This is a genomic window from Aquibacillus kalidii (assembly GCF_014280935.1).
Taxonomy (GTDB): Bacteria; Bacillota; Bacilli; order Bacillales; family Amphibacillaceae; genus Aquibacillus_D; species Aquibacillus_D kalidii.
The window spans coordinates 173,015-258,312 of the sequence record NZ_JACLZI010000056.1; the positions used below are offsets into that span (position 1 = coordinate 173,015).

An 85,298-nucleotide genomic window follows, 5' to 3' on the forward strand; every position below is an offset into this window, starting at 1 on the left:
TAGATTCGTTCTTCATCACTCACCTTTAGATTATATGGGACAGGCATAACAATCATCCTAGAGTGAAGGGCTTCGTTCTTCTTATTGGATATAAATGAACGATATTCCGCTTCATTCGTGTGGGCAACAATCAATTCATCAGCAGAAATCAAAGCAAACCTTCCTGCTTTGAAATTCCCTTCTTGCGTTAAGGACAATAAGTGCCATAAAAACTTTTCATCACACTTTAACATTTCTTGAAATTCCATCATTCCCCGATTGGCTTTATTAAGCTCGCCATCGAATCGGTATGCACGCGGATCGGACTCAGACCCATATTCTGCAATTGTGGAGAAATCGATCGATCCAGTTAAGTCCGCAATATCCTGTGATTTCGGATCGGACGGACTGAAGGTACCTATTCCTGTACGCTTATCTTCTGAGAAAAATACTCGTTCTACCATGACATCTTCAATACGTCCTTCATATTCGGTTTCAAGTCTCATTACGTTTAAGGGGGATAAGTTGCCTTCTATTTTAATGCCATATTCTTCTTCAAAGTCCTGGCGTAAGTGATGTGGGATCAAGTGGAGAGGGTCTTCGTGCATGGGACAACCTTTAATACCAAATACTGCACCTTCATCGGTTAACGTATATTCTTCCAAACCTCTTTTTAACATGGATACTAGTGTGGACTTCCCGCCACTGACAGGTCCCATAAGCAATAAAATTCTTTTTCTAACATCCAATCGTCTTGCTGCAGGATGGAAGTATTCCTCCACTAATTTTTCCAAAGGTTCTTCTAACCCATATAGTTGATCTTCAAAAAATTTATAATGCTTTCTACCTTCTACTTCTTCAACACCCTTATGTTTAATCATGTTATAAACTCTTGAATGAGCAGATTGCGCCAAATATGGCCGTTCTTTTAATAGTTCTAAATAGTCAGCAAGTGTTCCTTCCCACTTTAGCTTTTCTTGATCCTCTCGATAATTCTGGACCTTTTTTAAAATATCCATTAGGATGACCTCCCAAAATGTGGTGTAACAGAAGCTAGATAATACAATCTATGATAAACAGAGGAAGAAAATGAATGGTTAAACGTATTTTTACTTGTTCCCCTAAACTTTCAAACGCTTGTAATCCTTGAAAACACAGGGTTTTGTACGCGCTCAATAAAAATTTGAATTATCTGAAATTTAAAGGTGTATTGGTCAACCTAACTTACTTCTTCACATCAAGAAGTTTTTTCGTTATAATGGACGTACTATTATACATACTAAATATTAAAGTATCGATACATCAACTGATCTTGAAGGAGGATATTCAAACATGGGGGTAGCGTTAGTTATTGGGGTATCACTAACATTTATCGTAGCAATCTTTGCTTCTGGTTATGAAACGAAATAAATCGAATGAAAAACGAGTATGGGGTATCCATACTCGTTTTTTTTATGGTTAATGCAAACCTGGAAATCCTTGTTGTTTTAAAACATCATAAATTAGAATTGCTGCCGTATTCGATAAATTTAAGGAACGTACTTTATCCGTCATATGAATTCTCAGACACTTATCTTCTTTCCCAACTAGTAACTCTTTAGGAATTCCATTTGTCTCTCTTCCGAATACGAAGAACAAATCTTGTTCACTGTCACTGAAGTCATAATCCGTATAATATTTCGTTCCAAAATTCTCGATGTAATAAAAATCACCTTCAGGATTTCTATCATACAACTCATCAATGGAGTCATAATAACGAATATCAACATTATGCCAATAATCTAGACCAGCTCTTCTCAACATTTTATCATCAGTAGAAAAACCAAGTGGTCTGATCAAATGAAGAACAGTATTCGTAGCTAAACAAGTTCTCGCAATATTTCCTGTGTTAGCTGGGATTTCTGGTTCGAACAAAACAACATGTATGGCCACTATTTTCACCTCTAGCTACTTTAATTAACCTGATTATTATAGCATAACTTGGTTGTAATTATGAAATACGAAAGTAGGTAGGATTCGTTCTGAGGCGTGACACATTATATAAAAGTGAGGCAAGATGCACGAATAGTGCCCTTGCCCTCCTATCAAGCATTACTCCCCTATTCTAAAGAACTTGTATTGAATATTATCCGTATAAGCGGTTGAGTCTTCATAGGACCAATAACGATGCCTGCTGTTCGTCGTATGCGCATTAACTAATGGCATTCCGTTTGTATCCTTAGCCACTACAATCGTTGTGTGGTCAAAGCGGCCGTCCCCCTCAAAGTCATAACAAATAACATCGCCCGGAAGTAATTCAGATGGATCTTCCAATTCTTGCCCCTTTAACCCTTGATTTGACCCGCTTAAATACCACCGGAATGAATGAGCTACAGCCCAACTATAGCTCCAATTATTATTTTGGAACCACCAACCATTGCTTCGGTCAGGTGCTCCTCTCATTGGCGCTCCTCCAGCATGTAAGCACTGTGAAATATAATTTGTACAGTCCACATCAAACTTTCTGTAGTCAGGGTTGTAATCATTCCACCAACGTTCGGCATATTGAACTGCTGCACGTCGATCGTATTCAAATCGTGCGGAGCGGACATCTTCTTTCTCTACCGTATTAATTTTGGGTGGATCTTCATTATCGCCTTGTACTTCTAATTCCTTATCTTCCACTAATGTCCCCTTATAAAATAATGCTTCATGGGTCCTTTCCTCTTCCTCATGATAAAAAAGATCCCCTTCTTTTATAAAAAAGGTTACCTTTAATTGATAACTCACTTTTGTTTCCTTATCAACTGTTTCATAGCTTCGATACACCTTACCAGTACCTGTAATACGCGGAACTTTATTTCCCCGTTTTTCATGTAGATTTTTTTTATTGCTTATCCAGTTCGGTAGATTTTCTTCTCTAAGAGAATCCAATTGATCAAACCAATATTTTTGAAGTTGTTCAGTATGATTCATAACAGTTCACCTCTCTTCCAAACATATGACAATGTTTGGAAGGGCATGATAATAAATGAAAAATGTTCAGAACTTCTTGACAAAAAAAGCATCAGTCAATCTATAGACTGACTGGTGCTTTCTCATGTATTAACAGCTGTTTCTTTTTTTCAAGACCACCATAGTAGCCAACCAAAGATCCGCCAGCACCAATAACACGGTGACAGGGAACAATAATGGCTAAAGGATTTTTATTGATAGCTCCACCAACAGCTCGCACAGCCTTTGGTTTGCCAATATATTCTGCTATTTGCTTATAGGTTTTTGTCGTACCAAAAGGTATCCCCTTCTCCATTGCATCCCATACTTTTTTCTGAAATTCAGTCCCATAAAACAGACACGGCACAGTAAACGTATCTCTTATGCCCTCAAAATATTCGATAAGCTGTTGTTTGACACCATGCAAAGAACTTTGATCTTCCGTAATCAGCTGACCATTGTAATAGCGCTGCGACCAAACCTGATGTTTTTCAGTTAATTCAATTACGGATCCAAAGTCCACTCTTATTACCCCACAACTGTTTTTCAAAATCGTCAATGGTCCAATAGGTGTGCCTACTTCTTCATAAAAAAGCCTAACGTCCCTCTCCATCATCATCCTACTCTCTTCAAAAAGGATTTATTCCATTATACTATAGGCTTGTATTAGTAGCTGATTGGAATTTCAATCCTTTATCCATTTCTAAAACAACCTCTTCGTCTGTTTCTTTCCCTTTGGCTGCTTCAATGGCTTGGTATGCTTCGGGAGTGCCAATTTTACCAAGTGCCCATGCTGCTGTCCCTCTAATTACAGGGCGTGGATCCTTGTTCATCAGATCGATAAGTGGTCCTACTGCCGACTCTTCTTTGTAATGTGCTAGCGCCAGAATAGCGTTTCTTTGAATTGGTTTCTTCCCTCTCCATGACCCCGACATTACTCCAAACGATTCCTTAAATTCTCGATTGGACATCGTAAGAAGCGGTAATAATCTTGGCTTCACTAATTCAGGATCAGGCTCCAGTTCCTCATGCAAATGGAAGTCAACACCTTTATTCTTAGGACAAACTACTTGGCAAGTATCGAACCCATATAATTGATTACCAAGCTTGTCTCGATATTCATCTGGCAAAAATCCTTTTGTTTGCGTAACAAAAGCAATACATTTCTGAGCATTTAAACGACCACCTTCAACCAAAGCACCAGTTGGACAATTATCAATACATTTCGTACATTCTCCACATCCATCATCGACCGGTTGATCTGGAGAAAATGGAATGTTCGTAATCATTTCACCTAAATATACATAGGAGCCAAACTCTGGTGTAATAATCGCGCAGTTTTTACCACTAAAACCGATACCAGCCCTTTCTGCTACAGCACGGTCGGATAACTCACCTGTATCCACCATCGGCTTACACTCAAAGCCTTCTAGCTTTTCGTTTAAAAAAGACGCTAGCTTGTCTAATTTTTCGCGAAGGACATGGTGGTAGTCTATTCCCCATGAAGCACGGCAAAACATACCGCGACGATCCCCTTTCACACTCTTTGGAGCATTTTTTAAGCGTGATGGATAAGCAATGGCAATGGCTATAATGGATTCTGCTCCAGGCATTAAACGGGTAGGCTCTGTTCGTTCCTCAATCGAGCCTTTTTCAAAGCCTGATTGGAAACCAGACTGCTCTTGCAGTTTTAACCGAGATTTGAGTTCTGCAAATTCATCAACTGACGCAAATCCAATTTTATCAATACCTATCTGCTTGCTATATTCAATTACTTCTTGTTTTAACTCCTTGTATCCCATTCCATTCCCTCCTTTCCTATTTTCACTATCATGGCTTGTGAGTTAAATCTTTCTGTTATTATAGACTTTTCTTATAACTATTGTTGCTTGACTCACAATGTCCATAGACTCTGCAGTAAGTGTAATATCACAATGAATGATATCGATTAGTGCACATATTCTAAAGCAGCACCATTTTTCGCAACGATTCCTTTCGATTAGCGCACATATTACAAAGCTGCACTTGTTTTTCGCAACGATTCCTCTCGATTAGTGCACATATTCTGAAGAAGCTCTTTTTATCGCAACGATCCCTTGCGATGAGTGCACATATTCTGAAACAGGCACCATTTATCGCAACGATTCCTCTCGATTAGTTAATTCAACACCTTTACCTTTGCTGTACGGATCCTGTTAAGTGCTGCAGCAATTTCAAATCTACGTGGACGAGCCAAATCACCGGGATGCTGATCAGCAAATGGTGCAAAGGAGCCAAGCCCCTGTTTATTTATCTGTGTTTCAATTTTGTCTAACAAATCGGACAGAGATATGTTTTCTTTCAACCAGTTTTTCTTGTCCATATGCCTAATTACCTCTGCAATTAGCCTTGTTTGAGATGGATCTACTAGTTGTTCAACATAAGCTAAATAAATCTCTGTTCTCCCCATCAGTATAGTAGTCAAACTCTTCGCTTGAACCTTTTCTTTCTTGCCACGATTTGTCTGTAGACTACCGTCTAAAAATTGACGAGCAGATACGTGACCAAATGTCTCGTCTTGGTCAGATTCTCTATTTGTTGGATACTTACTGAGAATTTCCTTTGCCTTCTCCGTAGCGTTATATGGTAAATATTGATCCATCATAATAACTTGATCGGCAACATCGAAATAGTCTCCAGACCCACCCATAACAAGAATCGTCGATACACCTAATTGGTGATTCATTTGGGCTACTTTATCAATAAACGGTGTAATCGGTTCTTTTTCGACTAGCTGTTGCATACGCCTATCTCTAATCATAAAGTTCGTGGCGCTTGTATCTTCATCGATTAGTAGCGTTGTTGCCCCTGCTTCTAATGATTCTACTACGTTTGCAGCTTGTGAGGTACTTCCACTCGCGTTAGTAGTTGAAAAACATTCCGTGTCTTGTTTATGTGGTAAGTCATTAATAAAGGAAGTAATATTGACAGCGCTAACCTGTCTTCCATCTTCTGCCCTAACCTTGACTGCATTTGGATCTGTTAGAACATACTCCCGTCCATCTCCATGTATATGATGATACACCCCACGCTCAATCGCATTCAACAGGGTACTTTTTCCATGGTAACCTCCACCTACAATTAGCGTAATTCCTTGTTTAATCCCCATTCCTGTCAACGGCTCATCCCGATGAGGTATGTTTACTGTAACTCTGTTCTCTTCGGGACTTTGAAAAGGAATGGCATCGTGCATTGGTCGATTGCTAATTCCACTTTGTCTAGGCAAAATAGAACCATCAGCAATAAATGCAACCAAATTATTTTCTTTCATATGAGCACGAATCGCTTGGTGTTGTTCTGCCAATTGAACAGCTTCTATAATTGTTTCATCTGTTATTGTAAATATCGAATTTTCTAAGATTGCTGGAATCGCCTCTATAAACAGCTTCTCCGCTTCTTTGCCATTAATTCTTCTTCCATTAGCAGGCAGACCGATCGATAAACAAATCGTCACGTGATTTGGATCAACCGAAACAGCAGTACGCTCCAGTATTTCTTGACCAGGAGCGTCTATTGCAATTAATCCACTTTTCCCAGAACCTTTACTAGTAACAACATTAGTTGCAATTGCCTTGGCAACAGACCTTGCTATTACGTCTTCTGTATATAATTTTCTATGAAATTTATCTTTCCACTCCCTGTTCATTTTCCGGTAAGCATTAGGAATTACAATTCTTATTTTGGAAGGGGCTGCAAACGGATCCCCCTGTACATAATCAATAATTACTTCAAATCGATGAAAAGAATAGCTACCTTGGATAGACTTGTAGGCTTTATAACTTTTACCATCAATTTGTCGTAAGATGTTTTGTAGTTTATTCATCCTATCACCCCTCTATAAAACTGCTTCTTATAGAATACCTTCTTATTAAATCTAGTTTCAAGTGATGGACACATTATAATGTATTCTCAAAATTTTCCGAATATAAAAAACGCAATGCTTCGTTGTCAATTCAACGAAACACTGCGTTGCTCACATATGTATGGAGCGGGTGAAGGGAATCGAACCCTCGACATCAGCTTGGAAGGCTGAGGTTTTACCACTAAACTACACCCGCATGATTTAATTTTTTTCTTATGTATATTGTCGAATTTTTGTTAGAATGTCTCTCAATCAACCGATGTTTTATATTATAGCAAGCCTATTTAACCATTGCAAGGGGCAAATGAGATTTTTTGTCGTTTTTTATTTCACATCTCTTATTTTACTTTCTAAAATTAGCAGAATAGTAGTTGGCTAGATGGTACTTTCTTATTTTTATATATTATAACTAAACATTTCCAACAAAATAACTCCAGAATAAATCCATGAACTATATTCTTATCAGCAATTAATACCGAATCTTATTGGTCTATTACTGTCATAATGGGAATAAAAAGTCATAATAATTAAACAAAAAATAGAATATGCAAATGACACATGATATGGGCTGTTCCCATTAAATTTCATAAATCAGAATAAAGCGGATAAATTTTCAATTTTCCCTTCGAATCTTTTTCTATATTCTAACCTGTCAAAATAAATCATAATGTAAAAAAAGACAACCCACCTGTTAGGTGAATCGTCCTAGTGCAATTCGAGGAACTTCTGCATATCCTCACTTAAATAAACCCAGCCTTTCCATCCAATATGAATCGTGTCGCGCATAAAATACGGATCATGTTCATGTTCGGAATAATCGGCGTAAGTAAAGCCACTATCATGAATTTGCTTCTTTATACGGGTGTAGTAGTCTTGCCGTCCTTTTTTTGGGAATCCTGTGTAGTCATAATATGCTCCATTCACAGGGATAATGACAAACAGCGCTTCAGCATCAGCTTGCTTGAGAATATCAAGCATCAGCTGAAAATCATCATACTCAAGCGATTCCGCATAGGAATGTCCTTTGTTCTTCCCTTCCATTCCCTTAATATAGTCCTTCTTATGCTTATACACTTTGTCATCAATATAGAATTTAGAATGTTGTGTCCGTTTTTCGCCATACGTATTAGCTTGTGCCCGCAGTTCTTTCCATGTCTTGTCCTTCACTGCATCCGACTGGTGCCGATTAGTTGAGTTATCCTTCAAAAGTGTGAAATACAGATCTTTTTTCTTGAGTATAGATATATAAGCCTTTGCAGGAACTGATAAATTATTAAACATAACCTTTTTGTCATTCAGATAAGCATCGTAAAGCCGATAAAGTATCGTGTCATTCTTGACCGCATCATAAGTCATTAGGCGTTGCATCAATTTTCGTTTCACCTGTTCGTCCACTTCCTTATTGAAAGGAAGCTGGTACGCTTGTAAGGAGGAATAGTTGGGTGCAAAATGCTGCTCGTCTGTTCCATTCTTTACAAACCATTGTGGCGATACGATGATGACCATCTGCTTGTTCTTCAATTGATCTACATGCGTTGCAAAGTTCAAATCATGAATAATAGAGGTCATTCCGCCTTTTCCTATTAAATAAGGTGTATAGGCAGCAGCATTCGTTTCGAAATAATTCGATGGGTGGAATGGATCCCAGCGCGATAATTCCGAAGAACCATAAATTGGAATATACTTCGAATGTTTGAGCATTTCGTTTTGTAAATATGTTCCTTGAAACATATTTGACTCCAGGCTGATAGCCGATTCCTCCAAACGATCCGCTGGAACTAACTTAGCCAGCCATGATGAGGGAACGAATACGACCCCGGCAAACAGGACCAATGCAAGAATGATTGGTCCAAACAGATATTTCTTCTTCATTATTTCAACTCATTCAGACGATCAACGATAGCATTTGGTGTATTCCATGTATCTCGATCGAACTCCGTAATCGGTACATTAATATCAAGTTGCTCCTCAAACTGAACAAGTAATTCTACTGTCGCAAACGAATCAATCAGTCCAGCGTCGAATATATCCAATTCATGCTCTTCTTTTACAACATCATCTTCACAAACTTCTGCAATAATTTGTAGTACTTTCTCTTTGAAATCCATATTTATATTCCCCTTCTATTGAAATAGTCTGCCGGAAAATAGATAAAAACCGAAACAGACGACATGAAAAGTGATCACGATAGACACAATTGTCATCGTTCTTCCTGTTGGCCAACGTTTATGTTTTTTATTCCAGCTCTCGAAAAAATTAAATCCGGCCATCATCAAGGCATGATATGCTCCATAAATAATGTACTGAATCGCTAATCCATGCCATACTCCCATTAGTAGGAACAGCAGGATATAACCTAGATTTGAAACCATCATTTTGTTCTGTACCCATTTTTTCTTCTTCATCAGAAAAACGAAGCGCATGAACACATAATCACGGAACCAGAACGACAGTGACATGTGCCATCGGTTCCAGAAATCCTTGATGTTACGGCTGATGAATGGCTTATTAAAGTTTTCCGGTGATCGGATTCCCATCATATAACTGACTCCGACTGCAAACGCCGTATAGCCGGCAAAGTCGAAGAATAGATATAAGCTATAGCTGTACATGTAAAACAGATGATAGGTGAACTTGCCATCCGCTATATGATCAAGATTCATAATGAAGTACGAATTGATGGTATAGCCAATAATAAATTTATACAAAAAACCAAGAAATATTTTGTTGATCCCTTTATAAAGCAGTTCCTTATACTCCTCCGGTGTCCAATGCTTTTCTTCATCCCTCTGGAATCGGCGGAAGCGATCAATCGGACCCGATGAAATTGTCGGGTAAAACAGCATAAAATTTACAAGCTGATAAATCGAGATCTGCTCCTTAATCAAACCATCTCTTGTTTCAATAATGATTTGAACAGCTCGGAATGTCAGATAGGAAATTCCCAGAAAGCTTGCCCAGTTATCCACTGCCAAAGTCGGTAAAACCTTCGATAAAATCAAAGGTAGAATCGACAGAAAACTTATTACATAGAATACGAGACTGCTATTCTTCGTCTGCCGATAAGTAATATAGCCTTTGACCAGTAGAACCTGGAGGATGGTAAAGGCTACTAACGAGAAGAAGCCTGCGTTCCCTTCTGAAAATATAATAGCCAGTATAGCAATGGAGACGAACACATTGTAATACCGCAGGCGCTTGCCCAATATCCCAAGAATCATCGTCGGCAGCAACAAGATACCAAGAATTATAAAGAAAAGGAAAGAGCTATACGGGGTCATGCGAATACCTCTTCCTTCATTTTCTTACGGTCTGCTTTCCCATTCATCGTCATTGGAATAGCAGTGTAATACGTGAACTTACGGGGGATCATATATGCTGGCAAGCGCAAAGCAAGATCCTTTCGAATAGCAGCCGTCAGCTTATATTCCTTATCAAAGTCATGATCCGCTGGTACAACTGCCGCAATCAAATATTCAATCTCCTCGTTTCGTGTATGAGGGATAATAATGGCAGACTTAATATATTCAGACTGATTAAGATGGAACTCAATCTCTTCCAGCTCCATCCGGTAACCATGTAGCTTGATTTGATAATCCAATCTGCCTTGGCAGTACACCAACCCGTCTTGAATATAGCCAGCATCTCCGGTACGATAGGCGTTCATTCCGTTTATAATGCCGAATGCACTTTCTGTCAGCAGTGGCTCACACAGATAGCCTTTTGACACACTTGGCCCTACAAGGATAAGCTCCCCTTTTTCACCTTCAGGCAACGGATTATCCAATTCGTCCACTACGAGAATACGCATATCGGATTTTGGATAGCCAACAGGCAGTACCTTCTCGTGAGCAAGCAATTCGTCCGTAACTTCTATTGACGTCACCGCAACTGTTGCTTCTGTAGGCCCATAGGTATTAAAAATCCTTGCTCTTGGGAAACGTTCTTTCAGCTCTCTGGCCACTGCTAGCGGTAGTACTTCACCACAAAAAAGGAATAATTCAAGCTCAGGAAGCATCTTTTGATTAAAGTCCGGATTTGGAAAACACATTTGCACGAAGGATGGCGTCGATGTCCATATTTGCAGTGCAGACCGGCTCAAATTATCAAACAAAAGCTTCGGCTTATTGCTCACTTCCTTTTCCAATGCATGAATGGAACCCCCACTCTGCAGCGCTGGATAAAAGTCCATCACAGACAAATCGAATGAAAAAGGCGCCTGATTCAAGAACACCTTTCCTTGATCTAACGGAAAATCCCTTGTCATCCAATCGGTAAAGGATTCGAGATTTGCTGCGGTTATTTGAACGCCTTTGGGATTTCCAGTACTGCCGGATGTATAAATAATATAAAAGACTTCATCAGGCTTGACCCAGTATTCATCACCAATCAGCTCTTCTTGTTCCAACTGCAGTGCCGGTATGTGTAAAACAGTGACATTATCAACATCCAGTATGCTATCTGTTGTATTAATTACCAATCCTGCACCGGATTTTTCAATGATAAGACGAACCCGTTCCAGTGGTATAGATGTATCTACCGGTATATAAGGGTGGCCAGCCTGTACACAGGCAAGGAACGATACCGGCATATCGATTCCCATATGACCATACACAACAACTGGCGTCTGCCGCCCGAGCTGCGTGGCATGTATGAAGCTTGCCAGCCTGCTCGACCTGTCCCAAAGCAATCCATAGTTCAGCACCTGGTCCTCTGTACGAAATGCTGTCTGTTCCGGGTTTCTTGCTGCATGCTGTGCAATATGTGTTAAAAGTTTCATTTTTTCATCTTCTCCATTTAGAAATCATTATAAATATAATTGCCTGTATTGGCTGTGTGAAATCCGTACATCAAGAACAAAGTGACAAGAATTGCCAGATAAAAACAAGTATGCAAAGCAAAACGGACACCTGTTTGCGTATACAGCTGCTTAAGCTTATTCATTTTCCATCTTCCTTTTATTCAAATTTATAACCCGTTCCAATAACAGTCCGGATATGATGTGATTCGTAGTTTAATTTAGCTCTTAGCTTCTTAATATGGGTATCAACAACCCGACTATCACCATCAAAGTCCAACCCCCATACATGATTCAAAATTGTTTCGCGTGAAAGTACATTATTTTTATGCTGAAGTAGGAACACCAATAATTCAAATTCTTTTGGTGACAATTCGACTTGCTGGCCCTCAAGCTGAAGCTGATGGGACTTCGTATTAACAATTGCTTCACCAAAACTGATCATATGACCAGTCGGAAGGTAATGTTCTGTTGCCCGTTTCATTAAGGAATTTGCATGGGCCACTAGTACTTTTGGACTGAACGGCTTGGTAACATAATCATCGGCTCCGAGTTCAAATCCATGAATTTTATCATTGTCACTAGATTTCGCTGTCAGTAGGATAATTGGTACACCAGATCTCATTCGAACCTCCTTGGTGACAGCAAATCCATCCATTTGCGGCATCATGATATCGAGAATGACTAAATCCGGATAAATAGCATTAAACCAGTCAACTGCACTGCTCCCATTATCCGTTTCGTACACCTCCCAGCCGTCCTTTTTGAAATAGTCGGCTACAATTTCTCGGATTCTCACTTCATCCTCGACAAGCAATACTTTCTTCCCCATCGTGAATCTTCCTTCCAATCAATAAATATATATTAACAAGGTTATATGTCTTTCATGTGTCCTTATAAGCAATTTATCCATTACCTAAAACGAACATAGAAACGCACACCGTCAGGGATGTTCTCCGCTCCGTAACGGAATGCATGCAAATCTAGAATTTGCTGGACAATTGCCAACCCTAATCCTGTACCTCCCGTCATCCGGCTTCGAGAAGATTCGGTCCGATAGAAACGTTTCCAGATCTTATCTAGCTGATCTTCTGGTATTTGCTTGCCTTTGTTTTCAATTATGAACACACTGTCGCCATTTTCTTGATCCAATTCGATTCGAATCGCAATGACAGAATCGGGCTCACTATGCCGGACCGCATTAATAAGGAGATTTTGCATTACTCGTTCCATCCACTCATAATCTGCTAAAATAGGCTGTTCATTTTTCGGCATGATTTCAATTATGACATTTTTCTCTTTTGCTATACAGAATAGCTTGTCTGCTAAATCCTCAATCATTTCACCGAGCAGAAAAGATGTTTTTCTTAATTTGATAACACCGTTCTCCAACTTAGCCAAATCTAGCATATCTTTGATCAGCACTTCCATCTTGTCTGACTCCTCGATGATCACTTCTACATAGTGATCTTGCTTATCTGGACTGACACCATCTCGCAGCCCCTCAGCAAAGCTTTTAACAATGCTGAGCGGTGTCTTCAATTCATGTGATGCATGCTCAAAAAACTCGCGCTGTTCCTTTTCCATTAGCTCGCGCTTTTCCATATCCCGCTTAAGCTTTCCATTAGCTTGCTTCAAGTCATTTAATGCAGCATCCAGATTTCGGGCCATAACAAGCATATTATTTGAGAGGCTCCCCAGCTCATCCTTTTGCTTAATTGGCTTCGCCGATGAGAAGTCAAGATGCACCATTTTTTTTGCCATTTCATTTAGCTTAATCAGAGGTCTGCTAACAAAACGGGAGTAGAATAACGACAGTAAAAGGATTAGAATAAAGCCCGCGACACCAATATATACATAAAATATTCGGAGTGCTTCATTGGTGTCTTTGATTTCCTGAAGAGATGTGACAGAGAACATTAATTGCATTTCTCCGTCTTTCTTAAATGGCTCAATTAGTACTAAATTTTGTTTTCCACTCCATGACTCCACCCAGTCCAGCTGCAGACTTTCCCCTTTGGAAAGCTGCTTTATCTGCTCCTCCTCAAGGGGGAACCATTCTAGCAGCCCATCATAGAGAAGTCCTAGTCCTCTATTCATCATTCCAGCCTTAGGCAGCGAAATACTTTTAACTCTCCCTTTAATTTTCACTTCATTCTCAACTAACTCTTCACCAACACTAGACGCATCCTTTGTAACAACAGATGGATAAATGACCGAAGGAACCCTAGCATCTAATTCTCCTTGCACAATCAATGTATCTCCCTTTATGATGTTCAATGCTCGCACCTGTTTTCCATAATCTGTTATGAATATGGAAAGTGATACTTCCACAACTTTTCCATCTCCTGTATCCAGCATGATGTTAAAGGGATCCTGTACCAATTGAAAACCATCTGCGTCTACAATCGTCAACGGACTTTTAGTCTCCCTCATATAAGAGAGTGTCTGTTTTATCAATTCCGCTTCGCTCCAGGAATGTTTCTCATAATCTTCTGCTAATTGACGTATGTGCTCTGCTGCTTCTTTAGTTTTATGGTACTGATAAAAACGATCAAAGAATAATAGCTGAAATATCATAATCATGGCATAAAACACTAAAAAGAATAAAGCTGTAACAGCAAACAATTTAACGGTGATACCACGTTTTCTCATTTCATACTCCTTCATTTAATACTGCAGTGTATTAATCTTAATCTATGAGTATGTTCTTTGTGTGTCCACATACAACCTCCCTATAGTACACCTTTTTTTCAAGTTACGGAACCTATTTTTGTACCTTGGCATATCACAGCAAAAGAGGGTTTCACTACAAGGTAATCAGTATATGAATTACACAAAAGACAATGTGCCCATATTTTAGTAATAAATCCCCATAATTTTGCAAAGCAAAAGAGGGTTTCACTACAAGGTAATCAGTATATGAATTACACAAAAGACAATGTGCCCATATTTTAGTAATAAATCCCCATAATTTTGCAAAGCAAAAAAGGCTACCGACTGGCAGCCTTTTTTCGTTACGATACGACTTACTCTAACGACAATGACAATGAGGTAGGAAACATATATCAAATAGAATGGTGTTGGGGACGCATGAAGAACGGCACTTGCAGATAATATTTACAGATGGGCTATATACTCATGGAACAGGGTAAAGATGATACACGGAACAATACTGAAAGTAACAACGTCCGCAAGAGAATCTAGTATCATACCGAAAAATATTAGGAGTAATGAACTCCTGTAAAATCCCCAAATAGTTAGACCTATAGAAACAAATAAACAAAACTTGTTCAAAGTGTTATTCCATTTGGAATATGTTTTGTGATACTCATGTTTCCCCACACATTTTACAAATTGACAGTTTTGTATTACAGTTCCAGATATCGAAGTTCCACAAGTACTCTGAGAAACAGTCTTAGAGTGTGCTCGAGCCGATAGGAGGAAAAAGTATTGTCTCAGAAGATTTCAAGATAATTATCTTGAGATATATCAGGGGGTTCAAGACTTTTGACATAGATGGCAGGAAATTTGTAAGGATTGAAGCCTCTTAATAGAGAGCCTAAACATTATATACAAGGAGGAAAATATGTGAAACTATATGAGAACTTACTTACCCAATCTGGTTTTATCCATAAAGATGACCTACACTACCCGTTTGATGAAAGAGGGCTACAATTTGGGGATGGCGTTTATGAAGTTATTCGTATTTATCAGGGGAACTATTATCTTTTGACAGAGCATGTAGAACGTCTGATTCGTTCTGCCAAAGCTATTAAACTAACACTGCCCTATAGCGAAGATCAACTTTACAAACAGTTAAACGAGCTTCTAATTAAAAACAAGGTGACTAGCGATGCCAAAGTTTATTTACAAGTCACACGTGGTTCAGCACCACGTGATCACGTCTTCCCAGGGGTATCAGCAAATTTCTACGCTTATGTACAGGATTTACCTAGACCTACTACTAGATTACAAGAAGGTGTAGGTGTCATCACACAGGAAGATGTGCGTTGGCACAATTGTTATATTAAAAGCCTGAATTTACTACCTAATGTATTGGCAAAACAAGAAGCGAAGGAAAATGGTTGTTTTGAAGCGATTTTACATAGAGATCAAACCGTTACCGAATGCAGTTCGTCCAATGCATATATAGTAAAAGACGGCAAAATATTTACACACCCTGAGACAAACAACATTTTACATGGGTGTGTACGATCTAGGGTAAAAAAATTAGCCAAACAAAATGGAATCCTACTTGAGGAAACCCCTTTTACGCTTGAACAACTAAACGATGCTGATGAAGTATTTTTATCTAGCAGTACCGCCGAGGTAATGCCGATTGTAGCAATTAACCAATCTCTTGTTAACAATGGTAAGCCGGGAAAGATCACAAGACTGCTTCAAACTGCTTATGAGCAAGATGCACGTATAAAGAAGACTATTTTTTAGATTAACAAACAACGGAAGCTATCCCATGCTACACGAAACATTAAGCTAGATTTCCCCCTTAATCTTACTAAATTTAAAATAAAGTGGTGTTAGTTATGAGGAAAATTATGATTATCGGAAGTGGTGGTGCAGGTAAATCAACCTTAGCCAAAGAATTAGGTGCACTATTACATATCCCCGTTCATCACCTAGATGCCTACTACTGGCAGCCAGGATGGAATCCAATTTCCAGAGAAGATAATATAAGAATTCAGCAGACAATTTTCAAAAGCGAAAGTTGGATTATAGATGGAAACTACGGGTCGACCATGGATGACCGCATGAAGGCATGTGATACTATCATTTTTTTGAATTATTCTACTATTCGATGCTTGTATGGAATAACGAGAAGACGAATACAGTATCGAGGAAAAACACGTCCCGACATGGGAGAAGGCTGTCCAGAGAAACTAGATTTACAATTTATACATTGGGTGGCTAATTATAAAAGAAAAAATACCCCAGCAATTAAAACAAAGCTAGGCCTACTGAAGGATAAAAATATTATTGAGTTAAAGTCTCCAAAACAGACTAGGCGTTTTGTTAAAAATATAAGATTAAAGTAGAAAATTATGCGCAAAGCCTAAATCAATCCGATTTAGGCTTTTGTACATATTTCTATTATGCTCTTTTCATAACTATGTAGATTTTGCACAATTTCCATAGAATGCGAAGTAACTTATTAGGTGCCGCTACGGAAAGCAACTGCCCGGAGCGGATATCAACGTTGCACTCATTCTTTACAACCGATTTACACTATGACGCATTTTCTCTTAACTACGCAATAGAAAAAACCAAGTTAACGTAAAGAGCCTTCTATTAAGACTGCATAAAACCAATCTTCTCCAAGGCTTGTTTTAGGTTAGCCAATGTGTGTACTTCTTTAAATTCGATACCAAGCGTTACCATTGTCTGCGCAATTTCTGGTCTTATTCCAGTAATGATAGAATCGACCCCTAATAGCTTTAACGCATGAACAATTTGAAATAAGTTATGCGCTACAATAGTATCAACTATAGGTACACCAGAAACATCTATCACAAGGTTTTCAAGCTTTAATTTCGTACTCTGTTGCAAGGCTGTTTCCATAATAAGTTGAGAACGATAGGTATCTATCTCTCCGATTAATGGAAGGATGGCTGCCTTTTCTCCAAGCGGAACCACTGGCACAGAAAGCTCCTTTAAGGTAACATTGGTCGCTTCCATCATTTTTTGATTGTAATCAGCGTAAATATGGCTCAATACAAAGCTGATTTCATCTATCACAGGATTGATGATTTTGCTTACATCTAACATCGTTACTGCAGAGAAATTATTTTTCGCTAGTTCATCCGTAAAACAATCCCAAATAACCGTTCTATAAATCGCTAAAACTCTTATTGTTTGATCAAGCTGAGCGCCATTTTCGATAGCTAAGCTTCCTACCTTATTTGCCCAAACTCTAACCTTCCCGATTATCTCGTCATGACTGGTTAATAAGGACATACCCAAAAACTCAATTAGCTCTGTCCGCCACTCTTTATATACTTTTCCAGGTAACCTGGAGTTTTTTAGGGTTTGTCCATATTCTTTATCTTCCATGGAATATGTTTGCTCAACTAAAGCCTCTTTCTCGCTCATTATTCTTTCCCCAATAAACTTTAGTTCCTCTTTCATCTGATGTGCTCCTTCTGTGGAAATAAATCATTAATTGTACTTATATTCTATAGGTTAATACTATTCGTTACAAAATAGAAAATTCCTCTTATATTTTGTCTAATGACCATTTATTGTTGTTTACACATAGTACATCCCCTACCTAAATATGATTAAAGAGGAGCTTGAAAAAGATTGTAAGGAGTGGAATGTATGGGTATGATTTCTGGTAAGGAATATAAGCAGCGTTTGGATAAACAACAAGCTGAGATATGGATTGACGGGGAAAAAGTCTGCGGAGATATATCAAAACATCCAGCATTTAAAGGCACTGTTGCTAGTCAGGCACTTCTTTACGACCAGCAACATCAAGAGGAATTATTAAATACTATGTCCTTTATATCTTCAGATGGAAGTAGGATTGGAACCTCCTTTTTACAGCCTAAAACGAAAGAGGATCTAACGAAACGCCGCCAGATGATTCAGACTTGGGCTAAGACAACAGCTGGCTTACTTGGAAGAAGTCCTGATTATATGAATACAGTACTAATGACCTTTGCAGCCTCCGCATCATTACTAGAGGGAAAAGAAAATTGTTTTCCGAAACACCTGACAAACTTTTATGAAACGGCTAGAGAAAAAGATCTGTCATTTACGCATACGTTTATCAATCCACAAGTAAACCGCTCTATTCTATATTTTGAGGACTCCGATAAACCAATTGCCGCAAAAGTTATAGAAGAAAATGAAAATGGAATAGTTGTCCATGGTGCACGTTTACTAGCAACACAAGGTGGCATGACGGATGAAATACTGGTCTTTTCTCCAGGTGGGATTACAGACGAGGCAAATGCGTTTGCTTTTTCTATTCCTAGTAATACAGATGGGTTAAAGTTTATTTGTAGGGAATCGTTTGTTCAGGGGGAATCTACTTATAACTACCCATTGAGTACTCGTTTTGAAGAAATGGACTCTATTGTTGTATTTGATCATGTATTAGTGCCTTGGGATCGGGTGTTCTTTTATAACAATCTTGAAGTGGCCAATAGCTTCAAAAATGAAAGTGCATTTCTACCGTTTACACTACACCAAGTTGTTTCTAGACAGGTGGTAAAGGCAAAATTTATTCTAGGAGTAGCTGAATCCATTGTAAACACTATTAACATTTCCGAATATGAACATGTTCGAACGAAGGTTACGGAAATAATTACTGCGGTTGAAACAATGGAAGCTTTGTTACTAAAGTCCGAGTATAATGCAGAGTTAGATGAGTTTGGACTGATGCGTCCAGAACTTTCACCCTTACAAGTGGCTAATAGTCAATTTCCATCTATTTACCCTAGAATAACAGAAATCATCCAATTGCTTGGTTCAAGTGGCATGGTTTCCATCCCTACTGAATCTAGCTTCCATTCAGACATTAGGAAAGACTTAGACCAGTATTTACAAAGTGCTACAAAGAACGCCTATGACAGAGTAAAGTTATTTAGATTAGGTTGGGATCTAACAATGAGCCCATTTGGAACAAGGCAGACACAATATGAACGATTCTTCTTCGGAAGTCCGGAAAGACTTTTGACTGAGGTATATGGCGGATATAATACGAAGCCCTTTGTGGATTGGGTAGAGGAATTTTTAAGTTGATTTTTGTAATGGCGAGCATCAAAACAGATATGTTTGATGCTACTTTTTTCACTTAGAGTTTAACATTCCCATTGTACATGTCCCTACGGTTGGTAGTAATGGTTTAGGTAGTCAAGCTACCTAAACCGCATTCTTTATTTCATTGTTTGCCCTCGTGCCCAATCGGATATCCGTATTCAGTCAAAATTTGAATTAACTTTTTCTTCTTGACCTTTAAATGTCGAATACTTATTGTAAAGCCAGTTCCTACAAATTTTTCATTTAAGTTTTGCATAGATTGTACTGCTTTAGATTTTGCTAAGTATTGTTCTTTATTTGCTAGTTCAAAATAAACAAACCAATCATCTGCATTCATCGATAAGATATCTTCTTTTGGGATAAATCCTAATTTAGGGATAGTGCCAGTCTTATCCGTGAGCCCTTCCTTAGAGATAATTAATTTTTGATCGGAAAACAATTGTTTTAGAAAAATAAAACAACCAAGACCAAAGAAAACCACTGGTAACAATCCTAGCCACTTACCTTCAATCAACATCAAGATGCCGAATAAAACAAAAATCAAAGAGATTAATAGATAAAAGAAAACTGAAATTCTTTTAACACCAATTACCACTTCATTATTCATTTAGTACACCCCTTAAGACTTTGAAAATACACTCCATTTTACCATTATTTACATTTTATATGAATAAAAGTAAAAAGATTACACCATACCAGGTAAGGAATACAAAAAAGCCTAAATCATAGAACGATTTAGGCTACTCCATTATTCTGTTCCAAAAGAATCTATCCTCTAGCTGCTTTTCTTTCTAATAGGCTTTTATGTTCTAACCTCTCTTGGTAGATCAAATTAGCCATTTCGTAAAAGGCATGAATGTGACCCGTATAGTACATCTTTAATGCTGCCGTTTTTGCTTCTTTTTCCTTCTGTTTATACTTTTCTAAAAGTTTTCTTTCTTGATCTGTCATCATCTTCACTTTTTCTACTGGAAAAGCAATTTGTTCTCTCATTTTATCACCTAATCTATTAATCTTTCCTCAAGTATTTCCTTTCTATTCTTATTTTATACCCAAGCATTTAAGCTTTCTCCTATGTATTGGACAATATTTCCCTTCGCAGTCATTCAAAGGATTTATTAACAATAAGCCCTTTTATTCCACTTCATGGATTCCTATACTATACAATTTGGTTCTCTTCTCCATACGATACAACAATAAAACTATTGTAAAGGAGAAGGTTACATGCCTTGTTTCCCTGGTTATCGATATTGTGGTCCTCGTTGTAGTGGACCAGGTGCTCCAGTCAACGCCCTCGATGCTGTTTGTGCCCAACATGATGCTTGTTATCGCAAATATGGCAAGCGAATGTGTGATGATATTTTTTTAAGACAAGTGACACCTTTCTTATCAAATCCCCGAAAAATGGGTAGAGATGCAGCTATTATGTACCGACTTATTAAAATGAAAAGAATGATGTAAAAAGACTAATCCCTTAGCCGATTCAGTTAAGGGATTAGTCTTTTATAGTCAAAAAATCATTTTTTGAAATAGGTATTCCACCTCATTTCTCGAAATTCTTACTTTTATGATTGACATCTTTTACTCCGTCTATATAATTTGCATTAGGTAAACTTTTGTTGTTTAAACAAAAATATTTTTAATTACACACAAATTTCTGGAACTCTACATAGCTATAATTAGCCAATATATTTTTTTATCTAAATTTTGCCTTAAGGAAACTTTTATAGCTTAGACAAAAAAAGGAGTGGATAGTATGCAATCCGCAATATCAATTAGCGATTTACATGTTTCTTATCATGGAAATGAGGCAGTAAAAGGAATTAACCTAGCTATCGAGCCTGGTAAGCTAGTCGGAATTATCGGCCCAAACGGAGCGGGTAAATCGACTTTTCTTAAAGCTATGTTGGATTTAATACCTCGGGATAAAGGGGATGTGAAAATTTTAGGGCAATCGATCAAGGTTGTGCGTAAGAAAATTGCTTATGTTCCACAACGAAGTGTTATTGATTGGGATTTTCCAATTACCGTATTAGATACTGTACTACTAGGGACGTATCCACACATTAAGCTATTTCATCGCCCTGCTAAACAAGAAAAAGATTGGGCTTATCAATGTTTAGAAAGGGTTGGGATGCAACATTTCAGCAAAAGACAAATTGGGGAGTTATCAGGCGGCCAGCAACAGCGAGTATTCCTTGCTAGAGCACTTGCTCAAGAAGCTGAGTTATTTTTTCTTGACGAGCCTTTTGTTGGTGTTGATGTTTCAAGTGAAGAAACAATCATTAAGCTTTTAAAAGAACAATGTAGAACAGGAAAAACAGTTGTAGTCGTCCACCATGATTTAAGTAAAGCAAATGATTATTTTAATGAATTGGTTTTATTAAACAAAGAATTAATCAGCTTTGGAACAGTGGATGAAGTCTTTCAGCCAGATGTGATTGCAAGAGCCTATCATGGACAATTTGCTTTTATGAAAGAGATTGGAGTGTCTATCTAATGGAATTTATTGAGGCGGTTATGCACTATGGTTTTTTACAGAAAGCTTTATTAACCTCTATTATGGTTGGGATCATTTGTGGTGTTATTGGTTGTTTTATCATTTTAAGAGGAATGGCGCTAATGGGGGACGCTATTTCTCATGCTGTCCTTCCTGGTGTGGCGATTTCCTATATGCTGGGCATTAACTTTTTCTTTGGTGCAGTTTTCACTGGTCTAGTAGTTGCCGTTGCGATTGGTTTCGTTACGCAAAACAGCCGGATTAAGCATGATACGTCGATCGGGATTATGTTCACAGCTGCATTTGCTGCAGGAATCATTATTATTACCATGCTGAAAAGTAGCACGGATTTATATCATATTCTATTTGGAAATGTATTAGCAGTCAGGCCCTCGGATATGTGGATTACCCTTGGCATTGGGCTTGTCGTACTGTTAGCCGTTTACTTGTTTTATAAGGAGCTATTAGTTACTTCCTTTGACCCAACCATGGCAGCTGCATACGGTTTACCCATTCGTTTCATTCATTACTTTCTTATGGCTTTGTTGACAATGGTAACGGTCGCCTCCTTACAAACGGTAGGGATTGTACTTGTTGTAGCGATGTTAATCACACCAGCAGCCGCTGCTTACCTATTAACAGAGCGCTTATCAATCATGATTTTTCTCGCTTCTGGAATTGGTGTTCTCTCAAGCATTATTGGTCTTTATTGTAGTTTTACCTACAACTTAGCATCAGGAGCAACGATCGTTCTTGCAGCTACTGCTATTTTTATCCTAGTATTTTTGTTTGCACCTAAGCATGGTCTAATATGGAAGCGAATAAAAGCAAACAAAAAGAAAGCCTCATTGGCTTAATATAGATCGACTACTTTTCAATTAGGGAGGATTTGGAAATGGTGAAAAAAAATGTGATTTTAACGTTAATTTTGTTATTCGGTATATTTTTGCTTGCAGCTTGTAGCCAAGAAAAAGAAAGTGGTAGTTCTATATCAAATGGAGACAAAGTACAAGTAGTGACCACCTACTCGATTGTTTATGATATTGTCCAAAATGTTGGTGGGGATTTAGTTGAGATTCATAGTCTAGCACCGATCGGTTCAAACCCACATGAGTATGACCCACTACCTGAGGATGTTCAAAAAACAACCGATGCAGATGTCGTATTCTACAATGGGTTAAATTTAGAAGCAGGTAATGCTTGGTTTGATAAGTTGATGGAAACAGCCGGAAAAGATGGAGATGATGCGCCTGTCTTTCGAATGAGTGAAGGTGTCGAACCAATGTATTTAACGACGGAGGGAAAGGAAGGCGAAGAGGATCCCCATGCTTGGTTGAGCATTAAAAATGGTATTAAATATGCTGAGAATGCTAGAGATGGTTTAATAAAGATTGATCCTGAGAATGAAGAAATCTACAGAAAAAACGCGGAAGAGTACATTTCAAAGTTGGAGACGCTACACGCTAGTGCTATCGAACAATTTAATGAATTACCAGCAGAGGAAAGGATTCTAGTAACAAGCGAAGGCGCCTTTAAGTACTTTAGTGAAGCCTACGGATTTAGGGCAGAATACATTTGGGAAATTAACCAGGAGAATCAAGGGACACCTGATCAAATTACTAGAATTGTCGACATTATTAAGGAAGAAGGCATTAAAGGTCTATTCTTAGAAACAAGTATCGACCCTCGAAGTATGGAAGCGGTAGCCGATGAAACAGGTGTCACCATTATGGGGAAAGTCTTTACCGACTCCTTAGGTGCACCAGGCGAAGATGGCGATACCTATATCAACATGATGAAATGGAACATTAACACAATCAAAGACGGCTTAACTAAATAAACTAAATTCGACAAATTCCGGGTGGTGACAGGCACCTCCCGGAATTTTTTTGTTGACAGTTACCATTATCTTCTTTATGATATTGAATAATTTTGCAAAATTATATTTTTGATTCGTTAATTGGCGAATCAAAAGAATCAGGTGATGAAATTGAATAATGAATGGTTATTTACCCATGTGCACATGGTCTATTCCCCATTCCGTGAAATGATTACAAGCTTACATGTTCTAGCGGCACCATGTCACCACCTAGCCCGAAAGCAGTGGGCAGAAGAAACATTAGATGCATTTAGTAACGAAATGAAGGAAGCTTTATTCTATTTTTCAGATGTGACGAGTCAGTGGTTTAACTTCTTAGATTTAATTGATTATCTTAACATCCAAGAGAAGCATGTCGAGGAAGCGATCGAACAATTGACTCAAGTGGATGATCGATTATTCACTCGGTTCATGCTTGGTGCTTATGATGAACGAGATCCTCACACAAGGACCGAGCACGAACAACTAGTGATCGAGAAACCTTCCTATATTAAAAGACAATTGATCGATTTCTTGTACGATTACCACATGAAGTTCTTTGCAAGAGAGTTATTCCGAATTGAACCTTGGCTTATTAAAGCCGTACATGAGCTAAAGGAAAAATTTAATGAAGAACCGATTAATGCGCTTGACACCGTTCATCCTCGATTCGAGGTGAACAGATCTGGTCTTGCCTTTTATAAAGCCGAAACGTATCGCTTTCCATGGGATCAGATTACATCCCTTGCCGTCTACCCATCCACATTTATAGCTCCACACTTACTTGTTGGTTTGGAGACGTCAGATATAACGGTATATTTACACGTTAGCTCTCCTCATCAGTCCGAGGAGATCGATCAAGTTCCAACTGATCTACTTGAATTGATGAAAGCTTTAGCTGAGCCGACTCGCCTTCGTATGGTGCGTAAGCTTTTATATCACAGCTACTGTACACAGCAATTGGTCGATGAATTTCAATTAGCAAAGGCAACAATCTCTAAACACTTGAAAATACTAGAGCAATCCAAGATTATTTCAAGCAACAGACAAGGTCACTATGTTTTCTATCAAACAGATCTAGATCGATTAACAATGCTACGTGTTGATCTGGATCAGTTCTTCGATCAACCATTGTTAAAAAAGGAGGAATAAACAAGATGTGGTTAACATTCCGTGCCACCTTTATCCGTAACCTAATTACAATGAAACGGGCCTATCCTTGGTCCTTTTTCATCGGACATATTTTAAACGGGGTCTATTTAACGCTTTTTGCTTACTTAACTTATCACTACGTATTTGACGGTTCTCTAGATAGTAGATTTCAGCAATATGCTGATACCGGAAATTATTTATCCTATGTCATTTCAGGTGCATTACTTTACACGTTCTCCGTCTCGCTTTTGATGATTGTCAGTCGTGCCATTATCTCTGAGTTACGGGAAGGAACACTTGAAGCGCTTTTACTAACGCCATCTTCAAGAAAGGGATACTTTCTCGGGTATTTAAGCCAAGGATTTATGCGTCTTAGTCTAGAGTTTGTGATTGTCTTAATCATCGGTGGTTTCTTTGGTTTAACTTTTTCCAATGTCAATATCATAGGGACTCTCGTTGTGTTACTAGTCTTCATTGTTAGTCTTTTTGCACAAGCCCTTGTACTAGGTGGATTTATGCTTTATTTCCGAGATACATACTTAACCCAAAACACACTATTTATGGTAATGGGTCTAGTCTGTAGTGTTACCTTCCCAATTGAATATTTGCCAAACCAGATCCACTGGATTGGTCAAATTATGCCGCTCACGCACGGAACAGATGCATTTCGTCAAGTATTTATTGAAGGTGCCTCTTTATCCACTGTCGGCACAAGCCTAATCTGGTTACTTGGTTTAATCGCAATCTATTTTCCAATCGGAACGATCATGATGCAAAAAATGGAACGTCACGTATTAGAAAAACACTTTGGTTAGGAGATGAATAGATCTTGTTAGAAGCAAAAGCAATTACGAAGACTTATACAGTGAAACAAAAGCAAGGTTGGTTTAAAAGGGAAAAACAGCAGGTTCATGCGGTAAAAGGCATCGATCTAACGATTGAACCAGGTGAAATCGTTGGACTTCTAGGCTTAAACGGGGCAGGAAAAACAACAACAATTAAAATGTTGTCCACCCTACTATCTCCCTCTTCTGGTACGATCACGATTGATGGGCATGATGCTGTGCAAGATGCAAGATACTTGAAGCAAATGGTCAATATGATTGCTGGTGGCGAAAGGATGCTTTACTTTCGTTTAACTGGGAAAGAGAATCTAGCATTTTTCGGAAGACTTTATGGGTTAAATGGAAAAGAGTTAACAGCTCGGGTCAACGCACTTATTAAGCTGGTAGAGTTAGAGGATGCACAGGATTTGCCGGTTGAACGTTATTCAAAAGGGATGAAACAGCGTCTTCAAATTGCCCGAGGGCTACTAAATCAGCCTCACTACCTGTTTTTGGATGAACCAACGCTTGGATTAGATGCTCCTATCGCTAAGCAGCTCCGCTCGATTGTGAAGGATCTTGCAATGGAACAGAATAAAGGTGTGCTTTTAACAAGCCACTACTTGGAAGAAGTAGAAGAACTATGTGATCGGGTTTATATCATTGATAAAGGTACTGTCATGATGCATGATACGCCGGCTAATATAATTAACACCGTCGTTCTTGATTACCGAGTCATTGTGACGACCGCACATCTTAATGAAACTTTTAAACACGATATTATAAAAACGGCATCAACGAAGCAACTTAGTATCGAATTTTATGATACGGGGGATGGTACAGTTTGGGAGGTCACCGCAAGCTTCGATCCAACCCAGGTTTTCCTCGACATCATCATGACGCACCATCAACCCATTTTTAAATTGGAGATGAAAATGCCGAAACTAGAGGATGCGATTTTACAATTGGCAAAGGAGCGGTCTGCATGAACTGGATTAATGGAATGTGGGCTGAAATGGTGAAAAGTCACCAACATAATTTCCATAGTAAAATGATTTATTTATCGTTATTTTTTTGGCCCGTGTTACTATTCATTACTTCTTACTTTGCTTTAAAACCATTTGACCTTGGAAGCACATCACCGATTGCGGAATTTTTCGATCCAGATGACTTGATGTTGTTTCTATTAACTGGTTACCTTGGCTATATATTTTTTTGGAGTTTAGTACAGTCGGCCTGGCAAACTTCTTACGAAAGGCAGACTGGAACGTTGGAGTTAATATTCTTAACTCCAGTTTCCCGTCTAGCATTCGTCTACGGGCGTGCGGCAGGTAATCTATTTGAAGCGGTTTGGCTATTTTCTGTATTTACGGTCCTGATGCTCGTTATTGTTGGAGGAATGCAAAGCATCGTCTGGTCAGCTCTGCCACTAGCCTTTGTCATTTTGATTGTTTCTGCGGTCATTTGGGGCGGTTTCCTAAATGTTGTATTTCTTTTTTCTCGTGACGCGTCATTTCTATTTACCATTCTAGAGGAGCCGATGGAATTTTTTGCAGGAATCCGGTTACCAGTAGCCGCCTTTCCTGTATGGGGGAAAGTAATTGCCTATATCTTCCCTCTCACGTTTGTTCTAGAAATGATTCGTGGATTAGTAGTAGAAGGCAAAAGCTTTACTGAATTACTCTCACCGTTCGCCTGGTTAGTTGGCATTCTTAGCCTTTTATTTTTGTTAACGATTATCTTATTAAATAAAGCTGAGAAAAATGCAAAAGAAACCGGGAATATGGTTTTGTTTTAAAATATAGTATGATAGTTCTCTTGGAATAGATTTTAAACATGAAATCTTCTATTCTCAAGGGGGCTATTCATTTTGGGATACATTGTCCGTGTTGAGTCAGGGTAAATATTTTTAACCATACCGTTGAAGACACAATTTTATTTGTTCACGACTGACCAGCCACCCATTATTTGAATATCAGTTCAACGTTTTGCCAAGCATGTTTCCATGATATTATAGGATTCGGTAAGTCTAATAAACCTTGGCATGGCTATAATTACAATTGACTGGCAGACGATATAGCTGCTTACACACACTTCCTCCAGAAAACCATCCACTTTCTTAAAAAAGTGTATTGGTTCAATTGCCTTCACTATCTTTAAATAACGTGCTAAACCTTTTGATCTTTTACTTTTTTTCAAAATAGATAAATATATTTGTTATCCATTTTGATAATAGCATGACAGTTAAATAGCCTATAAATAAATGAAAATAATTAGCTCCATTATTCAGTTGAAATAGCCCCATCGCAACTAAAATTGGTTTAAAGATAAATGCTAAAAACAAGCTTAAACCCGTCCCATAAAGATAGTAATGCTTATTACTATTTATTATCCATTGATAAAGAAACATGTAGAGAACTGGGATTAAGGATACATCCAGAGCAAAATTTACAGCCCTTATTGGGATAATGTGATACGGATATGTCCAATAATTTAAATTCACACCAAAAGAATCAATATAGGAAAACCAGACATGGACATTATATCCATAAAATCCTAATAACATGGCTCTAGATCTATCGATTTTTAAAAATAGAATAACTAATGGAAAAATTAATAGAGTTAAGTTAAACCAGAATTGCCACGTATCAAATGAGGAGTATTGCTTCCAATACTCTATATAACCTTTTGTTACTTCCTCTTGAAGCTTATCGAGAGTTTTCAACAAATTTTGTTGGGATGACTGCATATGGATTCTTTCTCCTATCCTATGATGAGTTCCCTTTATTTTTAATTATTTTTAGAATTTTATACCAAAATTTCTTATTGAAATTTGTTAAGGTAAGATCTACAGAAAATCCTAACGAGATCCTTTCACCTTTTAAAAGGCAAAGTTAGTCACTCCTCCATCAATAAATAGGTTTTGACCAGTAATATAACTGGCATCATCTGAGCAAAACATGATAACTGGGGCAACAAGTTCCTCCAACTGCCCTAGTCTTTTCATTGGCGTTCGATTTTCTAGGACAGAGCGAAATTCATCATTATCCAAAGCCTGCGCATTAAGAGATGTTTTAAAAAACCAAGGACTTATTGCATTCACAGTTACACCTTTGGTTGCCCATTCGTTTGCAAGTTGTTTCGTTAATTGAACAACACCTGCCTTGCTTGGACCATATGGTGTTCCAGATGACAATGACAGCGCAGAGGCAACAGAGGCTATATTAACAATCCGACCGAAATTTCTTTCCACCATATACTTGCCAACAGCCTGCGACATGAGAAATACGGACTTAAAGTTCACGTTCATCACCTTGTCCCAATTTTCTTCAGAAAGATTTAGGGCTGTTTCTCTTACACTTGCACCTGCATTATTTATAAGGATATCAATATGTCCGAAATGTTCCATGGCTTTTTTTACCGTGTCGTTAACAGAACGACTTTCGGTAACATCCCCTACAATGGCTAATGCCTTCCGACCCGTTTCATTTGAAATGCCATTTGCTGCATTCTCTATTTCTTCTTTTGTTCGCGACACTAACACTACATCTGCACCAGCATTTGCCAATCCCTGGGCAATGGTTTTACCAATCCCTCTACCCGCTCCTGTAATAAAAGCTACTTTTCCTGTTAGATCAAACATAATATATCCTCCTGCTTTCTGTTTATCGACTTCGTTTATACTTTGATTCCCAAACCGTATACTCGTCACACTTACCTGTATTAGGATGTACCTTCCCTGATTTTTAAACCGATAAACTAGAAAAAAGAGTCCTCTATCAAGGAGTGATTCTAACTATTATTTGTTTAATTGGAATCTGGATGTTCTTCCGATCTGTTTCAAAATACGAGCTACGGCTGTAGGGAATTCATTTATTATAACGTTTAAAAAAGAATCGTTTGACCTAACATAGATAAGAAATGCATAATAGAAATACTATTAAATTTTGGAACATGTTTTATAATGTACAAAAACAGGAGGATATATGAGGCACGATTTTGATTTAAACGCTAAGTTAAAAACGTTTAGCAGCTTTGAAGAAGCATCTGAAAGCATCTTACATACAGTAGGAAATTTTATAGATATTAATACACTCTTTATAGCCAAAAATGATAAAACAACTAATAAAATTGTCAAAGTATTAAATAAGGATAAAGTGCTAGTAGAGAAAGGCAGTTCCTTACCGTTTGAAGAATCCATTTGTAAGTTAAGTGTTGATTTTGGCCCAGAAGTTCTCTACATTCCCAACTTGAGTGAACACGAATTAACCCTTTCACTAGAAGGTGCCAAGGGATTTGAAAATGGGTGTTTCATTGGTATCCCCATTTATTATGAAGACGGGGAAAATTACGGTACGATATGTGGACTTGATTCAAAATCTGTTCCTTTTACAGAAAATCATTTTGAACTTTTTAAAACAATGGCGTCTTTTCTTGCTTATGCCCTCGAATTGGAACAAGCAAAACTTGAGATTGATAATTTATCGGCACCTCTTGTCTCCATATCACCAGGAGTTGCCGCGCTACCTATTATTGGATCGATAAATGAACATCGTGTCGACAAAATCACTTCTTATGCATTATTTAAGTGTCAGGAACTGGCCCTTGACTATTTAATTATCGATCTATCTGGAATAATTAAAATAGATACATTCGTTAGCGCCACTTTGTTGAGAATAGTCAAATTGTTAAAGTTAGTTGGGGTAACACCTATATTGACAGGTGTACGACCAGATATGGCTTTAAAAGCACGTGAAGTTCACGTAGATCTTAAGAACGTAATTTTCGAAGCTAATCTGGGAAGAGCACTTACAAGAATTGGCTTTAATTTTAATCAATCATAATTCTTTTTATAGTAGAGTATTCATCGTCTAGTCGGTTATCTGACCCGTAAAATTTATTTATTTGCTGTAATGATGAGAATCTCTTGTTAAGTAAAAAAATAGCTAAAAAACTGCAAGGGAATAATACTCCCTTGCAGTTTTTTTATTGTTGTGTTCCTGTTTGATTTTGTGGTCTTTGCCCCATTTGTGGGAATTCCACACCTAAGTCTTCCAGCTGTTGTTGAGCTTCTTCTTGTGTGATTGTGCCTTCTCTTTGCTGTTGCATGATTGCTTCTACTTTTTCCCTAGTTTCATCATCGAGGTTGTCAAACATACCTCCTCGCATGCCACCACCATCTTCAGGTCGAGTTAGCGTACCATCACCTTGTGGTTGGTTACCACCGAATCCTCCACGACCACCTCCAGCTTGCGCTTCTGTTATGCCACTTTCATTTAACCACGTAACAGATTCAGTAATCGTAAATTCTACCACTTTTGTTCCGTCTTGATATTCCCCATCTGTATATAACCCATCTACTGCATCACCAGTAGATTTACCTCCTGAATATAGGACATAGGTTTCATCCATTATTAAATCAGGAGAACCAACTAAGACTGATTGGAATGTCTTTTCAGGAGCAAATGTTGCGATAGTATTTCCTTCACTATCCTCCACATGAACAATCGTTCCAGCAGCTTGTGTTTCAGGGAAAGTCATCAAAATAGAATTCTGTGTTGAAGCTTCTGACGCAGCCTGCACCATGCCCGAACTACCTGCTGCTAGTAACAAGCCACCGCTCATTTCAAACGTTCCACCATAATCTAGCGTTCCATTCATGCTTTCTGTAGGTCCACTGACAAGCACCGTCCCCCCTGTCATTACAAACGAACCATTAGAATCTAAGCCATCTCCACTAGCATTGACAACAACATATCCTCCATTAATCGTCAACACGTTATCTTCTGAAGCCTGCATGTCCATTCCAGATCCATCATTACCTCCACCTACATTAATACCATCGTCGCTAGAAGTAATATCTATTTTTCCTTCTGCAATGGTAATTACTTTACCTTCGATCCCTTCATAGCTTTTTGTAATGACAATGTTTCCGCCTGACGTTGTAACGGAATTATCAGCATGGACTCCATCATCTCCTGTAGTCACCTTGAATTCTCCGCCTGAAATGCTAATGGAATCGTTACTGTGAACGCCATCATCAGAAGCATTGATATCAAAAGTTCCTCCTGTCACATTCAGTGCAGAAACAGCTTTTATTCCTTTCATACTTATTTCATCTGTAGCTGTGTCAGCTGATGTAGTTTCATTCATACCCCAACCCATTCTTCCTACATTCGTTTCGATTGTTTCTGGACTACCACCACCTGATACAATCGTGTACGTTCCGTTTGTTACCCAAAGTGTTGCTTCAGATTGAACACCATCACTTCCCGAGGTAATGTTAAATGTTCCGTCTTCGAGTACGATGTTTCCTTTTGAAGCCTTCTCATCGTTTGTTGACTTAATTCCGTCTCCTTCCGCTTCAATGGTAAAAATACCATCTTTAACGGCTACTAGATCACGACCCATTAATCCATCATCTGCAGCATTAATTATCAGGTTTCCGCCTGTTACTTTTAATTCATCTTTACTAGCTATACCATTATTATAATTACCATTGACTGTTAGTTTACCTGTTCCGTTTATCGTTAAGTCAGCCTTACTGAAAATAGCTGCGTTTGGTTCATCTGTTTCAGAGTCCGGAAAAACGTATTCCTTTCCATCCGTCACAACATTTTCTGTTCCTTCTACAAGGGAAATCGTCGTTTTTTCAGCATTGATAACATTTATCGCTGCTGAATCAGATGAAGTTATTTCTACCCCATTCAGTACTAGACGGACTGTATTTTTATCTTCTGCATCGACAGCAATTTGTCCATTAAAATTTCCACTAAGTACAAATGTTCCACCAGTTTTAATCGTCAATAAATTATCATCTTGAATAACCGGGGCATCTGATTCAAAAGCTGCATTACTTCCATCCAGTTCAATGTAGACAGGAGATTCCGTTTCATAGTCCGTATAATAATCATCCTCTACATACGTGACAATCTCACTAATGGACGTACTTGCCTCTTCACTAGAAACCGAGACTGCTTCGACCTTAGATTGTTCTGTTGAATCGCTTGTACCAGTATCATTATTACTACAAGCAAACAGAAGGCTTGTACAAATTACTGTTGCTGCAACTTTAAATGTGTTTTTATTTTTTCTTTTCATCATCTATATCTCCTTCTATTGTTAATTGTTTTTACTATGTAATCATTATTAAACATCAACCTTAACAAAACCTTAAATCTAAAGAGTCAATACTCTTGTTTGAGCATTGACTCGGTTAGCTATCGTTTCATGTTATGTGGTATCTGGCTATTATTAGAAAAGGCGGCAACCGGATTCGAACCGGTGAATAAAGGTTTTGCAGACCTCTGCCTTACCACTTGGCTATGCCGCCATATCATTTATCTTATTAATGGTGGAGGGAGAAGGATTTGAACCTTCGAACCCAAACGGGAACGGATTTACAGTCCGCTGCGTTTGACCACTTCGCTATCCCTCCAAATTTTTTCTGTTACATTACTACCTTATGTAGGAAGGGACTAAAATGTGAATGGTTTTTATAAAAAAGAGCCTATTCATTTGAATAGACTCCTTTTTGTAGTTAATTATGGCTGAACACTGTCCTGCTGAATATTCAAATTAGTGAGTGCTCTTTCCATTTCGTGCTGTGTTTGTTCTACGCGCAATTGTGCTTCTGTTAGTGGCTCTGTAGACGTGCCGCTGCCATTTATCGCACGACCACGTGCATGTTGGATTTTATCTTGTACCTCACGCAATTGCTGTTGAACCTGTTTAATCTCCTCAATATCCGCGTTATTTTTCGCATGACGAGCGGTTTCTTCTAATTTATGTGAAATCTCATATAGCTCCTTGATCTCGTGGTCATTCTGAATAGGCATTTAGATTCCTCCCTAAAATTTCTCTATAATAGAATTTGCATTATTACTTGTATCTACTCTTTACTTGTTGATTAAATTGTTGGTAATTATTTTGAATATGGTTAGGAGGATATGTTTGGAATTAAAAAGGATATCTCGTAGTAGCGCAGTAGAGGTGTGATATATTTTCGGGAGGATAAATGCAATACGGAAATTGGTGGGATATATCAAAAAAGTGGGCAGATACATGTTGGGATGCCCACTTTTTAGCAGTAATCGGGACAAGGGACCTGTCCCTCCGTCCCACTCGTTCCAACAAAATGTGGGAACTTTTCTCCTATCATAATCGTAGTTTAACTTAGGTAAAGGAAAGCGTCTTATTAATAAGTAACTTTTTTGTAAGAGGGTGGGATTAATAAATGGGGAAATGGCGCGAAAAGAGGAAAGCAAGAAAGCAAAGAAGAAAGAATCACCATGAAGGGTATTCTCTTTTAGACGGAATTTTAGACATACTATTTTGGATACCAGAAATCCTATTGGTACCTTTTCGAATCTTGTATTGGCTGTTTAGAGGGATAGGGAAATGGATTGAAAACATCTTTGATATTGTTTGAGCAGCATGGAACATTTTGTAATTATTATGGGGAGGATAATTAATATGAATACAAAAGAAAAAGGGTTGTTTATTGGGATAGGTGTGCTTGTTGGAATCGGAATTGGGGTTATGGCATTTAAAAATTTTAAAATTGTTAATGTTGGTAATATCAACGAGTTAACCATCGTCCATAAAAATGATGGCGATGTACATAGGGCTAACACCAAAGCTGAAGAGGCAAGTCTTTAGTACTGTCCTGGTTATATTGCATGGTGGCACATATTTGGTCAATTGTGGCACATACTTTGTTGTTTGTGGCACATAACCTGTAGATTTTGGCACATATAAGATGATTTTCGGCACATAAAACCTGTGTTCTGGCACATAACCTGCAGAAAATGCACCTACTCTATTAGCAGAACACGATAATGGGACGAGGGACCTGACCCTCTGTCCCGTTATTCGAATCTGATTCTTGTCATGCCTACAACTAGGAAGACTGCCGTAAAGGCTAATAGTATCCCGACTGGCACGATCACGTCTATTAATGTGCCACCTCTTACCGCTAATTCAGCAAACCCTTCTAATCCCCAGTATTGCGGGACAAACTTCGCAATCTGTTTCATAATATCTGGAACAACTTCTAGCGGCCAATATACACCGCCTAACATACATGTGGAGACAATAATTAGATTTCCAAATACAGCTTGTTGATCTGTCGTTTTAACTAACCCTGCAACAAATAATCCCAGTCCAATCGTACATAGAAGGATACTGGAGACGAGAATGATGTTTGCTAGTAAATCCCCCCAATACACACCGAATGCAAATCGAGAAATAAGCATTAAAATACCAAATTGGATCCAGCCAATTAGAAAAAAGGAAAGCAGGTAGCCTAGCAATAATTCCATCCTCGAGGTTGGTGTAGACATTAAACGGTACCATACACCAGTTTGTCTAGCTTCTAAAATGACACCCGTAGACAGTAGCATTGTAATCATGACGAACATAATTGTAAAACCAGCAGAGCGAGCGGTTATGTTGTCCATCGATTCTAGCTCCTTGCTTTTCGTTACATCCACCGTTTCAATAGCTGATTCGGACGATGCTAGCTTACTTATGATATCCTCCTGAACAACTTGCCGATCGTTTCCCGTCCTTTCACTATAAGTACTTGAAGCTGTAGTTCCAACCATTAGCTTAAGCATACTTTCATTAATCAATTCTTCAATCATGGATGCTCCAGTAAAGGATGGGGAATGAACAAAAGTAATTCCAGGTGTTTCATTTGCCATTAATTTCTCCTCTAATCCAGCTTCAATCCGAATATAGCCTGTAACCTTTTGATCTTTAAACAGTTCCATTGCTTGTGCTGAATTTTCCATACTGACTTTCATGATATTTTGATTTTTTAACTCTCCAATTAGTGCATCTGACAAGTTGGTATGATCATTGTCTACGACTATTATGTTTGGTCTAGCCTCCGATCCACCCGTAAACAATCCACCAAATAGGAAGGTGAACAATACAGGCATACCAAACATCAGTAAATAAGACTGTGGTTTCTGAAAAATTCTTTTTAATTCAAATAAAGCCACTGCTATAGCTCTTCTCATTGCTTCCCCTCCTTTATTTAATCCTTAGTCTTAACGAACCAATAAACAGAGCACCCAAACCAATTAAACTAAGAACCAATAGTGGTAATGATAAAGCGCTCCATGTAGTTCCACTCATTATTTCTGTTAGACTTTCCAATGCCCACTTATTTGGTGCAATGTTAGCAATTCGTTGAAGACTTTCCGGGAATACAGCAAGTGGCACCATCGAACCTCCAAGTGCAGCAAGGATTTGCACGCCAATCCCTCCAACAGAATCTGTTGTTTTCTCATCATCGATGAACCCAGCTATAATCATTGCTAATCCAGAGACGGCTATGGAGTACGCAAAACCAACAGCGACTGTTTGTAGTAGATTACTCCCCCAACTAACATCAAATAGATAGTGGGTCGCTATCATGAAGACTAAAAATTGAAGAAAGGAGAAATAAAATGTTCCTAAAAATTTACCGATTATGATGGTAGAACGTCTGATAGGACTGCTCATTAGGCGAGCTAACGTTTCTGTTTTACGTTCCTGGATAATGGATGTAGCACCAACTGTTGTATTAAATAGTAAAAACATGACTCCCATTGCTGCTGCATAATATTGCATACCGGATATCGGTTCCTCTCCATCCTGTTCAGTTTCAACAAAATTAACATCAGAGGCAACCACTTCTGACAGCTGATTCGCTAAATCCGTCGTTATAGAAGGAAGGTCACTAACTAGAGCTGAGACAGGCACTTCTGTTGCTAATTCTTGTGCCACTACTGTTGTCGCAAAATACACAGAACTAACCCGATCCACAAAGGATGTAACGACTGATTCAATAATCGAAGACTGTAACTCTTTTTCAGGATCAGTAAAGATTGTAACATTCTTTACCTCCCCTTTCGTCAATCCTTCTCCCCATTCAGATGGAATTAACATGCCTACGTCTATCTGTTGTCGTTCAACTGCATCCCGTAAGCTAGCTTCATCTGCATACTTTTTCAAGGTTATATACGCTTTCATATCTTTTCCCTGTAAGACTTGATCTAGGAATTCCTCTGTTAAGTTATCATCGGAGCTGTTCCAAACACCTAAGGTTGTACTCGGAAGCGATCCACTTTCCCCAAACATCCCACTAAGTGCTGAACCCAGGATTGCCGTTAAAATAATTGGCATTAGTAGCATCATGATAAAACCTTTTCGATCGCGTAAACGAATGTTTAGATCCTTGAAGGCTATCGTAAGAAATCTCATGTCACTCGTCCCCCTAATCCCTTAGTGAGCGTCCAGTTAATTGTAAAAACAATGTTTCTAAGTTAGGCTCCTTGATATCGACGGAGACAATTTTCATCCCCTGATGAACTGCAGTAGATACTATTTCGCCCAACCTATCATGAGGATTTTTTACAAAGACCTCTAGTTGGTTCGTTTCATCCGTATGTAAAATTTGACTAACATTTTCAAGCTGCTTAATTGCATCTATTGCTTCGTCCGATTTATTTTCCACTATTAATTGGATAACGGAGCCACCAGCAAGTCGATTACATAACTCGGCTTGTGAACCTAGAGCAATCACTTCTCCATCGTCAATAATCCCAACCCGATTACATAAATATTCTACTTCCTCCATGTAATGGCTCGTGTATATAATCGTCATGCCCTTTTCATTCAACCTTTTTACGGTTTCCAGTATATGATTTCTCGATTGTGGATCAATCCCAACTGTTGGTTCATCCATAATCAATAGTTCAGGTTCGTGCATTAATGCTGCACCAATATTGATTCTTCTTTTCATGCCACCGGAGAACGTTTCAATTCGATCTTTTGCTCGATCCTTCAATCCGACAAACTCAAGTACCTCTTCTGCACGCTTCTTTGCCACCGAACCAGTTAGTCCATACATCTTCCCCCAAAAAAGGAGATTATCCTTCGCTGACATCGTTGGATAAAGGGCTATTTCTTGTGGGACAACCCCTATCTTTTGCTTAATTAGCATCGGGGATTTTTTTACAGAATGATTACTAACTAACACTTCCCCATGATCATAAGGAATCAAGCCACAAATCATCGAGATCGTAGTGGACTTGCCCGCACCATTTGGACCAAGCAAACCAAAGGACTCGCCTTTTTCAATTGTAAAAGAGACGTTCTTCACAACAGCCTTTTTGCCATAGCTTTTCTTTAAATCCTTCACCTCTAGCATTTTTTCACTCCTTTAAAACTCATTGGTAAGTTTATTATACCGCTTAAATTAGTCATTCCTATCTATCTACAGGTAGAAATTAAAAAATAATATACATTGAAAACAGCTATATTCCATAAGCGTCATATGCCAAAAGTAATGGTTAAAAAAAGGAGAAGGAAGCAATCTGAGTGAGAGGTTATCGAGTTAATCATGGGTAAGGTTCTTTAAGCGTTTAAATACTAAAAAAGAGCCACTGCACATATGCAGTAACTCTTTCAACACATGCTATTATTTTATTAGGCTAAGTTCCATTTATTGTGTTACAGAACTTTTATTTAATCCTATTAACTTTCAACTTGCATATCCTCTCTACAAAGCATATAGCTTTAAGTGTTGAACCAATCTTATTCTTACTTTTTATTTATTATACGATCAGCAATATATGCTGCATCTTCTCCTACTCCTAAAAGTAAGGCAGAACCACGTTTATGCTGCCACGGTAACCCTACAAAATAGAGTCCTTCGACAGTCGTCGTTCCTCTTTCATGAATCAGGTTGTTTTCTGTGTCAAAAATTTCACCAATGAGAATCCATGGAAAATATAAGTGGAACCCTGTTGCCCAAATTACATTCTTAACTTCTAGTTTATCCTGATTATAGAAGGTAAAAGAATGCCTCTCGCAATTAATCGTTCTTGGATGGACAACAATCTTTTTCCTTCGTATTAGTTTCTTTAATTTGAAGCCAAAAATAGGGTCGCCACCTGAACGAAGCCTTTTCCCAAGCCATGAATCGCTAGTAGCTTTTAATATTCCTAGCTTCTGAAACCACCAAAAAATACTTTTTCCTCCTATCACCAATGGAAGGTACCTTAATTTATAACTTACAGACAGATGAACCTCCCTTGTCGCTGCTAGTTCTACTGCGATTTGAGCACCTGAATTACCACCGCCTACAACGAGTACATTTCCAGGTTGGAGTTGATCCACATTTCGATATTGAGAGGAGTGCATTTGACGAATTTCCGCGGATAGATTCTTTGCATTAGAAGGTATAGTTGGTTCTTGAAAAGGACCAGTGGCTACGATAACTTGTTTCGCTGTTAAAAGTCCCTTACTAGTTTGTATCGTAAAATACTCACCATGTTTCGCTAATTCTTCTACATTGGTTTCCAGTTGAATTGGCAATTGAAATGATAGGGCATAGTCTGCTAGATAGTTCGCTATTTCATCCTTAGTTGGAAAACCGTGTTTTTCCCCTTGCAACGCTAATCCTGGTAAACTACTAAATTCTCTAGAAGTAAATAATGATAGAGAATCGTATCGTTCTCGCCACGTATTTCCGATTTCCTTTTCACGTCCAATTATTAAAAAATTTACTCCACGTTTATGGAGCTGATATCCCACCGCTAATCCAGCTTGTCCTACTCCAATTACTAGTACATCCAACATTTTCTACACGCCCTTGCTATACCATTTTATACGAATAATACTTAATAGATTATATGCTTTATCTTTTTATATTCCATCGAGCTTGGGACGGATTTTACTACTAGATTATGCCCCAACAATGGTTTATAAATAAAAAATAAGGTTAGAGCTTGAAGTGACATTTGCACTGTATGCTCTAACCTTACACTAATTCCTTTTCCCGGTTGGGACACTGGACCTGTCCCTATGTCCCTTTGTTTCTGATAGAACTTTATCTAACTTTTCTTCCACTATTTTTAATCTATTATTTCTTTTACGGAAACTGATAACTAGAACAATTATTGTGGCCGGTATTGCTAATAAAAGAGCAAGCGATATGATAAGAAAAATGAAATCTCCAGTTCTTACTCCTACTATTGATGCCAATACAAACAAAGTAATTCCTCCTTTGATAAGCTATTAGAATTTCATTTTACATTTACTATAGTATTTCCTTTTATTAACCATCGATCACTTTTAAATACGTATTAAATTCAAACCAGTAGACGATTTGAATCGTAAAACAGTTCCCTATTACAATTAGACATCGCAGCATTTTTCATATCACTAACCAAATATTAACATAAATATCCAGAAAAATATTAGTTAAATTTTGTGAATTAAACAAATTAAGCAGCCCAACTATTAGCTGGGCTGCTTTATATAAAAAAATAGATTTTGTATAACTAGTTTCCTAAATACAGCATTATTTCGGTATATAGGCTAAATCTTTATTTTCTGGTACATTTATGACATGGGTATCTACATAAGCAAGGATTCCTTCTTTGCCGTATTCACGTCCAATACCAGACTGTTTTACCCCACCAAATGGATATCTAACATCAAGTCCTTGTACAGCAGCAGTATTGATCATCGTTGTACCTGCCTGTATACGCTTAGCAATCTTTAAGGCATGCCCTTCCTCTCCCCATACAGAGCTTGTTAGACCGTAAATACTGTCGTTAGCAAGTTCGAGTGCATGTTGATCATCATCAAAAGGAATAATTGGAACAGTCGGACCAAACTGTTCTTCAGAAACAATTGGATCATCTTGACTGGCACCTAATACTACTGTAGGCTGCATGAAGTATCCTTTTTCGAACAAGTCTTGGTCAAGTATCTTACCTAGCTCAACTACTTCTGCCCCTTTACTTTTAGCCTCATCTAGTAAACCCTGCACATATCGCACTTGATTTTCGTTATTAACAGGGCCAACTGTCACGTTCTTGTCAAAAGGATCTCCAACCCTTAACCATTTGTTTGCTGCTTCTATATATTTTTCAACAAACTGATCATAGATAGATCTATCTACATAAATTCTTTTTGCAATCATACAGATTTGTCCTGCTGTAAGAAAATTAGAGATGACTAGTCGCCTCATCGCTTGCTCATCATTTACGTCAAAGTCACTTAAGACTACAGCAGCATCATTGCCACCTAGCTCTAATGTCATATTTTTAATCGTATCTGCCGCAGATCTCATAATGTGCTTGGCCGTTTGTGTACCACCCGTAAATGCAATTTTAGCTACTTTCGGATTGGATGTTAACTCTACACCAACCTCCGATTCCCCATGAACAAGATTTAACACTCCCGGTGGGAATTCGTCAGCAATAATTTCCGCAACTTTACTAACAGCTAAAGGTGCTAGTGGACTTGGTTTTAACACCATTGTATTGCCTGCTAACAGAGCAGGTGCTATTTTAATAGTCGAAAGCGATATAGGATAATTCCAAGGTGAGATGGCGGAAACTACACCGATCGGATCTTTTGCAACAATCGTCTTCCCGTTATCATGCTCCTCGATATTGTCTTTTAATACTTCCTTTACATTATCGCAAGCATACTCCATCCACATTAAAGAAACAGCTATTTCACCTTTTGAATCATACAACGGCTTTCCGTGCTCTCGGGATAATAGCTCAGCAACTTCAGGTGTAGCATATTTGATTTTTTCAATTGCTTTCCTCATCCGATCTACTCGATCATCAATTGATGATTCTCTCCATGTCAGGAATGTATCCTGTGCCTCGTCAATTGCCCTTTTTGTATCTTCCACCGTATTTACTGGAGCATACCCAACACTCTCATCTGGGTTGGCAGGGTTTTCTCGTGGTTCTTGTTTCTCTGTTTTATACTTTTCTCCATTTATAATCGCATCTATTATAATTGGATCGTTAGACATAGAGTATAATCTTTCCCTTCTGTTTATTTTTCTATATGCGCAAATAGATAGTTTAATAGATATAATTTTCACTGTATATAAAAACTATACCCTTTGATCAATATCTAAAACAAAAAAGGGTCAGACCCGCTAGAGTATATTACCTCATCAAAGGTTCTGACCCAATTTAATAAACTTCTTTTTCAAATGTTTCCCCCTAGGCTATCGTAGGAATCCGGAGCTAGACATCTTTAATTTTATACTTTTTATCTCCTATAAAAATGGCAGGCCCTCCATAAAACGGTGGGCCTGCCTCATTATTAGATTAATTTCACAAGCTGTTTACCTATATTCTTTCCTTTAAATAAGTCTAAAAAAGCATCTGGTATTGCTTCAAATCCTTCTTTAATCGTTTCTCGGTAGGAGAGTTTTCCTTCTTGCAACCATTGACCAAGCTGCCGCGCTCCTTCTGGGAATCTTTCTGCATAATTTCCCACTGTAAAACCTTGCATAAGGGCACTTTTTTTAATAAGTAAAGATTGCACTCTTGGTCCGAGATCGATTTCTTCCAGGTTATAAGAGGAGATCGCACCACAAACCGGAACACGTGCAAAAGTATTCAATTGGCTCATTACCGCATCCGATATTTCGCCACCAACATTATCAAAATAAACATCAACACCGTTAGGACAAGCTTGTTTTAAATCAACTGCGATGTCATCGGTAGTTTTATAATTGATAACCTCATCAAAATGTAGTTCATCTTTTAAATAGCTGATCTTTTCTTCAGATCCCGCTATTCCGACTACTCTTGCTCCTTGAATTTTCGCAATCTGACCAACAACAGAACCAACCGCACCTGCTGCTCCAGAGATAACAACCGTTTCCCCAGCTTTTGGTTTTCCGATATCGAGTAAGCCGAAGTACGCTGTTAAACCAGTCATTCCTAAAATACCTAAATAGGTAGTAACTGGTGCAAGGCTCGTATCAATAGTCCGGACCTCATTTTCAGTTGCCAAATAATATTCTTGCCAACCGAACATTCCCATCACCATGTCACCTATTTTAAATTTATCTGATTTAGACTCGATTACCTCTCCAATCGAACCTCCCTGAATTACTTCTCCTACCTTAAATGGCTCCACATAGGATTCCGCATCAATCATTCGTCCACGCATGTAGGGATCAACGGAAACATAATGTGTACGAATTAACACTTGCCCATCTTTAGGCTCTTCCACTTTAGACTCCAAAAATTTAAACGTATCCTCGTCAGGAACACCCGCAGGTCTCTCCGCCAAGATAATTTGTCTATTTTTCACAAAAACCACACTCCTTTTTGGGACATAGGGACAGGTCCCTTGTCCCATAATTATATAGCTACTACTAGACTAATCCAAATTAAACAGCTTATAAACTTAAGTTGCTTTTAGAAGATATATTTCTGTTTTGGGAGGATATATCGTTATATTTGGAAGATATCAAACAAGTGGGTGGATAAGCAGAAGAGTTGGGACGATGAATATCTTCTAAGTTAGATTCATAACACTTCTCCGCTGAACAATTTCTCTAAAATTAGAAAAGCGCTTGCAAAATAGATTAATTCATATCAATATACTTGTATACAAGTACACTTGAATGAAAAGGAAATGGCTAACTGACAGAATCGCTAAATTATCAATACCCCGAAAATGGCTTTGCGAAGGCCTCTACTGGTGAACGTATAGTTTGTAAGTTGCGAATGAGATTAAGTCTAAAGATAGAGCATTGATGAGCAAATCGCTACATGAAACCTTTGATGATGTTCAAGGTACAGTGGATGATTTGTGGAACTCTCAACAGTTGCTAAACAAGGAGGAAGAACAAAGTGACTAAATACATGTTAGGTGTAGACATAGGAACGACAAGTACGAAAGCAGTTTTATTTAGTGAGATAGGCGAAGTAATTCAACAGGAAAACATTGGCTATCCCCTTTACACACCGGATATTGCTACCGCTGAACAGGATCCAGAAGAAATTTTTCAAGCTGTATTGCAAGCGATTACTAATATTATGAAGCACCAGCCCAACAAAAAAATTGAGTTCGTTTCCTTTAGTAGCGCGATGCATAGTTTGATCGCAATGGATGAAAAGGACGAAGCCATTACCCCCTGCATCACCTGGGCAGATAACCGAAGTGAAGCATGGACTCGTAAAATAAAAGAACAATGGAACGGACATCAAATTTATCGGAGAACTGGTACCCCGATTCACCCGATGTCTCCATTAAGCAAAATAACATGGTTAACGAACAAGCGTCCTGATATTGCTAGTAAAACGAAAAAATACATCGGTATAAAAGAATACATTTTCAAAAAATTCTTCGACGTGTATGCGGTTGATTATTCCTTAGCTTCAGCAATGGGGATGATGAATCTTGAAAATTTAGATTGGGACACAGAAGCATTACAAGTAGCTGGAATATCTAGTAATCAATTATCTGAGCTTGTCCCTACAACAAAAATATTTAACAATCTTCAAATTGAGATCGCTAAACAGACAGGACTTGATCCACAGACACCTTTTGTAATTGGCGCTAGTGATGGCGTCCTCTCCAATTTAGGCGTAAACGCAATTAGAAAAGGTGAAATCGCTGTTACGATTGGAACAAGTGGTGCGATACGAACGATTATTGATAAACCACATACAGACGAAAAAGGAAGAACATTTTGCTACGCGCTTACTGAAAATCAATGGGTTATCGGTGGTCCTGTAAACAACGGTGGAATGGTCTTGCGTTGGATAAGGGATGAATTTGCCTCATCAGAAGTGGAAACAGCGAAAAGATTAGGGATCGATCCGTACGAAGTTTTAACCAAAATAGCAGAACAAGTCAGACCAGGATCAGATGGGGTATTGTTCCACCCCTATTTAGCCGGGGAACGTGCGCCATTATGGAATCCAGATGTACGCGGTTCCTTCTTCGGTCTAACGATGTCACACAAAAAAGAACATATGATTCGAGCAGCCCTAGAAGGCGTCATTTATAACCTATATACGGTGTTTATCGCTTTAACAGAGTCGATGGATCAACCTGTTACAAGGATACTTGCTACAGGAGGTTTTGCCAGATCTGATGTTTGGCGTCAAATGATGTCCGATATTTTTGAATCAGAAGTAGTGGTTCCTGAAAGCTACGAAAGCTCCTGTCTTGGCGCTTGCATATTAGGCTTATATGCCACTGGAAAAATTGATTCTTTTGACGTTGTTTCGGAAATGGTTGGAAACACATTTAAACATGTTCCAGAAGAAACAGCTGCGAAAGAATATCGAAAATTATTACCGATCTTTATACATCTATCACATGCATTGGAAGATGATTATAAACGAATTGCAGACTATCAAAGAAGTATTGCAAATAAAAACATCTAGGAGGAATTATTATGCCATTAGTTATTGTCGGTACTGGAATATTCTAGTGCTAACTTCCTACATGCGCAACGAGATTATTTCGGTGCACATACGTATGAACGTAACGATCAAGAAGGCGTTTTTCATACAAACTGGTAATTGCTTCTCCAGGATTGTACAGTTTCCTTCCTAATTTAAGAGTTAAGAAAAACAGGCTTGAGATCTGTTCTCAAGCCTGTTTTTCCTATAGATATGGTGGCAAAACACTAATAGATTCGAGAAAAAATTCTGTTAGAAAGTATCGTCTGTCCCAAGTAGAACCTCTGTCCTTTTACAAAGAAATTTCTCCATTCCTTGACTATTTATAGGAGGGCTAAACAAGTAGCCTTGAAGTTCAACTGTGCCTAGCTCCTCTAATTTAGCTTTTTCGTCTTCCGTTTCGACCCCTTCCGCAACGACATTAAGATCTAGTCCTTGTGCGATATCTAAGATCGAGTTGACTAACAATGCTTTCTTCTCATCGAAGTTTATTCCCTCAATAAATAGTCTATCAATCTTCACTTCATCAATTGGTAGCTCCAATAAATGGTTTAACGAAGAATAGCCTTTCCCAAAGTCATCGATGGAAATAAGGACCCCTAGACTTTTTAATTTTTGAATAACAACCGAGACATGCTCTGGATCTTTTATAAACACACTCTCTGTTATCTCAAGCTTAAGATAATTAGGATCCATCCCAGTTTCCTTTAATACCCTTTCTACCAAGGTTACGAGCAAATCTTGCTGAAAATGCTTAGCGGAAATATTAACAGCGATTGGGACTTTTAATAGGCCTTGATCATGCCACGCTTTATTTTGTTTACAAGCTTGTTTAAGTGACCACTCATCAATTTGTAAAATTAACCCGATGTCCTCTGCAACCGGGATAAACGTTCCTGGTGAGACGAAGCCTAACTTAGGATGATGCCATCGAATTAATGCTTCCATACTTGTTACTTTACATGATTTCATCTTCGGTTGATAATATAGCTCAAAACCGCATCCCTTATCGACCACTTGTCGAAGTGCATTTTCGACAATCAATTGCTCCTGAAATTTATTTCTCATTGATTCATTGAAGAACTGAGCGACATTGCCGCCCTTCTCTTTTGATATGTACATGGCAATATCTGCACATTTTACGAGTGTGTCTAAATCTTTGCCATCCCGCGGATACATGCTGACACCGACGCTTGACGTAATAAAAAGCGTTTGTTCCTCTACTACAAATGGATTCGCAAATTCTTGGATAATTTTATCCAAAGATGCCGATACATCCGTCTCATTCGTGACTGTCTCGACAATAACAAATTCATCCCCACCTAATCTAAATATCTCTCTCTTTTGTGCCACCTTTAAATTACTAAGTTTGTCAGCTGTTACCTGCAGTAAAGCATCGCCTGCATCATGACCTAATGTATCATTTATTTGCTTAAATTGGTTTAAATCAATAAATATAACTGCAAAACACTTAGTTGTCTTCATTTTAATCATATTTCTAACATAATTTTGGAAATGAAGTCTGTTTGGAAGCTGTGTCAACGCATCATAAAATGCAAGATGATGTAGCTTGTCTTCTGATTTTTTCAGCTTATTTGTCTGTTCAGTCAATATTTTATTCATTTTATTACTATCACGGAATAGTTCTTTAATCTTATCTGCCATAACCATGAGGTTCTGTGTCAAAATCCTCAGTTCTGATACATAGCTCTGCGGCCAGTGTACGTTTTCCAAATTATGAAGTTTTTGTGGCAGACCCGTAGTTGCGATTGTTAATTGACGTAAATTATTCATAAAGATGCGACTTACCGTTGCTACAAGTACAATCATAAATAATGCAAAAATAAGTGAATTTTTTAATTGACCTAAAAAGCTACCATAGATTAACTCCTGATAGTGCATAATAGGAAATTGAAAAACGATATTCATAGATACAGTGTCTAGCTTCGTCTCATAAAGATATAGACCTTCACTCCATCTATTTATTGATGTACCTTGTTCATTAGGGATTGCCTCCAATATGTCGCTTGAAAACCTATTAATTTGATAATTATCCTGCCAACTATACCGCTCATCTAATGGAATTTCAGCTGTGCTCGATGCTATCACATATTCCACCTTGTTAGTAAGATAAAAATCAAACTCTTCCGGCACACTTTGTTTTACAAGTTCTTGGATTTCCTGTCTTTGTTTTCCGTTGATACTAAGTGCTTTTTTTATATCTGCAGAATCCCATAAAGATAGTTTCTCTTCGATTTGATTGATATTTATCTCTGCCAGCTTTACAAGGTGGGAAGAAATAAAATTATTAGCTTGATTAGTGTTTACACTTAAGAAAAACGGAACAAGGATAGAAATAACCGTTATGTGCGATAGAAATTGATGAATAGAAACATTATTTCTATTTAACTTTTTTCTTTTAAACAGTTTATAGAAAGGGAAATAGGCTAATAACATATCAGCAATTAACACGTTACATAAACCGTTTATCATATCTTTACATATTTGAAAATATAAGACATTGCCTGATAAGTAGGTAGAATGAAGTAAGAAGGTAGCGATCAAACCAGCTGTTACCCAATATAAGGCATCCACAAAAAACATCTTTGCACTTCTACCCCGGAAAAAAAACGCTCCTACGAACAATAATTCCATTAGTAAAATGGTCTGAGAGGAAATATTAATAAAATCATGAGGGATAAATAGGAAGGTTACTATACCAATTACCATTGCTAAAGAAAGGCCAAACAACCGTAGAATAAGGAATAGAAAAATGCTTGCAAAACTAAATGAAACACCATACATTAGCTGAATAGGAAATATAATGGATAGTACCGTACATGCCGTTAAAGCAACAAAAAGATACAGTTCTTTATGAATACGTGGAACCAGCTTGGTGAACCTTGTCATATTTTACCATCCTATTCTAAACCATCTAACCATCTATCATATAGTAGGAAAAGTTTATTATTAAACTGTATTATTCCTATCTTGTCAATATATGTATAATAGTAGCATATATGTAAGAATTTGAGTATCCTTTTATTATACGAAAAAGTTTAAAATATACAGTTTGATTGGTAAAAAAACACCCCCATACCAACTACATGATGGTATGGGGGTTCTCGCATTTATGATTTTTAAATTAATTTCAACGATTCAGCAATTGGAGTATCACCTGCAACTACTTGAAACTCCTTGCCAATTGTTGACTCATTTTCTAAGCTACCAAGAATCACGCTCGCAATATCTTCACGTGGAACCTCTCCTCGCTCCACCTTTACAGCTGCATTTATTTTACCAGTTCCTTCTTCATTTACTAATGCACCAGGATGGATAATCGTATAATCCAAATCAGTTCCTTTTAACCATTCGTCTGCATAATGTTTCGCTGCAACATACGGTGCAAATCCGGCTGGAGCGGCTTGGATTGCTTCGCGTGTAGTGTCAAAGGAACTAATCATAATAAACCGTTTAACACCAGCAACCTTAGCTGCTTCTATTGTTTTAACTGCACCATCTAAATCAACCATAATCGTTTTATCTTTACCTGTGTGCCCACCTGAACCAGCAGTAAATACAATCGCATCTACACCCTCAGCTGCTTTGGCAATATCCTCAAATTCCCCTTCTAGATCGGCGACTACCGTTTCTGCACCTAAGTCTTTAAAAAAGGGAGCTTGTTCTTCGTTACGAATCATTGCCTTCGCTTCATGGTTATAATCTTGGATGAAAGTAATCAAATGTTTCCCAATTTGTCCATTTGCTCCTACAACTAGAATTTTAATGGTTATCATCCTTTCTCATTTTTAACATCTTATTGAAAATAAGATTATACATTTATCGTAAATGTATTATGACCCTGATGTCCATTAAAGCGATTGAGCAAGTTACGAATTGTACTAGCCAAACAACGAACTCATTTCACCCTATGGTTTAGACTGGACCTTTTCCAAGAGGTATAAATAAAGCCAAATGATAAATGGGAATTCGATTATCATTTGGCCAAAAGTAATCCCTGTTTTTTTATAATAAAACTAATAGTTTGTTAATTACTTGTATAAACAATCTTCTTTATCGTTTCTACAGAAAGATAGTATTCATCTGAAATCTCTTCTATTTTCCTTCCATTTTGAAACTGTTTGACAATCTGTCTGTTTCTGGAGTCGATTTGTTGACGTGCACCTGAACATGATCCCCATTTCCGGCGGGAAGTTCCTTTTTTAGGAATATAGAGCACTTCACCATCTATATATTTCTGAATTTCAGCTATCAATTTTTCTGGTAACACTGTAGATGCTTTTGTATAACTCATATTAGCCAGCTCCTTATTTAGGTTGTTCTTTAACAAGGGCAAAGCCAATGGTTAGAAAAGCTCTAAAAGGGCGATTTCTATCATCACCCCATGCAAAGTATCGCCTTTCTAATCTAAGGCTTTGCATAGGGAAATTTGAATATTTGACAAGTTTACATTGCTTGTCATATTCATTCACCTCTCTTCTCTCTATCATTTATTAACTACTATTATTAATTATACTTTGATAAAGGATAAATTTTCAAAGCTTTATCTATCAAGTCATTTTTTTATAGTCTCGTATTCTTACTCTTAAAGGTGTCTTATTAACGAAAAACATTAGATGGAACATTAAAAACATTCCACAATATAACTATATAAAACCCAGCAAATATCCATGCTAATACCGGTTTTCTAAAATGAACATATAAAATAGAAAACATAACTAAATTGAATAAAATAGACCACCATAAGTTCCAACCGTTATGATATTGAATCAAGTCAAATTTTAAATCTATTATTTCATTAACAGCATAAAGAACTACCCATGAAAGCATATATAGTAATTGTTTCTGTTTATTCTTAACAGGGAAGTTAGATAAATAAATAAGAATAGTGGACGGATACTTAACTAACATAACAGAGAAGGCAACATGCGTATGCGTTATTCCTATACTCTCATCTACTTCTGGGGGTGAATATCTCCACATCGGGTAAATGTCTGACAGCAAATATAAATATAAGAGATCTCCAATTACGAAAAACAGAAATGTGGAATAATACTTTCTCCAATTTTTCCAGTCTCCCCATTTCCACAATGCAGCTATCCATATAAAAGCATAGATTGAATTAACCATTCATTTATAACTCCTTCTCCATTACAACTATTCAAAGTGTCTCCTAATTAATTGGAAATTAACCAACTATATACAAGAAAACCTCAAAAGTTGTGTAGTGTCTCTGCCTTAGCCCACTGCGAGTTATGTTTTACTACTTCCTGTTAGATAAAACAAGCCTTACACATTAAAAGATACTCCATTAATGTGTAAGGCTTTCGATTTTGTAAAACTCATCCCTGCATGTTTACTAAATATTGCTATCTTTGAATTCCAGCAATTTAGTCCAACCAGTGTTGAGGAAACCTCAAATGTCCTGGTAGCTTTGTATTCCGATCACCCTTAGCTGCATTCACTTGAGCTTGCGTAAGGTAAATACTTCCGGTTAACCTAGCACCACCTAAATTCGTGTCTCTCATATCTACACCAATAAAGTCGCAATTTCTAAGGTCAGCGTTTCTAAGATCAGCTGCAATAAGAATTGCACCTCTTAAGTTACTTCCTCTAAGATTAGCATCTCTTAAGTTTGCACCGATCAAGTTGCTCATTCTATCTATTTTCATCGCTTTTGTCTGACTATGTTTTTTTCCATTTGCACGCACTATTTCACTAACTTTGGAAAGTAGTTCAGATACATATGCTCGATGACTAGAAACATCTAGTCTTACTATCGAATTTGGACTCATTTCTGTGAGTTGTTCAGTCTCCACTAGTACTTGCTTTAGTTCCTTATGTAAAAGGCGCACTTCTTCTATACTAAGTGCTTCTTTTATATAATATAGCATTTCATGAAGCTGTTGCATGATAGGAAAAACGCGAAACATTTCCTCAGCTAATTCTGAATTATCTCGCCAACTATTTCCACTATACGTCATTTGGGAGACTTTTTGACCCGCTCCAAAGCATTCATATACCGTACAACCTTTGAACCCTTTATTTCTAAGATTAGTATGAATACTGCAACGATAATCCGTTTGTAAGTTTCTGCATGCCGTGCCCCCGTCCTTATTAAAAGCAAAATCAGAAGACCTAGCATAAGGCAAAGCAACACAACATAATCCAAAACAGTTTTCACAATCAGCCTGAAAATCCTGCTTGTTCTGACTGTGATTCTCTAATTCTACCGACACTGTTACACTTCCTCTTTTATATTCCTAGTTAACTGAAACTATTAGTACATCTATTATAATATCAATTTAATAAATACTATAGTTAGAAACGCGGGAAAAAAGATCAGCTATATTCATTCGACGAGAATGAATATAGCGAAACCGACAAAGCGTAACGCAGGATCGGTATCTTGTCCATTCCTGTTAGTGTTAGCAAGTGGGACAAAGGACCTGTCCCAACTTGCTAAAATTAAGCTTTGTTAGAAACCTTTAGTAACTTGATTAAAATCCATCTCACCAATATTCCAACTAGAATATAATAAATAAAAGAGTAAATATATTTCCATTTTATATATAGTACTAATTCTGCCCAATGTGCAAATGGTTCTCCAATGAAAGCAAAAATTAATGCCATACCAATTAAAGCGATGATAAATGATTTCCACCTATCAAAATATTGATAGATCAGCATAAAGGCGACGGCAACCATTCCAGCATCAAATGCAATCGCCCTATGGCCAAAAGGCGAAAGTTCAATAGGATAGACCCAAAAACCAAGCTCCTTCCCTATAGAATCCATGTATATCGTAATAAAGGTAATGATCATTCCAAATAATAAAATCTCTATCATTCTTTTTCGGTCTACTAACAATATCCAAATAATGATGGAAATGAAAAGAAAGAAGCATAAAAGCCACCAGTTCCAAGTAAATAAAGAATAGTCTAACCAACGTTCTTCGTTTAAATGCTTTGTTTGTTCACGCAGTTGCTCGATTCTTTTAAGCATCTCATAATTTTTCTTCATACTGTATAAACATCCCTTTTTCAATTGGAATACAAGGTCTCAGTTACAGTAGTCCTTCTAACACCTCTCTTGAATCTTCGAGGATTACATAGTTCCCTTCACTTTAGCAACTCCTAAAGCGTAGTGACTCCAGAGAATGTTCTCAACTAACTCAGCTTGAGTATCCTTACAATCAACAATTAAAATAACCTCCGAATGTTTACCTTTCAGAAGTCTTTTATTTTTCTTGATTATCTTCTCAGTAAAAAGGCGAATAATAAATCCGATGGAAAACCCTACGAATGCACCAATCAATCCCCAATATATTGGTCCCCACTCTAATTCAAAGCCAACGCTCGCCCCAATCACTGAAAAGGCTGTTGCTAGTGCTAAACCTACATCTATAAAAGTGGTCCCATCCGACCTATGAATCGTATCAAAAACCTTACGTTCCTCCGTGCGGTTATCTAGTGGTACCGCGTAAATACTATCTTTTTTTATCCCCTTTTTCTCTAGCATTGTGATTGCAATTTCCAAAAACGCATTGTTCTCAAATGTGGAGAATAGTTGCATAATAGTCACTTCACTTTTCGTCCTTTTAAGACTTTGAATTTAGAGTCTTGATATTGCTCTGTTAAATATTTTCGTTGTTCTTTTTCAAATAGTTTATTATTTTCAACTGTTGCCGTAAAGGAATCATAGACTGCAAATCCATACAAAGACGGGAAAAATAACAGCCATTCAGGATTTAAGACTTCCGTGGATTTTTCTATATTTCCCCAAAACAAAAACGTTACCGCTTCAAGGGCATGAGATTGATAAAAGAAGACAACAGCCCAGATCAAAACAAAAGCTGCCGTTAAAATTCGATGGATATATAATTGACCCAGACCTGGCATAAACAACGACCACACAAAGGATAAAACAGGATTCCTTTTATCTAAATAATTTATTTCTAACGGGGAAATAACAAATGAATTAAACTGATGATTCTCTCTTTCTGCTAAAATATACACTTTGTTCAAATCTACTGTGGTCCGGTAACTATCCCAGATAGCAAAAATATAAACAGGAATATAAATTAAAAGCCACCTAGTGTCGAGTGATGCCCTTGCAAGGTCTATTTTGCCTTGAAATGAATAGATCATAGCAAGATTAAGACTCGATTGCACATTAACAATTACTTCCCATATAAATAACAAATATCCTCTTATGTATTTGGATAATAATAAGTGACCAAATCCAGGGAATGCTGCACTCCACCAAGCGACAATACATGGATTTCTTAAATGAATTTGGGTTGTACCTAATGTGCTCACGTGCGCATTATAACGTCTTGCTGTATTGTTATTTTCATAGTTGTTCATTGAAGGTCACCTATAGACTTTTTTTCTTAGGATCCCACATTTTGCTTATTTTATTCAATAATGCTCCAATGAAGGTTATTTGTTTCTTATCATCGCTAACACCTGATAGCCGTCTGATGGTGTACCTCCGTACGCTCCCATCCAATTTGGATATTTCATTGGGATAAATGTGACCGCAAACTGCACGAGGAAAAACGTCATGATACTTTGTAAAAGACTATGGCCAAAGGAAGACTGATTCAGCACCAAAAGCATGGCTAATCCTGAAAGAAAGGAAGCGAATGGTCCACCAAGCAAAAAGATCATTCGCTTCCATAACTTTATCTCTTCTTCCTCCTTAGAATAGGAACAAAAACCAACAAACCCCCACCTGAAGTGGAGGCGCAATCTACCAATTCTGATATTCTCCTTATTAGAATCATCCCAGTAACCACTTCCGATATGTATTTTGACTATTTCCTTTTTCGTACAAAGTAGTAACGCTAATGCATGTCCCATCTCATGGATTAATGTACAGCTAGGTATAATGACCAAATAAAATATAATACCGTATAATAGAGAAATGATGACACCCCCTTCACCTAAAAACATATCTATTTATATTCTACTTAAATTTTCCAATTCCTCCCTTTAATTTCCATAAAGATCTCGGATACTGTAAATTTGATCGCAAAAAACCTACTTAAGATTATTGCCTTAAGTAGGTTCCGGGTAATAATACTATTCGTCTTCATCCCAATTCCACAATTCGACTTCACCTAACTGCTCTCCTTGAACAAAATCAGCATCTTGTAGTTTTAATAACTCTTTAACTGGACCAGTGACAACGGCTCCATATACGGTAAATCCATTCTCATTTATAAAGTTATATTTTTCCTGTAAATTCTCAAAGCTTTGGAATTTCTCATAATAGCTGTCTGATTTATTTAAGAGCTCCTTCATATTTTTTAACATTAATCCCTGGCTTTCCATTACAGAATCCTCATCCAACCAATAAATCTGAAGAGACCGATTAAATCTTTCGTCGTGGTCAACTCCACCTGTTAATCCAATGACTCCTGAGACCATGATCATATTGGAATCACCACTATATCCACTTGGCTCATACTTTTTAAATTCCCCTGTGTACAATGGCATCCAAAGAATATTAATATCATACTCTGATAAATACTCGATTAACTCGGTTGATTTCATAAAACTAGTAGTAGAAAAAGCTAGTTCTCCTACCGTTCCTTGTGGAAGCATGTCCAGTGTATCCCACACATTGTCTGAAGTATTAGCATCTAATTTTTTCCCGAACGTGGGTCTTCAGGAAGTGAGAAGGATAATTCACTTAATTGTTGTTGTCCTGGATGGGAATAGTTAATACTAGAAAAACTCGAGAATAATCGTTTATTAATTTGCGCTTCGCCAATTACAACATCCTCATGTCCTACCTTTTTAATAAGATTATAAGATAATTTCTTCGTACCAAACATCGTCAATTCTTCTTCCTTGATTGTAAAATCACTACGTAAATGGGACAGAGGGTCAGGTCCCTTGTCCCATTTCTCAAAAGTATTGTGGGACGAGGGACCCGATCCTCTGTCCCACCTAGATATCATCTTGGCGTTTTTTTCGTAGAAAGTAAATATAAATTACGGGGACAAGGCCACATGCCAATAGGATTCCACCCATCAATACCCCATCTAAGACGTTATACCCGTCGGTAATGGAAACAAGAAGTCCAATGACAATAGATATAGCACCAACAACACTTAGAGAAATAACAAGTCCTCTTTTAGGAGACTTACTCTCCTCCTCATGATCCACACTAATGTTCATGGATAAATAAGCCGTAACGATACCTGTTATCATGAAAACCATCCATAACGGATTATCTCTCATGCCATCGAAACCTTTGGTTATCAAGTCATAAGCTAATATCCCGATAATACCGATTGTTTGAATAATGAAGGCAATACGGATGTTTTTCAAATTCTGTAAAACTAAGCGTTCATCTTTAATCTTTTTCACTCTCATCACTCCCTTTTTCAATCCAAAAAATTTCATCTAAGGTTTTATTAACGGTATAACATATATCGAGACACAGCTTTAGTGTAGGATTGTATTTTCCTTTTTCAATTAAACTAATCGTTTGGCGTGTGACACCTATTTTTTCTGCTAATTGTTGCTGGGTTAAGTTAACTTGGACCCGTGCGATCTTTACGTTATTTTTCACCGAATGTGTCCCCCTCAATAACATTGTAACATATACATTACATTTTTCAATATATATTTTACTTTTAACGAAACCACTTTTTATTGAAACACAAATAAGGCATCCCTACCTACCGTAGAAATGCCTTCTTAATATTGTAAGCTATTCATTTTATGATCGTTTGGAAAATATGACAAAGGAAAGAAAGACTGTCATCATAGTCAAAGCTGCTAAAATACTAACGACCTGATATCCAGTTAACGTTACGACATTAAACTGAAATAACCCCATGAATACAAGCATATAGCCCAGAATGAAAAAGTAGCTAATAAACATACCTTTTTCTCTTATTCGCTTTGAACGTTCATCGTTTTCCTTGAATTGTGGATAAAGATAAGCGTTACAAAACGCCATCACACTAACCCCTAATAATATAACGTCATTTCCATTTGGAAAAACACCCTCCGAGATAGAAGCAATACTGTAAATAATACTGAATGCTAGAAAGAGAACACCAAATATAATAAATGGTAGTTGCCCTGATTTTTTGCGCATGGTTTTAACCTCCCATAGTTTATCCATTTAAAATTCCTACTGTAATAACTGCTGAAACAGCTATAACCAACAATATTATTCCGAATTTAAGCTGTCCTTTTTTCGTTAGTTGATTGTTTTCATCCTTATCATTTCGAATAAATAAATGTGTTATCAGTGTCATAAGTATCAATCCACCAACAATATATAAATCTCGCATATTATAATCACCTCAAAGTTTAAATTCGTTTGGCTACAATTATCCAAATCATCCATATAGTAATGGCGGTTAAACCGATTAAAATTCCTAAGACTTCTTCTGCAGTTACTATAAAAAGATTGGTTTGTAACCCAATCATAAGCAGTAATATATACCCAATGATAGCGAACAGCGAGAAGTTCATCGTCTTTTGTTTTATATATTGCATTCGCTCATCCTTCTGAACCAATTGAGGCTGAAGATAGCCAATAGCAAAACTCATAAATGCTAAACCACCCCAAGATAATATTTCGGAAATCGAAAACGTGTCTGTCATAACAAATAAGATCAATCGTACAACGAAAATGAAAAATAAAAGAATACCAATAAAATAGAAACTCTTTCGTGATGCCATTTATATCCTCCCAACTCTTGAAAAAAATTATTTATAGTCATCCTCTTCCAAAATAAAAATGTCTTCCACACTTGTTTGAAAAATTTCTGCAATAATCATCGCTAAAGGTAGAGATGGATTATATCTGCCCTTTTCAATAGAAATGATAGTTTGCCTGGATACTCCTAATTTTTCTGCCAACTTATCTTGAGATAGGCCATTTTTTTTCCTATGTTCACTTAACTTATTTTTCAAAGTAATCACCACCTCTATTCATACACAGGATAATGTAAAGCAAACTTTACGTCAAGTTTACTTTACATTAAGGCAACTTTACATTTTTTAATAAACTTGGACCTTTAATTAATCTAAGCGTTTCTTAAAATATCCAATTATTAACTAGAGCACCTATTAGCAAAGATGTAGTGTTCCTCTTATATTAGTGACGAGAACCTTTCCTCTTGTCCCGGTGCAAAAATTAGAAATAAATCATCATGTTTTAACAATATTTAGGCATACTAGGAAAAGTTTATTTTTTCACTTAGAAGGAGGAAGGACAATGATACATTTAAAGTCCATGAGCATCACCCTTATTTTATCTTTCTCTTTATTATTAACCGGATGTGGTAGTAACGGAGATGAAGCGAGGGATAGCGGTAATGTAGACGAAGGTACAACTAATATAGGCAAAGAATTAGATTATACGATTACAGGGATTGAACCTGGTGCAGGTACGACTGAGCTTGCAAGAAACACGTTAGAGGAATATGAAAACTTAGAAGGCTGGGAGCTACAAGAAGGTTCAACTGCAGGTATGCTGACTGCCTTAGGTGAAGCGATTGATAACGAAGAACCTATTATTATAACGGGTTGGACCCCACACTGGATATTCGCTTCTTATAATTTGAAGTACTTAGATGATCCTAGAGGTACCTTTGGTGGAGAAGAAAATATAAACACAATAGCAAGAACGGGCTTAGAAGATGACATGCCTAATGCTTATAAAATTCTTGATCGTTTTCAATGGGAAGTAGAAGATATGGAAGCTGTAATGTTAGAGGCTCAAGACACTACTTTTGAGGAAGCAGCCAACAAATGGATAGAAGAAAATCAGGACAAAGTAGAGAAATGGACGGAAGGAATAGAGAAAGTAGACGGACAAGAAATTGAACTTGTATCAACCCCATGGGATACAGAACGTTCTTCCGGTGCAGTGATAGAAGCAGTACTAAAAAAACAAGGGTTTGATGTAAAAATAACACCAGTTGACCCTGCCGTTATGTTTCAAGCTGTAGCAGACGGAGAAGCTGATGCATCTCTAGCTCCTTGGTTACCTTTAACTCACGGTTCTTTCTACGAAAAGCATAAAGAAAATATTGTTGATTTAGGTGAAAACCTAACAGGAGCAAAAATTGGTATGGTTGTTCCTCAATACATGAACATCGATTCCATTGAAGATTTACAGCCTAAAGAATAGCCTATGGAAGTGTCAGATTACTCTATAAAGTAATCTGACTTTTTTTATTACTTTCTAATGAAAGGCATCCAGATCCTTAGTAGGAATACCTCTCTAACTACCATTAGTTAAATATAATGATACACTTTTCTATTAAGGGTTAAGAAAACAGAACAGATAATCAAAGCAAGAATTTCAGATAGAGGAACAGCCATCCAAATTCCATTCTCTCCTATAACTGGTGGTAAAATTAGCAAGAATACTATTACAAAAACAAATGTCCTTAATAAAGAAATAAAACCTGAAACCTTCCCATTAGAGAAAGCCGTAAACATGACAGAAGTGAATATATTAAACCCAATCAAAAGAAAAGTAATACTAAATATTCGAAATCCATCCATCGCAATCATCTCTACCTGACTACCTTTAGAGGACATAAAGTGGATAAAATATGGTCCAATAATTATAGAAATACCATATACAATTACGGAACCAAAAAAGATGATCCATAGACTATGTTTAAAAACACTTTTCAACTGATTGATATTTTTACTACCGTAATTATAACTAAAAATAGGGGCAACACCTGTTGCATAACCTGTAAAAATTGATTCAATTAAGTACATGACATATAAGATTACAGTAACAGCAGCTACTCCTGCTACTCCGAAATATTGAATCATGAGAATATTATAGGCAAAAGTTACAACAGAAAAGGAAAGATTATTGACCATTTCAGACGAGCCATTTACAAAACTAGTAATTAAAACAGCTATATCTATTTTCGGCTTCACAAGACAAAGTTCATTTTCATTTCTTTTCAAAAAATAGATCGTACCAAATATAGCAGGCAACCCAATACCTATCGCGGTAGCAACAGCCGCACCGGTAATCCCCATCTGTAAGATGATAATAAAGACGTAATCCAAGACAATGTTCGCTACCCCACCTACAATTGTTATCATCAACCCTACATTTGCTTTTCCCACTGTTACAAAGAAACTTTGAAAAAACATTTGCAAGACCATTAACGGACTAACTAGTAAAATAATACGAGCATAATCGAAAGTAAGTTGGAATAGCTCGCCATTTGCATTCGCACCTAATACTTCAAGTAGTGGATTTAAAAAAATACTACCAACAAGCATAATCAATACTCCGATGACCGATCCGGATAGCGCTATAAAGGAAAAGTTCTCTTTTGCCTCTCGCTCTTTATTTTCGCCCATTTTCTTTGCAACAATTGCACTCCCTCCGGTACCAAGCATCAAAGCAATAGCTGTAATTAAGCCATAGACTGGCAAGAAAATGTTAACTGCTGATAAAGCTGTTGCACTTACAAAGTTAGCGAGAAATATCCCATCAATCATTGTGTAGAATGCCATAAATACCATCATGACGATTGTTGGTGTTGCATAGGCAATTAATGAGACAAGCGAATACTTCTTCTCCATTACTTTTGACATTTCCATACTAAATTCATCTCCTAATTCGAACAATACTGATATACTAAAGTATGGAGTAACACTATAGTCAAGAGGAGCTTAAATTTTTATGAACATAAATCCACATATCCATTTAACTACTGGACAATTTGCCAAACTAATGGGAATCAGCAAAGATACTTTATTTTATTACGATAAAATCGGTATTTTTTCCCCAGATATAATCGCTTCTAATGGATATAGATATTACTCGATTTACCAAGCAGACGTCTTTTATGTGATTACAACACTTAAAGAGTTAGATATGCCTTTAAAGGAAATTCGAGACTACCTTGCCAAAAGATCACCTGAACAACTAATCCTTTTGCTCGAAAAAGAAGCAGAAGCTCTTTCAACAAAAATAAATAACCTTAAGAAAATGGAAAAAGTGATTAGGGAGAAAATTGTAGTAACAAAGGATGCTATTGAATCTAATACAACGAAGATTATTGTGGAAAATAGAGAAAAGGAACTATTCGTAGTTACAAATTCGAAGCCTTTAACAGATGACAAAAATGTTTATGACTCGATCTATCATCATTATGATTACTTAAAAGCAAAACATATTGTCGCATCTGGCTCAGGAGGATGGATGATTAGTGTAAAGAATATCCTAGACGAGGAAATCACCAAGTATGACTATCTTTACTCAAGAGTGACAGAGTCTTATCACGCCAATTACCGATCAAATAAAGGAAAGTACTTGGTTGCTTATCATAATGAAGACTACTCAAAAATTGAACAAACCTATACTAGATTGGTAAACTATGCAAAAAATAATGAAATGAAATTAAAAGGATATTTTTATGAGGATATATTGTTAGACGAGTTGTCTGTTAAAGGATTTGAGAAATATTTAATCAAACTTTCTGTGGAAATAGAAGGAACCTTTCTTAAATAGAAAGGGGCATTTATACAAAAGTATCAGGAATGGTAGCAAAGCAGCTCACTCCTGATGCTTCTATTTGTTCGCAACGTAGAATCGAAACAAGTAAAGGCGGATAAACCCTTACGCTTGAGCCATAATAGGATGCTTGATCTTGTCCGGAAAATGATAGCTACCTAATTCTTTCACAAATAGTATGTCATCTCCGTTATGAATCTCACTTTGGGTAGGTAGTCCTTCATAATCAGGGGTATAGTGGAAAACAACTTTTTCCGTATTGCCATTTGATATTTTCGAGAGGACTATATCTACACGAACATATTTTTTACTAACTACATCAAATATATTTAGCGTCGTACCTTTTTGTGTAAAAATAACAATGGCCTCTTCTTCCTCTATATAGTATATATGATCGTTAAATACATAGAGACAATAAAACATCAACAACCCCTGTGTATTTTCCGTACTAAATGAACTAGAAACTGGTAGTCTGTCAGCTGCCATTTGAAAGATAAAGTTAAGGTCATTCTTGTTTGTTACATCTAGCTGTCGAATGCTAGTTGTTTCCGACTTGTTCATTGAATATTCCATGAAGAATTGATACTCATTCACCGGTTGAAAGCCGAATTTAGGATAAAAATCTAGTACATTTTGATTAGCAAACAAGTAGACAAAGTCGCAAGTTTTCTCGTACTTTTCCAGGACCCTGTTCATTAACTTGGAGGAAAGGCCCTGATTCCTATAAGTAGGATGAGTCATAACTGTTCCGATCTGGATAGCCGTCTTTGTCTCACCATCAATGATAAAGTCTATTAAATTAACGGAGACGTTAGCCACTACCATTCCACCTTTCACATAGGAAAAGGGGATATACCGGTTATTCCAATAGCCTTTTTGGTACCAGTTTTCAAAATTAATTCCAAACGTTAATGTTGCTAGTTCATTAAAGCTTTCTCTTAATTGTGCATTTTCTTTGTAATCTTTTATAAAGTAAAGTTCACTCATATTTCACCTCCAAAATAAGATTTTTTTCATAGAAATATATAGCTCTTTAAGCGTTAATAAAAAATCCCTAAAAAAAAGAACCCACAAAGGATTCGCCATATAGCTTTCATTTATTGCTAGTCAATTACAAGCATATTATTTTCATCAAACTCCCAATCTTCTCCGTATGCCACTTCCCAATAGTAGCCATCAAGATCTGTGAAGTAACCCCCATAGCCTCCCCAATCGGTCTTCTTTGCCTCTTTTTGTATAGTTGCTCCAGCTGTTCTGGCCTTCTTTAACACATCATCAACCTCTTCCATTGACTTGGCATTATAGGATAACGTAATGCCCGCAAATCCACTAGCAAGGACAGGAGGATTATCTTGATTCACATCTTTCGCTAGTTCCTCTATGGGATACAGCGCTATTCTTGTACCTTGATTTCGGAAGAAGATAATAAAAGGATTTGTCTCCGTCCCTCTAACGGAGGTGTCGAATCCAAGTTCCTTAAAAAATTGATGTGACTTCACTATATCCTTTGTACCTAATGTTATTAGATTTAACCGATTCATTTTATCATTTCCTTTCATGTATAAGATCTAGTCTTCATTTCTTTTCTGTATCAATCCAAAGCCTAGTCCAACAGGATCAACTAAATAAGCTAGATAAAAAGAATCGAACTCCATTTTGTCTCGTACAATCAAGGCACCATTGTTTACAGCTTTCTCCATCGCATCATCAATGGAATCTACTTCGATTTGAATTCGGGTACCATGGGGATGATCATTTGGTCCCTTTCCTATTCCTCCATTAATTCCGGTGTCGTCACTCGTTGTTGCAACAGCCCAATAGTCCCATTGAGGCTCGGCTATCTCCCAACCAAATACACTAGAATAGAATTCAATAGCTTTTTGCGGATCTTGACTACTTAACTCAAATCCAACTACCTTGCCCATATCGACTCCTACTTTCTTATCTTTTATAAAGTGAATGGAAGTAGGAGTCAAAGCTATTAATAACATCACAAACGCATAAACCACTGACCCCATACTCATTAATCCTTACCTTACCCAAATCATGTCCTAAACCATCAAACTATCAAAGATTCCCCCAAATAGAATGATACCCATACCAGTGACAAAGTGAACTTGTCTATCATTGACTTTCACTTGCTCTAAAACAGTAAAGATAATGCAGATTAACCCAATAAAAACGGCACTACTAATCAAAGATGTTGTATTCATAAGAAACAAATTAGGAAACTTTTGAGCGAACCCTGATAAAACTCCTATTACACCCAACAGTAGCGGAATTCTTAATTTCCAGTACATTTCATCGCCAGCTTTCTGTGTTTAATTTTTTGTTTGACTTCCTACCATTTAGATCTGCTACTTACTTGATTACCAAAGTAAAAAAACAGTTACACATTATCTATATTTTAGCATATTTATCCAATTTTTTATTAAAAATAAAACCGAACTTGATTAAAAGTTCGCTACATTTCACTCAACATATATCTATTTCTTCATTTTATCCTGTTTTGCTTTACTATTCCTACTATAATTGGCAAAAATACACTCAAAATGGCAATTGGTAAAAACCAACCGAAGCCATTAATCCAGCCCAAAGCAATAGAGACAGATTCTATTAAAATTATCGCAAAGATGATTAGACAGATATTTTTAATTTGGTTTATAAGTTTTCTACTTAATAAGTAAAATTCTTTTGCATTCGATTGATTTAGCCGCTTTGGATAATTGTGAGTTTCGGGGAACTTTTCAAAGAATGTCATTAAAAGCATAATCAATATCCCGATTACAGGTAAAATCACAAGTTCATATTTTCCTCCCCAACGGTCAACCTCTCCAAAAGCATTATAGTGTGTAGGGACTTTTTCTGGAAGTCTACTCCAAATGGTCACTAAGAATACGATTGAGCCGAGGAAGCATGAATAGCCAACGACATCCAAGAATGTTTCACTTTTTGTTTTTGGAATTTTTATTTTTGGTCTCATCCATGTATTTGACATCCTTTTAGACTCCTTCGTTTCAAAAAGGTATTAGAACTAATACCTTTTACTACGAGTGTATAGCTAATAGGTTTCATTTTCATTCATTATACTTTTATCCATCCACTCTATAGTTAATCATTCATTTCCTTTGTAGGGGTAAACTCTCACTTGAAACTAAATTGTGTATAAAATCATATTCTCCTCCTGTGAAGCTTCACAATAAAAATTACTATCCATATGAATAGTAATCGCAAAGAAATTGTATGTAAAAACAAGTTTCAGGAGTGCACAGCTTCCCTTTTAATGACTTTTTCAACTACGTATTGATAATAATAAATAACGATTGCTATTATTACAGTCATAAACCAATACATGATCGGACTCATCTTTTTAAATTTAAAAAAGCCCATCTTCTTCCACATTCCAGCAAACGGGAAAGCATTGATCAAATCTAATACAATATTAGTAATCAAGTATAGGGGAAATGAGCCAAATGTGAGCTTGAAGACCCAAAGTGTTGTGACAAAATGAGCCCCAAGAATATAAGAAAAATCTATTGGTACTTTAGGAAAAATAGTATTCTTATTTTTCCACCATCCCTTGCTGTTGGCAATAATACTAAGTATGATCATGATTAAGATAGCAATATTTGCAACAGGGAAAAATCGGACGAATGACTTCTTACCTAACAATGGAACAGATAACCAAGGAAGAATCAACATACCTAAACCAGCCATCTTTTTTTTACTCATAAACTTCTCCAATCGATAGTTTGTGTGAGTTTATTATTTTCCTATTCCATTCTTTTTATGTATTTCCCTAAGTGGAAAGCCAATATCGGCCGTTACTTTTTCTTATATTTCCTTGAAACAAAATATTCTGTAACAGGGAGTGTAGTAAATGTTAAGCCCACCACTATAAGTAAAGGGTAGTTTCTTATATCAGTCAGGTTCGACACACCTTCTGAAATAAATAAAATAAGACCTGACACGACCATCAAAACAAAGTATCCTATTTTCGCACTCTGAGCTTGTATATGCCTATCTAGTTCATCCTTCTTCCCTCCACCTTCATGATCACCCCAAGTTATCCAATTAAAAAAATAGGATAGAGAAAGACAACCAAAAAAGATAGCACTTCCGTCTATCGTTTCAAACCTTATCCATTTATACAAGCCATATCCAATTACAACCATAAAGACCACAAAAGCAATAATTGCTACGATTTTGTCTAGTTTTTTCATTGGTAATCCTCCTGTTTTAATGAACTACATCTAACTTTAAAAGGTAACCATATAGAGATCATAACACTTAGAAAAGTCATTAATATTAGGCCAACTGCAATGGCCACAGGAAATGATAGAAATTTGTGTTGGACTAATTTTTTTGTTATCAAACCCAATAACAGTAAAGGTATCATAACGTATAACGATATCTATGCGAAATTATGTTGTGTTCTGTTCCACATCTAGAGCACTTCAAATTATAAAAACCAAACCATAGCGCTCTAAAAATCTTCTTCCACTCAAACGGTTCAAAACAAGTATGACACTTAGGTAAACGCATAATGCCTCCCTCGTAGTATCGCAAATTATCAATCAAGTATAAAAATACCTGCCACAATAGCCATCCACAGCGATTCTTGAAATGTACTTTCATAAATATCTACTTTATATTTTTGTAAATGAAATAGGTTTCTAATAAATGGAGTAACCAATGTTCCTTCTACCACTTTTCTATTAACAGAGTCTTGAATACGAAAAGATTTATTTGCCATTTTGAACTGAACAGTAAAAATTTCGTTATCTATTTTAATGGTATATTCTTGAAACACTATTTCTTTCTTATATATAGGTTTCTCACATACATTTGCTATATGGTCACCTTCAGGGGTTACTATTTCAAAAATAAATCTCACTAGGCTCTTTGACTTCTTAAGAATTGCAATGTAAATTAATTCTTGTCCCTGGTAAAAGTAATATCTTGGTTTCAGTCTAATTTTTGGTACAACCTTTAAATTTTTAGACTCATCTTCGTTTTTAATTTGCTGCTTCAGGAAACCTAATGTTGGGTATTTATAATAAAAGCTACTTTTAATAATCATCACTTCTAGTAGCCCTCCTATTAACCTTTAGTCTCTAAAAAGTCTATTTTTTATACAAATTCAACCCTAATCGAAACAGCAAAAATAAGATAGCTATCGTTATTATTGTACCGATTGATCCCCAGTAAATTTTTTCACCACGTAACAAATTTACTACGATTATCCCGAAAATTACGCCTGCGATTCCAGAAAGAGACCTTTTCAACGATTGATTCAAGTAATCCCAACTCCTATCTTCCCGATAATTTCTACCCCTTACCTAATTGGGAAAGGGTTCCTTCTGACATAACATATGTGCCATTCCCATGATATCTATAGTTGTTGAACAAATACTAATTAGCTTTTTCTATTTGTTCCACTTTTGCTGAGCGCAAATGAGACCATTTATAATCAACGTTGTAGTGCTCACCTACTTCAATTAACTTCCAAACGTTGCTACTTACAGGTAAGTTGATTTCTTCGATGTTGACAAAGTATTGACCATTTTCACTTTGATATTTTTCTAACACTTCAGCATTTGTAAGTTTCTCTTTGTGTACAAACGTCCAAAACCCAAAAAGAATAGTTACAAACAATACAACGATTGTGATCGATAAGTACCTGACAATCTTTTTCAGTTTTAAATTAGTATTGGGAACTATCACCGAAGATTCTTGTTTAAGTACACTCATTGTTTACTCCTTTATTCAGTATTTAATTTCTATGACGACATATTCTCTTTGCAGTCAAAGTCAGTTATCCTGTCTTGTAAGCCCGTATGAAAAATACAAGTACATCTGTATGTAATAGCACTTTCATCCTCTTTCCGTATATAATTTCTACTTTTATTTTAACATTATTTTCCTTATAATTGTTTACCTTACTACAACCCCTATTTGAAAAATGAATAGACTACACAATTTCAAAACAATAGAGCTCACTAACCTATTTATTACTGTATCTTTTATATTTTTCGAAATCGGGTAAAATTGACACTTTCTTTACCCTGATCAAATAGTATATACTGAGAACATATTAAATAAGGAGGAGTAACTTCCAATATATGAGTACGAAAAATAGGAGCATCTCCAAACTCTATAGAAAAATAGTTACATCCAACGAGGTTAAGGCATATCTTATTTTTGAAAATTGCGATGAGCCTACGAAGGAAATACTTAAGAAAAAGCTATCTGAAGCGAATTCGTACCAAGCTCAGAATTTATTGAAGAAAGTTCAAAATATATAAAGACAGTCCAATTGGGCTGTCTCTTCTTTTAATAGTGTATGATCTTTGTAGTAACTAAGCTCGTCGTTATTCCCACCATAAAAATAGTTATCAGTGAAAGGACAATAGCCTCTTTTGAAATGAATAATCCTCCAAGTAGTACAATAACAAAATCTATAGTAAAAATTAATATCCCAACATTTAGTTTAAAGGCATTCGCTATAATCTGTGCTAACAGATCTGTTCCACCAGTGCTTGTTTTAAATAGAAGCATGATACCAATACCTAGCCCTACAAACACTCCTCCAAATATGGCACTAAACAAAGGTTGCGGTTCAGCCCAAAACCTTACTGTTCGTAAAGAAGGTTGTAAAATATCAATCATCAACGAAGAAATACAAAGGCCGTATAAGCTGTTATAAAAATATAACCTGTCTTTAAACCATGCTAAAAGAAAAACTGGCAGACTACATAAAATAATCGTTAACCCTACCTGGTAATCAAATAAATAATGGATAACTAATCCAATACCAATTACCCCACCATCTAACACTTCATAAGGCGTAAGAAAAACATTTATTCCAAACGATAGCAGCATACTTCCACCTATCGTCGCACTAGCTTTTTTCAAAATAGACACAAGAAACCAACTCCATTTAAGGGACATGCTAAATTATATGTCTGCATGAATAGAATAAGAAGATGGGATATCATATTAAACCGACACTATAAAAATCGCCATTCTTATAGAATGGCGATTAGTGTTCACCTGAAAGAATACAATCATATCCTAATCAGATTTTCTTGTTATTTTAACCTTATTGATTCTCTTTTCCTCTACTTCCTCAACAGTAAGATAGTAGTCGTTAAATTCAACCGTTTTTAGGTGCTCCTCTTCCTCTTCTTTTGGAATATATCCTAATTGTCCAATAATATATCCACCTAACGTATCATAATCTTCAGAGGACACCGGTTCATCAATTATCTTACTAACCTCGTGTAAACCTAAAGTACCATTTACAATAAAGGTATTTTCATTAATTCGCTCATACTCAAACTCTTCTTCATCATGCTCATCAAAAATATTACCAACAATCTCTTCTAGTAAGTCTTCTAGCGTGACGATTCCGGCTGTCCCTCCAAATTCATCCAGTACTACCGCTAAATGAACTTTGTACTTCTGCAAGTCTTTAAACAGATCGTCGGCCATTCTAGAATCAGGGACGAAAAAAGGCTCTCTTAGAATACTTTTTATGTTCAAGCTATCATGGATGCCATTTTCCAAATAGTGAAACAGGTCTTTTACATTAAGGATTCCGATAATGTTGTCGATATTCCCATCATAAACAGGATACCTCGTATATTTTTCTTCATTAACAAATTGAACTACCTCTTTTAAGCTGTATTCAATTGGAATAGCCGTTACATGAGTTCTGTGAATCATGATATTCGAAATAACTGTGTTGTCAAATTGAAAAATATTATTAATCATCTGCTTTTCACGATCTTGAATGGCTCCTCTTTCTTCGCCAACATCAACCATCATACGGATCTCTTCTTCGGTCACTTGATCATCACTTTGATTTGGATCCACTCCAAATAAACGAACCAATCCGTTTGTGGATAGCGTTAAAAGTTTAACGAAAGGGGAAGTGATCACAGCTAATATCGTTAACGGTCTTACGACAAACTTTGATATTGATTCTGCTTTAGTCATTGCAATTCTTTTCGGTACTAACTCACCTATGACTAATGTAAAGTATGACAAAATTAAAGTAATTAAGATTGTGGAAAATGTCTCTAGTAATTCTTCCGAAAGGGGTACTCCAATGTCAGATAACAATGTTGCCAACTGACCAGCAAAACTACCTGCTGCAAAGGCACTTGCAAGAAATCCGGCCAGTGTTATCCCTACCTGAATAGTAGCCAGAAATTTACTTGGTTCAGATAATAAGCTTTGTAAAAGAATTGCCTTCTTATCGCCTGCCTCTGCCGCCATTTTTACTTTATTATCATTTAAAGAGATCAGAGCCATTTCAGACGCAGCGAAAAAGGCATTTAATAATATTAATAACACTAAAATAATAACTTCTATGGGCAATTTTACTCCTCCGTATAAACATAAATTATTAGTATTATTCTACACGTATTACAGCAGAATTATCAACTTTTAAAGTAAGTTTCACGGAAAGGAAATCATTCATTCGTTGCATTTCGAACACTAATCGGTAACATAACGGCTTCTGTTTTCCATATCCTCAGGAGGCATTTCTCATCTATACACCCATACAAATACAAGATGCCTTTTATCTACTTCATGTTGAGATTCTGCTAAAGCTGAACAACCTTCTCCTTGAATCAGACTAACTGTTTAACCACTGCATGAACTGTCAGTATATGATACTACGTTATAACTACCCTATGGAGTCGGAGAAAGTCTTCTTGTCTATCTTTTAAAACGATATTTCCTCATTTAAGCTTCACACTATAAAACCGCATTGCCCTTGGTACACCCTTTATTTCAAAAACACCAGTTAGGATTAAATGCATCAGGCGGTACTCCCAAAATAAATCGCCCAAATATTGATTGGAGTGTCCAATTACTTCTCCTATTAGTCGTGCTGACTTCATAAAATCCTTTTTCTCTTGTTCGCTATGTAGTTTCTCAGCTGCCTGTATAATATAACCATCGTAATAGGACTCTTGCACACTGTGTATCGCTTGATTTTCCCAAATCCTTAGAACCTCTTTGTTTGAAGCTAACTGTTGCCACTCTTCCTCCAACTGTTTACGTTTCTCTGAAGATAATGGTGGAACTTTCCTATTTTCTTCATAAATGTTAATCAATCTTTCATGATCCATTTCTCCCATATGTAACGTAATTATTTCCGTACCACGTTCTGTCTTATAAGGTGTTGTTGTATTCACGATAAAAATATCATTTGCTTTTTCTTTTAATAAAAATAATGCAAATCGCAAAGCTGTTTGCTCATGAGCACTGTCACCAACCCATATTGTAACAGGCCTATTTTCTGGAATAGTTGTGACCATGGAAACCGCACGATTAAAATCATCTATATAATGCAGCATGTATTTCTCATCTAGATTTAGATGGTTTATTAACCATTCATACCTGTTACGAAGTCCTTCCTTTTCATGTAGCTTCCAAACGGGACCAACCGAAAATAGATCGGAGAAAGCGATCATTTTTTCTTTATCCTGCATTCCCGTATCTGACATAGCCATTCTCAAGCTACCAGCAGGCGAGTCACCAAACACAATATGATAGCCCTCATAGCTTTTGCTATTTTCCAATTCGGCTTGCTTCTTTTTATAATTCAAAAAGTCGTGATACGTCTTTTTCATATCTTTTACCAACTGCATCTCCGTATATTGATCCGTATCTTCAGCTAAATCTATCCGGAAAAGCATTAGATATAAAAATGATTTAACTTCTTCATCAGTCGAACTTTCCACGAGTTTCTTTAATTCATCCACCAATAGATACCCTCCTACAAAATAATTTTATCCAGTTAATTTTAACATAAAATTCCATATATCATTGAAAAATACCCTTTTAAAAACAAGGAATAAGATTACCTAAATAGCTCAAACTATTCAAAAAGGAGAATAATCATGCGACATGTAAAAGCATTAACTATAAAGTTTATAGCTACATTTGCACTTTTGTATCTCATTCTCGGAGTCTTAGGTGATTTATCTTTTACTGCGGTATTTTCGATCACTGTTGTTTTAGGCGTAGTTTCTTATTTAATAGGAGACTTACTCCTACTACCTAAAACAAATAACATCATTGCAACTGTAGCAGATCTGGGATTAGCATTTGTTCTTATTTATTGGATGTCTGATGCAATGACTCCCGTTACGGATACATTCGGTATTTCCGTTATTGCTGCTTTAGCAGTTGCGCTTTGTGAAGAGCTCTTCCATCGTTACTTAGCAAACAACCTACTCCCTAAAAAGAATACTCCGTTAAGAAACTTGAAATACCTAACGGAGACTTCAGAGGAATTAGCTGAACCTACCATTAATCGAATTGATACAGATAAACTCTAAGAGATAGACCATCAAACCGTTTATGCGTTTGATGGCCTTTCCATGTTGCTTATGTTTAAGGTATATGATGATATTGCACTTCATCGTGCCGTTCTAAATACCAGTTATGAAAGGAAGTAGCAAACTCTACTGGTACATCCTCAATCCCCTCCACATGAATAGGTGAGGACCTATTTACTGTAGATAGCGAAGCAACATGAAACTTCTTTTGTACGAAAGATTGGGAGATAGACATTTCAATAACCTTTTGACGCTTCGTGATGAACAACCTACTAGTTAATCCCCCACGTCGCCATTGTAACTGATCATTGGTCACTAAATATTGTGTGTGCACATAATCAAGAATGCGATTGATGTAAATCCATACGAATAAAATAACGGAAATGATCCACCATGCTGACTCTAAACCAAATACCCTCGGTTTAAAATAAAATAACGCGCCGGTAGCTAGCAACCAAAACCAGCTTGGTCTTAGTAGCTTAATCCATAGAGATTTTCGCGGTAATCTTTTCATACCCGATTCCACGTGATACCCTGGCAACAATTGCTGAATAAGTTCATGAGCTTGGTTCATAGGCAAAAAAGGATAGAGGGAATTGACATCTACTGCACTCTGTTCTGAATTAGGATTCACCGAGCTAACCAGTTTTACTTCGGCCAAACCTACAATTCGCTTTAAGAAGGATTGAGTAATTTCTAATCCTTGAACCTTTTGCTTCTCAATCGAAAAATAGCTTTCATTTAACACACCCCTGTTAATAAAAATATGTGTGTTATTAGAAGATATTTCATATTTACCGTACCGAATCATCGTTCTCGTAACACCTATTGCCACTGCGATGGCAACCCCAACTACAACAAGGAGTAAGATCAGCCACTTGCTAGCTAAAAATTGATCGAGTAGTCCATCCAATTCCTTTTCTTCGGGTAAAAAGGATTGTATTTCATCGAACAAACCACCTAGTAACGGAATAAATGCAAGGTAACTAAATGAAAGAAAGCTCGCTTTCCATAAGTCACGTTTAGTTGGAGTAAAGTGAACAACCTTACTCTCGTTGTCCTGCTTTATTTTTGGATCTGGGTTTTCTACATCTGACTCCGAACCGTCTAACTCTGTCCCTTCTTGGTTCTCTTTTAAATTCGTTTCATCAGGCTCAGTTGTCTGTACTTCTACTAATTTCAGTAAAAAATCTGCGTGTTTTTTCGATACAACTTCGAATGTGATCGCATCATCCACTCCGTCCATTGCTGTTTCAAAAGTAATCGACGTTAAGCGAAAAACTTTGTGGAAGATAGTTGTTTGTCTCGTCACATTTTGAATTTTTGAAAAAGGGATTGAGCTCGTATTTTTCGTGAATATCCCTTCTTTTAAGTAGAAGGTTCGCTCTTCCCATTCATAGGTTTCATAAAACCAACTCCAAACAATATAAATAAGGCGCCACACAACAATAACAAGAAACGCATACCTACCATATTCAAACAACCAGAAATCAGAGTCCCTTTTAATCACAAAAAGCAGCAATGCAATTATCAAATTATTTTTTACAAACTGGTAAATACGATAAAGAATGGTTAACGGATGGTATCGCATCATTCATCGACTTCCTTTAATTTTGCATATTCAGCAAGTGTATCCTTCAGCTGAATGGCAACCTGTTCATCTAGCGCAGGGATAGCGTGTGAGGACCCCATTGTTTCCACCTTAATCTCGCGCAATTGATAGATTCGTAGTATCGGCCCTTGCCTAGTCGAGATAGACTGTACTTTTGCAATTGGAACGGTAACCCATTCCTTTTTCAAAATACCATAGCTTAACTGGATATACTCCTCATCTACCTGGTAACGCCAGCTTTCGTATAAATACTTAGGCTTGATTAAGGACCAAACCGCATCCAAAACCGTATAAGCAGTTAAAGCAATGAGAATCCAACCAATCCAAACAGGCCATGCAAAATGGAAATCTAGCCAAAATAATACCGCTAATACAATAAAGCCAATCACAATACCAATCACTTCAGAGATTAGCCAGGCTTTCTGCGCCCTAGGTGACAATTTATTTTCTAATACAGAATCATTCATGAACAACATCCTTTGCTTAGGAGAAATTGAGGAGCATTAAGTATTAATACTAGTTCCTCTAAGATACGTTATACCCCTTTCTAATGTTTCATTGGATTTATAATTAGTAGAGAGGTTAGCCTATTTTTTGTTAATCCCAGCTAAATCCTAATAGTCATTTCTTATCGTCCTTCTTCCAGTTATAAGGTGTTTTAGACCAGTTATAGAACACCAAAAGCAAGAACATGATAAAGCTGACGCCAATATTATCTATCCAATCAACTTCTTGTTTATCAATTAATTGCCAAGTCATTAATCCTATAAAATAAAAGTAGGAAAACGGATACTATTTTTAATCATTATCCACCACCAGTCTATTTCTATAGAGTCAAATACATAACCGTCCATTTCTTAGAGGACGAATAATCCGTAGATTTGAAATGGCAATCAAAGTTATCTTATTAATTTCTTTAATTCTTCTAATTCTGCCAGTGCACCTGATGCAGAATAATATTTCATTTTATTTTCTACTATTGCTTTTTCTTCTTCCAAACTTAATTCCTCAACTGTTTTCGTTACATCCTTTAACGATTGGAGTGTTTCTGATTTAAGTACGATTAGTTCTTCTATACGGGTATTAATATATTCATTCAAATCCATCATTGATGTCCTCCCTCTTTTTAGACTGGTTTAATCGAATGATCCACCTGTATTTATAAACAGCAGTAGATTCGGTATCAGCTTTGTATTTTATTGTTCCAGTAATGAAAAATCAGATAAAAAGATTGACCGTTTTAGAGAATCATTATTGAAAAAAATCCACAGCATAAAAACGACAAATTTGATAGATGTAAAGGAAAGAAAGGATAAGTAGGATGGAATTTAAAAACAATTGTTTGCTTGCTCCCGTGTTTTTTTCATATCTGTGGAGGAGCCAGTACCACATTACAAGGAACACGACAGGAGTTCCAAGAAACATCCAAGATGGCGCATATTCAGGACTTGGAAAGGGAAACAAAGTGGATAGAAAGATGCTATAAACAATTAAAGTTCCTGTAATAAACAAACTAATAAATTCAAGAGTATGTGTCGGGTGAATCAGCTGCACCTTATTCGAAGATGATTTCATACTCATAAAACGCCATGTATAATCACTAAGCCACAACACACTAAAAATAAAAGGAATTAATAATACAACTACGTTTAACTTGCCAACAAATCCAGCCCCTAATAAAACGACAAAGGAAAAGAAGGAGAGGATTATAAGAGCCATGAAATAACCGATATGCAAAAGTATTTTTTTCAAAACACCCACTTCCTTTCCTGTCCACTATAGGAGAAACCACTACATCCTCCCTCTAGATTTCTACAGACTAATTAGTTAATTCCTCTTTTGAGACTACTTTCCATCCATGTGTTTTCAGTCTCTCTATATAGGTATTCATCTCGATTTCTTGTTTTTCTAACACAAGTGGATGCAAGGAAACAAAACATTCACTCGATGCATAATTGATTGTAACCTTCACTACTTCATATCCATTGTGGAACCCCGGATGAAATCCTGGATCTTCTATGATATCTCCTTTTATAGGGCGAATATTCGATTCAAATGTTTTCATCAATACTTCTCCAGCATTGTTTTCTTCTTTACTGGAAGATATAAAAATTAATAAGTTTATTTTCATCGCTATCTCCTACTTTCTGATTTTATAGTGCTAATTTGAATATGAACCACCTTGTAAAGAAAATCTATTATCCCCTCTTAGCTGCCACCCTTCAAAATAATTCATTTATTATGCCAGCCATACACAGCACTATCCTATCCATATTTTGTTTTTTGGGAATGAGACGACTCCGCAGTTAGTAAAAGAACAAACACTTTCCTAGCAGTAATCTAGAATCAACGTTTTCCTTCATACCATTCCAAAGCTTTCCCTTCTATTTCTTTAACAAGCTGATCCTTGCCATTAATATAAGCTTCCATATCATAGGGGAATTGTTGTGCTAACTTTTCTTTTAACTCACTATACTGTTTCTGGACATCTGAATGGTTATGTATGTAGTCTCGGAAAGCAAGATGCCTTATTACTTCGTGACTTCCTGCTTGATATATATGGACATGATGGGAGCGATTATCTCCCCCTTTTTGAAAATACCTTCGTCCAGGAAGGCCGTTCTCGCCTTTTGGTTCATACCCGATTTCCCCCATAGACTTGTCGTATTTATCAACATAGTTAATGTCTTTGACGACAGGCATGATATCTATAACTGGTTTAGCTTTCAGTCCTGGAACAGCTGTGCTGCCAATATGATGTATCGCTACGATTTCGTTTTCAAAAATCTGATACAGTTTCTCTGCCTCTTCCGAAAATAATTGAGACCACTTTTCACTATAGGAACTTACTTCAACCTTTCTCAAATCAATCTTCCTTTTTGTTTAGCAATTTTGTTATTTTGTATTAGCATTATCCCCCAATAAACTAGTAAGTATAGGAAACCTAAAACTACGTAGATCGACCAAATGGCACCTTGCTGAAACTGAATTATCATGTGCTCCCATTCATTTACATTCCTAGCTCTCCCTATACTATTTAAGATACCAATTATAGGAGTACTTATCGAAAAAAGAATGGCAATGATTGATAAATTCCGCCTTTTCTTTTTCATTATGTATGTTATTGCTAAAGCTATTGTTGCGAACAGAAATAAATAATATACGAACCAAACCCAACTAGGTAATGACTCCCAATGCATCTTATCACCTCAACTACTTTCTTTTAACAAGTATTCTATTAATTTTTACTTTACGTTATAATCATCATGTTAAGTACACCATTAAGTATAACATCAGGCTACACAATTGAATTTTAATTTTTTTGACTATTGATTGTAATAGTTATGGAAGAAGGCTTCTTTTCCTGTAGATAACTGTGACTTTACTATTCATACGGATTTATTCATGAGAAAGTTTCTTTTATTTAGTATTTTGAAGTCATGGTGATAATGATGACGCATTCTATATATGATTCGGCTTATATCTTACTCGATTGACGCATTCTATCCCCATATTGACGGATTCCCTACCCCGATTGACGCATTCAGTGACTAGATTGACGCATATGGAGGATGAGTATTTATCATCAATCAAAAAGGTGGGAAATTTTAAGTCTGCATTGATGGTGAATATTTTAATGAAATAATTGTAGATGTTAACCAAGAATGATAACTATAGAAAATAGCTATCCAGCATATCTTATCCATAAAAAAAAGTGGGGATTATATTGAAGACAGTGGCAAAATATTTGCAGCTTACCTATATCGCGTGTTTAGTTGGAGTGTCTGTCCTTCTCATACTTGGTATTGCTGTGGATATATTTCCTTTTAACAGAAGAATCTCAGCTATTGATTTTCGCTTGATTGCGATGGTGCTTGCACTTCTTTCATTACTATTAGCTATTATATCTAGGCTTCTTTTAAGATTTAGTAAAAGGGATTAATTAGTCCTCCCAATCTATCAAGTTACGTAGATTGGGAGGACTTCGTTTTGCAATGACGAATTTAATAATGAAACTGACGGATTCCCTCACTCGAATGATGCATTTAAGACTAATTCGCCCGATTTATCCGGTAGTTTGGCGCATTCCTCCAACGGATTGACGCATTCGTATCAAGTTTTCTTAATATCTAAACACCTAACTTATTTCCTACCAGTTATCTTAATCAAACTCATCTGACTTTGGTTTAAAAACCGAATAGGCGCCATACTCGTACCTAATCCGCTGTCAAGATAAAGATATTGATCTTTGCCGATATCAAAAGTTCCTTTATCTAATTTAGGAAATAGTCCCTGATCCGGTGCAATTATTGCTCCAATCCATGGCAACCGGACTTGCCCACCATGTGTATGCCCACTTAAAATTAAATCAGCTGGGATATTAGTATATTTTTCTACGACATTAGGAGAATGGGATAACAGAATAGTATATCCTTCCTTTCCCACGCTATCAAAGGCCTTGTCCATATCTTCATGTTCCGTTGAGACATCATCTACACCTACTACATTAAGTGTTATGTCATTTACATGAATCTGTGTGTTTTCGTTGTTTAATAGCGTTACATTTCGTTCCGCAAGACCACTTAAAAGCTCCTCTTTGCTCGGATTATCCCACTCATGGTTTCCAGATACAAAATAGATATGCTCATTTATGTTGATTAATCGATCAATCAAGGAAAAGACAGCTTTCAAACTATTAGTTCTTCTATCAATTAGATCCCCTGTTATCACAATAATATCTGCATCCGATTCCTCGACCGTTTTCACTAATTTTTTATTGTCATCACCAAAAACTTTACTATGTAGATCACTGATTTGTAGTACTGTCAGTTCCGCATTCTCCGGTAGCTTATCACTTGTAAACAGAACTCTATTCACTTTGAAAACATTTGTATCGTAATATGCTTTTGTCCCTATAGAAATAATGACAATTAACAATACGATGACGATTATCCATTTTTTCATTCCACACCCCCAAGCCTAGATTTGTGTCTATATCATTGTAAGTCTAGCTACAAACATAATAGATTTCACTTACCGATTTGGTCAACAATTTAAAAAGTAGTAACAGGTAATAATCGCTAAGCTGAATGATTTCCAGTTAAATTTAACGCTGAGACGATATTTCACTCGGCTACAAAGTATCTGCACTAACCCTGAGCTACCTTTGCGATATTTCGGCACTATCGCTAAATATCTTCACTAATGCAGAGGAAGCGTTACGATATTTCACTTACTGCAGAGTCTATCGAGTTTATGACAACAGGATCAATAGCTACGAGAAGAGCCTTATGTAAATATCATGTTAAAAAATTGTACAAAGTCTTGGCAAGTTAGTCTTCTATCGTTTATGCTTAATTTACATAAGTTAGTAGAAAAAACAAGTCATTACTATAGATAAAAGAGGTGATAGGATGCAATTTTACGAACAGTTACCAGATGATTTCTTAGTACTGTTTTATCATGAGATTATCAAAACGATCAGAGCAGGTAGAAGCAATGAATCAACCCTACATGAATTAAGACTAATTACTTCCGTCATGAAAAATAGAGGTATTTCCTTCGAGAAACCGGCCATTTCTGCTTAACAACACCTGAGGTATGTAGTAATTAAATACAAGGAATTACTGCTCACTCGCTAATCTATAAAGTTTTTGCAGCATCTATATTAGTGGGTGTTTCATCCTGGCCTCTCAATGCAAATGATAGGTCCAAAGGTGAAAGAGCTGTTGTTATTTACAGTTGTATAGATCCCATCGATATTCACAATACTAATCATCCTATCAAAAGAGCACCCTTCTTCAGACGAGCCGACATTGTATCATTCTCTCAATCTACTTTAAATACCTTATCAATCTGCTCTCTATCATAATCCAATATCCATTCATTAAATTCCTGATAAATACCCCGAATTGTATCGACTGAGGTAGCTATTAAATCACAGCCCCTATCATCATAAATATGAAAAATAGTATTCTTACTCCTATTTATAAAGTAAACCCGGTGAGAGATACTTGGGGTTAATCCCATATCCTGATTACATATCGCTTTGATCAAATGAGGAGAAGCAATATCAGATGTGTTGCATTTTAATGTAAATCGATGTGTTTGAAAAACTCCGTCCTCATTATCTTCTGGATAAACAAAAGGAATGGTATGATGCTGAAGTTTAAATAAAACGTTTTTATCCCCTATGTATTTAGAAAAGATGTTTAATTTATGTCTAAACGTTGCCCCATCTGCAAAATCGTACACATCGACAACCATATAAAGATCGTCGTCTGAAGCATGGATTGCTTGAAATAACGTATTGGCTCTTTTATTAACACCATTTAAATATGGACTATTTTCATAGGCATATTCCACATCATAGCCCACACCTAATTTAAAACGAATGCCAATGGGCCAATCGTAAAAAAGAGCAGCCCTTAGCTCTAAACCCGGAAAATTTTCTTGCATGTATTTAGTGACGTTCACCCTTAAACCTCCTATCTTCATCTGTTACAGCTAATTAGTTGTTAACCTTAAAGCTTATAATGGTCATTCTCATGTTCCCGCTCTCGTTCTTGTCTAAGTTTTTCTCTACTACTTTCTACACTACTAATTTTTCTAAAAGTCAAAACAGAAGCGATAACGACTATGATGTATCTAAATAAACGTAACCCACTGTCCTGCTGGATAATTCTCTCCATCCTTTTCCTCCTTCAAAACCTATTGTAATATATTCTTTATAAAGCTGAACCACACCATGGACAGAAACCAATTTCAATATGCGATGAACCTCCGTCATGAATGATCAAGCCGTAATCCTTCTTTTTTTCATTATAGATAATCAGTTTATCCGGACAGTCAAAGGGATCTTCATGAATGTCACATGTGAAATTTGCATGATAATCCATATCCTCACAACAATGTTTTTGCATCATATGCCTCTCCTCATTATTTGTTATTTAAAAGACAACCTTATATATAGCCTCTTTTCCATATGCATAAAGATAGGAGCCACGCATGAATACAGGGCCAATAATTCGTTTGCCATTTTCATCTATTAGTTGAACCTTCTCCTTTGGAACGATTGTCCTATTCCTTATCTGAAATCGTTTAATAGTATAGATATCTGTTTGAGCAATTAAACCTTTTTGATCAAATACAAATTGATCTACCGTGTCACCTTCTATGCGATAGCGAGCAGATTCTTTTCTTTCATTAAGATATACAAGAAAAGATTCATCATAGAAATAGAAATATACTTCCTTAGTACTAACCACATTCAATGCATAGCAATCAATGATTCCATACTGACTCGCACCCCATAACTTGTCCCCACCTATCGTATAAGCTATTAGCCCATCACTTCCCATCGGGTATTCCCATTCAGACGTTCCAAATATCCCTTCATCAAAGTAACTCACCCAAATAGTATCCTTATCATCAATTTGTACATGCTCGATGCCGTCTCCAAGGGTAAACGCTTCTATTAACTGCCCATTTGGATTATATCTCCTAGCATTTCGTTCTATATCGTTACCATCTTTTGAACAACGAACTTGTACAATAAGTATTGTACCATCTGAAAACATATCCACTTCGGTAGGTACTAGCGGAACATTTTTTAACCTAACAGATTTTATCATATTTTCTTTGATTATTCGTATTGTCCAATTGTGTTTCATAGCTGGACGTTCGTTGAATTCTAGTTCAAGTATGTCACTTTCAATTAATAATAACGTACCATCTCGTGTAACCTTTCCACCTATGAAATTTAGATCTGATGAATAATCCATGCATTTATCCAAGATTAATTTTTCGATGTTCCTCATCCCTATCTACTTGTATAATACTTCCATATTTACTGTAGATTTTACCATAGTCATGTAGAAATAGGTATGTATGATCAAGTTTTAACCCTTACCTTGCTTTGAAATTAATGCAAATATAAAAGGTATGACAGAGGCCGAAACTCCTGTCATACCTTTAGAACTCTTAACGGATTAATTAATATGCGCCAAATCCACCTACGTAAGAAGTTCCTATAATAATTAAAAGAATAAACAGTACAACGATTAACGCAAAACTGTTGTTATAACCGAATTCTGCACCCATTTATTTAGCCTCCTTTGTAAATGCTATACTAATAACCTATGCAGCTACAGTTAACATGTAAGGGCGAATGACCTAGATTGGGTAAATAATAATTTATTCTCTTAGATCAAAAAATATACACTTGGCTATTCAATAGGGGGGAAGGATTGGGTTTATAGGTCGAATTGTTACTGTATTCGAAATGAGCCAACTGTTGTAAGCTTTAAATTTATTTTGTAATCTTTTCAATTAATTGAAACTATTTCGTACTGCTTTCGTATAAATAGTAGAAGGATAAACTTATAGGAGGAACTAAAATGGAATACAGTCTAATAAGTATATCTTTTATTTTAGTATTTATAGTAATTTCTTTATTGGTTAAGGTAGATAAATTTGAAGGTCGGGTAAAGAATATGCAATACACATTAGACCAAATTGCTAAACAATTGGAAGTACCCGAAAATCCAATTAATGATGAATTACGTGAACTAATAAAAGATGGCAAAGAAATAAAAGCAGTTAAAAAAGCGAGAGAAACGTTAGGTCTTTCATTGATGGAAGGAAAAGAATATATTGATAGGTTAAAACTCAGTGATGAATAATGCCTAATTAACTTATAAAATCGAGAACGGGATATATTGAATAGGTTTTATGGACCACCCCCCGTAAAATAAGGAAGACGCTTAGAAATTACTTCTAAGCGTCTTCCTTATTTACGTTAACATCAACTAATAGGGATACCTTCTACAAATAGCTTGTAGATCAAATGTAAAATAATTACCCGCGATTTAACCAAATGAGTAAAAAGATAATTCCTATAATAAGCCATATGGAAATCCCTATAACACTTCTTCTTTTGCGATTTTCAATAAAACGTGAGGCTAGAAAATCAGTTAAACCACCAATACACAAAAGAACAATTATAATGATCCAATCATTCAATTTGTTCACCCCTTCCTATTCAAAAGTAATTGATGAAGGAGGTTAGTCAATATCTTCTATCTGCTCCCCTTCTTCATCTATTTGGAAACTACCTCCGCCAAAACTCCACCCATTGCTTTCAATAAACTCCAGAAATGCATCCATGAACTGATTATGTCCTAAATCTCCATTATTGTTTGTGTAAATAACACCGTCTAAGTTTACTCCGGTTGGTCTTTTCACTTATTTTCCTCCAATTAGTTAAAATTGAACCTGTTACTAGAATAAGGCTTCTATTCCAAAATACGCCATTAATGGTTTCTTTCTCCCCGAATTATGCCACTTATGGTATTCTTCAAAAACTTGTTTGATATTATGGTTTGCCTGGACCTGAACCAAATATTTAACGGCAAGAAAACTCCGCCAATAATCAAACATAATACTCGTTAAGTTTCCTTCATAACTGGCATTTCCAAAATCATCTAACGAATGCGTTCCATATTTAGCTTTAAACATTTCTACCATTTCTAACTCGATATTAGTAATCTCATTAAATTCCTTTTCACTTAAAAAATATTTTCTCGAAAGGTAATCGCACATACCTTCCTCAAACCAAATACTATCTTCCCTGTCATCATCGAATTCATCAATGAACAAGTCTGAATGATGGGTTAATTCATGTCCAACTATAGTCAACAATTGGTTCTCCGATAAATTTTCATAAAAACTTTCTATCTTTTGGTTTTTCTTTCCTTCTAGTTGTTCCACAAACAATTTTCTCCAACCAGATAAATCAGGCGAGATATAAATGCTATCCTTATTCGTAAAGGCTGGTATCGGTAAATTGGAGAAAACAGTTGTTGCCAATTCTTCGGATGTCCAAATGATGGAATTAGGTAGATCCTTTAATGCATAGTCCTTTTCCAATTCTGCTTGGTACCCTTTAAGTTTTTCATTAAATCTCCCAATTATGTCTTGATATTTTTCATAGTCCTCTTTTGTTTCAAAAGCAAATATCTGTTTCACTATACAACCTCCATGCTGAATACTACCTCTTTTTAGACTTTGGCAAGAAGTATGAACTACCACCCATAACCAACCCACCAAAGATTCCAAGTATCATCCCAATTATAGTCCAATGAGTAGATAGATATATTCCTAACATGATTAGGACCCAGCCAACCAAAAACAATAGGTTTACTTTTTTCATTTTTCTTCCTCCTTCAATGATGATCCATTTCAAAATCTTCCTTTCTTTTTTTAGCCCACATTACAATTACTCTTACTAAAATCATTGAATTGTTATAGTTAATCCTAATTTTACCATGTATTCCATTATGTACAATTACTATTAACATTCTCATGATAGGTATGGACCATATTCATTTTGGAAAAAGTAATGATAATATTTTTTATTAGGACACTTACAAACCTATAGAGTTCCTATCATGTTTTCACCTGTTCATGTATAGTGAGGGAAGAACGTACAATAGACGTATAATAGATCGGCAAGTAAAATGAGGGGGAAATACGATGAGAAAGATTATTTTGACGACCGAGAGCGGCGCAGATTTACCAAAGGATTTAGCAGCCAAACATGGTGTACAAGTAGTACCCATGCATGTTGTAATGGACGGAAAAGATTATCTGGATGGTTCACTACCTGTCCAGGAGATTTATAATTTTTATGAAAGAACTAGAAAAATCCCCTCTACTACATCAACTAATTCACATGAATACTATGAGTTATTCAAGCGGATAAGAGAACAATATCCTGACAGCATTATTGTCCATATTGGTTATACATCAAAAGCTTCCTCTTCCTTCCAAAATGCGGTGATCGCATCCGAAGATTTTGGCGATCTATTTCTTATCGATGCGTTAAACGTAACAGGTGGACTAGCCGCGGTTGTGATGTATGCGGTCAACTTATTAGAGCAGCAACCCGATATCTCACCTACTGATTTAGTAGAGAAAATAGAAGCAATTGTTCCTAAATCAAGACTTGCTTTCGTTCCGGGTAGCTTAGAGTTTTTAAAAGCAGGAGGACGAGTTAGTAACATGGCCTATCTTGGTGGAGCATTGTTACGAATCAAACCTCGAATAGAATTAAAAGATGGCCACCTAGTATCCACTAAAAAGTATCGTGGGAAAATGGATAAAGTGACAGAGAAGCTATTTCGAGATTATCTGAATGACTACGACATCGATCGAGAACAACTATATTTCCAATACTCGATTGGACTAGACGAGGATATCAAACGACGAATGGATGAACTCGCAAAGGCTAATGGCTTTAAAAACGTGACATGGATTGAAGTCGGTTCAATGATCTCGACTCACGCTGGGCCTGGTGGGTTTGGAATTGCAGGGTTGGAGGGGAATAACTGAGGCTTATTTAAATAATATCTTAGGAATATAAAAAACTTTTGTACTTTTTTCAAAAAAACTCCTGTGCTTTCCCAATGGATTTGCACAGGTAAAGCCTTTTTAGATAAAAAGTAAAGCTTACAATAAATGGTTGGCAACATCCCTAGCTATCACTTTTATTTTTTAAAAAATAAACATCCTTCTCCAACCTATTTACCTTGTCCGTTATAAATCCAACTTCATTCATTCTTGATTCATTTGTTAATTCAAACTGATTTCCAATACCATCTAATTTACCCTCTATACAATCGAATCGATCATGCATATCCGTACTTAAATTATCTAGTTGCCCTTTCATTTCTACTTTAAATTCCCACACTGCATTTTTTTGATAATCCATATCTTTTTTCATTGTGTTGTTGAACTCTTTTTGGTTTTCCATATCTTTTTTCATTGTGTTGTTGAACTCTTTTTGGTTTTCCATATCTTTTTTTAATGTGTTAATGGACTCTTTCTGATATTCCATATCTTTTTTTAATGTGTTAATGGACTCTTTCTGATATTCCATATCTTTTTTTAATGTGTTGATGGACTCTTTCTGATATTCCATATCATTTTTTAATGTGTTGATGGACTCTTTCTGATGTTCCATATCACTTTTTAATGTGCTGATGGACTCTTTCTGGTGTTCAAGCTCTATTCCAATTGCCCCGAATCGACGATCCATCTCCGATTTAAGATCTATTTTTACATCTTTTACTTCTGTGATAATTTCATTAAGTAGATTAAGAATTTGCTGTTCCATTATTTTCACCTACCAATAGTATTCATACCAATACTCTATTTTCATGCTAACCTAGTTCAGTTTCATTGTTTACTATACCTCTTATTTTTATAATACTCTAACACTGCAAGCAAATCGATAAAAAGTCAGTAGTTCTCATAATTTGACAGGAATCTTGCGACTAATTCTATTCATTTAATTAAGGACGATTCATCTCACCTACTCTTTATAAAGATTCTAGTATTTGGACTTTTTGAATGTACTGATGTTAACTTTAAGCAGTCAACTTTTCGGTGTGAATTTATGAAGTATTGTAGTAGCAAAAAGATTTGGGGTAACAGAAACCAATAGAAGGCTGGCTGATAAATATAAAATAGATGTTTTTCACCTTTAAGTCAATACGTATTCAAAGGAGGGAGTGTAAAATAAACTGTGTAAGTTAAGAGAGCGTACGACTCTTACTTACCAGTTTATTTTTTTTTATTATAAAATAGAAATATATGATATTGGAGGTAATTTTATCATGGCAAAATCTAAGCGAGATCCAAAGTCCGTAGAATTAGCTAATAGAATTATAGAAC

At 36.6% G+C, this 85,298-nt stretch carries 99 protein-coding genes, 3 tRNA genes and 2 pseudogenes (1 of these 104 cut by a window edge); 24 read left to right on the forward strand and 80 right to left on the reverse strand.

What is annotated here, in order from left to right; all coding sequences use genetic code 11:
• The 14 genes from H7K77_RS16555 to H7K77_RS16620 form a co-directional block, all read right to left on the reverse strand.
• Positions 1-998, reverse strand: partial view of a PrkA family serine protein kinase gene (locus H7K77_RS16555; RefSeq protein WP_186579354.1) — the 5' portion only. 898 nt of this gene lie to the left of the window's left edge; 998 of the gene's 1,896 nt are visible here — the first part of the coding sequence; its start codon is at positions 996-998; the stop codon falls past the left edge of the window.
• Positions 999-1,437: 439 nt separating this feature from the next.
• The gene (locus H7K77_RS16560) at positions 1,438-1,911 is read right to left on the reverse strand and encodes a tRNA (cytidine(34)-2'-O)-methyltransferase (protein WP_186579356.1); all 474 of its coding nucleotides are present in this window, start codon (positions 1,909-1,911) and stop codon (positions 1,438-1,440) included.
• Between the two features lie 159 nt (positions 1,912-2,070).
• The gene (locus H7K77_RS16565) at positions 2,071-2,934 is read right to left on the reverse strand and encodes an amidase domain-containing protein (RefSeq protein ID WP_186579358.1); all 864 of its coding nucleotides are present in this window, start codon (positions 2,932-2,934) and stop codon (positions 2,071-2,073) included.
• 100 nt (positions 2,935-3,034) lie between these two features.
• Positions 3,035-3,568, reverse strand: a complete 534-nt coding sequence (locus H7K77_RS16570; protein ID WP_186579360.1) for a methylated-DNA--[protein]-cysteine S-methyltransferase — start codon at positions 3,566-3,568, stop codon at positions 3,035-3,037.
• Between the two features lie 37 nt (positions 3,569-3,605).
• A complete protein-coding gene (queG, locus tag H7K77_RS16575; protein WP_186579362.1) occupies positions 3,606-4,754 on the reverse strand; it encodes a tRNA epoxyqueuosine(34) reductase QueG in 1,149 nt (382 codons plus the stop codon).
• 356 nt (positions 4,755-5,110) lie between these two features.
• Positions 5,111-6,814 (reverse strand): ABC-ATPase domain-containing protein, encoded by a 1,704-nt coding sequence (locus H7K77_RS16580; RefSeq protein ID WP_186579364.1) that lies wholly within the window; start codon positions 6,812-6,814, stop codon positions 5,111-5,113.
• 161 nt (positions 6,815-6,975) lie between these two features.
• Positions 6,976-7,049, reverse strand: a tRNA-Gly gene (locus tag H7K77_RS16585).
• A gap of 509 nt (positions 7,050-7,558) precedes the next feature.
• A complete protein-coding gene (gene dltD / locus H7K77_RS16590; protein ID WP_186579366.1) occupies positions 7,559-8,725 on the reverse strand; it encodes a D-alanyl-lipoteichoic acid biosynthesis protein DltD in 1,167 nt (388 codons plus the stop codon).
• The gene (dltC, locus tag H7K77_RS16595) at positions 8,725-8,961 is read right to left on the reverse strand and encodes a D-alanine--poly(phosphoribitol) ligase subunit DltC (RefSeq protein WP_186579368.1); all 237 of its coding nucleotides are present in this window, start codon (positions 8,959-8,961) and stop codon (positions 8,725-8,727) included. The genes dltD and dltC overlap by 1 nt, the downstream gene beginning before the upstream one ends.
• Positions 8,962-8,976: 15 nt before the next feature.
• The gene (gene dltB / locus H7K77_RS16600) at positions 8,977-10,134 is read right to left on the reverse strand and encodes a D-alanyl-lipoteichoic acid biosynthesis protein DltB (protein WP_186579370.1); all 1,158 of its coding nucleotides are present in this window, start codon (positions 10,132-10,134) and stop codon (positions 8,977-8,979) included.
• Positions 10,131-11,633, reverse strand: coding sequence for a D-alanine--poly(phosphoribitol) ligase subunit DltA (dltA, locus tag H7K77_RS16605; RefSeq protein ID WP_186579372.1), 1,503 nt, complete (start codon positions 11,631-11,633; stop codon positions 10,131-10,133). The genes dltB and dltA overlap by 4 nt, the downstream gene beginning before the upstream one ends.
• A gap of 17 nt (positions 11,634-11,650) precedes the next feature.
• Positions 11,651-11,797 carry a teichoic acid D-Ala incorporation-associated protein DltX gene (locus H7K77_RS16610; protein ID WP_186579374.1) on the reverse strand — a complete coding sequence of 49 codons (147 nt, stop codon included), beginning with the start codon at positions 11,795-11,797 and terminating at the stop codon, positions 11,651-11,653.
• Positions 11,798-11,811: 14 nt separating this feature from the next.
• Positions 11,812-12,483: a response regulator transcription factor gene (locus tag H7K77_RS16615; RefSeq protein ID WP_186579376.1), complete on the reverse strand. Its 672-nt coding sequence runs from the start codon at positions 12,481-12,483 to the stop codon at positions 11,812-11,814.
• An 80-nt stretch (positions 12,484-12,563) separates the two neighbouring features.
• Positions 12,564-14,306, reverse strand: coding sequence for a sensor histidine kinase (locus tag H7K77_RS16620; protein WP_186579378.1), 1,743 nt, complete (start codon positions 14,304-14,306; stop codon positions 12,564-12,566).
• A gap of 936 nt (positions 14,307-15,242) precedes the next feature.
• On the opposite strand from H7K77_RS16620, the gene dat reads away from it, so the two are divergent.
• Entirely contained in the window at positions 15,243-16,103 is an 861-nt protein-coding gene (gene dat, locus H7K77_RS16625) for a D-amino-acid transaminase (RefSeq protein ID WP_186579380.1), read from the forward strand.
• Positions 16,104-16,198: 95 nt separating this feature from the next.
• The gene (locus H7K77_RS16630; RefSeq protein WP_186579382.1) at positions 16,199-16,708 is read left to right on the forward strand and encodes a DNA topology modulation protein; all 510 of its coding nucleotides are present in this window, start codon (positions 16,199-16,201) and stop codon (positions 16,706-16,708) included.
• A gap of 253 nt (positions 16,709-16,961) precedes the next feature.
• Here the strand turns inward: H7K77_RS16630 and H7K77_RS16635 are convergent, their stop codons facing one another.
• Entirely contained in the window at positions 16,962-17,798 is an 837-nt protein-coding gene (locus H7K77_RS16635; RefSeq protein ID WP_186579384.1) for an STAS domain-containing protein, read from the reverse strand.
• A 192-nt stretch (positions 17,799-17,990) separates the two neighbouring features.
• Here H7K77_RS16635 and hpaB point away from each other — a divergent pair, with 192 nt between their 5' ends.
• Positions 17,991-19,421: a 4-hydroxyphenylacetate 3-monooxygenase, oxygenase component gene (gene hpaB, locus H7K77_RS16640; protein ID WP_186579386.1), complete on the forward strand. Its 1,431-nt coding sequence runs from the start codon at positions 17,991-17,993 to the stop codon at positions 19,419-19,421.
• Between the two features lie 139 nt (positions 19,422-19,560).
• On the opposite strand, the gene H7K77_RS16645 is transcribed toward hpaB, so the two are convergent.
• Together H7K77_RS16645 and H7K77_RS16650 are read right to left on the reverse strand one after the other, a co-directional pair.
• Complete coding sequence (locus tag H7K77_RS16645; RefSeq protein ID WP_186579388.1) at positions 19,561-20,046, reverse strand: STM3941 family protein; 486 nt, start codon at positions 20,044-20,046, stop codon at positions 19,561-19,563.
• A gap of 161 nt (positions 20,047-20,207) precedes the next feature.
• Positions 20,208-20,432: a hypothetical protein gene (locus tag H7K77_RS16650; protein WP_186579390.1), complete on the reverse strand. Its 225-nt coding sequence runs from the start codon at positions 20,430-20,432 to the stop codon at positions 20,208-20,210.
• Between the two features lie 231 nt (positions 20,433-20,663).
• Here H7K77_RS16650 and H7K77_RS16655 point away from each other — a divergent pair, with 231 nt between their 5' ends.
• The 8 genes from H7K77_RS16655 to H7K77_RS16690 all read left to right on the forward strand — a co-directional run bounded on the left by H7K77_RS16655 (position 20,664) and on the right by H7K77_RS16690 (position 27,571).
• Positions 20,664-20,900 (forward strand): Parvovirus coat protein VP1-like protein, encoded by a 237-nt coding sequence (locus H7K77_RS16655; protein ID WP_186579392.1) that lies wholly within the window; start codon positions 20,664-20,666, stop codon positions 20,898-20,900.
• 295 nt (positions 20,901-21,195) lie between these two features.
• Entirely contained in the window at positions 21,196-21,939 is a 744-nt protein-coding gene (locus H7K77_RS16660) for a metal ABC transporter ATP-binding protein (protein WP_186579394.1), read from the forward strand.
• Positions 21,939-22,796: a metal ABC transporter permease gene (locus H7K77_RS16665; RefSeq protein ID WP_186579396.1), complete on the forward strand. Its 858-nt coding sequence runs from the start codon at positions 21,939-21,941 to the stop codon at positions 22,794-22,796. Before H7K77_RS16660 ends, H7K77_RS16665 begins: the two co-directional genes overlap by 1 nt.
• 38 nt (positions 22,797-22,834) lie before the next feature.
• Entirely contained in the window at positions 22,835-23,779 is a 945-nt protein-coding gene (locus H7K77_RS16670) for a metal ABC transporter substrate-binding protein (RefSeq protein ID WP_186579398.1), read from the forward strand.
• Between the two features lie 144 nt (positions 23,780-23,923).
• On the forward strand, positions 23,924-24,949 hold the full coding sequence (locus H7K77_RS16675; RefSeq protein ID WP_186579400.1) for an ArsR/SmtB family transcription factor: 1,026 nt from the start codon (positions 23,924-23,926) through the stop codon (positions 24,947-24,949).
• Positions 24,950-24,954: 5 nt separating this feature from the next.
• Positions 24,955-25,764 (forward strand): ABC transporter permease, encoded by an 810-nt coding sequence (locus H7K77_RS16680; protein ID WP_186579402.1) that lies wholly within the window; start codon positions 24,955-24,957, stop codon positions 25,762-25,764.
• Positions 25,765-25,778: 14 nt separating this feature from the next.
• Positions 25,779-26,762 carry an ABC transporter ATP-binding protein gene (locus H7K77_RS16685; RefSeq protein WP_186579404.1) on the forward strand — a complete coding sequence of 328 codons (984 nt, stop codon included), beginning with the start codon at positions 25,779-25,781 and terminating at the stop codon, positions 26,760-26,762.
• Positions 26,759-27,571: an ABC transporter permease gene (locus tag H7K77_RS16690; protein ID WP_186579406.1), complete on the forward strand. Its 813-nt coding sequence runs from the start codon at positions 26,759-26,761 to the stop codon at positions 27,569-27,571. The genes H7K77_RS16685 and H7K77_RS16690 overlap by 4 nt, the downstream gene beginning before the upstream one ends.
• A gap of 182 nt (positions 27,572-27,753) precedes the next feature.
• Here H7K77_RS16690 and H7K77_RS21070 read toward each other — a convergent pair whose 3' ends face one another.
• The 3 genes from H7K77_RS21070 to H7K77_RS16700 form a co-directional block, all read right to left on the reverse strand.
• Positions 27,754-27,972 carry a hypothetical protein gene (locus tag H7K77_RS21070; RefSeq protein WP_222599426.1) on the reverse strand — a complete coding sequence of 73 codons (219 nt, stop codon included), beginning with the start codon at positions 27,970-27,972 and terminating at the stop codon, positions 27,754-27,756.
• Complete coding sequence (locus H7K77_RS16695) at positions 27,959-28,522, reverse strand: CBO0543 family protein (RefSeq protein WP_186579408.1); 564 nt, start codon at positions 28,520-28,522, stop codon at positions 27,959-27,961. Before H7K77_RS16695 ends, H7K77_RS21070 begins: the two co-directional genes overlap by 14 nt.
• Positions 28,523-28,654: 132 nt before the next feature.
• Positions 28,655-29,416 (reverse strand): SDR family NAD(P)-dependent oxidoreductase, encoded by a 762-nt coding sequence (locus H7K77_RS16700; RefSeq protein WP_186579410.1) that lies wholly within the window; start codon positions 29,414-29,416, stop codon positions 28,655-28,657.
• Positions 29,417-29,759: 343 nt separating this feature from the next.
• Here H7K77_RS16700 and H7K77_RS16705 point away from each other — a divergent pair, with 343 nt between their 5' ends.
• Positions 29,760-30,617 (forward strand): STAS domain-containing protein, encoded by an 858-nt coding sequence (locus H7K77_RS16705; protein ID WP_186579412.1) that lies wholly within the window; start codon positions 29,760-29,762, stop codon positions 30,615-30,617.
• A 142-nt stretch (positions 30,618-30,759) separates the two neighbouring features.
• Here H7K77_RS16705 and H7K77_RS16710 read toward each other — a convergent pair whose 3' ends face one another.
• From H7K77_RS16710 to H7K77_RS16725, 4 genes are all read right to left on the reverse strand, one after another.
• Entirely contained in the window at positions 30,760-32,874 is a 2,115-nt protein-coding gene (locus H7K77_RS16710; RefSeq protein ID WP_186579560.1) for a carbohydrate-binding domain-containing protein, read from the reverse strand.
• Between the two features lie 160 nt (positions 32,875-33,034).
• A tRNA-Cys gene (locus H7K77_RS16715) sits at positions 33,035-33,106 on the reverse strand.
• A 19-nt stretch (positions 33,107-33,125) separates the two neighbouring features.
• A tRNA-Tyr gene (locus H7K77_RS16720) sits at positions 33,126-33,211 on the reverse strand.
• Between the two features lie 106 nt (positions 33,212-33,317).
• Positions 33,318-33,611: a hypothetical protein gene (locus H7K77_RS16725; protein WP_186579414.1), complete on the reverse strand. Its 294-nt coding sequence runs from the start codon at positions 33,609-33,611 to the stop codon at positions 33,318-33,320.
• Positions 33,612-34,009: 398 nt separating this feature from the next.
• On the opposite strand from H7K77_RS16725, the gene H7K77_RS16730 reads away from it, so the two are divergent.
• A complete protein-coding gene (locus H7K77_RS16730) occupies positions 34,010-34,204 on the forward strand; it encodes a hypothetical protein (protein ID WP_186579416.1) in 195 nt (64 codons plus the stop codon).
• Positions 34,205-34,248: 44 nt separating this feature from the next.
• Positions 34,249-34,434, forward strand: a complete 186-nt coding sequence (locus tag H7K77_RS16735; RefSeq protein WP_186579418.1) for a hypothetical protein — start codon at positions 34,249-34,251, stop codon at positions 34,432-34,434.
• A gap of 209 nt (positions 34,435-34,643) precedes the next feature.
• Here H7K77_RS16735 and H7K77_RS16740 read toward each other — a convergent pair whose 3' ends face one another.
• The 7 genes from H7K77_RS16740 to H7K77_RS16770 all read right to left on the reverse strand — a co-directional run bounded on the left by H7K77_RS16740 (position 34,644) and on the right by H7K77_RS16770 (position 42,915).
• Positions 34,644-35,801, reverse strand: a complete 1,158-nt coding sequence (locus tag H7K77_RS16740; RefSeq protein WP_186579420.1) for an ABC transporter permease — start codon at positions 35,799-35,801, stop codon at positions 34,644-34,646.
• Positions 35,802-35,814: 13 nt separating this feature from the next.
• Positions 35,815-37,029 carry an ABC transporter permease gene (locus H7K77_RS16745; RefSeq protein WP_186579422.1) on the reverse strand — a complete coding sequence of 405 codons (1,215 nt, stop codon included), beginning with the start codon at positions 37,027-37,029 and terminating at the stop codon, positions 35,815-35,817.
• 13 nt (positions 37,030-37,042) lie between these two features.
• Positions 37,043-37,978, reverse strand: a complete 936-nt coding sequence (locus H7K77_RS16750; protein WP_186579424.1) for an ABC transporter ATP-binding protein — start codon at positions 37,976-37,978, stop codon at positions 37,043-37,045.
• A gap of 392 nt (positions 37,979-38,370) precedes the next feature.
• On the reverse strand, positions 38,371-39,411 hold the full coding sequence (locus tag H7K77_RS16755; RefSeq protein WP_186579426.1) for a flavin-containing monooxygenase: 1,041 nt from the start codon (positions 39,409-39,411) through the stop codon (positions 38,371-38,373).
• A gap of 186 nt (positions 39,412-39,597) precedes the next feature.
• Entirely contained in the window at positions 39,598-39,825 is a 228-nt protein-coding gene (locus H7K77_RS16760) for a hypothetical protein (RefSeq protein WP_186579428.1), read from the reverse strand.
• 310 nt (positions 39,826-40,135) lie between these two features.
• On the reverse strand, positions 40,136-41,614 hold the full coding sequence (locus H7K77_RS16765) for an aldehyde dehydrogenase family protein (protein ID WP_186579430.1): 1,479 nt from the start codon (positions 41,612-41,614) through the stop codon (positions 40,136-40,138).
• A 299-nt stretch (positions 41,615-41,913) separates the two neighbouring features.
• On the reverse strand, positions 41,914-42,915 hold the full coding sequence (locus tag H7K77_RS16770; RefSeq protein WP_407926442.1) for an NADP-dependent oxidoreductase: 1,002 nt from the start codon (positions 42,913-42,915) through the stop codon (positions 41,914-41,916).
• Between the two features lie 424 nt (positions 42,916-43,339).
• Here H7K77_RS16770 and H7K77_RS16775 point away from each other — a divergent pair.
• The 3 genes and pseudogenes from H7K77_RS16775 to H7K77_RS16785 form a co-directional block, all read left to right on the forward strand.
• Positions 43,340-43,468, forward strand: a pseudogene (locus H7K77_RS16775) (GntR family transcriptional regulator); the annotation flags it as partial.
• Complete coding sequence (gene gntK / locus H7K77_RS16780) at positions 43,461-45,005, forward strand: gluconokinase (RefSeq protein ID WP_186579433.1); 1,545 nt, start codon at positions 43,461-43,463, stop codon at positions 45,003-45,005. The pseudogene H7K77_RS16775 and the gene gntK, both read left to right, overlap by 8 nt.
• 42 nt (positions 45,006-45,047) lie before the next feature.
• Positions 45,048-45,143: pseudogene (locus tag H7K77_RS16785) on the forward strand (hypothetical protein); the annotation flags it as partial.
• Between the two features lie 132 nt (positions 45,144-45,275).
• On the opposite strand, the gene H7K77_RS16790 reads toward H7K77_RS16785, so the two are convergent.
• The 17 genes from H7K77_RS16790 to H7K77_RS16870 all read right to left on the reverse strand — a co-directional run bounded on the left by H7K77_RS16790 (position 45,276) and on the right by H7K77_RS16870 (position 56,995).
• Positions 45,276-47,933: a putative bifunctional diguanylate cyclase/phosphodiesterase gene (locus tag H7K77_RS16790; protein ID WP_186579436.1), complete on the reverse strand. Its 2,658-nt coding sequence runs from the start codon at positions 47,931-47,933 to the stop codon at positions 45,276-45,278.
• A gap of 230 nt (positions 47,934-48,163) precedes the next feature.
• Positions 48,164-48,820, reverse strand: a complete 657-nt coding sequence (locus H7K77_RS16795) for an SDR family oxidoreductase (protein ID WP_186579438.1) — start codon at positions 48,818-48,820, stop codon at positions 48,164-48,166.
• A 251-nt stretch (positions 48,821-49,071) separates the two neighbouring features.
• Positions 49,072-49,374 carry a CD3324 family protein gene (locus H7K77_RS16800; RefSeq protein ID WP_328701150.1) on the reverse strand — a complete coding sequence of 101 codons (303 nt, stop codon included), beginning with the start codon at positions 49,372-49,374 and terminating at the stop codon, positions 49,072-49,074.
• 269 nt (positions 49,375-49,643) lie between these two features.
• On the reverse strand, positions 49,644-50,174 hold the full coding sequence (locus tag H7K77_RS16805; protein ID WP_186579439.1) for a CBO0543 family protein: 531 nt from the start codon (positions 50,172-50,174) through the stop codon (positions 49,644-49,646).
• Between the two features lie 260 nt (positions 50,175-50,434).
• A complete protein-coding gene (locus H7K77_RS16810) occupies positions 50,435-51,283 on the reverse strand; it encodes a pentapeptide repeat-containing protein (protein WP_186579441.1) in 849 nt (282 codons plus the stop codon).
• Positions 51,284-51,512: 229 nt separating this feature from the next.
• A complete protein-coding gene (locus H7K77_RS16815) occupies positions 51,513-52,067 on the reverse strand; it encodes a CBO0543 family protein (RefSeq protein ID WP_186579443.1) in 555 nt (184 codons plus the stop codon).
• Between the two features lie 84 nt (positions 52,068-52,151).
• The gene (locus tag H7K77_RS16820) at positions 52,152-52,619 is read right to left on the reverse strand and encodes a hypothetical protein (RefSeq protein WP_186579564.1); all 468 of its coding nucleotides are present in this window, start codon (positions 52,617-52,619) and stop codon (positions 52,152-52,154) included.
• A gap of 5 nt (positions 52,620-52,624) precedes the next feature.
• Entirely contained in the window at positions 52,625-53,413 is a 789-nt protein-coding gene (locus H7K77_RS16825) for a hypothetical protein (protein WP_186579445.1), read from the reverse strand.
• 75 nt (positions 53,414-53,488) lie between these two features.
• On the reverse strand, positions 53,489-54,004 hold the full coding sequence (locus H7K77_RS16830) for a site-2 protease family protein (RefSeq protein WP_186579447.1): 516 nt from the start codon (positions 54,002-54,004) through the stop codon (positions 53,489-53,491).
• A gap of 129 nt (positions 54,005-54,133) precedes the next feature.
• Complete coding sequence (locus tag H7K77_RS16835; RefSeq protein WP_186579449.1) at positions 54,134-54,658, reverse strand: anti-sigma factor C-terminal domain-containing protein; 525 nt, start codon at positions 54,656-54,658, stop codon at positions 54,134-54,136.
• 38 nt (positions 54,659-54,696) lie between these two features.
• A complete protein-coding gene (locus tag H7K77_RS16840) occupies positions 54,697-55,017 on the reverse strand; it encodes a hypothetical protein (protein ID WP_186579578.1) in 321 nt (106 codons plus the stop codon).
• Entirely contained in the window at positions 55,007-55,429 is a 423-nt protein-coding gene (locus H7K77_RS16845; RefSeq protein ID WP_186579451.1) for a hypothetical protein, read from the reverse strand. The genes H7K77_RS16840 and H7K77_RS16845 overlap by 11 nt, the downstream gene beginning before the upstream one ends.
• Positions 55,416-55,634, reverse strand: a complete 219-nt coding sequence (locus H7K77_RS16850; RefSeq protein ID WP_186579453.1) for a helix-turn-helix transcriptional regulator — start codon at positions 55,632-55,634, stop codon at positions 55,416-55,418. Before H7K77_RS16850 ends, H7K77_RS16845 begins: the two co-directional genes overlap by 14 nt.
• 150 nt (positions 55,635-55,784) lie before the next feature.
• Positions 55,785-56,168, reverse strand: a complete 384-nt coding sequence (locus H7K77_RS16855) for a hypothetical protein (protein ID WP_186579455.1) — start codon at positions 56,166-56,168, stop codon at positions 55,785-55,787.
• Between the two features lie 19 nt (positions 56,169-56,187).
• Positions 56,188-56,367, reverse strand: a complete 180-nt coding sequence (locus H7K77_RS16860) for a hypothetical protein (RefSeq protein ID WP_186579457.1) — start codon at positions 56,365-56,367, stop codon at positions 56,188-56,190.
• Between the two features lie 19 nt (positions 56,368-56,386).
• On the reverse strand, positions 56,387-56,761 hold the full coding sequence (locus tag H7K77_RS16865; RefSeq protein ID WP_186579459.1) for a hypothetical protein: 375 nt from the start codon (positions 56,759-56,761) through the stop codon (positions 56,387-56,389).
• A gap of 27 nt (positions 56,762-56,788) precedes the next feature.
• Entirely contained in the window at positions 56,789-56,995 is a 207-nt protein-coding gene (locus tag H7K77_RS16870; protein WP_186579461.1) for a helix-turn-helix transcriptional regulator, read from the reverse strand.
• A gap of 304 nt (positions 56,996-57,299) precedes the next feature.
• Here H7K77_RS16870 and H7K77_RS16875 point away from each other — a divergent pair, with 304 nt between their 5' ends.
• Positions 57,300-58,217 (forward strand): glycine betaine ABC transporter substrate-binding protein, encoded by a 918-nt coding sequence (locus H7K77_RS16875; protein WP_186579463.1) that lies wholly within the window; start codon positions 57,300-57,302, stop codon positions 58,215-58,217.
• 107 nt (positions 58,218-58,324) lie between these two features.
• Here the strand turns inward: H7K77_RS16875 and H7K77_RS16880 are convergent, their stop codons facing one another.
• On the reverse strand, positions 58,325-59,668 hold the full coding sequence (locus H7K77_RS16880) for an MATE family efflux transporter (RefSeq protein WP_186579465.1): 1,344 nt from the start codon (positions 59,666-59,668) through the stop codon (positions 58,325-58,327).
• A gap of 82 nt (positions 59,669-59,750) precedes the next feature.
• Between H7K77_RS16880 and H7K77_RS16885 the strand changes: the two genes are divergently transcribed.
• Positions 59,751-60,581: a MerR family transcriptional regulator gene (locus H7K77_RS16885; protein WP_186579467.1), complete on the forward strand. Its 831-nt coding sequence runs from the start codon at positions 59,751-59,753 to the stop codon at positions 60,579-60,581.
• 108 nt (positions 60,582-60,689) lie between these two features.
• On the opposite strand, the gene H7K77_RS16890 is transcribed toward H7K77_RS16885, so the two are convergent.
• From H7K77_RS16890 to H7K77_RS16950, 13 genes are all read right to left on the reverse strand, one after another.
• Complete coding sequence (locus tag H7K77_RS16890) at positions 60,690-61,571, reverse strand: GNAT family N-acetyltransferase (RefSeq protein ID WP_186579469.1); 882 nt, start codon at positions 61,569-61,571, stop codon at positions 60,690-60,692.
• A 116-nt stretch (positions 61,572-61,687) separates the two neighbouring features.
• On the reverse strand, positions 61,688-62,125 hold the full coding sequence (locus H7K77_RS16895; protein WP_186579471.1) for a VOC family protein: 438 nt from the start codon (positions 62,123-62,125) through the stop codon (positions 61,688-61,690).
• Between the two features lie 27 nt (positions 62,126-62,152).
• Positions 62,153-62,509: a VOC family protein gene (locus H7K77_RS16900; protein WP_186579566.1), complete on the reverse strand. Its 357-nt coding sequence runs from the start codon at positions 62,507-62,509 to the stop codon at positions 62,153-62,155.
• Positions 62,510-62,635: 126 nt separating this feature from the next.
• Complete coding sequence (locus tag H7K77_RS16905; protein WP_235988969.1) at positions 62,636-62,797, reverse strand: hypothetical protein; 162 nt, start codon at positions 62,795-62,797, stop codon at positions 62,636-62,638.
• Between the two features lie 281 nt (positions 62,798-63,078).
• Positions 63,079-63,582, reverse strand: coding sequence for a DUF1648 domain-containing protein (locus H7K77_RS16910; protein ID WP_186579475.1), 504 nt, complete (start codon positions 63,580-63,582; stop codon positions 63,079-63,081).
• Positions 63,583-63,842: 260 nt separating this feature from the next.
• Positions 63,843-64,316, reverse strand: a complete 474-nt coding sequence (locus H7K77_RS16915) for a hypothetical protein (protein ID WP_186579476.1) — start codon at positions 64,314-64,316, stop codon at positions 63,843-63,845.
• A gap of 92 nt (positions 64,317-64,408) precedes the next feature.
• Entirely contained in the window at positions 64,409-64,807 is a 399-nt protein-coding gene (locus H7K77_RS16920; protein ID WP_186579478.1) for a hypothetical protein, read from the reverse strand.
• A 350-nt stretch (positions 64,808-65,157) separates the two neighbouring features.
• Complete coding sequence (locus tag H7K77_RS16925; protein WP_186579480.1) at positions 65,158-65,670, reverse strand: hypothetical protein; 513 nt, start codon at positions 65,668-65,670, stop codon at positions 65,158-65,160.
• A gap of 40 nt (positions 65,671-65,710) precedes the next feature.
• Complete coding sequence (locus tag H7K77_RS16930; RefSeq protein ID WP_186579482.1) at positions 65,711-65,884, reverse strand: hypothetical protein; 174 nt, start codon at positions 65,882-65,884, stop codon at positions 65,711-65,713.
• A gap of 115 nt (positions 65,885-65,999) precedes the next feature.
• Positions 66,000-66,338, reverse strand: coding sequence for a hypothetical protein (locus H7K77_RS16935; protein ID WP_186579484.1), 339 nt, complete (start codon positions 66,336-66,338; stop codon positions 66,000-66,002).
• 582 nt (positions 66,339-66,920) lie between these two features.
• Positions 66,921-67,511 carry a YitT family protein gene (locus tag H7K77_RS16940; protein ID WP_328701147.1) on the reverse strand — a complete coding sequence of 197 codons (591 nt, stop codon included), beginning with the start codon at positions 67,509-67,511 and terminating at the stop codon, positions 66,921-66,923.
• 150 nt (positions 67,512-67,661) lie between these two features.
• A complete protein-coding gene (locus H7K77_RS16945; RefSeq protein WP_186579488.1) occupies positions 67,662-68,972 on the reverse strand; it encodes a hemolysin family protein in 1,311 nt (436 codons plus the stop codon).
• A gap of 368 nt (positions 68,973-69,340) precedes the next feature.
• Positions 69,341-70,369 (reverse strand): DUF1835 domain-containing protein, encoded by a 1,029-nt coding sequence (locus H7K77_RS16950; RefSeq protein ID WP_328701151.1) that lies wholly within the window; start codon positions 70,367-70,369, stop codon positions 69,341-69,343.
• Between the two features lie 138 nt (positions 70,370-70,507).
• Here H7K77_RS16950 and H7K77_RS16955 point away from each other — a divergent pair, with 138 nt between their 5' ends.
• Complete coding sequence (locus H7K77_RS16955; protein WP_186579492.1) at positions 70,508-70,948, forward strand: YndM family protein; 441 nt, start codon at positions 70,508-70,510, stop codon at positions 70,946-70,948.
• 55 nt (positions 70,949-71,003) lie between these two features.
• On the opposite strand, the gene H7K77_RS16960 is transcribed toward H7K77_RS16955, so the two are convergent.
• The 8 genes from H7K77_RS16960 to H7K77_RS16995 form a co-directional block, all read right to left on the reverse strand.
• On the reverse strand, positions 71,004-72,542 hold the full coding sequence (locus H7K77_RS16960; protein ID WP_235988970.1) for a PH domain-containing protein: 1,539 nt from the start codon (positions 72,540-72,542) through the stop codon (positions 71,004-71,006).
• On the reverse strand, positions 72,539-73,027 hold the full coding sequence (locus tag H7K77_RS16965; RefSeq protein WP_186579494.1) for a PH domain-containing protein: 489 nt from the start codon (positions 73,025-73,027) through the stop codon (positions 72,539-72,541). The genes H7K77_RS16960 and H7K77_RS16965 overlap by 4 nt, the downstream gene beginning before the upstream one ends.
• Positions 73,028-73,181: 154 nt before the next feature.
• The gene (locus H7K77_RS16970; RefSeq protein ID WP_186579496.1) at positions 73,182-73,319 is read right to left on the reverse strand and encodes a hypothetical protein; all 138 of its coding nucleotides are present in this window, start codon (positions 73,317-73,319) and stop codon (positions 73,182-73,184) included.
• Positions 73,320-73,459: 140 nt separating this feature from the next.
• The gene (locus H7K77_RS16975) at positions 73,460-73,669 is read right to left on the reverse strand and encodes a hypothetical protein (protein ID WP_186579498.1); all 210 of its coding nucleotides are present in this window, start codon (positions 73,667-73,669) and stop codon (positions 73,460-73,462) included.
• Between the two features lie 142 nt (positions 73,670-73,811).
• Positions 73,812-74,312 carry a hypothetical protein gene (locus tag H7K77_RS16980; protein WP_186579500.1) on the reverse strand — a complete coding sequence of 167 codons (501 nt, stop codon included), beginning with the start codon at positions 74,310-74,312 and terminating at the stop codon, positions 73,812-73,814.
• A 67-nt stretch (positions 74,313-74,379) separates the two neighbouring features.
• Positions 74,380-74,691 carry a hypothetical protein gene (locus H7K77_RS16985; RefSeq protein ID WP_186579502.1) on the reverse strand — a complete coding sequence of 104 codons (312 nt, stop codon included), beginning with the start codon at positions 74,689-74,691 and terminating at the stop codon, positions 74,380-74,382.
• Between the two features lie 215 nt (positions 74,692-74,906).
• Positions 74,907-75,425 (reverse strand): GrpB family protein, encoded by a 519-nt coding sequence (locus H7K77_RS16990; RefSeq protein ID WP_186579504.1) that lies wholly within the window; start codon positions 75,423-75,425, stop codon positions 74,907-74,909.
• Positions 75,422-75,760 carry a hypothetical protein gene (locus H7K77_RS16995; protein WP_186579507.1) on the reverse strand — a complete coding sequence of 113 codons (339 nt, stop codon included), beginning with the start codon at positions 75,758-75,760 and terminating at the stop codon, positions 75,422-75,424. The genes H7K77_RS16990 and H7K77_RS16995 overlap by 4 nt, the downstream gene beginning before the upstream one ends.
• Before the next feature lie 527 nt (positions 75,761-76,287).
• On the opposite strand from H7K77_RS16995, the gene H7K77_RS17000 reads away from it, so the two are divergent.
• Entirely contained in the window at positions 76,288-76,503 is a 216-nt protein-coding gene (locus H7K77_RS17000) for a hypothetical protein (protein ID WP_186579509.1), read from the forward strand.
• A 200-nt stretch (positions 76,504-76,703) separates the two neighbouring features.
• Here the strand turns inward: H7K77_RS17000 and H7K77_RS17005 are convergent, their stop codons facing one another.
• Complete coding sequence (locus tag H7K77_RS17005) at positions 76,704-77,525, reverse strand: metallophosphoesterase (RefSeq protein WP_186579511.1); 822 nt, start codon at positions 77,523-77,525, stop codon at positions 76,704-76,706.
• Between the two features lie 449 nt (positions 77,526-77,974).
• On the opposite strand from H7K77_RS17005, the gene H7K77_RS17010 reads away from it, so the two are divergent.
• The gene (locus H7K77_RS17010; RefSeq protein ID WP_186579513.1) at positions 77,975-78,148 is read left to right on the forward strand and encodes a hypothetical protein; all 174 of its coding nucleotides are present in this window, start codon (positions 77,975-77,977) and stop codon (positions 78,146-78,148) included.
• A 241-nt stretch (positions 78,149-78,389) separates the two neighbouring features.
• Here the strand turns inward: H7K77_RS17010 and H7K77_RS17015 are convergent, their stop codons facing one another.
• The 5 genes from H7K77_RS17015 to H7K77_RS17035 all read right to left on the reverse strand — a co-directional run bounded on the left by H7K77_RS17015 (position 78,390) and on the right by H7K77_RS17035 (position 80,663).
• A complete protein-coding gene (locus H7K77_RS17015) occupies positions 78,390-79,019 on the reverse strand; it encodes a DUF3885 domain-containing protein (protein ID WP_186579570.1) in 630 nt (209 codons plus the stop codon).
• Positions 79,020-79,084: 65 nt separating this feature from the next.
• Positions 79,085-79,252, reverse strand: coding sequence for a hypothetical protein (locus tag H7K77_RS17020; RefSeq protein ID WP_186579515.1), 168 nt, complete (start codon positions 79,250-79,252; stop codon positions 79,085-79,087).
• A 36-nt stretch (positions 79,253-79,288) separates the two neighbouring features.
• On the reverse strand, positions 79,289-79,486 hold the full coding sequence (locus tag H7K77_RS17025) for a DUF6980 family protein (protein ID WP_235988971.1): 198 nt from the start codon (positions 79,484-79,486) through the stop codon (positions 79,289-79,291).
• 24 nt (positions 79,487-79,510) lie between these two features.
• On the reverse strand, positions 79,511-80,344 hold the full coding sequence (locus H7K77_RS17030) for a hypothetical protein (protein WP_186579517.1): 834 nt from the start codon (positions 80,342-80,344) through the stop codon (positions 79,511-79,513).
• A 211-nt stretch (positions 80,345-80,555) separates the two neighbouring features.
• Positions 80,556-80,663: a YjcZ family sporulation protein gene (locus H7K77_RS17035; protein ID WP_186579519.1), complete on the reverse strand. Its 108-nt coding sequence runs from the start codon at positions 80,661-80,663 to the stop codon at positions 80,556-80,558.
• A 296-nt stretch (positions 80,664-80,959) separates the two neighbouring features.
• Between H7K77_RS17035 and H7K77_RS17040 the strand changes: the two genes are divergently transcribed.
• Positions 80,960-81,244 (forward strand): hypothetical protein, encoded by a 285-nt coding sequence (locus H7K77_RS17040; protein WP_186579521.1) that lies wholly within the window; start codon positions 80,960-80,962, stop codon positions 81,242-81,244.
• Between the two features lie 382 nt (positions 81,245-81,626).
• On the opposite strand, the gene H7K77_RS17045 is transcribed toward H7K77_RS17040, so the two are convergent.
• Genes H7K77_RS17045 through H7K77_RS17055 form a run of 3 tightly spaced genes read right to left on the reverse strand, consistent with a single transcriptional unit; the run spans position 81,627 to position 82,773 of the window.
• Positions 81,627-81,806 carry a YggL 50S ribosome-binding family protein gene (locus H7K77_RS17045; protein WP_186579523.1) on the reverse strand — a complete coding sequence of 60 codons (180 nt, stop codon included), beginning with the start codon at positions 81,804-81,806 and terminating at the stop codon, positions 81,627-81,629.
• A gap of 36 nt (positions 81,807-81,842) precedes the next feature.
• Entirely contained in the window at positions 81,843-82,589 is a 747-nt protein-coding gene (locus tag H7K77_RS17050; protein ID WP_186579525.1) for a hypothetical protein, read from the reverse strand.
• 22 nt (positions 82,590-82,611) lie between these two features.
• Positions 82,612-82,773, reverse strand: a complete 162-nt coding sequence (locus H7K77_RS17055; RefSeq protein ID WP_186579527.1) for a hypothetical protein — start codon at positions 82,771-82,773, stop codon at positions 82,612-82,614.
• 323 nt (positions 82,774-83,096) lie between these two features.
• On the opposite strand from H7K77_RS17055, the gene H7K77_RS17060 reads away from it, so the two are divergent.
• The gene (locus H7K77_RS17060) at positions 83,097-83,954 is read left to right on the forward strand and encodes a DegV family protein (protein WP_186579529.1); all 858 of its coding nucleotides are present in this window, start codon (positions 83,097-83,099) and stop codon (positions 83,952-83,954) included.
• A gap of 142 nt (positions 83,955-84,096) precedes the next feature.
• On the opposite strand, the gene H7K77_RS21330 is transcribed toward H7K77_RS17060, so the two are convergent.
• Positions 84,097-84,738, reverse strand: a complete 642-nt coding sequence (locus H7K77_RS21330) for a hypothetical protein (RefSeq protein ID WP_235988972.1) — start codon at positions 84,736-84,738, stop codon at positions 84,097-84,099.
• Positions 84,739-85,298: the final 560 nt, after the last annotated feature.

Excerpts from the sequence above, each read along its gene's own strand:
- H7K77_RS16565 (WP_186579358.1), bottom strand. The coding sequence starts at position 2,934 with ATGAATCATACTGAACAACTTCAAAAATATTGGTTTGATCAATTGGAT.
- H7K77_RS16570 (WP_186579360.1), bottom strand. The coding sequence starts at position 3,568 with ATGATGGAGAGGGACGTTAGGCTTTTTTATGAAGAAGTAGGCACACCT.
- queG (WP_186579362.1), bottom strand. The coding sequence starts at position 4,754 with ATGGGATACAAGGAGTTAAAACAAGAAGTAATTGAATATAGCAAGCAG.
- H7K77_RS16580 (WP_186579364.1), bottom strand. The coding sequence starts at position 6,814 with ATGAATAAACTACAAAACATCTTACGACAAATTGATGGTAAAAGTTAT.
- dltD (WP_186579366.1), bottom strand. The coding sequence starts at position 8,725 with ATGAAGAAGAAATATCTGTTTGGACCAATCATTCTTGCATTGGTCCTG.
- dltC (WP_186579368.1), bottom strand. The coding sequence starts at position 8,961 with ATGGATTTCAAAGAGAAAGTACTACAAATTATTGCAGAAGTTTGTGAA.
- dltB (WP_186579370.1), bottom strand. The coding sequence starts at position 10,134 with ATGACCCCGTATAGCTCTTTCCTTTTCTTTATAATTCTTGGTATCTTG.
- dltA (WP_186579372.1), bottom strand. The coding sequence starts at position 11,633 with ATGAAACTTTTAACACATATTGCACAGCATGCAGCAAGAAACCCGGAA.
- H7K77_RS16610 (WP_186579374.1), bottom strand. The coding sequence starts at position 11,797 with ATGAATAAGCTTAAGCAGCTGTATACGCAAACAGGTGTCCGTTTTGCT.
- H7K77_RS16615 (WP_186579376.1), bottom strand. The coding sequence starts at position 12,483 with ATGGGGAAGAAAGTATTGCTTGTCGAGGATGAAGTGAGAATCCGAGAA.
- H7K77_RS16620 (WP_186579378.1), bottom strand. The coding sequence starts at position 14,306 with ATGAGAAAACGTGGTATCACCGTTAAATTGTTTGCTGTTACAGCTTTA.
- H7K77_RS16630 (WP_186579382.1), top strand. The coding sequence starts at position 16,199 with ATGAGGAAAATTATGATTATCGGAAGTGGTGGTGCAGGTAAATCAACC.
- H7K77_RS16635 (WP_186579384.1), bottom strand. The coding sequence starts at position 17,798 with ATGAAAGAGGAACTAAAGTTTATTGGGGAAAGAATAATGAGCGAGAAA.
- hpaB (WP_186579386.1), top strand. The coding sequence starts at position 17,991 with ATGGGTATGATTTCTGGTAAGGAATATAAGCAGCGTTTGGATAAACAA.
- H7K77_RS16645 (WP_186579388.1), bottom strand. The coding sequence starts at position 20,046 with ATGAATAATGAAGTGGTAATTGGTGTTAAAAGAATTTCAGTTTTCTTT.
- H7K77_RS16650 (WP_186579390.1), bottom strand. The coding sequence starts at position 20,432 with ATGAGAGAACAAATTGCTTTTCCAGTAGAAAAAGTGAAGATGATGACA.
- H7K77_RS16655 (WP_186579392.1), top strand. The coding sequence starts at position 20,664 with ATGCCTTGTTTCCCTGGTTATCGATATTGTGGTCCTCGTTGTAGTGGA.
- H7K77_RS16660 (WP_186579394.1), top strand. The coding sequence starts at position 21,196 with ATGCAATCCGCAATATCAATTAGCGATTTACATGTTTCTTATCATGGA.
- H7K77_RS16665 (WP_186579396.1), top strand. The coding sequence starts at position 21,939 with ATGGAATTTATTGAGGCGGTTATGCACTATGGTTTTTTACAGAAAGCT.
- H7K77_RS16670 (WP_186579398.1), top strand. The coding sequence starts at position 22,835 with ATGGTGAAAAAAAATGTGATTTTAACGTTAATTTTGTTATTCGGTATA.
- H7K77_RS16675 (WP_186579400.1), top strand. The coding sequence starts at position 23,924 with ATGAAATTGAATAATGAATGGTTATTTACCCATGTGCACATGGTCTAT.
- H7K77_RS16680 (WP_186579402.1), top strand. The coding sequence starts at position 24,955 with ATGTGGTTAACATTCCGTGCCACCTTTATCCGTAACCTAATTACAATG.
- H7K77_RS16690 (WP_186579406.1), top strand. The coding sequence starts at position 26,759 with ATGAACTGGATTAATGGAATGTGGGCTGAAATGGTGAAAAGTCACCAA.
- H7K77_RS16695 (WP_186579408.1), bottom strand. The coding sequence starts at position 28,522 with ATGCAGTCATCCCAACAAAATTTGTTGAAAACTCTCGATAAGCTTCAA.
- H7K77_RS16700 (WP_186579410.1), bottom strand. The coding sequence starts at position 29,416 with ATGTTTGATCTAACAGGAAAAGTAGCTTTTATTACAGGAGCGGGTAGA.
- H7K77_RS16705 (WP_186579412.1), top strand. The coding sequence starts at position 29,760 with ATGAGGCACGATTTTGATTTAAACGCTAAGTTAAAAACGTTTAGCAGC.
- H7K77_RS16710 (WP_186579560.1), bottom strand. The coding sequence starts at position 32,874 with ATGAAAAGAAAAAATAAAAACACATTTAAAGTTGCAGCAACAGTAATT.
- H7K77_RS16725 (WP_186579414.1), bottom strand. The coding sequence starts at position 33,611 with ATGCCTATTCAGAATGACCACGAGATCAAGGAGCTATATGAGATTTCA.
- H7K77_RS16730 (WP_186579416.1), top strand. The coding sequence starts at position 34,010 with ATGGGGAAATGGCGCGAAAAGAGGAAAGCAAGAAAGCAAAGAAGAAAG.
- H7K77_RS16735 (WP_186579418.1), top strand. The coding sequence starts at position 34,249 with ATGAATACAAAAGAAAAAGGGTTGTTTATTGGGATAGGTGTGCTTGTT.
- H7K77_RS16740 (WP_186579420.1), bottom strand. The coding sequence starts at position 35,801 with ATGAGAAGAGCTATAGCAGTGGCTTTATTTGAATTAAAAAGAATTTTT.
- H7K77_RS16745 (WP_186579422.1), bottom strand. The coding sequence starts at position 37,029 with ATGAGATTTCTTACGATAGCCTTCAAGGATCTAAACATTCGTTTACGC.
- H7K77_RS16750 (WP_186579424.1), bottom strand. The coding sequence starts at position 37,978 with ATGCTAGAGGTGAAGGATTTAAAGAAAAGCTATGGCAAAAAGGCTGTT.
- H7K77_RS16755 (WP_186579426.1), bottom strand. The coding sequence starts at position 39,411 with ATGTTGGATGTACTAGTAATTGGAGTAGGACAAGCTGGATTAGCGGTG.
- H7K77_RS16765 (WP_186579430.1), bottom strand. The coding sequence starts at position 41,614 with ATGTCTAACGATCCAATTATAATAGATGCGATTATAAATGGAGAAAAG.
- H7K77_RS16790 (WP_186579436.1), bottom strand. The coding sequence starts at position 47,933 with ATGACAAGGTTCACCAAGCTGGTTCCACGTATTCATAAAGAACTGTAT.
- H7K77_RS16795 (WP_186579438.1), bottom strand. The coding sequence starts at position 48,820 with ATGATAACCATTAAAATTCTAGTTGTAGGAGCAAATGGACAAATTGGG.
- H7K77_RS16805 (WP_186579439.1), bottom strand. The coding sequence starts at position 50,174 with ATGGTTAATTCAATCTATGCTTTTATATGGATAGCTGCATTGTGGAAA.
- H7K77_RS16815 (WP_186579443.1), bottom strand. The coding sequence starts at position 52,067 with ATGAAGAAAAATTATGAGATGCTTAAAAGAATCGAGCAACTGCGTGAA.
- H7K77_RS16820 (WP_186579564.1), bottom strand. The coding sequence starts at position 52,619 with ATGCAACTATTCTCCACATTTGAGAACAATGCGTTTTTGGAAATTGCA.
- H7K77_RS16825 (WP_186579445.1), bottom strand. The coding sequence starts at position 53,413 with ATGAACAACTATGAAAATAACAATACAGCAAGACGTTATAATGCGCAC.
- H7K77_RS16830 (WP_186579447.1), bottom strand. The coding sequence starts at position 54,004 with ATGTTTTTAGGTGAAGGGGGTGTCATCATTTCTCTATTATACGGTATT.
- H7K77_RS16835 (WP_186579449.1), bottom strand. The coding sequence starts at position 54,658 with ATGCTTCCACAAGGAACGGTAGGAGAACTAGCTTTTTCTACTACTAGT.
- H7K77_RS16840 (WP_186579578.1), bottom strand. The coding sequence starts at position 55,017 with ATGATATCTAGGTGGGACAGAGGATCGGGTCCCTCGTCCCACAATACT.
- H7K77_RS16855 (WP_186579455.1), bottom strand. The coding sequence starts at position 56,168 with ATGCGCAAAAAATCAGGGCAACTACCATTTATTATATTTGGTGTTCTC.
- H7K77_RS16860 (WP_186579457.1), bottom strand. The coding sequence starts at position 56,367 with ATGCGAGATTTATATATTGTTGGTGGATTGATACTTATGACACTGATA.
- H7K77_RS16865 (WP_186579459.1), bottom strand. The coding sequence starts at position 56,761 with ATGGCATCACGAAAGAGTTTCTATTTTATTGGTATTCTTTTATTTTTC.
- H7K77_RS16875 (WP_186579463.1), top strand. The coding sequence starts at position 57,300 with ATGATACATTTAAAGTCCATGAGCATCACCCTTATTTTATCTTTCTCT.
- H7K77_RS16880 (WP_186579465.1), bottom strand. The coding sequence starts at position 59,668 with ATGGAAATGTCAAAAGTAATGGAGAAGAAGTATTCGCTTGTCTCATTA.
- H7K77_RS16885 (WP_186579467.1), top strand. The coding sequence starts at position 59,751 with ATGAACATAAATCCACATATCCATTTAACTACTGGACAATTTGCCAAA.
- H7K77_RS16890 (WP_186579469.1), bottom strand. The coding sequence starts at position 61,571 with ATGAGTGAACTTTACTTTATAAAAGATTACAAAGAAAATGCACAATTA.
- H7K77_RS16895 (WP_186579471.1), bottom strand. The coding sequence starts at position 62,125 with ATGAATCGGTTAAATCTAATAACATTAGGTACAAAGGATATAGTGAAG.
- H7K77_RS16900 (WP_186579566.1), bottom strand. The coding sequence starts at position 62,509 with ATGGGCAAGGTAGTTGGATTTGAGTTAAGTAGTCAAGATCCGCAAAAA.
- H7K77_RS16905 (WP_235988969.1), bottom strand. The coding sequence starts at position 62,797 with ATGAATACAACATCTTTGATTAGTAGTGCCGTTTTTATTGGGTTAATC.
- H7K77_RS16910 (WP_186579475.1), bottom strand. The coding sequence starts at position 63,582 with ATGTCAAATACATGGATGAGACCAAAAATAAAAATTCCAAAAACAAAA.
- H7K77_RS16915 (WP_186579476.1), bottom strand. The coding sequence starts at position 64,316 with ATGAGTAAAAAAAAGATGGCTGGTTTAGGTATGTTGATTCTTCCTTGG.
- H7K77_RS16920 (WP_186579478.1), bottom strand. The coding sequence starts at position 64,807 with ATGAAAAAACTAGACAAAATCGTAGCAATTATTGCTTTTGTGGTCTTT.
- H7K77_RS16935 (WP_186579484.1), bottom strand. The coding sequence starts at position 66,338 with ATGAGTGTACTTAAACAAGAATCTTCGGTGATAGTTCCCAATACTAAT.
- H7K77_RS16955 (WP_186579492.1), top strand. The coding sequence starts at position 70,508 with ATGCGACATGTAAAAGCATTAACTATAAAGTTTATAGCTACATTTGCA.
- H7K77_RS16960 (WP_235988970.1), bottom strand. The coding sequence starts at position 72,542 with ATGATGCGATACCATCCGTTAACCATTCTTTATCGTATTTACCAGTTT.
- H7K77_RS16965 (WP_186579494.1), bottom strand. The coding sequence starts at position 73,027 with ATGAATGATTCTGTATTAGAAAATAAATTGTCACCTAGGGCGCAGAAA.
- H7K77_RS16970 (WP_186579496.1), bottom strand. The coding sequence starts at position 73,319 with ATGACTTGGCAATTAATTGATAAACAAGAAGTTGATTGGATAGATAAT.
- H7K77_RS16975 (WP_186579498.1), bottom strand. The coding sequence starts at position 73,669 with ATGATGGATTTGAATGAATATATTAATACCCGTATAGAAGAACTAATC.
- H7K77_RS16985 (WP_186579502.1), bottom strand. The coding sequence starts at position 74,691 with ATGAAAATAAACTTATTAATTTTTATATCTTCCAGTAAAGAAGAAAAC.
- H7K77_RS16995 (WP_186579507.1), bottom strand. The coding sequence starts at position 75,760 with ATGCATTGGGAGTCATTACCTAGTTGGGTTTGGTTCGTATATTATTTA.
- H7K77_RS17005 (WP_186579511.1), bottom strand. The coding sequence starts at position 77,525 with ATGAAAAAATGGATAATCGTCATCGTATTGTTAATTGTCATTATTTCT.
- H7K77_RS17010 (WP_186579513.1), top strand. The coding sequence starts at position 77,975 with ATGCAATTTTACGAACAGTTACCAGATGATTTCTTAGTACTGTTTTAT.
- H7K77_RS17015 (WP_186579570.1), bottom strand. The coding sequence starts at position 79,019 with ATGCAAGAAAATTTTCCGGGTTTAGAGCTAAGGGCTGCTCTTTTTTAC.
- H7K77_RS17020 (WP_186579515.1), bottom strand. The coding sequence starts at position 79,252 with ATGGAGAGAATTATCCAGCAGGACAGTGGGTTACGTTTATTTAGATAC.
- H7K77_RS17025 (WP_235988971.1), bottom strand. The coding sequence starts at position 79,486 with ATGATGCAAAAACATTGTTGTGAGGATATGGATTATCATGCAAATTTC.
- H7K77_RS17030 (WP_186579517.1), bottom strand. The coding sequence starts at position 80,344 with ATGGATTATTCATCAGATCTAAATTTCATAGGTGGAAAGGTTACACGA.
- H7K77_RS17035 (WP_186579519.1), bottom strand. The coding sequence starts at position 80,663 with ATGGGTGCAGAATTCGGTTATAACAACAGTTTTGCGTTAATCGTTGTA.
- H7K77_RS17040 (WP_186579521.1), top strand. The coding sequence starts at position 80,960 with ATGGAATACAGTCTAATAAGTATATCTTTTATTTTAGTATTTATAGTA.
- H7K77_RS17055 (WP_186579527.1), bottom strand. The coding sequence starts at position 82,773 with ATGAAAAAAGTAAACCTATTGTTTTTGGTTGGCTGGGTCCTAATCATG.
- H7K77_RS17060 (WP_186579529.1), top strand. The coding sequence starts at position 83,097 with ATGAGAAAGATTATTTTGACGACCGAGAGCGGCGCAGATTTACCAAAG.
- H7K77_RS21330 (WP_235988972.1), bottom strand. The coding sequence starts at position 84,738 with ATGGAACAGCAAATTCTTAATCTACTTAATGAAATTATCACAGAAGTA.